This window comes from Lysobacter fragariae, assembly GCF_054779775.1.
In genome coordinates this window covers 1-111,477 of the sequence record NZ_BAAGXP010000012.1, presented here as the reverse complement: position 1 = coordinate 111,477, position 111,477 = coordinate 1, and the positions used below count along the sequence as shown (strand labels likewise).

The following is a 111,477-nucleotide window of genomic DNA, read 5'->3' as shown; positions in this document are numbered from 1 at the left end:
CACCCTGCAGCTGGGCAACGAAGTGATGCTGTCGGTGCAGGCGGAAATGCAGGAAAACCAGAGCGCGATTGCCCTGGTCGAGCAGATCAACGAAGTGGAACGCGCCATCAAGGTGGCGTTCCCGGAAGTGCGTTGGAGCTTCTTCGAACCCGACCTAGTGAAGGTCGTGGCCTGACATGGCCGGGCACGGCGACTCCACCCGTGCGGTGCTGGTGGCGCTGGGCGCCAACCTGTCCATCGCGCTGGCCAAGGGCGTAGCCGCGTGGTTCACGCGCTCGGGCGCGATGCTGGCCGAGACCGTGCACTCGCTGGCCGACTGCGCCAACCAGGTGCTGCTGCTGGTGGGCATGCGCCAGGCCAAGGCTGCGCCCTCGGAGGAGCACCCGCTGGGCCAAGGCAAGGCCGTGTATTTCTGGTCGTTCCTGGTGGCACTGATGTTGTTCACCGTCGGCGGCATGTATTCGCTGTACGAAGGCGTGCACAAGCTGCACCACCCCGAGCCGCTGGAAAACTGGGGCTGGGCCGTGGGCGTGCTGTTGTTCTCGATCGCGGCCGAAGGGTATTCGACGGCGGCGTGCCTGAAGGAGGCCGCCGTCGAACGCGAAGGCCGCAACCTGTGGCGCTGGTTCCGCGAGAGTCGTAGCGCCGAGCTCATCGTCGTGGTCGGCGAGAACATCGCGGCCCTGCTGGGCCTGGTCGTCGCGCTAGCGGCGATCATCGCCAGCATCGTCACTGGTGATCCGCTGTGGGACGCGCTCGGTACGATTGCCATCGGCGTGTTGCTGGTGGTGATCGCGGTGTTCGTCGCGATCGAGGTCAAGGCGATGCTGGTGGGGCAGAGCATCGATCCGCACCGTTCGCGGGAGTTGCGCGCGTTCCTCGATGGGCGCACCGAGATCGTGCAGGTGGTCAGCCTGATCACCCTGCAGTTGGGCAATGACGTGATGGTGTCGGTGCAGGCGCGGATGCGTCCATCCGCACGCCACGTCGCCGATGACATCAACGACATCGAGCGCGCTCTCAAGGCGAAATTCCCAGAGGTACGCTGGAGTTTCTTCGAGCCCGAGCGCTAGGTCAGGTCGAAGGAGGGGGCGAACGAAACCGCGCTGGCCGAAGCAGCCAGTGTCGGATTACGGTGCCGCTTTCAGCCACTCGAGGCGCGACGATGCGTCGCGCTCGCCTAGTACCTTGGCCAGCGCCTTGAGCATGGGCCCGAGCTTCACGTCCAACTGGAACGGCGCGTTGAGCAGCAGCAGGCCGCTACCGTTCATGTGCAGCGGCGAATCGTCCGGACGCACCAGCAGTTCCGCGACGAGCACGGATTTCGCCGGCAGCGTCGTGGCCCGGCGATAGAACGGCTGCAACGAGCGACGCAGCTTGATCGGGTACCACAGCGCATAACAGGCTTGAGGCCAGCGTGCCAACGCGTCCCGCAGCGCGTGGAGCGCGGTATCGAATTCCTCCAGCTGCGATTCGAACGGCGGATCGATGAGCACCAGGCCGCGCGCGAACTTCGTGTCTCCGATCTTCGGCGGCAGCAGCGCCTTCATCGCCGCGTAGCCATCGCGCTCGTGTACGGCCACGCGCGGGTCGCGGGCAAAGTTGGCCTTGAGTTGCGCGGCCTCTTCCGGTTGCAGTTCGCAGGTGGCGATGCGGTCGTCGGCTCGCAGCGCGTGCGCGAGCAGCCAGGGCGAACCGGGATAGCTGTGCTTGTCGTGTTCCTGCCGACAGGCGCGCACGGCCTGCAGGTAGCGGGTGATGAGCGGGTCGGAGGGAGCCTCCGCCACCAGGCGCCCGATGCCGCCTTCGGCCTCGCCGGTGCGCTGGGCCGAGTTGCTGTCCAGCGCGTACAGGCCACGGCCGGCATGCGTGTCCAGCGCGAACACCGGGGTCGGCTTGGCGGTCAGCGCATCGCAGATGGCCAGCGTCACGACGTGCTTGATGACGTCCGCGTGGTTGCCGGCGTGGAAGGCGTGGCGGTAGTTCATTGGGAATCGGGCGTGCGGAGTCTTCGGATGCGCAGACTACCCGATCCGGGCCGGCATCCCTGCGCAGCGAGGGGTTTCACCGGAGATTTCAGATGCGAGGTCGGCCTGTTTTTTCCGGGTATTCATTGGAAATGACGCAGGTGGAGGAATTTCCGGGCTGCTGCGGAACGAGGCCATGAGCCGTTTTCCCCTCGCCACCGCGGGCGCCGTACCGGTCGGCTGCTTCGTCGACTGGGCCTGCGCGGTGGTCCCCCCGTCGCGCCGGGATGACGTTGAAGGAGGAGGGTGGCTTAGGATTCGCCAACCGGGTGTCCGATCACCTGCCAATCCCTGCGAACCCGTCAGAACCCATGCGCATCCTCCTCGTCGAAGACGAACCGGCCATCGCGGAGACCGTCCTGTATGCGCTGCGCACCGAGGGATTCGATGCGCACCACTGCCTGACCGGCGGTGAGGCGCTGCGCGAAGTAGCGCGCGAAACCTACGATCTCGCGGTGCTCGACGTCGGCCTGCCGGACATCGGTGGCTTCGCGCTGTGCCGCGAGTTGCGCCGCACGCGCGACCTGCCGGTGATCTTCCTCACCGCGCATGACGCCGAGGCCGAGCGCATCCTCGGCCTTGAAATCGGGGCCGACGACTACGTGACCAAGCCGTTTTCGCCGCGCGAGCTGGTCGCCCGCGTACGCGTTGTGCTGCGGCGCGGGCGAGCGGTGGCGGCGCCGGGCGGCTTCGAGCATGACGCCCAGGGCCACCGCGTCCGCTACCGCGGCCATGCCCTGGAACTGACGCGCTACGAATACGGACTGCTGGCCGCGCTGCTGCAGCGTCCCGGCGCCGTGCTCTCGCGTGCGCAGCTGATGGATCGCGTGTGGGGCGACGCGCTGGAAAGCGGCGATCGCACCGTGGATACCCATATCAAGACCCTGCGCGCCAAGTTGCGCGTTGCCGTGCCGGATGCGGACCCGATCCGTACGCATCGCGGCATGGGGTATTCGGTTGAGGAATGACGGCGATGGCGGCCATGCGCAAGGATCCGAATCCCCTGTGCTGCCCCGGGCATTCGCCCATGAAACGAATCCACTCATGAATCTGCCAGCGAAGCGCCACGAATGAAGATCGGCCTGCGCATTTTCCTCGGCTATTTCCTGATCGTCGCGCTCGCGGCGTTCCTGCTGATGCGCGTATTCGTCGTCGAGGTCAAGCCCGGTGTGCGCCAGGCGATGGAAGACACCCTGGTCGACACCTCCAACATCCTCGCCGAACTGGCGACGGATGATTTCCTCGCCGGCACCATCAACAGCGGCAACTTCGCCCGGCGCGTGCATGAGCTGGCCGGACGCGACTTCGGTGCGAGGATCTGGGGTTTCGGCAAGCGCGGCAGTACCTACCGTGTCTACGTCACCGACGCCCGCGGGATCGTGGTGTTTGACAGCACCGGCAAGGACATCGGTGCGGATTATTCGCGATGGAACGACGTCTACCTGACGCTGCGCGGCCGCTACGGCGCGCGCTCCACGGCCAGCAATCCCGATGATCCCGATTCGACCGTGATGCACGTGGCGGCGCCCATCCGCGATGCGCAGCGGCGCATCGTCGGCTCGTTGACGGTAGCCAAGCCGAACCGCGCGATCGAACCCTTCATCCTGCGCAGCGAGCGCGTCGTGCGGCGCTGGGGCCTGGTGCTGCTGGGTGTGGCGATGGCGATCGGTCTGGTTGCCGCGTGGTGGCTGTCGAGGCAGTTGGGTGGGTTGCGTCGCTACGCGCATGCGGTGACCGCGGGCGAGCGCGCGATCCTGCCCAAGGCCGTAGGCGAATTCGACGAGCTCGGCCGTGCGCTGGAAACCATGCGCGATCGCTTGGAGGGCAAGCAGTACGTCGAACAGTACGTGCACACGCTGACGCACGAAATGAAGGGGCCACTGGCTGCCATCCGCGGCAGCGCCGAGTTGTTGGAGGAAGCAGGTGACGGCCCGCCGATGCCGCCAGAGGATCGCGCCCGATTCACCGCCAGCATCCGCATGCAGAGCGAACGACTGGCACAGATGATCGACAAGCTGCTCGCGTTGGCAGGCGTGGAGCATCGGCAGCGACTGGAAAGCACGGAACGGTTGGACGTCGCGGAAATCGCATCCGCGGTCGCGCAGCAATGCGCGCAACGACTGGTGCGCGACGGGAAGGAGCTGCGTGTCGCCGTACCGGACAATCTGGAGGTGCGCGGCGACGCGTTCCTGCTGAAGCAGGCCCTGATCAACCTGGTGGAAAACGCGGCGGACTTCTCGCCGGCGGGTTCACCGATCGAGCTGCGCGCGGTGCCGCATGGCGGCCTGCTCCGTTTCGAAGTGACCGACCACGGCCCCGGCGTGCCGGAGTACGCATTGCCGCGCGTGTTCGAGCGCTTCTATTCGTTGCCGCGACCGGAAGGCGGCAGTCGCAGCAGCGGACTCGGACTCTGCTTTGTCGCCGAAGTCGCAACCTTGCATGGCGGCGAAGCAGCGCTCGCCAACCGCGAGGGCGGTGGTTCCATCGCGACGCTGACGGTGCCGCTGGCTTGATTCATTGAATTTGGACCGCAGGCGACGAGCCCTGTCAGGGTCGCCGTCCAGGGCCGTTCGACTTCACCGTCGCTTCACCATCGCCACATCAGCCGCCCATCGCTGCCTTCGATGCTCCCTCCATCGCCGCAACGGAGGGAAACCCATGCGATTGCTACCCAAGGTGTTGCTCGTCTTCATCATGACCATCGCGATCATGATTCCGCTGATACTCATCCGCGGCACCATCAGCGAGCGCCAGTTCTACCGCACGCAGGCGGTAGCGAACATCGCGCGCAGCTCGGCGGGCGCGCAGGCGCTGGCGGGGCCCGTGCTGGTCGTTCCCTACGTGGAGACCATCGAAGTCGAGGAAAAGAACGACAAGGGTGAGGTCATCCGCAAGGTCAAGCAGGATGGCGAGGCTGGCCGCTGGACGTTCTTCCCCGAGCGGTTCGAACTGCACGGCAAGCTCAATCCATCGACGCGACGTCTCGGCCTGCACGAGGTGCGCGTGTACCAGCTGCAGGCGCGCACGCAGGCCACGTTCAAGGTGGTCATACCCGCAGACGCCAACCCGGAACTGCCGCGCAAGATCGGCCAACCGTGGCTGAGCTACGGCATTGCTGACGTGCGTGGACTGGCAGGCACGTCGAAACTGATGCTGGATGGGCGCGACGTGGCGCTGGAGGAAGGGTTCGGCAGCCGCGAAGCCACCGGCGTGCACGTCCGCCTGGCCGCACCGGTTGCAGGGCAGGCACTGTCGCTGGATGCGCGGTTGAATGTCGATCTCGATGGCACCGAGTCCCTCGCCATCGTGCCGCTCGCCCGCAGCAACTCGCTCGACATCACCTCCAGCTGGCCGCATCCGCGCTTCGGCGGCGATTTCCTGCCGCGGCAACCGCAGATCAGCGGCAAGGGCTTCTCGGCGAAATGGGAAGTCTCGTCGCTGGCATCCAACGCGCAAGCGCAGTTCAAGGCCGGCAAGACCCTGCCCACGCTGAGTACCAGCGCGGACCAGATGCCCGGTGAGAGCGGACCGAACGCGGGCATGAGCACGGGCGGCATCGACGCGGTGGGCCTGTCGCTGGTCGATCCGGTCAACGTCTACTCGCAGGCCGATCGCGCCAGCAAGTACGGACTGTTGTTCGTGATGCTGACTTTCGTCGGATTCTTCATGTTCGAGCTGATCAAGCAGCTTCGCATCCACCCGATCCAGTACGGACTGGTCGGTCTGGCGCTGGCGATCTTCTTCCTGCTGCTGGTCAGCCTGAGCGAGCACATCGCGTTCCATTGGGCGTACGTCGTCGCCAGCATGGCCTGCATCGGATTGCTGGCGTTCTACCTGAGTGCGGTCCTGCGCAGCGCGGCACGCGGCCTGGGCTTCGCTGCGATGCTGACGACGCTTTACGCCGCGCTGTATGGGCTGCTGGTATCCGAGGACAACGCGCTGGTATTGGGATCAGGGCTGTTGTTCGTGATCCTCGCCGCGATCATGGTGATCACGCGCAAGTTCGACTGGTACCAGCTGGGTGGTGGCAAGCCGGTACCGCCGCCGTTGCCCTGAATTCGCCACGACTCGAAGGCACAGCCTCTCTTCGGAGAGGCTGTGCTGTGTCATGCAAACAGCGACACGCCAGGCACCAGCCACAGCGACACACTGGCCAGGGTGACGCCAATTCCCGTCGCCGCCAGCACGTCGCTGGGATAGTGCAGGCCGAGCACGACGCGCGATGCCGCCACGCTGGCAGTGAAGGGAATCAGCAACCACGCGAGCATCGGATAGTGCGCCATCGCCACCAGGCTGAAGGACACCGCGTGCAGGGTGTGACCGGAGGGAAAGGAGAATTCGTCCAGCGGCGCAACCCAGGCGTGGATGCGCGTGTCGTTGGCGAACGGCCGCGGCCGGCGCGTCCAGCGCTTGAGTGCCTTGTACATCGTCAGCGCCACGACACCGGTCGCGGCCATGTGCGCTGAAGCGGCCAGTCCGTGCTCGCCATCGATGATGATCAATGCAGCCATCAGGACATACCAGAACACTCCGTCACCCAAACGGCTGACGACGGCAAAGAACGCACGCGGTGCCTGGGTCTCGCCGAGGCGGTTGGCGCGCAGGCACCAGCCGGATTCGCCCTCGATCAATCGCTTGGGCAGCGTCAGTTTCATGCGACCTCCTGGTTCACCTCTGCATCGGCACCGGTCACGCGCGAGCCCACGCGTGAGCGCGCAAGGCCCAGTAGCAATTCGTCGAAATCCTCGGAGACCTGCTCTGGCCGCAATCCGCTGATGGCATCGCGTCCGGCGACAGCCATGTCGCGACGCGCCGCGTCTTCCATGCCGATGCGCACCACCGCGCGGATGAAGCCCGCGTCGTCACCATCGGCAATTGCCGCGCCATGCACGTTGTCGCGCAGGTGTTCGCGTGCGGCGCCGTAATCGAAGGCGATGGTCGGCACGCCACTGGCCATCGCTTCCAGCGTGACGTTGCCGAATGTCTCGCTGTGGCTGGGGAAGATGAAAAGGTCGCCGCTGGCGAAGTGGCGCGCCAGCGTTTTGTCGCGCTGGATGCCGCAGAAGATGAAGTCCGGGTTGGCCTGTTGGAGCTTCTCGCGTGCGGGGCCGTCGCCGACCCAGACGAAACGGGCGTCGGGACGCTGCTTCTGCAGCTCCCGGAACGCGCGCACTGCCAGGTCGAGGTTCTTTTCCGCCGCGATGCGTCCGACATAGATCGCCGCGACGCCGTCTTCCGGAACGCCCCAGGCTTCGCGCAGGGCGGGATCGCGTCGCGCGGGATCGAACAGACGCGTGTCTACGGCGCGGGGCAGCAGCACCACGTCGTTGAAGCCGTTGGCCTGCAGGAACTGCTGCAGTTCGCGCGTGGGCACCAGCGTGGCATCGGCGCCGTTGTGGAAGCGGCGCATCCAGCGCAGCGCGGTCTGGGCGAGGAAGGCCGCGCCGTAGTCGCGCATGTATTCATCGAAGCGGGTGTGGAAGCCGGTCGACGCCGCGATGCCCAGCTTGCGCGCCGCGCGTAGCGCCGACCAGCCCAGCGGGCCTTCGGTGGCGACGTAGATGGCGTCGGGTCGTGTCGCCTGCCATTGCGCGACAAGCTTGCGCGTCGATGGCATGCCGAAACGCAGGCCGGGATAGCGTGGCAGTGGTGCGCCGCGGACCAGGAATTCGTGCGCGACACCCGTCGCGGACGAGCTCTCGTTCGACTGGCGTGGGCGGATAAGGGTGACGTCGTGCCCACGGGCGCGCAGGCCTTGCTCCAGCCCCTGCACGGTCAGGGCGACGCCGTTGACTTCCGGCGGGTAGGTCTCGGTGACGATCGCGTAGCGCATGCGCGGCAGGCCCCCGGGGCATTGGCCCGGTTTGCGGGAGAGTGCGCGGCGGGCGTGTCCCGGCCGTTGCAGGGCTGTGACCGGGGCGTTACGGCCCAGGAGAGCTACTGCAGGTCGATGAAGCAGCGGACGTCCGGAGCCAGCTTTCCGGGTTTGACAGCGGTCCCAAGCCCGGAGCTCGGCGGTTCGAGCTTTTTGCCCGGCAACCCGAGCCCGGAAGCTCGGCGGTCCGAGCTCTGAGCTCGACGGTTCGAGCTTTTTGCCCGGCGATCCGAGCCCGGAAGCTCGACGGTTCGAGCTTTTTGCCCGGCGATCCGAGCCCGGAAGCTCGACGGTTCGAGCTTTTTGCCCGGCGACCCGAGCTCTGAGCTCGACGGTTCGAGCTTTCTGCCCGGTGACCCGAGCCCGGAGCTCGACGCCCCGAGCTTTTTGCTCGGCGATCCGAGCTTTCTGCCTGGCGATTCGGGTCCGGGCCCCGCCGGTCGATTCTTTTCCCGTCGATTCGGCGCGGTCAGCCGGGCTGTGCGCCGGCCTGCTTTTCCTTCAGCGAGACCAGGAACCCATGCGCCATCTCCGTCGACAGTCCGTGCAGTGTCAGGCGGAAGCCCGCGCGCAGCGTCGACATCGGCACCAGTGGGTGTTTGTTGTTGACCAGCGTCAGGTGGGCGCGCGCGTCGAGGATGGTGGCCACGTACAGGCCGATGGTCTCGTCGAGCTGCAGCGAGTTGGTCGCGCGCCAGAAGTCGCTGTCGGTCAGCATCAACTGGTAGATCGGCGTGAACAGCTCGATCGAGCTCTGCAGGTCGAGGAAATTGCGCCGCCGTGCCGGCATGTCCTCCAGCCGTAGCGCGGGTTGGTGGATCATCGACAGGTCAGGCGACTCCACCCGCTCAAGCTGGCGTCCGGCCTGGCGTAGCTGCGTGTTGAGGTTGATCAGGAAGTTGTAGAGGTTCAGGTCGTGGATGAGGTACATCTCATCGCGCACGTCCGCAATTTTTCCCGGCTGCAGCGGATTGGTCGGGACCTGCACCGGTGCATTCGCGGCAATGAACTGCAGGATCTGCGAGCCCAGGTGGAAATGCCGCAGGATCAGCCAGTTGGCCTCGGGGCGGATGAAGTTCTCCATGCCCCACGCAAGCAGCCGGTGCAGTGCGCGCGAGAACGCGATGCGGCGCGGCGTGAACACCTTGATCACCTGGAACAGCACGATCAGCGTGCGTGCGAACGGCCGGATGAAAGGCAGCAGGAATTGGCGTGAACGCGAGCTGGAATCGGCCAGCCACGCGCGCTTGACCTCCTCCGACAACGGCGTGCTCCGGTCCAGGTACAACGCCAACCACGGATCGGGATCGCGTGGATCGTGGGCATGGTTGAGGAATTCAGGCGTCATCGTCATGGCGTCACGTGCTCGAACTGCATGAGATACAACTGTGCGGTGCGGCGCGCGGTGTCGATGATGGCCCGCGTGCCGCGGCCGGCGGCGTCGCCGCTTCCATGATCGTGTTCCAGAACAATCTCCACTGCGCGCAGCCAGCGTAGCAGGTGGTGCTCGTCGTTGGCCCCGTGATACTCGAGGAAACGGAAAGCATCGGCCGGAAGCGCATCCTGGCCATGCATCAGGCTCGCCTTCATCAGCGGCAGCAGCGCCGGGATAATGCGTTGGCCGGTGCCTTCGATGATGTAGATCGCGCCCAACAGTCCCAGCGGATTGGGCGTGGCCGCCAGCGCGTGCAGGTAGCTGTTGAGCGCTTCGCCGCCGGGATTGCGACGAAGCGCGTCGATGTCGCGCGTGCCGCCAGCTTTGCGATAGTCGGAATAGAGGATTTCGTAGTCGTTCTGCTCGTCGCCTGCGTGTGTTTCGATCAGGTCGGCCAATGCCTGGTAGGGCGGCTGTACGGAAGCCGCGCCTTCGCGCATCCACTTGCTGCCTTCACGCACCTGCGGGACCCAGTTTTCCGCCCAGTCGGCATAGTCGGCGCGAGTGAAGCCGCCCTCGCGCAGTTTGCGGATCAGTGGGGTGCGCCATGCGCGGGAGCGGTAGCCGTGCCAGATCGTCGCCAGTTCGCCCAGCAGGTGGCGAAGTGCCGCGGGAGCATCGGCCGGATCGTGCGGCGGGGCGATGACATCGTCTGCGTGCGACGGAACCGGAGTTGGAGCGCGCGCGGGAGTGGTGTCGCCAGCGGGTTGCGCAGGAGCGTCCGCGGCTTCGACTTCAATCAGCACGAAGGCAACAGTGAAACGTCCCGATTCGGGGATGAAGCACAGGATCTTCTCGCCCGCACGCACGGTGCGCGTGCGCAGGAATTCGTCGAGCATGATGAAGATCGACGCGGCGCCGGTGTTGCCGCGCGAGGTGAGGTTGCTGTACCAGCGCTCGCGCGGAATCGACAGGCCGGCCTTGACCATCAGTTCGTCCACGACCGGCGCGAAGCGTTCGGACGAGTAGTGGCAGAGGAAGTGGTCGATGCGTTGCGGATCGATCCAGCCGGCGTGCGCCAGCTTGGCGTACTCGTGCACGCCGACGTCGAACAGGTGCGGCAGCAGTCGGATGTCCTGGCGCAGGAGCAGCGCGCCGTCGGCTTCGGCTTCATGCCAGGAGTCGTAATCCACGTGCAGGCGGCCGCTGTCCGGCGCCTTACCCAATTGCATGCACACCGGGTAGTCGCCGGCGAACGAGCGCTGGTGGATGAAGCGAAGCCGCAATTGCAGCCCCTGGGTTGCAGGCGCGGAGGTCAGCTGCAGCGCGCCGGCGCCGTCGGAGAGCATCCAGCGCAGGAAATGCGCGTCGAAGTCCGCGTCGTATCCGCGCGCGGCAAAGCGCGAGCGCTTGAACAGGCGCGATGGCATTTCCGCGGCGGCGACCATCGCATGTGCATGCGAGCCCAGTTCGACGGCGGACGCCGCGGCCTCCCACGCCGACACGCCGGAGGCACAGATGCCGTGGCTGGACAGGATCTGCATCGGGGGTGCGGCGAGTTCGCCCTGCACCATGCTGGCGAAGCCCGGCATCAGCAGGTCGCCACCGGATGTGCCGCAGGCGAGCAGCCCGATGTATTCCAGGCGCGAGGTTGAGCCGGACACATGCGTTGCAGCGAGGCAGTCGCGGATTGCCGCGGCCGCCATGTCCGCGCAGGAATGCACCGTCTGGCCTTGCGCGTCGATGGCGTAGTGGCGGGTGAGGATGCCGTTCTCGCCGAGGATGCGGCGCTTGATCCGGCGGGACAGCTTGTTCAACGGCGCGACGAAGGCATCCATCGCCTCGTTGTCGATCGGGTCGCCCGGCAGGAAGCGACCGGTGCCGCGGATCCACGTGCGTTCGAAACGGGTTGGCATTCAGCAATCCTTTCCTGTGACAGGCGGTCCCATGGCAGGGGCGCGCAGCGAACTAGAACGCAGTCGCGGCACCAGTGCGCCGAGCACGTAGGTGCGCAGGACGTAACGGGCGAACCCGCTTTCCAGCATCCGTACATCGATGTGGCCGCGCAGCTGTCGATGCAAGTGGGGCAGTTGCGACCAGTGTGCCCGGCCGTCGCGGTGGTGCGCACTGTGCAGGCCGATATTGAACAGCAGCGGGTTCAGCAGGCCTTCGAAGTTGCGGGCGTTGCGCCTGGTCGATGTCTCATCGGCGTGCGCGTGTTGCAGATAGTTGGCGGCAAGCAGCCAATGCAGCCCGAACAGCTGCGGGACGATCACCAGCACGAAGGCGCGTCGGGGGGCCAGCGCCAGCAGCGTCGCCCACGGCAGCCACCATGCGACGTATTGCAGCGCGTACCAGCGTGCGACGGCGGGCGCGCGTCGATGCATCGCCCGCAGCCAACGCAGCGCAAGCGGATACAGGACCACAACGACTTGTACGGGATGCAACAGCCAGCCAGGCAGGTGGTTGTGGTCGCCGAATTGCCAGGTGCGGGCGACGTCGCGCGCGCCGTGGCAATGACGGTGGTGGTTGCGGTTGTGCGTGGGATGGAAAACGAAGGTCGGATGACCCTGCAACGCACTCAGGACGAATTCGGTGGCCCGGTTGCAGTCGCTGCGTCGCCACATCGGCAGGTGCGCATGATTGTGGTGGATCACGCTGATCCCGACGGCGAGGAACAGGCTTGCCGCGAAGGGCGCCCAATGAAATCCATGGTGCCACTGCCAAGCCATCAGCACCGGCTGCAGGGTCAGGTAGGCGAGGCTCTGCAGGTCGCGACGTTCGCGCAACGGCCCCAGTGGCCGCAGGGCTCGGCTCAAGTTGCGTGACTCGAGCCGTGCATCGGAGTCGGTTGCGCATTCGCCAGCCGCGAGGCGGCGGCATCCAGCGGCAGCGTGCTGCCGGCCCAACGGTCGAAAACGTCCAGCAGGAAGCCGTAGTTGCCCTGGTAACACGCGTGGTGCAGATGGTGGCGACGACTGGCAGCACGCCATCCTCGCGCAGGCGCCGCGCGGCTGAACTCGTAATTGGAATGGCCCAGGCTGTTGAGCGCGATGCTGATCACTGTCAGCGCAGCAAGCGCCTGCAGGCTGAAATCGTGCAGCAGCATCGGCAGCATCGATACGCTGCCCAGCATCATCGCTTCGATCGGATGCAGCGCGTAGGTGGAGAACGGCGTGGCCGTGTGCGACTGATGGTGCTGGCCGTGGAAGCGGCGCAGCCAGCGCATGTGCAGCAGGCGATGGTTGGCGTAGAAGTGCAGCTCGTTCCAGAAGAACAGCACCACCGATTCGATCAGGATGCGCGTCACCGACGGCTCGTGTGCCAGCCGTGCCCAGCCAAGCTTGAGCATCCACCACGGCGCGAGCAGGCCGATGCCGAAGATCAGGATCGAGACGACGGATTCGCCGATCTCGCGTCGCAGCTGCCCGCGAGGAAGCGGTCGCGTATCGAGCAGGCGTCCATAACCCAGGCGCGGCAGCAGCGAGCGCGTCAGCCACCAGTTGGCCGCGCCGAAACCGAAATACAGCGCGCTGAACCACGCCACGCCATAGAGCGCGACCTGCCACGGTGCCAGCGAGAGAAAAGCTTCACCCATGCAGCACCACCGCGTTGCCGTTGAAGTCCCGCCTGCGTTCCATGCTAGGTCGGGTCGTCAGGCGCTGTGCGTCAACGGTGCCGGTGCTGGCGTGGCCAATCGCGGCCAACGCGTCAGCACTGCGGCACGTATGCCGGCGGCATCCAGGCCGGCTTCGGCGAGCAACTGCTCACGGCTGGCGTGGTGCTGGAAGGCGTCCGGCAGGCCCAGGTGCAGCATTGGCAACGCAATGCCTTCGGCAGACAGCAGTTCGGCCACGCCCGATCCCGCACCACCGGCGATGACGTTGTCCTCGACCGTGACGAAGCCTTCGTGCGTCTTCGCCAGTTCCAGGATCAGCTCGCGATCCAGCGGTTTGACGAAGCGCATGTTGACCACGGTCAGGCCCAGTTCCTCGGCGACGGTCTGCGTCGCCGGCAGCACTGCGCCGAATGCGAGCAGCGCCACGCGCGAACCGCGCTGCCGCAGCTGTGCCTTGCCGATCGGCAGCGTGTCCAGTGTCGGCTCGATCGCGACGCCGGGGCCCGTGCCGCGTGGATAGCGCACCGCGGCCGGGCCGTTGTAGTGATGGCCGGTGGACAGCATCTGCCGGCATTCGTTCTCGTCGCTGGGTGCCATCACCACCATGTTCGGCACGCAGCGCAGGTAGCTCAGGTCCAGGTTGCCCGCATGCGTCGCGCCATCAGGCCCGACAACGCCACCGCGGTCGATCGCGAACAGCACGTCGAGGTGCTGGATCGCGACGTCGTGCACGAGCTGGTCGTAGCCGCGCTGCAGAAAGGTGGAGTAGATCGCGACGACCGGCTTCGCGCCTTCGCAGGCCATGCCGGCAGCGAGCGTCACCGCGTGCTGCTCGGCGATGGCGACGTCGAAATAGCGTTGCGGGTATTCCTTGCTGAAGCGCACCAGGCCGGAGCCTTCGCGCATCGCCGGGGTGATGCCCATCAGCTTGTCGTCGGCAGCGGCCATGTCGCAGAGCCAGTCGCTGAAGACGTCGGTGTAGGTGGGTTTCTTCGCGCCAGCTTTCGCCACCAGGCCCTTCGACGGATCGAACGGACCGACGGCGTGGTAACCGATCTGGTCGCCTTCGGCCAGTTCGTAGCCCTTGCCCTTGGTGGTGATGATGTGGAGCAGCTGCGGACCCTTCAGGCCCTTGAGCGTCTTCAGCGTGGCGACGAGCGAGCCGATGTCGTGGCCGTCGATCGGGCCGGTGTAGTGGAAGCCCATTTCCTCGAACAGCGTGGACGGCACGAACATGCCCTTCCAGTGTTCTTCCCAGCGCTTGACGAACTTCGCTGCCGGCCTGTGCTTGTCGCCGAGCAGCCTCTTGCCGCCTTCGCGGATGGCGTTGAGCGTGCGGCTGCCGGTCATGCGGCCGAGCATCTTGGTCAATCCGCCGACGTTCTCGGAGATCGACATCTGGTTGTCGTTGAGGATCACCAGCAGGTTGGGCTCGCTGCTTCCATCGGTACCGCCCATCCCGCCGGCGTGCATCAGCGCCTCGAAGGCCATGCCCGCGGTCATCGCGCCATCGCCGATGACGGCGACCACTTTGCGGTCGTCGCCCATGCGCTGCAGTGCCACGGCCATGCCCAGTGCGGCGGAGATCGACGTGGAGGAATGGCCGACGCCGAAGGTGTCGTATTCGGATTCCTCGCGCTTGGGGAACGGCGCGACGCCGTCCTGCTGCTTCACCGTATGGATGGTGTCGCGGCGACCGGTGAGGATCTTGTGCGGATAGCACTGGTGGCCGACGTCCCAGACCAGTCGATCGACCGGGGTGTCGTACAGGTAGTGCAGGGCGGTGGTGAGTTCGATCACACCGAGCCCTGCGCCGAAATGACCACCGACCCGGGCCACCTGTTCGATCAGGTAGGCGCGCAGCTCGTCGGCGATGGCGCGCAGCTCGTCTTCGGGGAACTGGCGCAGGTCGGCGGGGACCTGGATGCGGGAGAGGCGCGGATAGCGTTGCGGATCGATCATCGCGGGGGAGTGTGGCCGAACAGCCGGAACGACAAGTCCGTCATTGTCGTGCCGGGCGGGAATAGGGGCAAGCAAACGGTCCACGAAGGCCCACGAGCGGCCCACGAGCAACCTGCAGCTACAGAGGCATCAATGCCGCGCCGGCGGCCGGCCCACGACAAAAGCTGCAGCCACAGAGCCATCAATGCCGCGCCCGCGGCCGGCCCACGACAAAGTTGCAGCTACAGAGCCATCAATGCCGCGCCGGCGGCCGACAATCGCGATACACGGCGCTTTGTCCGTTCATCCACAAACCGGAACCACCACCCCCAAAAAGAAAAAAGCGGCCGAAGCCGCTTTTCTCCAGACGCCCCGATCAACGCCCGCGCAACCGCCCAAACAGTCCACCGGACTTCTGCGGTTCCGGCTCCGGTTCCGGCTCGCGATAGGGCTCGGCATAGCCGGTAGCGAGGTTGGCGTTCACGAAGTCGGTGACTTCCGCCAGGGTCACGCCGCAGGCGGCGGTGACTTCCTCCAGCGTCGCCGGGCCCTTCATCATCGCGGTGGCGATGCGGAAGTGCTTGGGGAATTCGCGCTCGGTCTGCGGCCACTTGAGCAGGCGATAACGACCGTTGGGGTCGAACCCACCCATCAACTTGCCCTTGCCGGCCTGCAGGGCGCAGAACCAGAGCAGGCGGGACAGCGATTGTGACTGGCCAAGGATCGCGATATCGCGGCCCCAGGCGGCATCGTCCATCGGCTGGAAGTCGCCGGATTCCAGCTTCGCCTCCACGTGCGTTGCGATCGGCTTGAGCGTGGCCGGGCCGTAGAACTGCTGCTGGTCCAGGTCCAGGAAAACCGTGGTGCCGCCGCGACTCAGGCTGACGCGGCCGCGCAGCGCGCCCGGAGCCAGCCAGTCGATCAGGGTGCGGTCGCGCGGCGGCGGGGCCGGTGCCGGCGGCGGTGCAGCCACCGGAGCCGGCGGGGCCACGACGGGCGCTTCGGCGCTGGGTGCCGGGGATTCCGTGGGCGCGAACGGTGCAGCGGCGGCGACCACGGGGGTCGGGGCGGGCGCGGCAGGCGGCTGATACGCGACGGCGGCCGCTTCGGAAGGCGGCGGCGGCGGCTCCGGGGCCAGGTCGGGACGGATCGGCGGGGCGGTGGCGGCGTGCGATGGAGCGCTTTCAGCCGGTGCAATCGACTGCAGCAGCTCGGCGACCGCTTCGGCGTTGAATGGCTTGCCCAGGCGGAAGTCGGTCTGCGCGCGTGGCGCGGAGGTCAACCCGATCACCACTTTGCCGGCGCCGTGCAGACGCAGCCAGCTCATGGGCCCGTACATGCTGTCCATGTCCACCACCACGTGGGTGGCGTCCTGCTCGGATACCAGCGGCCAGTTGCCACCCATGCGCATGCTGGCTTCGGCGAACGCCGAGGTCAGCGCATTTTCGGTTGCAGCGTCCATGCCGGTGAAGCCGAAGGTTGGGCGCATCAGGTGTTCCGGATTGTGACGATCTCGTGAGTGTTGCGCGGACAGCCAAGGACCGTCAACGCGGAAAGGTCACGGGTGGCGTGACGCAGGTCTCATGGATTGTGTTGCGACGCAACAAACGCGCATTCAGCGTCGCGACCCCACGGCAGCCAACTACACGCCAACTACTGGACCACCAGCTCCGGCCGCGACCGCTTGGGCAGTTGCGCCTTCAGGAAGGCCATCTGGTCGGCCAGGATGTTGCGGTTGCTCAGGATCAGGTGTTCGACCCAGCTCGGACGATAAGGCACGGCCAGCAGTGGCATGCCCGCCTGCTGCGGGGTCCGGTTGCCCTTGCGCGAATTGCAGTGGAAGCACGCGGCAACGACATTTTCCCACGTGTCCTTGCCACCCTTGGACACCGGCAGCACGTGGTCACGGGTAAGGCTGGGGCGACTGAACTCGTGGCCGCAATACAGGCACAGGTGCGCATCGCGTGCGAACAGCGCGACATTGGTGAGTGCGGGCGTGGGGTCGAGTGCATGCGCGCGAGCATGGCCGCGCGCCGCGACGATCGGGTGCAGTTCAAGCAGGCTCTGCGTGCCGGTCAGGCGGCAGATGCCGCCATGCACCTGCAGGCAGGGATCGCCGAGTGTCCACGCGACGGCGCCGCGGGCATACAGGCAGGCGGCGTCCTGCCAGCTCATCCAGTCGAGGACGCGGCCGTGCGCGTCCAGAGAAAGCAAACGGACCGCACTGAGGCGGTCCGTAGAGGGTCGGTAAGCGTATTCAGGAGTCGAGCTATTGACTGGATCACGCAGGCTCGCTGCGTGGGTTCCAGTTCGGACCAGCCTCAGGTTGGCTCTATCGGTCTCCATTGGGCAACCAGCTTATACGCCTCTGGTTACATTTTGGGTACCCGCCCACGGGGAGATTCAAGCCGCGAGGGTGTTGATGCCGCGCGGGCGGCCGGAGAAGGCAAGCTGCGAACCGCTTTTCACCGCCACCTCCTTCGCACGGACTGCTGCTCTGCCCATCACGCGAAAGCGGTGCCACGCCCTCCTGCTTCACACAGCAGAGATCTTCCCAGACCCCTCACGCATCAAACGCAGCTTCGTCCAGCGCCGTGAGCGTGCTCGCCGGGCTTGCGATCGCGGCGGCATGCGACAGCGTGCGCGGGAGCAACCGGGCGAAGTAGAAGCGCGCGGTTTCGCGCTTGCTGTCCTTGAACGCCTGCGAATGCGACGAGCCTTCCGCCGCCAGCACGCTGCGCGCCCACCAGTACGCCAGCGACACGTAGCCCGAGTACATCAGGTAGTCGTACGCGGCGGCGCCCACTTCGTCCGGGTTCGACATCGCGCGCTGTCCTACCTGCAGGGTGAGCTGCTGCCATTGCGCGGCTTTCTCGCGCAGCGGACCGATGAATTCCGCCACCGCCGCATTGCCGGACTGCTCGTTGCAGAACTGCTCGATCATGCCGAGGAACACGCGCAGTCCCGCGCCCTGCAGCTGCATGACCTTGCGGCCCAGCAGGTCCAGCGCCTGGATGCCGGTGGTGCCTTCGTACAACGTGGTGATGCGTGCATCGCGCGCGAGCTGCTCCATGCCGTTCTCGGCGATGTAGCCGTGGCCACCGAAGCACTGCAGCGCGTCATAGGTGCATTCGATGCCCCACTCGGTGAGGCAGGCCTTCACGATCGGGGTCATGAAGCCGACCAGCGTATCGGCCTGCTCGCGTTCTTCCGGCGTCGGTGCGCGTTCGGACACGTCGACCTGCAGGCCGGCGTGGTAGCTCATCGCGCGGCTGCCTTCGACCAGCGCCTTGCAGGTCAGCAGCATGCGGCGCACGTCGGGGTGGACGATGATCGGGTCGGCGGGCTTTTCCGGGAACTTCGCGCCCGACAGCGAACGACTCTGCAGGCGCTCGCGCGAATAGCGCAGCGCGTTCTGCCATGCGCGGTCGGACAGACCCAGGCCCTGCACGCCGACGCCGAGACGCGCGGTATTCATCATGGTGAACATCGCCATCAGGCCCTTGTTCGGCTGGCCGATCAGGTAGCCCTGCGCACCATCGAAGTTGATCACGCACGTGGCCGAACCATGGATGCCCATCTTGTGTTCGATGCTGCCGCAACGCACCGCATTGCGATCACCGATGGCGCCGTCACGCGACACCTTGAACTTGGGGACGATGAACAGCGAGATGCCGCGGCTGCCCGCAGGCGCATCGGGAAGTTTTGCCAGCACCAGATGGACGATGTTGTCCGTCATGTCGTGCTCGCCGGCGGTGATGAAGATCTTGGTGCCGCTGATCGAATAGCTGCCGTCTTCGTTCGGCACGGCGCGGGTCTTGAGCAGGCCCAGGTCGGTGCCGCAGTGCGGCTCGGTCAGGCACATGGTGCCGGTCCAGCGACCGTCGACCAGCGGCTTGAGGAAGACTTCGCGCTGCCAGTCCTCGCCGTGGTGGATCAGTGCGTCTGTCGCGCCATGCGAGAGCAGCGGGAAGTTGCCCCACGCCAGGTTGGACGCGTCAATCATTTCCTTCAGCGGCACGCCCGCCAGGTACGGCATGCCCTGGCCACCGAACTCCACCGGCGACACCAGCCCCGTCCAGCCACCATCGACGAACTGCGCGTACGCCTCCTTGAAGCCCGGCGGCGTGGTGACCGCGCCTGTGTCCTTGTCGTACTTGCAGCCGATGCGGTCGCCGGTTTCGTTGAGCGGCGCGAGCACGGTCTGGGTGAAGCGCGCGGCTTCCTCGAGCACGGCATCGACGACGTCGCGGCTGGCGTCGGTGTGGCCGAGGCGGGCGAATTCGGCTTCCGCACCCAACAGGTCGAACAGCACGAAACGGATGTCGTTGAGTGGGGCTTTGTAAGCGCTCATGGCAGGTAACCGGATTGGATTGCGGGGAATGCGAACGGGACGCGTGGGTTGGAGACGGTTGCGTTGAACGGTGGCACTGCAACCGCGCCGCTACAACCGCCGCGCCCAGGTTCGGGACGAACGAAGTGTGTGCCTGCAATCTAGAGCCGGGACTCAGTGCGGCGCGTTCCGCGCATCCCGGGCTTCGGGTCGGCTCAGCGCATCACGCCCGGCAGGCCCGGTGCCGGACTGAGCTGGCTGCTGCGTTCGATGTCGAAGCTGCGCTGCTTGCGCTCATCGGGCGTCGCGTCCACGCGGCCCTTGAGCGAGTAGGCGATGCTGCGGCCGCCGCCGAGCGCATCGGCCACGGCCAGCTTGGCGCCGGCCTGTGGCGTGAAGACCGAAGTGACGACGTCGGCCGATTCCGGCCCGATCGTCATCGCCGGCTGCGCGGTGACATGGCCCGCGTCCTGCTCGCCGACGACCAGCGCGAGGTCGACGCTGTCGAAGCGCATCGGAATGCTGCTGAAGTTCTCGATACGCAGTTCCACCGACCAGCGACCGTCGGCGCGCACGGTCAGTTGCTGGATCTGCGCGGTCGGTTCGGACACGCGACGCACGGGGCCTCCGGAACACGCCGCGAGGCCAACACCGACCATCAAGGCAACCGCCATGGCTGCCAGCGTGCGCGATCCTGCCTTCATTCCGTGCTCCGATTCCGCAAGGGAATTGCCGTGGGGAAGGCGAGCATACACCGCGTGATATGGCCGCCGTCCCGAGTCGCGGACGCCAGAAAGAAAGAAGCCCGCTACTCCTGTAGCGGGCTTCCGATGCGGGCCGGGGGGATAACCGGACCGCACTAGCGGTGCAGCGACGATCAGAGGCCGTACGCGCCCAGCGTCCGGCTGGCCGCAGCGGCGAATGCCGCGCGGGTGACCAGCTGCGACGGGTCGAAGTAGGCCTTCATCGTCGGCTGCAGGTCATACGGACCCTGCACCAGGGCATAGCGCGCGTTGATCAGGCCCAGGTCCAGTGCCCGCTGCACGTAACCGCGAAGACTGGCCGGGATCGAAGCCGCATCGGCGACCGGAACGCGCGTCTCGTTATAGAGCGCGGTGAGTTCGCCACTGAACGCCTGCGCCGAGGACTGCAATCCCAAACCCTGCACCAGCGAATACGCCAGGCTGACGCGCGTCACCGAGTTGCCCGGATAGAAGGCGCCATTGATCGCGCCCATCACGCCAAGCTGGTTCTGCGACAGGTCGCGCGTCACAGCGCCCTTGGCCGTGACGGCTTCGGCGAACGGCGACAGCGCGCTGATCGGCGACACGTCGCTGAACGTGGACGCTGCACCGCTCGGCAGGTACTGGCGCACGCCGGAGCCCATCGTCAGGTACTGCGCCATCTCACCGCGCGTAATGACCCGGTCGGGCTGGAACGTGCCGTCGGCATAGCCATCGACCAGGCGCTTGCCCACCGCGAACTCGATGAAGCCGCGCCCCGGATGCGAGGTGATGTCGTTGAGGCCGCTATAGCCGTCGACGGTGGTCTGCTTGACGCGCACGTCGATCGGACCGGGCACGCCAACCGCGCCCTGGTACATCTTCGCGTGCACCTTCCAGGTACCCGGGATGCCAGCAGCCGAAACCGAGATGGACGGTCCCAGGACCGGATCGGACCACGAGGACTTGTAGACGACGCCATTGGGATCGGTGAGGTAGATCACCATCGTGTTGTCGCCCGGCACCGAGCTTGCCGCCACCAGCGACACGTTGCTGCCGACCTGGAACGAAACCGGTGCGGAGCCGGACTGCGTGGCCACGTCGAGCGTGTACGTGTCGTCCCGGCCGGTCGACAGGTTGGCATTGGCGTTGAACGTGCGCGCGGCGTTGACCGTGGCGCCGAAGTTGCCCTTGCCCAGCGCCTTGCGCACCGCGGCGTAGGCGTTGACATAGCCGGCGCCGGTTTCCCAGGCGGCACGGCCGGGGATGTTGCTCGCGGAGTCCTGCAGGATCTGCTTGACCTCGCGCCAGCCCAGTTGCGGGTTGGCTTCCAGGATCAGCGCGACGATGCCCGCCACGTGCGGCGCGGCCATCGAGGTGCCGCTCATGTGCGTGTAGCGCGCGGCCAGCGCCGGGCCCAGCACTTCCACGTCCTGCTGCGCGGCGAGCTTGTCGATGCTGCCCAGCGAGGCGCGCGTGGAAACGATATCCACGCCCGGCGAGGTGACCGCGGGTCGGTCTTCCCAGGTGTAGGTGTCGCCGTCGACGACCACCGTGCCACCATGCCCGGCTTCGCCGCGCGAGGAGAAATCGGCCAAGCGCCCCTGCTTGTCGCCCGCGGCGACCGCGATCACCCACGGCGCCTTCTTGAAGTTGCCGGTGATCGTCGCTTCGCCGGAACCGGAGTTGCCGGCGGAGAACACCACCACGACGCCACGGTCGGCCAGGCGCTTGGTCGCGATGTTGGTCGGATCGTCCGGGTCGAACTCCGTGCCTACGTCGCTGGTGTTGCCGAACGAGTTGGAGATGACGCGGATGTTGTATTGCACCTGGTGCGTCAGCGCGTAGTCGAAGCCACCGATGGTGTCGAGGATCAACAGGCCCGCGCCCGAACCGTAGCCGATGATGCCGGCACCGGGCGCCACGCCTTCGAAGTTGCCATTGGGCGAGGAGGCGCCGCTGCCGCCGATGATGCCGGCGCAATGCGTGCCGTGGCCGCCACCCAGGTCGGTGTTGGCGACGCCTTCGACATAGGTGATCGGCAGCGTTGAATCCTGCGCTGCCAGGTTGGTCTGCGCGGCGACGTTCTGCACCACGTGCGAGGGGTATTGCAGGTCGGTGTGCGTGCCATCGACGCCGGAGTCGTTCACCAGTACGCCCACGCCCTTGCCGGTGTACGGCAGGCCCAGGCTGGTGCGCAGCGCGCTGTCGTTGCGCAGGCGGTCGACGCCGGTGATCTGCGTGGCTTCCTTGTTGTCGTATTCCAGCGGCGCGTTGTACCAGACCGAACGCACGTCGCTCCTTGCCAGCAGCGAGCGGATCTGTGCCGGCGTCGCCAGCGCACCGGCGATCGGCAGTGCGCGCATGGTCACTGCGCTCAGGCCGAGCGCATTGAGCGCCTGTCGCTGCGTGGCCGTCATCGGGCCGGTGCCCTTGAAGCTGATGATGACTTCGACGTGGTCACCCGCGGCGAGCGTGGGCAGCATGGCTTCCAGATGCCGGTCGAGCTGGCGCGCCTGTCCAATCAGCGGCGTGGCGAGGATGGCGGCGGCGAGCAGGCTCGCGCGCAGGCGACGGTGGGCGAACGGCATGGTGGAGTTCCGACGTGATTCACGCGGATTGCGTGTAGCCGCAGCATCGGTGGCAGGCCGTGCGCCGCACATCCGGGAACGCACCCACGCGAAGCAGGGGAAAACCCCTGTGCGGTGGCGAATTGCGACGAGGGTCGCAACCGATAACTGAAACACGACACGGCGGATCAAGGGCCGCCCTAGGGTAGGGCGGGTTTTAACCCGCCTGATGCGGATTAAACGTCCGCTCACTCCGGTCCAAGTCCCGTCAGCGCGACTTTCCGCGATCCGGGCGGGACAAAAAGTCCCGGCCGAGCGACTGCCTTGCCCCGCGCGCGCCGCAGAAAGTCCCTCGCGCGCGACTTTTTGTTCCTCACGAGGGGCAAGAAGTCCCCTGCACGAGACAAAAAGTCGCGACTGAGCGACCGGTCCGCCCCTCGCACGCGACTTTTTGTCGACTGCGAGCCGGTGGCGCGTCGCTCCCGCGGGACTCTCCACCTTCACCGCCGACTGAACCGGCGTCCGCCTACGGCAACCACCGCGCACACGCGCTGGGTAAGCTGCGGTCGCCGGCCATGAAGGCCGGTTATGGAAGTTCCCTAAACGATATGGAGACAAGGAAGACATGAGTCAGAACATCGCATCCGTACACCTGACCGCCGAGCAATGGGCCGCGGTCGACCAGGCCATCGACCAGCTCGCCACCACGCTCGATCCGCTGCTGGTGGCGCTGGTGCCGCAGCAACGTCGCCGTGTGGTGCGCATGGGCGACGGCTCGGAAGCGTTCGTGCGCAAGGCGCTGGACGTGGCCACGCAGAACCAGGACCTGATGCCGCGCAATTTCGACCTGGACGAGATGCGCCGCGACCTGGAATCCCACGACGCGCTCAACTCGCGCCTGATCCGCCTGGCCGTCCTGATGGAAAAGGCCAGCGATACCGATGTCGCGTTGGGCAGCGATGCGATGACCGCCGCGCTGCAGGCGTACCACTTCCTCAAGTCCGCCGGAAAGGGCGAGGGCGTGGACACGCTGCGGCAGATGCTGGGCGAACGCTTCGAGGGCAATGGGCAGCGCGCGGCTCGGCAACCGGCTACGGCCTGATGCAGTAGCGATACCGGAAGCCCCGCTTCGGCGGGGCTTCTCTCGTTTCGTTGCCAGGACGGCGGGTCAAGACCCGCCCTACGCATAGGGCGGGTTTTAACCCGCCTTGCGCGGATCAATCCAGCAGCCCCTTGCGCAGCGCATAGCGCACAAGCTCCGCGGTATTGCGCACGCCGACCTTGTCGAGCACCCGCGCGCGGTGGTTCTCCGCGGTCTTGGCGCTGATTTCGAGCAGGCGGGCGATTTCCTTCGTCGTCTTGCCTTCGGCAATGAGGTGGAAGACCTCGCGTTCGCGCGCGGTGAGGCGGCCGTAGGGATCGTCGACCTGGCGCTCGGGGTTCTGCAGCTGCTCGGCCAGGATGCGCGACGCCTGCGGGCCGAAGTAACCGCGACCATCGCGCAGGCTCTGCACGGCGGCGATGAGTTCGGACGCGGCGCTGTCCTTGACCAGGTAGCCCGACGCGCCGGCTCGCACCAGTTGCAGCACGTACTCGTCCTCGCTGTGCATGGTGAGTACCAGCACGCGTACTTCGGGCAGGGCCTCGCGCAGGCGGCGCACTACTTCCATGCCGTTGAGGTGCGGCATCGAGATGTCGGTGATGACGATGTCCGGCCGCGTCGCCAGCGCTTTCTCGACGGCCTCCAGTCCGTCGGAGGCCTGGGCGACGACCTGCACGTCGCCGGCGCCCTGCAACAGGTTGACGAGTGATTCGCGGACCAGCGTGTGGTCGTCGGCGATCAGGACACGGACGGCATTGAGGCTCCCCATGCCCTAAAGCTGCGCGTGGCGGGGTAGGGGAGTCAAGTCTTCGTGGCCTTGGGCAGGCCCCGTGCTTGCGCTCGTACCCGGACTCACCAGGGGCGGCCGGCTGCGCCGCGGCCGATGACATCGGGACGGTCGTGGCGGCTCACGCCAGCGGCACCACCGCGCGCAGCCGCGTGCCTTCTCCCGGGGTCGAACGCAGTTCCATGCTGCCGTCGTACAGCCGCAGGCGTTCGCGCATGCCGCCCAGTCCGCTGCCGCCGCTGGTCAGTGCGACCTGCGGGTCGCAGCCGCGGCCGTCGTCGACGACCTGCAGCTGCAACAGGCCGCCGCGCGCGACCAGGCGCAACAGCACGCTGCGCGCGGCGGCGTGCTTGGCGGCGTTGTTGAGCGCTTCCTGCGCGACGCGGAACAACAGCGTCTGCAGGTCGCTGTCCAGGGTGGGCAGGGCCTCGATCTCGACGCTGATGTCGAGGCCGCTGGCTTCGCCCTGGCTGCGCGCCAGCCAGCGCAGTGCCGCTTCAAGCCCGAGGTCGTCGAGGATCGGCGGGCGCAGCAGTCGCGACAACTGCCGGGTGTCTTCCAGCGTGTTGCCGCACAGTGCGATCGCCGATTCCAGTGCGTCGCGCGTGGCGCTGTCGCCGGCGGGCAAGGTGTTGGCGATGCTCGCCAGCCGATGCTTGAGGGCAGTCAGGTTCTGGCCGACGCCGTCGTGCAGGTCGCGCGCCAGGCGCCGGCGCTCGTCTTCCTGCACGCGCCACACCGAACGACCCAGGCGGCGGAACTCGCGTTCGTTGCGCTGGATGCGATCGAGCAGTTCCTGGTATTGGCGACGCAGCGCGTCGACGTCGTCGTCCATGGCTACTGCCCCTGTAAGCCATCTGGACCGCGTGTCCGCGCGCTGTCGAAGCCCGCAAGCAGCGCCGCCGGAATCCGCGTCCGCAGTTTTTCCAGTGCATCGCGGCTGGCGCTGCAGTTCAAGGACGTCGCGGCCGGCGTGCAGCCGCCGGAAGCCAATGCGTGCAGGCGGAATGCGTCGATGTAGTCGCCGCGCCGCAACAGCGGCTGGGCCTGGCGGTAGTTGCGCTCAAGCGCTGCAGCGTCATGGCGGGCGGCCGATTGCCGCATCGCCAGGGCCAGCCACTGCAGCCGCAGCGGTACATGCCCGAGCCGCGCCGTCTCGCCATCGAGATCGATCCCGGACACCTGCGTCGACTGCATGGCGACCCACAATTGCAGCTGCTTCACGCCCGACGCCTTGGCGAACTGCGTCGCCTGCGCGATTGCCGTCGCATGGCCGGAGGCATCGCCGGCGCGCGCGGCGAGTTGCGAGCGCAACACCGCGGCGATGCCACGCTGTTCGGCTGACGCCTGCTCCACTGCCGGGGTGAGTTCCGACAGGGCACGGGTTGCGGCGTCATCGGCATGCACGGCGAGCAGCGCCTGCACGCGCAGCAGGCCGGCGTCGGCCTGGCCGCGGGGATCTTCGCGCTGGACGAACAGCGCCTCGGCCTTGCCGGCCTGGTCGATCGCCGCGTCGATGTGGCCCTGCTGCAGCTCCAGCTCGGCCAGGTTGCGATGGCTCACCGCGGCTTCCTCGAGCATCTGCTGCTGCTCGGCGGCGCGCAGCGATGCGGAAAGTTGCCGGCGCGCATCGTTCCACTGCCCGCGCGCGATCGCCAGCAGACCGAGGTTCTGCTGCGTGCGGATGCGCCCGGTCTCGTCGCCCAGCACATCGAACGCACTGGCCGCCTGCACCAGGTAGGCCTGGGCATCGTCGTAGGCACCCAGCTGGAACTGCGCGTAGCCGATGTCGTTGAGTGCCTGCGCGGTGCCGGGCTTCTCGCCGATCTGTTGCCATGCCTGCAACGCGCTGCGGAAGTGCGCCAGCGCGACGGGGTAGTCGCCACGTTCTTCCGCCAGCACGCCCAGCTCGTTGTCCACCGCTGCGCTGCCGGCGCGATCGCCAAGCGCGGCATGCAGGTCGCCGGCGCGCTTGAGGACGGCTTGCGCCTCGTCGAACTTGCCGCGCTGGCTGAGGATGTTGCCGAGGTTGCGCAGACTGGTCGCCAACCCGCGGCGGTTGCCTACGGCGCCGCGCAGTTCGACTGCCTTGCGGTATTGCTCTTCCGCATCGTCGCTCTGGCCCAGCCGCGCGTAGCCGATGCCCAGGGCGTTGGCGGTTTCGGCCTCGCCATAGCGATTGCCGCTGCGCTTGTAGAGCACCAGTGCGCGCACCAGGTAATCGTCCACGGCGCGCTGCGCCTGGCCGGCGAGGATCGAGAACTTGCCCAGTTCGAACCACGCGCGCGGATCGTTGGGATCGCGTGCGACGAGTTTCTGCAGGGTCGTGGTCGCGCCGCTGAAGTCGCCGCCGGCGCCCAGTGCGCGGGCGAGGTTGAGTTCGGCGTACGTGCTGTCCGGCGTGGCTTCCAGTTCGGCGCGCCAGGTCGCGGCGGCGGCAGGCGCATCGCCGTCGAGCAGGGCGCGGTCGGCCTTGAGTCGGCGTTGCACAGGCAGCGGGGCGTCCTTGGCGGCGGCCTCGCCATGTTCCAGTGCGTCGTAGGCGATATCCATCTCGCCGATGGACTGTGCCGTGTCGGCAAGGGCCGCCCATCCCGGGACGAAGCCGGGCGCCTGCGCGGCGACTTTCTGCAGCAATGGCAGCGCACGCGCGGGCGCGCCGTTGCGATGGGCGAGGAGCGCGGTGCCGTAGTCGTCCAGCACTTCCGGCGTCGCCGGCGTGAAACGCAGCGCGCCCGATTTCGTGCCGATGAGACGGGCGAATCCGGGCTCGGCGACAAGTTGCGACAAGGCTGCCGCGGCGTCGGCGCCGCGACCTTCCGCGCTGGCCGTGTTGGTGTCGTCGACCAGTCGTGCCGTTGCGATCCACGTTGCGCCGCTGGGTTGCAACGACACCCGCAGCAGGCGGTCGGCGCCGACGACGCGTTGCAGCGCCTTGGGATCGATGGTCGCTGTGCCGGTCGGGTCGATCTGGCGCAATGCCTGCTGGGTGCGTTCGCCATCTACGAGCGCGACGTCAGACGCAGCCGCCATCGCGTAGCGCAGCAGCGACGCCAATGCGGTCGCGCGCACGTCGCTCGCCGGTCCGGACGGCATCTCCACCGGCAGCACCAGCAGGCGATGCAGTGGTGCCACGGCGGCAACGCCCTCAGGTGTCGACGGGTGCTGCCATCGCCACAGTGCAAATCCGCCTCCGCCCAGTACTACCAGCAACAGCGCGACCATGACGACATGCGTGCGGGTCGGGCGGAAATCGCGCGGCACTTCACGCGTGTCGATGGCGCGTACCACCGCATCGGCGCTGGGCAGGCGATGGGCCGGTTGAACGCGCAGCAGGCGATCGGTCAGGCGCGCCAGCCATGCCGGTGTCTGCGGCTTCGCCTGCGTCACCGGCGGCGGTGACCTCAACATGCGCTGGGCGAGGATTTCGCTGATCGTCCCGCCCTGGAAGGGCATGGCGCCAGTGAGCATCTCGTACAGGATCAGCCCCAGGGCGTAGAGATCGCTGCGGGCATCGACCGTGTCGCCGCGGGCCTGTTCGGGCGACAGGTAGTCCGGCGTGCCGACCACCGCGCCCGATTGGGTGAGGCCGTTGCCGGCGAGCGATCGCGCGACGCCGAAGTCGCTGATGTACGCATTGCCCTCGCGGTCGATCAGGACGTTGGCCGGCTTGAGGTCGCGGTGGATCACGTCGCGCGCGTGCGCCGCGGACAGACCTTCGGCGAGCTGGCGGGCGATGCGCGCGGCATCGTCGGGCGCCATCGCGCCGTCGCGGTCCAGGCGCTTGTCCAGGCCTTCGCCATCGATGTAGTCCATCGATATCAGCCACTGGCCTTCGTGCTGGGCGATGTCGTGGATGCGCACCACGCGCGGGCTGGACACCTGCCGCGCCATCAGCAGTTCCTGGCGGAATCGCTCGAAGGCGTCGGCGCGCGTGGCCAGTTCCGGTCGCAGCAATTTCAGTGCGACGGGTACGCCCAACGCAGTGTCGGCGGCGCGATACACCACGCCCATGCCGCCGATGCCCAGCATGGCCTCGATACGGAAGCGCCCGGCCAATACCGTGCCGGGCGCGTGCTGCTGCTGTGCGTACAGGCCGGTGGCGGTGGGGGCGGTCAAGGTGCGGCTCCCACCGACGACGTGAGTGCGTGCTGGTGCTCGAGGATGGTCTTCCAGCGCGGTGCCGACAACGATTGCATCGCGCGGCGCGTGAGCAGGTAGAGGGTTGCGCTTTCGGCGAAGGCCGCCAGCAGTTCCAGGTCGAAGTCGGTGATCGGCTCACCCGGCCCGCGACGGTCGGCGTAGACCGCACCGAACACCTTGCCCCGATCCAGAAGCGGCAGGCACACCAGCGTGGTAAGGCCGCTGGCGACCACCGATTCGCGTCCGGACAGCCAGCCTTCGTTGCCGATGTCGTTGACCACCAGCGCCTTGCCGGCGGTGAGCACCCGTTGCACCGCACCCACACTGCCGGAGAACGCGCGCGTGTCCAGCACACTTGGATCCAGTTGCAGGCTGGCGCACACGGTGAAATCGCCGACGCCCGGGTCGGCCAGCAGCATGAAACCGCGCGTGCAGCCGGACAGCTCGATCACGCCGCGCAGCACGTGCGCCGGCAATGACTCGGTGCCGCTGGGTCCGCGCGACATCCGCATCGCCATGGCCTGCGACATCGCGCGCCGTTCGGACTGGCGTTCGCGCATCGCGGCGGCCTGGCTTTCGACGAACAACCCGAAGTCGCAATAGCTGTCGCCAAGCCGAAGCCAGCAGTTGCGCGGCAGGCGGTGGTCGTTCACGGCGATGCCGTCGACGAAGCTCCCGTTCTTGCTGCCCAGGTCGCGCAGGCGCCACGCCTCACCGTCGAAATGCAGCTCGGCGTGGTGGCGCGATACGGAGGGATGCTCGATCACGAGCCCGCAGTCGGGATCGCGTCCGATCCGCAGTGGCGTGGCGGGATCGAGCCATCGGGCCACGGCTGCGGCATCGGGTGGATACGCGATCAGGCGGGCAAGCATGGCCGCATCTTAGCGCGCGTGAGGGAAAACCCCCACGCGCCGGGACGGAAGAAAAACCGGGCCGGTTGGACCGGCCCGATCAGTGGGAAGTGGCTTGGCTACAGTGGGCCTGCTGCCGCGGTTACTGCCCGAAGTCGCGCACGTAGGCGACGCTGAAGCGCAGCGTGTTGGCACCCGCGACCAGTTCGCCGGCCTGGTTGTCCACGTCGCGGGTCGCACGCCATTCGTTGAGCAGGAACTGGCCGGAGCGGTTCTGCGCACGGGTACGGAAGGCGTCGATTGCGTTGATGGCGGTGCCGTAGTCGCCGGCGGCGACGGCGGTCTCGACCTGGTCGAGCCTGGCGTCGAAGGCGCCCTGTTCGTTCTGCGGCAACGTATCCACCTTGTGGCGCAGCCAGTCGACCTTCTCGGCGATGACCGTGGCGCTGGTGCGCAGGTCGGCGACGATGAGGAACTGCGAGAAGCCGCCGTAGGTGGTGCGCGCACGCACGCTGCCCTGCGCGATCTCGTCGGTGACGTCGCGGAACTGGCCGCCGAGCGGCGCCTTCAACACGCGGAACGAGCTGCCGACGCTGTACGGAATCGCGTGGGTGTGGATTTCCAGGCGGCCGGTGTTGCGGAAACTCAGGCCACCGGTTGCCGGGGGTTCGATGGTGATCATCACCGGCAGCGCGGACGGGATCGCGGTCAGGCTGGCGTCGGGCAGGCGGGCGAGCAGGGCGGGATCGGAGAGGCTGATCGTCTGCGCGCTCACGCCAAGGCTGGTCGCGCTCAGGCCGGTGGCGTCCTGGAAGTCCAGGGAGACTTCTGCGACGGGTTGCGCGACAGTGCCGACGACGATGTCGGCATGGTTGCCGGACGCACTCACGCTGACGGGCAACGCCTGTGCAGCGGCCAAGCCGCTAGCCGTGAGCAGCACGCTGGTGACGAGTGCGCGCGAAACAAGCGCACGGGAAAACGAAGCAAAACGGGTCGAAACGAATTTCATGGCGAAACTCCGCGGACGATCCCCTGACCCGGCGTCATTTCCAGGTCGCACGCTGCGGAATGGGGGCAGCGTGCCGTCGCGCAGTCGTGAAGCTGGTGACCCGCGCGAATTGGAGGCTACGTGGCTCCCGGCCCCGCGTCTGTAGGGAAATACCCCCAGATGGGCAGAACGTTCAGCCGGGGAGCCAGATATTTATGTCGCGTTCGTGGAAATGTGATGCGGGTTTGATTTTTAGGTGGCGCGAGGCCTTGGTCCGGCGACCTCGGCCCGCCGTCGGCCGCGCTGATGAAGTCAGTGCACGCCTCCACTGGCCCGTTTGCGATAGATCTTCGCTTCAGTCGGGATGACAACCGCAGGAAGGGCCTTCCAACCAACAGCGCCCGCCGATAACCCCGCCTTCGAGCTCCTGAATGATTTCCCCCAATGCGTATGGGGGCAAATCCGGATGGGACGCCGTCCCGCCGCCATCAACACTGCGGCAACTCCCCGATTCCGGGGCGTCCCTTGGAGACCATCCGCCATGTCGCTTCATGCTTCCAACGCCCGCCGCCACACCATCAAGCTGAGCGCGCTTGCCGCCGGCTTGCTCGCCAGCGGCGTGGCCCTCGCCGATGCCCACCTTGATTCGCAGCTGCTGTCGAAGATGGCCGTTGCAAAGACCACCGACGAACTGCAGGTCGTCATCAGCTACAACCAGTCCGCACCGGTGACGCCCGGCCAGGTCACCGCGCTGAAGGCGCTGGGCATCACCAAGGGCGTGACGATGCGTGCGCTGCCGATCGCCGGCGCGCTGGCCACTCCCGCCGAGATCCGTGCGCTCGCCAAGCGCAGCGATGTCGCGTCGATCTACTGGAACGCGCCGCTGCACACCTACAACCAGGAAGCGCGCGAAATCTCCAGCGTCGCCCGCGCCCAGGCCAACCCGGCCGACTTCAACCGCGCGCTGCCGTTCAGCGGCAAGGGCGTGACGGTGCTGGTGAACGACTCCGGCATCGACGCGACCCACGCCGACCTCAAGCTCGGCGAACACGTGGTGCAGAACGTGCTCGGCGCGCAGAACATCCTGGCCGAACTGGCCACCGAAGTGTCTCCCGGCATCGTGCCGGTCACCTGGCTTGAAGGCGTCCCCAACACCGACCTGGGTTCCGGCCATGGCACCCATTGCGCCGGCATCATCGGCGGCACGGGTGCGCGCTCCAACGGCCTGTACCGTGGCGCAGCGCCGGGTGCCGACCTGGTGGGCTACGGCTCGGGCGGCGTCATCCTCGTCCTCGACGCCGTCGGCGGCCTGGACTACGCCGCGGTCAACCAGTTCTCCTTCCGCAACACCATCCGCGTCACCAGCAACTCGTGGGGCAGCTCGGGTCCGTTCGAGTACGACAACCCGGTCAACATCGCCACGTACGAGCTGTACAAGCGCGGCATCGTCAGCGTGTTCGCCGCCGGCAACGACGGCCCGGGCGAGAACACCCACAATCCGTATGCGCAGGCCCCGTGGGTCATCTCCGTTGGCGCCAGCGAAAAGGACGGCGTGCTGACCTCGTTCTCCTCGCGCGGCAAGCGCGGCGAGACCGGCACCTTCACCATGCCCGATGGCAAGTCGTGGACCTACGTCAACGAGCCGACCATCGTTGCGCCGGGCGTCGACATCATTTCCACCCGTGACCCGCTGGGCGCACTGCCGCCGCTGGAAGCCCAGCACGACGCCGAGACGCTCAATCCCGCGTACGTGCCGTTCTACACGCACATGAGCGGCACCTCGATGGCGACGCCGCATGTCGCCGGCATCATCGCGCTGCTGCTGGAAGCCAACCCGCAGCTCACCCCGGCAAAGATCAAGGACCTGCTCAAGCGCACCGCGACCAACATGACCGGTCGCCTGCCGTGGGAAGCCGGCGTGGGCCACATCAATGCCTATGCTGCACTGGGTGAAGCCGCCGGCATGCGCAGCGACTTCGGCGCGACCGTCAATGCGCTCCACACCTTCAATGCAAACGCGGTCCTGGTGCAGGACGTGCCGGACGTCGATTTCTCGGTGGACTTCGCACCGGTCGGCGCGCTCGACGAAGACAGCTTCTACGTCGGCGACAACATCGCCTGGGTCGGCGCGAGCGCGGACATCGGCGACAACACGCTCGCCCTCGTGCTCACCGATCCCGATGGCGTGAGGTACGGCTCGGCCATCTCCACCCCGATCGGCACCGGCGTCAGCACCGGCGCGCCCGGCAAGAAGGGCACCTGGAAGATCGGCGTGCGCGGCATCGGCTCGGTGTCGGGCGTTGCGCTGGATCCGGCCAAGGTCACCAACGGTTACGGCGCACCGGGCACGGTCACCGGCAAGGTGAACTTCCAGCGTAGCGGTGGTTACACCGGCATGAACGACGTCGCCGGCCACCCGCAGCGCCAGGCGATCGAATATGCCGTTGCCAATCGCCTGATGGACGGCAAGTCGCCGGGCGTCTTCAGCCCCGACGCCTACCTGCTGCGTAGCGAAATGGCCAAGTACCTGGTCATGGGAGGCAGCGTCCGCCAGTACCTGCCGCTGAATGGTCAATCCAGCTTCACCGACCTTTCGGTCAACAGCGCGGGCTACGCGTTTGCAGAGGCCGTGGTCGCCAAGGGTGCGCCGTTGCGTGACCTTAGCAATGCGCAGAACGGTGTCATGGGCGTGACCAGCGGCGGCCAGTTCATGGGCGCTGGCAACGTTACCCGCGTCAGCATGGCGTACTCGCTGGTGCAGGCGATGGGTCTCCAGGCGCAGGCCGGTCCGATCAGCGGCAACGTGACCGTGTTCGTCGACGGCAAGCGCATTCCGATCGACGACACCGCCTCCATCCCGTCGGTGCTGCGTGGCTACGCACAGCAGGCATTGGACCAGGGCCTGATCAACGCTCGCTTCGCCCTTGTCCAGGGCCCGTACGACCTGCAGCCGACCCTGCACGCGTACTTCGACCCGAACGTGCGGGTTACCCGCGCCGGCTACGCGGTTGCCGCTGGTCGCTTCATGGCGGCGTACAAGGCTGCCGAGGACTGAGTTCCATCCCGACTCGTTCCTTGTGCATGGGTGGCCCGGCGAAAGCCGGGCCACTTTTTTGTGCGGCAGAAGAGTCTCGTCAGGCGAAATCTCGCCGCTCCACTCGGGCTCTCCAATGGGACGAGGGGCGCCCGGCCGGCGATGGTGCGTTACCCGGCATGCAGCGGACAAATTCCAGGCACAAAAAAAGGGCCTCACGGCCCCTTGCATGCAAATCGCTGATTTTCCATTGGAATCAATGGTGGCCGGGGAGGGAATCGAACCCCCGACACGGGGATTTTCAATCTTGAGACCTGAAATAGCTGCAAGCCCCGTCGTTGCTGGGTTTGCGCCGGATCGACCGCTAAAAATTCCAGCCTTCGGAAGCCTCGTAACTGCCTGATTCGTATAGGCGTCCCGAGGGGTTTTTAGCGTGTCGGGGTGACCTTACGGGGCAGGCGATTGTAGACCCGTTCGAACGTCCGCTGGTCCATGTGGCCGAGCAGGCGCCAGTCCCGGGACTCGCTTCCGGCCTTCGCCCGAAGGTCGTTGAAGGTGTAGCGCTGCAGGCGCGGCTCGGCGTTCGGCGCCGGCCTTGAGGCATCCAAGGCCTCTACGATCGCGCGCTGCCAGAGGGTGCGGAATCCGTCGCTGGTGTAGGCCTTCCCGTCCTGTGTCGATAGCAGGACCATCGGGATGAAGTCGCGCGCCCCCACGGCGGCGAGCACTGCGCGGCGCAGCCCTTCGGTCCAGGCGAACTCGAGCGGCTGGCCAGTCTTTCGTGTACGCACGGTGAGGCCGTTCTCGCCGAAGTCGGCACGGCGTAGGCGCAGGATGTCGCCCTGCCGCAGACCAGTCACGGCAGCGATCAGCATGGCGGCCTGCACGATCTGCGGCGATACGTTGAAGACCGCCATGAATTCCGCGTCCGTGACGTATCGATCGCGAGGCTTCTCCCGGAACGGCTCCAGGTGCTGGACCGGATTTTCCTTCACGATCCCTTCCTTCATCGCGATCTTGAAGGCTTCAAACAGCACGGTGCGCTCGCGGTTCGCGCGCACCCTCGCGTCTTCCCCTCTCGCGCGCTGCCAGCGGTACAGCGCCGGCACGTCGACATCGACGATGCGCACGCGCTCCCAGACCGGCCGCAGCGACAAGATGCACCGTGTGTAGTCCGCAACGGTGCTCGCTGCGATCTCGTCGACCTTCTCCCGTGACACCAGATCCGCCAGATAGGCGTCCAGCAGGTCGCCCATCGTCTGCATGCCCTCGCGTGCAGCCTCGCCCCACGTCGTGCGCCAGGCGGCCAGCAGCGTGACCAGATCCTCGTAGGTCTGCCGGCGCAGCTTCAGGCTCCCACCCGGCCGCGTTCCGTTGGGATGCATCATGTAGAGGCTGCCGCTCTTCTTGTCGCGGTAGCAGTAGGACGGCAGCCCTGTGTGGTTGCTGCGGGGGCGGGGCATCAGCTGGCCTTCTTCAACCGTTCAAGGTTCGGCTCGGTCTTGGCCGAGGTGGCGCCCCGGCCCTTGGGCATCATCTTCGCTTCCGCGGCGGCGCGCAGCACCTTCACCTTGCCGTCCCTGCCCATGACCGCCGGAATGCCGATCTGCGCCAGCCAGGCAAGTTGGAGCTTCGCCCGCGGGGTGCCCGTTAGTTCCTCGACCTCGGCCTGCGTGAGGGTGAACGTGGTCATGCAGCCTTCTCCAGGTCAGGAGCCGTGACCTCGGCCTCGATCAGGTCGAACAGGCCCGGCATCGGCTTCCCCTGCGCCTCTGCGGCGCAATAGGCGGCCATATCAAGGAAGTAGGTGGGGTTGAGCTCGACGGCGCGGCCGCGGCGTTTCAGGCGCAGCGCACGCGACGGCACGGTGCCGATGCCGCCGAAGGGGTCGAATACCTCCTCGCCTTCCATCGTGTACTGCTCGATGCATCGGTCTACGATGTCGAACTGCAGCGGGCACAGGTGCATTTCGCGGCCCTTCGCCGCCTGCGTCGAATTGAGCGTGCGCATGCGGGCAACGTCGGTCCATACGTCCGGGTGCCAGGACGCCGGCTGCAACAGCATGAAGGTCGACGGCAGCCAGCCCGAGCGATCGACGTGCTCGGCGATCCGAACGTCATGGCGGAAGTCGTAGACGTTTTCGAGCGAGTGCTTCCGGAACAGCTTGAAGATTGCGGCCTGGTCGAGGCCCTCGATCTCTTCCGGGCGGAGCGGCCGGTCACCGCTGCTGCGCATGAAGCCGTGCGCGTCGAACTGCCAGCGAGGGCGGGTAAAGCTCGCCTTGTCCTTAACGACCGGCACATCGGCGTAGCCGTTGGTCGGGTCACTCGTCGGCTTGCGGAAGATCAGCAGGTACTCCGGCAGGCCGGCGCCCATGCGCGAGCCGTCCTTGCACTGCTCGGACCAGCCGAGCCGATAGGTCTGGTTGTTCTCGCGCACCACGTCGGTGACGATCGTCTTCCTCGCGATGAAGGCGAAGCCGTGCCGCTCGAAGTGCGCGCGGCATTCATCGCTGACCGCGGTCACCGTCTGGAAGCCGAGGCCGTTGATGCCGCCCGGCGTGATCCGGTCCTTGACGTGGATCGCAGCAACGCGGCCCGCCTGCAGCACGCGCAGCAGCTCCGGCGTCAGGAAGTCCATCTGCTTCCAGAAGTGCACGTTGTCGTCGGTGTGCCCGAAGTCGTTGTAGCTCGGGGTGTATTCGTACTGGTTCGCGAACGGGATGCTCGTGACGATTAGGTCGACGCTGTTGTCGGCCATCGCCCGCGTCTCGATCACGCAGTCGTTGTTCACCACGGTGTAGCCGTCGCCCGAAGCCTCGACGCGTTCCACGCCGAGCGATCGCGCCAGCATGCTCGCAGCCGCGGCGTGCGCCAGCCCGTAGTCCCGGATGATCTGAGTCATCTTTGCCACCATCTCCTCGTGCTGTCGCCATTTGCGTTCGAAGGCTGCGCCGCACATCGCGCTCGGCCTCCGTGTAGATCAGGTCGATGCGTACTGTTCGCGTCTGCAGGAATCGGTGCAGGCGGTGCACGCTCTGAATCCAGTCGCTGAACTTGAAGCCGATGCCGAGGTATATCGCCCACCAGCAGTACCGCTGGAAGTTGCAGCCGGAGCCGAGCATCACCGGCTTACCGGCGAGCTCCCGAATTTTCCCGTTCGAGAAGGCGATGACGCTGGCCTCGCGCGCTTCGAGCTCCTGCGATCCGTAGACAGTGACCACGTCCGGCACAGCGGCCTCGATCGCGCGGCGCTCATCCTCCAGGTCGTGCCAGATGATGCGATGCGCGCCCGGATCCTCGGCCCGCAGTTCGATCAGCTTCGCGACCCGCGCCGGTAGGCTTTCCCGCTTCACGCGCGCTGCATCCTGCACGCCGATCGCGGCGTTCTGGAAGAGGCGGCCTTGCCCATCCTTCTCGGCGCCAGCATTGCGGTGGTCGCCCGGGATTTCGTGCCAGCGCACGTCGAGCGCCGGCAACTCGTAGCCTTCGTCGCTGAAGGCCGGATCGATGTCGGACGGCTTCTGGACGAACAGCGCCCACGTCGCGACCCAGAGCCAGAATTCCTCTTCCTTGTGCGCGTGGATCGTGAGCTGGTCAGCCTTCTCGCTGTTCCGCTTGAAGAACCGTGTCTTCGCCTGACCGACTTCCATCACGTCGAGATAGGCCGAATATGCCAGCAGCTCGATGTAGTCATTCGGGCTTGGGACCGCAGTGGCCACGAAGCGATACTTCACGCCCTCGGACTTGATGCCGGTGGTGCGATCGTCGCCGGCGAACAGGCGCATGAACTCGCGGAAGGTCTTCGTGCCGCCGAAGCCGCGCAGCACCGCCGCCTCGTCCAGGCTGGACACGGTGAAGTGCAGCGGATCGATCTTGCCCTCGCGCACGCTCTCGTAGTTCGTGAGGTAGAGGATCGCCGGATCTTCGGCCTCGGCAGTGGTCCGGATGAAGCGCACCGGGATGCCGAGCATCGCGGCGTCGCGCATGAACTCCGGACGGACACCCAACGGGATCGTGATCAGTCCGAGGCCCCCTGTCTTGGCCATGACGATGCGAACGATCTCCAGCTGGATGACGCTCTTGCCGAGGCCGAAGGCGGCGAAGATGGCGCGGCGCCCGCCCGCGATCGCCCACCGCACGATCGCGCGCTGGTGCGGCTTCAGGATCGGGTTCACCTCGTGGTCTTCGACCTGTAGGCCGGCCTCGCTGGCGACGGCGACCTTCGCGCGGAGGAAGTCGAGGTAGTCGCTGTTGTCCCTCATGCGGCGGCCCTCAGCGCTTCGAAGATCCGTCTGGCACCCAGTCGCGGAACTGCATTGCAGGTCCGATGCGCCTGGTGCGCGACCTCGGCTCGGACCGCTTCGAGAAAGTTCTCGGTGAGAGGATTGTTAACTAGCGCGTGGAGGCGATCGCGCTCGGCGATCAGCGGCATCACGAATGATGCGGGGAACGCAGCCAGATACTCATGCGGCTCGCAGGTGAACTGCGGCTCCGGGCAGACGTGGAAAGTGTCCGACCGGCCGTAGCGGCCTTCGTTGCCCAGGATCATCGCGCCAGCTGCTGCTGCGGCGCGTAGTTCGGAATGCGGGTCGGGATGGTGCGTCATGTCATTTCCTCAGTTCGATCGGTATGGAGTTCACGCATGCCTAAGCGCACGCTGGAGAACCACGTTCGCCGTTGATGACGGCAGCCCGTACTTCTTCATCAGGTCGCGCTGTCGGATTTCTCGAAATGCCGGGATCTTGACCAACTCCTCGACAATCGCGTCATTGCGCTGTTGGCCGCGTAGCACTTTCAGCAGAGGTAGTTCCGGCAGCTGCTCAATCGCAGAGCCAGCAACCAGTTGGTACCCGGTGGGGAAGCCCCAGCCACCGGGCAAGGTGATGGCTGGCGTTGGCATCAGGCGGCCTCCTTGCTCGATGCGCGCGCGGGCGCTTGGGCGACCACCTGCTCAAGCGCATGGCAGATGCGTGGAAAGTCATTGGCGGCGTACAACTTCGCTGCGCGCTCCGTGCCCACCGGCTTGAACCCGAGCGATGCCAGACCGTCGGCCGTGATGCTGAGCGGTGCGATCCATGCGTTGATGTCGCCGAGTTTGAGGCGGGCCCCGGCCGGCATGGGTGCAGCGCCGGTCTGCACTACGGTAATCGGCGCCGGCGCGGCCGGAGCCGACGTGGCGGCCTCTGCGGCTGCGCTCGCTTCGACGGCCTTCGATTCCTGTTGCTGGCGCTGGCGTGCCAGGCGCTCCGCCTCCCGCTGCTGGTGTTCGGCGATGCGCGCCGCAACGAGGTTCCGAAGATCGTCCGGAGCCTTCGTGCCGCAGAGCAGCACACGGTCGGCAAACAGCATCTGCAGATCATCGGGCTGTGCCGTGATGATCGCGATGTTCGCGCGCACCAGCTCGGCATGCTGGCTGGCCGCGATCTTCGCGGCAGCGGCGGCGCTGGCGATCGCATCGCGCATGCTGCTAAGCGACTTCTTGCCTTTGATGGCGGCACCCATGTCTGAGGCAAGGGATGCAGGCACGCCGAGAGCATGCTCACCGAGCGTCGCGTTGATGATGGAGTAGTGCTGCCTCACTGCGGTGACACCGGCGTTCACGATCTCCGCGCGCCGGGCTTCCTTTTCCCGCGTTACGAGTTTGTCCAGTTCAAGGCGAATCCTCCTGGTCTCGGCGGCGACTTCATCCATCGTGCGGAACACCCGCTCGATGTCGGCGGTCTGGCTCAGCACCTGATCCTTGGTGGCGGCCAAGCGCTCCTCGACTCCCTTGCACCACTTCACGGTCTGTTCGGCGTTGGCGAAGTCTTCATCCGTCTGCAGATCGCGGTTGATGGTGCCGAGCACCGTCATCGCCTGGGACTTGAACTCGGCGAGGTTGGACGCGGTGACCATGCCCGTGACCTCGACGCGCAACGCCGGCAGGGTCTCGGGCGCGCGCCCCACCGCCGACGGTGCTGCGGCTGGCTCCGGCTGGTAGGCGGCAACGTCGGCTGCGAACTGCTCCCAGCCGGCGATGATCTCAGCACGCAGTGCCGGGTCCGAGTAGTACCTGCAGTGCCGCTCCTCGACCAGGCTCCCGTCGTTATTCCACTTCGATGCCATGAACAGCACGCGCTCGGCACCGGACACCATCAGCTGCTGTTCCATCTGCACGCGGTAGTGCTTCGGCAGCAGGCGGCCGGCCGATTCGGTTTCGCGATACTTGGGGTGCATCGTGTCTATGTCGGCGAACACGTCACGCAGGTCGTCGTTCAGCGACTTGTGCTCGAAGGCCGTGTCCTCCATGAGGGTTAGGCCGTCAAAGCTGGCGGAGTACGGGCCGTGATCTGCAACACCAACGCACGGGAACAGATCCTCGCCGACGATCTGCTCGGCGATCGGGCGGGCCAGCGCCTCAGCGCGATGGCCCGCGTCCATACGCCGCTGCGTCTCCGAGTCGATGTCAGCAGGGACGCCGGTGGCGATCTCGCGCAGCAGCTGGGATCGGGACTTGTAGGGGCTGCAGCCGAGCATCGCCGGCGCATCGCTGGCGTTGAGGTGCTGGGCGCGGTGGGCGTGCCATTCCGGCGTGCCCTGGATGAGCTGCACGATCTTCATACCTGGTCCTCCGCGTTGCCGTCGGAGGAGGTGGTGGGCGGCGCGTAGTCGAAGATCCGGGCCTTCTGCTCTTCCGACAGCACGCCTTTGGCACTGACCATGGCGATGATCTCGGCAGCAGTCTTGCGGCCGGACTCAATCACCGAACCCCACGTCGCCAGGTTCTTGTTGAAGTCGGCGTCGGAGTACGGCGGCAACTCGGCGCTGCCCGCTGGGATCGTTGCCACGACGCGCGCATCCACTGTCTGAGGTGCCTCTTCCAGTTCGTCCGGGGTGTAGACCCCCAGCAGGGCCTCCGGCGCGTACCGACGCGCCCACTGGCGCGTGCCGCGGTAGACCAGCATGTCGTCCGGCGACTTTTTCCAGTTCCCGTTGTCGGTTTTCCAGTCCGCAACGGTGCCATCGACCGACTGGTCGACGGTGGTCCCCCTCGGTCGGCCCGTCACCGTGACCTTGCGGCTCTCCCCGTTGCCGGAGAAGTCGTAGCGCAGGCGTCCGTCGATCGCACCCATGGCGTACAGCGCCGCGGCGACCAGTTTGCCCTCATAGCAAAGCTTGCCGCGCACCACGGACGTGCACTGCGCGACGCTGACGGCGTCCATGCCCCAGCGCTGGGCCTGCATGACAATGAGCAGGCAATCGCCAGGCTTGTTGCGCAGGTGCTCCGGAATCAGGCTCGCTTTGGCCATGATGTCGGCCAGCTGCAGCGCATCATGGATGGAAGTCGGGACCAGCGCGTTCATGCGCGATCCAGAAGATGCCGGGGTCTGCACCGGCAGTGGAGCAATGGCGTTCATAGTGTCCTTGAGCCGAGAAGGTGAAGAGATCGCGCCGGTCAGGCGGCGGCAGGCAGACCGTCGGAGTCCTCGACGATCTTTTGGTAGGGGAAGCGGTCAGCGAACGGCTTGATGTGCTGGCCAAAGTGGCGGCCGATCGACTGCGCTTCGCGCAGCGCCTCGAACTCGGCGACCGAGACGTTCTGGTAGTGGTAGAGGCTCGTCGCCTGGCCCTTCCAGTTCTTGAAGCGGATGGCGAGCGTCTGCGTTTCGGGGTCGTGGCCGATGGCGGCGATCTGAGAGGACTCGACGTCCTGCAGCGCGATGGTCAGCATGGTGGTAATTCCTGTGGTGGGAATAGTCCCGGTTGCCTCCGGGGCTGCTCTCGCGGCAGCGGCTTACCTCGCCAGGGGGAGGGCGAGGACGTTCAGTTACGCGGCCTTCGGCTTCTTCTCGGAGCGCGGGCGCGAGCTGTTGCCGCGCAGTTCCTTTCCCGCGTCTTTGCGGCCCAGCTTCGTGTCGTGGCGCGAGAGCTTCATCGACGTCTGCTTCGGCGCCTTCGGCTTGGAGTCGCCGCCTTCGAGCGGCAGCTCAGCGTCATGCTCCAGGTGCACCTTCACGGTTCCGTTGAGGTGCTCGGCCAGGTTCTCGACGAAACCCGCCGGTGGTTGTTGGATCGTGATCTGCATCGAGCCGTCGAACAGGCCAGCGCGGCGCGGGATGAGATCGACGCCGCGCACGCTGTGGCAGCGCAGGCGACGGAAGCCGCCGATCGTGACGGCGTGCTTCTCTTCCCACTTCGCGTTCGATGACAGCGAGGACAGGCCGAAGAAGCGAGCGGTCTCTTCGGCATCCTCAGCAACGCTGCGGAACAGTGCGCGCTTCAACTCGTCGGGGTTCTCGCAACCGAGAGCGGTGGCTGCAGTGTTCAGAGCCAAGCCTTCGAACGCGAGCTTGATGTCGATGCTGACCTGCGAGTCGTCGCTCGCGCCTTTGCGGATGTTGAGATGCTTGATCTCGGCCTTGCCTTGGAACTCGAACGGCATGGTGGGGTTTCCTTCGGAAAGTGGCCGCGATCAGGCGGCGTCGTGGGTGGAAGAGAGCCCGTCCGCCTGGGAAGGGAGGGGAGAGAGATCGACGGACGGGCTGGGGAAAGGGGCGGCATCTGGGCGCCAGGATTCATCCCGAGCAATTCGGGAGACCATTGCTTGCGAGATGCCGGGGCGCGGATCCATGCTCATTGCACGTCTCCATACGCCCAGCGATATACGTCTTCTGCCTGGTCGTGAGGAAGGATCGGCGCGGTGGAGCCATCGCGCATCTCAAGGCCGGTCAGGATCGACATCGCAACGTATGCAACGCGGTTGTCCGACAGGAGCTTGTGAGCGGAGCCGTCGTAGTCGGCGAACTCGGCGGCGTAGGCGCGCGCGCTCATTCGATTCCTGCGGATTTCTCCGCAGCCTCGAACACGGCGAACACCAGGCGCAGGCCGGTGACGATCACCAGGAGGGAGATGAAGGCGCGCATGTCAGGCGACCTCAGGCTCAGCGCTCAGGCGCAGCTCGGCACGGAAGTCGCTGACGACCTTCGCCGCGCTTTCCTTGCCGCGCTGGTACTGCTGCTTCGCCTGGCGCGCGGCGCGGTACGCCAGCGAGTCGGAATAGCCCATGCGTCGCGCGGCGACATTGATCGCGGCGAAAACGCCATCGGCGCGCTGTGCGGACACTGGGCGCTTGAACGGGAGGACATTGCTCACAGCTCGGCTCCTTCGTGAGTCGAAAGAAGGGGAGAGGTCGGTGATGCGTCGCGAAGTCGAGCGCGATCGACCGCCGGAGTTGGGGTCGGATCCGAAGCGGGCACGCGCTGATCGGTGTCGGGCAGCAGGCCCATGCGGCCCATGTCCGAGAACAGGCGCTGGAACAACGGATGGGCGCTCATGCCTGGGCACCGAGGATGCGGCGCAGCGTCTCGTTCGCCTGCGATAGGCGATCACTGGCCCTGGCCGCGTCGTACTTCATGCCCGGGGTGTGTCCCCGGTAGCGGGCAAGGCGGGAAAGAGTCGCCTCTGCTGCGCCCTTCTCGATCCAGGCGGAACGCGCCTGTGCGAGCAGGTCTTCGGTGATGGTGGTGGCAGGCTGGGCGCTCATCCCGTCGGTCCCTTCGGACTGCCCCGGAGTGGGGCGACGAGTTAAGTACACACCATGTTTATGCCAAATGTCAACACCGTGTGTAAAAAAGCGCGCGGCACAAAAAAAGCCCGCCGAAGCGGGCCCTTTCTTGCCGGGTGGACCGAGCCTAGGTCATTGGCTGCCGATCTTCGCGCAGGCTTTGCATGCTTGGTCATTAGACGGAGCGGCCGTTGGAGTTGCCGGCACCTGTGCTGACTTCCCACCAGCCTTCACGAAGGCTGCAATTTCATCAGCATGGCCTTCGATCAATCCGCGCGAAGTGCCCATTGCCGTCGAGTTTGATGAATCGACCGACATGGTTCCGAGGACCTTACCGTCCGGGGCAACGATCGATACTTCGCTTTGAATGCGATCACGCCCCGCCATGATGCCAACCATGAAGCGAGCGGCACCATTCCGCATTCGGTAGTAGGTGACTCGAATATTGATTCGTTTTGCTGAGGCGTCTTCGCCTGCAACTAGGAGAGAGCCTAGTTTCTGCTGCAGACGAGGTTCGAATATGGCACGCGCCTCCGGGGTCATCCCGCCGTAGTTGTCAAGTGTGTAAGTGAATCGATCGCCCTGTGCTGGAGCGTAGGCGGATCGCACATTGGACGATGTGCCAATGCAGCCCGAAAGCAGCAAAGCGGATGACAGAGCTAACAGCAACAACGGTCTCATGCTAGGTCTCCTTGTGCTCGAACAAGTCCTGCATCGTCGAAGGCGATGCCATCTACTCGGCACTCGCGTGCCCGTTCCATCTTTCCCAGCAGCTTGAGTAGTTCGCAATCGTCAAGACACTCCAAAACCCCGCCAACACTCGCGGTTTCCTGCCTTACTAGCCAAGCGAGGAAATACATTCTGGCCAGATCTCGGACACGGCTATAGATGATGTCTCTCGACTGGGGATCCATTCCCTTAGTTGGCGCGTTCGGCAACTCATGCCGCAGATTTCCGCCACCCACCACTCTGAGATGCGCTTTGCTCCCCAGCTTTCGCTGAGCCCTTAGAGCGACCAACTCTGCCAGTCGATCGATCTCCTTCCCCTGTTTCTTTTCCACCTTCCGTCTCCGACTTGTTCAAGCTCCGCGCAAATCGCACGACCTCGCTATCGGTGACAGAAACGATCCTTTGCTCGAGCACAGTCATAATCGCCTGGGCGAGGATCGCGGCATCTAGTTCGTCTGCTTCGGGGTCGAAGTCATCCATGCCCCGGAGTTCGACTGCCTGACGCGCCAGTCTGATAGCGGCCTGCATGGTGCTGGCAAGCAGTCGCTCCGAATGCGACTGGCTCAGGAGCATTGGCTCAGCCCCATCCAGAATCCAAGTGCACGAGATGCTGAACAAGCGCTGTGCCTTCACCGCGCCGGGAACAGAGACGCCCCTGGTATCCCAGTTGTTGACGGTCTGGGCGCTCTCATTCAGCCGCTTGGCGACATAGGTCTGGTTGACTTCGGCGCTCGGATCGACCGCCTGAAGGGCGGCGTAGAGGCGTTGGGCGGAAGTGTGAGTGTCAGCCATGCTGGATTGTTGGCCGGCTACACATGGCGTTGTTACACGCCGCGTTGACAACGCTATAAACATGGCGTGTAATCCTCAGCGCCATGAAGACCAAACATCCCGACGCAGACCTGATCGCCGCCATGGGCGGCCCCTCCGAATTGGCCCGGAAGCTTGGCTTCGATCTTGCAAAGGGTGGCGTGCAGCGTGTCCAGAACTGGACGGTTCGCGGTATCCCGGTGCTGATCAAGTACCAGCACCCCGAGATCTTTGGAGCGCCACCAGCGTCGCGCCAACCCACGGCCGCGAACGAAGGAGAAGAGGCGGCCGAGACAGATGGAGATTCGATTCCAGAAATGAAGGAGGCGGCCTGAGATGAGGTTGCCGTTCCTTTCCCCGTCGGAGATCAGGCGCTTGGAATCGCTGCCTCCAGACGCGCCGTCCACTGCTGGAAATGGTGCAGGGCAGATTCCGCAGTCTTCTCGTGGAATTCCGAAAGCGCCTTCCTCTGAGCTACCGAAGCGACCCTCGGCGCGCTCAGGGCGTTCCAGGCGCGGAGCAAGGCGTAAGGGTCGGGGTGAGTCATGACCATCGCTTGCAGCAGTGTCGTGTCCGCGATGTGCGCCCCCTGCAGTTCGCAGAAAGCATCGATAAAAGCTTCGTCCATGACGGTCTCCGGTGAGGTTGGTTGGGTCGCACCGCCAGCCTACACCGGGGCCGTTTTCTCTCTGCTCTGACTTCATGGCCTGGGTCCGAAAGGTTCCGGGCCTTTTTCGGCTATCCCGCTGATAACCGTTGATAACGATCCGTATCAGGCCTTCCCAATGAGCCAACTCTCTCTGACTTTCGAACCCGGCCTGGCCCAGCGTTTCAGGGACCAGCGCGAGTGCTTCGCCTCCTGCGTATACGCACGCGGGCTGGGCCGGGTGGCTGCGGCGCTGGACGTCGCCCCATCGAACCTCAGCGCCATGCTGAGCGGCGAGCGGAACCTCGATTCTGGCCTGATCGAGCGGTACATGGAGCACTTCTCTGACAACACGCCTGCGCTGTTCTGGGCGGCTCGTTGGTTGCAGGACGCATCGACTCTGCAGCAGCAAGCCATGGCCCAGATACCAGCATTGGTGGCCGATCTGCAGCGCCTGGCTGAGATGGCTCAAGGAACGCGCCGCTGACATGCCGAAGCAGGCGGACATTTCAGGAAGGCTGGCAGCGTGCAAGGCGCTGGCGGACCGCTGCGAGCCACTGTCGCCAGAAGAACTCGCCCAATTCAACACAGCGCGCGCACGCGAGATGCAGCGCGCCGAGGCCCGCCGTCGCGGGCAATCCCCACAAGTTCCACTGCCGCTGGAAGAGGCGGCCTGATATGGCTGGCGATTGGATCAAAATGCGGACCGATCTCGCGGAAGACCCCGCGGTGATCGACATGGCTGCGGCCCTAGGCGACGTCGACGAAGACATCATCGTCGGGAAGCTGCATCGGCTCTGGTCATGGGCTGATCGTCAGTCACGCGATGGTCACGCAAACGGCGTGACAGAAACTTGGATTGACCGATACATCAGGTGTGACGGGTTCGCACGCGCGATGGTCAGCGTCGGCTGGCTTGTCATCGAGAACAAGGCAGTCACGTTTCCCAATTTCGACCGGCACAACGGCGAAACCGCGAAAACACGGGCTCTCGGCACGAAACGAAAGCAGAAGCAGCGTGCATCTGTCCCGCAATCTGTCCCGGAAATGTCACGCATCGAGCGTGACAAAAGCGAGACCAGAGAAGAGAAGAGAAGAGAAGAGAACAATCCCCCTTTACCCCCCGCAAGCGGGGGGAAGCAGTCGGGGAGGGTGAGGCGCGAGAAGGTCACCTTCCCGGCTTTCATCGAGGCTTGCCGAGATGCCGGCGAGAAGGCGATCCCTGCTGCTGACCCGATCTTCCAGTTCGCCGATGACACCGGCATCCATCGCGAATACCTCGAGCTCGCCTGGCGGGAATTCGCCCGGAAGCATCGAGAGTCGCAGCGCTTGCAGAAGGATTGGCGCGCGCACTTCCGCGATGCTGTCCGTCGGAACTGGTTCAAGCTCTGGTGGTTCCCTGAGGAGGGACGCTGCGACCTGACGACCGCTGGTGTTCAGCTGAAGCGGGAGCGCGACGCTGAATCTTCGCGCCGTGCTGAGGCCGAGCACGAGGACGCGGCATGAGCCACATCGACTCACACGCCCAGATTGAGCGCCTGGTCGGCCTATACGGCGAGTCCGGTCCGGATCCGTTCAAGACCCGACGCGATCAGCGCGTCGAGCAGCTGCGCGTTCCACCGCAGTCGATCGAAGCCGAGCAGGCCGTACTGGGTGGCCTGATGCTGGCGCCAGACGCCTATGACCGAGTTGCCGACCAGCTCTCCGACGATGACTTCTATCGTCGCGACCACCGGTTGATCTACCGCGCGATCAAGGAACTCGCGGAGAAGAAGCGCCCGTACGACGCGGTCACGCTGGGCGACTGGTTCGAGGCTCAAGGGCTGGCGAGCGAAGTGGCCGGTGGCACGTACCTGATCGAGCTGGCGAGCACGACACCTTCGGCGGCGAACATCGTCGCCTACGCCGAGATCGTGCGCGACAAGGCAGTCCTGCGGCAGCTGATCGACGTCGGTACCGACATCGTCAAAGAGGGCTTCATGCCCGAAGGGAGGGACACGAACGAGATCCTTGTTGACGCCCAGGCCCGCATTACGCGACTGGCCACCGCAGCGGACCGGGATCACGGCGGCCTCGTGCTCGTTCGCTCCGGCCTGACCAAGGTGTTCGACGCGCTGCAGGGCTTCTACGACGGCAGCGTCGCGCCAGGTATTCCGGTGCCTTGGGAGTCTGCACGAGAGATCGTCCTGGGCATGGCGGACACCGACCTGATCGTGCTCGCCGGTCGTCCCGGCATGGGCAAGTCGATCGGCGGGGTTGAGATCGCCGACCACGTGGCCAGGACCGAAGGCGCCGCGGCGGTGTTCTCGCTCGAGATGTCGCGGGATCAGCTGATGCTGCGCATGGTGTCCGCTCGCACCGGAATTCCGCTGCAGCGTCTCCGCACACAGAGCGGGGTCGAAGACCACGAATGGGAACTCATCACCGAGGCATTCCGGGAGTTGCGCGAACTGCCGCTCGCGATCGATGACACCGCAGACCTGAGCGTCTACCAGCTGCGCCACCGCGCGCGCCGCATGCACGCGAAGTCGAAGGAGCGGGGCGGCAAAGGCCTGCGCTGTGTGGTCGTGGACTACCTGCAGCTGTTGTCTGGTTCAGGGAAAGCCGACAAGCGCCACGACGAGATCTCTGAGATCTCCCGCGAACTGAAGAAGCTGGCCAAGGAGCTCGAATGCCCGGTGATCGCGCTCTCGCAGCTGAATCGATCGCTGGAGTCGCGCACCAACAAGCGGCCCATGCTCTCCGACCTGCGCGAGTCAGGCGCGATCGAGCAGGACGCTGACGTGATCGTCTTCTTCTACCGCGACGACTACTACAACGAAGAGAGCAACGCGCCAGGCTGCCTAGAAGTGATCGTCGGCAAGCAACGCAGCGGCCCGACCGGCACTGCGTACCTGCGCCATGACCTGCCTTGCTCTCGCTTCACGCGGTGGGATGGTGGTCGCCCGAACTACAAGCTCAAGGCGAAGCCACGGAGCTCCGACGACGGCTTCGATGACGAAGCGCCGAAGCCGCGGCGTCCGTACCGCTCCCGTAGCGGCAGTTCGAGGGATCGCGCGGCGGGTGACGCATGACGAAGACTGCCAACAAGAAGGCCGCCAAGATCGCGCGCCGCCCGGTGTACGGCGTCTGGACGAAGGTCCGTGTGCTGGAGACCGGCGAAGAGCGCCTGGCGCTGGTGGCCGCGCACCCGATCGATCGGCGCATCTGCAAAGAGCGGAAGTACCGCGCCGGTGACGAAATCCGAATGGAGCTGAAGAAGCCGCGAAACGTGAAGTTTCATCGACTCATGCACGGCATAGGCCAACTGCTTGTAGAGCATGCACCTGGCTTCGAACTGCTCGATGCCCATGGCGCGATCAAGCGCGTGCAGCGCGAAGCAGGCGTCTGCTGCGAAGAGATGGTCGTCGACATGGGCGAACTGCGCTTCGGCGACATGGTGGTTCCCATCGGTGAGCGTCCGGTAAAGGTGCCCGAGTCGATCGCGTTCGACGACATGAGCGAGGAGCGGTTCCGCGAGCTCTACGACGGAGTGACAAAACACATCGTCGAGAACTACTGGTCTGGCATGTCGCGCGACGTGATCGAAGAGATGGCTCTGATGATGCAGGGAGAAGGATGATGCTGATTGGTCGAATTCATGGTGCAACCCGCGTGCTCGGCAAGCCGGAGAGCATGACGGACGAGAAATGCGGCTCGCTGGCTATCCTCGACATGGTGATCGATGACCAGCCGGTGATGGTTTCGGCCTGGCACCCAACGCCGGCGGAGGTGAAGCGAATGGCTGCTGGCGAGCCTGTCTACCTCTGGGTGTATGGGCAGCAACATCCCGTGGTGGCTATGACGGTGGCCGGCGAGGAACTGGCATGAAGCCGATCCCGGAACTGCCGCACACCTACGTCGCAGAGGATGGCTCCATTTGGAGCGACCATCCCGGTAACCGTTGGCGCGGAAAGCTGCATCAGCTCAAGCCAGCCGACAACGGTCGCGGGTATCTCAGGGTGCGTTGCCACGGCAAATCGCGCAGCGTGCACCTGCTCGTCGCCTCCGCGTACATCGGGCCTCGCCCCGATGGGAAAGAGGTCAACCACAAGGACGGCAACAAACAGAACAACCGGCCCGACAACCTGGAGTACGTGACTCACTCCGAGAACATGGGGCATTGCTTCCGGGCCGGGCTGGGAAATCCGCCAACTGGGCAGCGGCACCACATGACAACGCTGTCAGAGGAGCAGGTTGCAGAACTGCGAGCCGAGTATGCGCAGCTCCGCAGTAGCGGGAGGCTGCCCGACGGGGAGATGAAGCGACTTCAGGACAAATACGGAGTCAGCGATACCGCAATCACGCAAATCGCGCGTGGCAAGACATGGAAGCGAGTCGCATGAAGATCGGACGGTCTACTGGCACGCCAACAGTGGCGCAACGGGCGAGATTCGTTGCCATCAAAGAACTTGGCTGCATCGTTTGCCGAACGAATGGACTCTTTCGCCATGCAGATATTCATCATTTGACCATCGGCGGAAGGCATGGCCAGAAGCGTCGCGGCCACGATTTCACCATCGGGCTCTGCAGCTGGCACCACCGCGGCGCCAATGCCTTCGGCAATCCCGACCTCGGACTGCGGACCTACGGCCCGAGCTACGCGCTACACGCCCGCAAGTTCCGCGAGACCTACGGCAGCGATGACCAGCTGCTGACCTACCAGAACGAACTACTCGCCCGCCAGGAGGCGGCCTGATCATGACCATAACCATCGGTTTCTGGGCCATCCCTGTCGCAGTTGTCGTAGTGGCGATTGTTCTCGCGTTCCTTTTCGACGATGACCTCAGGAATGGCAACGGAGGTTTCCTTGCGGGCTGCTTCGGGATGATGATCATCCTTGTAGGCATCGTCCTGGCGGGTGGCTTGGTGCTCGGGAGGCTCCTGTCATGACCCTGCGTCTGACACTCGGCGTCGACCCTGGCCAGACCGGCGCTGTCGCGGCGCTCGCTGACGGCAAGCCTGCCGGCTTCATCGACATGCCGACCACGACCCGCAAGGCGGGCGGGGAGCAGGTCGATCCTTTCTCGCTATCGAAGGCGGTGCGTGAGCTGATTGCAGCGCACCCCGGCTCGTACGTGATCGCGGTGTTCGAGCAGGTCAATGCGCTGCCGAAGCAGGGCGTTACCTCGGGCTTCCGGTTTGGTCAAGCGGACGGCACCGCGCGCGGCGTGATTGGCGCGCTCGGCATCCCTTTCATCGAGGTGCCGCCTCAGACCTGGAAGAAGTACCTACGCCTTACCGGTTGCGACAAGGACGCGGCGCGGACGATGGTGCTGCAGCGTTACCCTGAGATCGCCGACCACCTCAAGCGCAAGAAGGATGTTGGCCGCGCTGACGCTCTGCTGATCGCGCTCTGGTCGGAACTGACCGAGCAGGTCGGAAGGCGAGCCGCATGAGCGAGGCGCTGGAACTGCAGATCGAAGAGGCCTGGGTGGCGCTTACGAAGATGCCGCCCATGCGGAAGCGCACGCTGTGCCTCACCAGGGGGCGCAGCATCGTCTGGGATCGTCAGAGCCTCGACCGGCATAGGCATGTTGTTGAGATTGGAACGTACACCCGCGAGGTGACGCTGGCCGACTTCAGGGATGACGTGTTCTACGCGAGCGAGCAGATGCGAGACAAGGCGGCATAGGGGGAGGCATGGGGCACAACATCGACAGCTTCGGGGTCTACGTCAGCGCCAGGCTCAATGATTGGGGTAGGGAGTTCGCCCTTCATCGCGACTGCGAATACCTGGGCCACCGTTCCAAGGATCGCCTGCAGGTTCTGATCGAACACCGCGGCGAGATGCCCCCGCGTGTCACCGGCTTCAAGCCAGTGCACGTGCCACCGGAATGCCAGCAGATCGAGGACATAGTTGCCGACCTGGCAAGGTCAAACCTTACCCGGGCCACGGTCATGCGGGCCTATTACTGCGGGATTGGAAGGCGAGGCGTGGAGCGAGTGGAGATCGCGAACGAGATGCTTCAGCGATACGACCAAGCGCTCAAGCCGGTGTCACGGACAAAGTACTTCGTCGAGCACGATCTGGGGTTTGAGTTCGTTCGCGGCGTCCTTATCGGGTATGCGCGCGCCGCCTGAACATTGCGTCCCGAAAACCCGTTGACAGTCTGACTCAGACGGGTATCTTTTCAGGCACGATGACATAGAAGCCCCCGCGCGGAAGCCGGGGGCTTTTTCGTTTCAGCCACCGAGGAATTCGAAATGCATTATCGGAACGGCCGCGAGGCAAAGAACGGCGACAAAATCGTGAAGCTGGAGGGCGGGAAGGTCGTCTCCTACGGTGTGTTGCACAGCGCGACACCCGGAAACGACTACTGCAACGGGAACATCGCGGCAATCCAGCCGCCGAACGACTACGCCTGCATGGTGGATTGCCTGCACGTTGACGACGTGGCAGAGCTCCTCGCAGAGAACGGTCTGGACAAGCGACCGGCAGGCAAGTAACCACGGGAATTGCCCCAGGGCCCCCGCCATTGCGGGGGTTTTGTGTTTCGGGGAATCGAAATGCTGCGTCGCCCCTAGGTGGATATGCCGGGTAAGACCCTCGCGGTGGCGTCCGGCACGCAGCAGAAAGTTCAGCAGCGTGGAGAAGCGGAATCTCGGCGGCCTCATTAAGCCGCAGGTCATCCGTTCGAATCGAACCGCTGCTACCACCATCCGGCCGGTCGCCCCGCTTTCGTGGGGGAGGCGCCTCGTCAGTCGGTCTTTCGGGAACGGCGGCCGGCCGGGTTCCATGGTTCGGAGAGCACCACACCCATGATGCCGCTCACCGGAACCGACTTCGCCCGCGCGGCGGCTGCACTGCGGTGCAGCGTCGCGGCTATCAAGGCCGTGGACACCGTTGAGTCCGCCGGCGCCGGTTTCCTGCCGGACGGCCGCCCCAAGATCCTGTTCGAGGCCCACCAGTTCGGTGCTTTCACCGGCCAGCGTTTCACCACCAGCCACCCGCGCATTTCATCGCGCAAGTGGAACCGGACGCTGTACGCCCGCACCGGTGCCGGCGAGCACGACCGCCTGGCCGAGGCGGCAGAACTCGACCGCATGGCCGCGCTCAAGTCGGCCAGTTGGGGGCGGTTCCAGATCATGGGCTTCAACTACCGGCTCTGCGGCTTCGACTCGGTGCAGGCCTTCGTCAATGCGATGTACCAGGGCGAGGGCGCCCAGCTCGATGCCTTCGTCGCCTACGTGAAGGCGCGCCACTTGGACGACGAACTGCAGCGCCGCGACTGGCCTGGCTTCGCCCATGGCTACAACGGCCCGCGCTACGCCGAGAACCGCTACGACACCAAGCTCGCCAGCGCCTACCGGCGCCACGGCGGCACCTGACCCCATCCAGCACGAGGCCCGGACGCCGTGAGCGAAACCTTCTTCCTGCAGCTCGTTGGGCTGGTTATCGTGCTGGTCATGCACACCGTCGGAATCATGCGGTGGCTCACCGGGCGCCTTGACGAAGCAAGGGACGCACTCGCCAAAGAGCGCGAGGACAGGTTGCGTGCCATGCAAACCACCAAGGACAACTTCGATCGGCAGCTCGCCGAGATTCGCCTGGAGACGGCTAAGATCGACAAGGCCATCGCCGTGCAGGAGCTCAACCTGGCACGCCAGCTTTCGCAGTACCCGACCAAGAACGAGATCCGCGACCTGATCCAGCCGATCACGGCCAAGCTCGAAACGCTCACCGAAGAGCTGGTCCGCAGCGGGCTGCGCTCGACCGCCATCCACGGCGCTTTCAAGGGAGGCTGACCGATGCAGCTCATCCACAACTGGCGCGACGGCTGGCGGTTCTACTCCACGTGGCTGATCGCCTGCCTGGGCGCGCTGCCGGACCTCTACAACCTGCTGGCCGGCTTCGGTGCGTTCGACGAAATGCCCGAGGCGGCGAAGTGGACCGTGCGCGTCGGTGCCGTACTGGCGCTGGTCGGCCGCTTCATCCAGCAGCACAAGCCCGAGCAGCCGCCCAGGCCGTTGCCACGGAAGCGACTCGCGCCATGAAGCTCTCGTTCCTGCAGATATCGCTGATCGCGAATGCGGTGCTGCTGGCGATCGCGCTGTTCCTCGGCTGGCGTCTCGCCGGCGCTGCGCCCCGGTGCGACCTGAAGCAGGCGACCAACACCGGCAAGGCGAACTTCGAACTCCGGAAGGAGGAAGGCACGCGCGACAAGAAGTTGGACAAGGTCGCCACCACCACTAAGGCCGACGCCCGGAAGGATGTCCGCAAGGCCCAGGAGCAGACCCGTGCACGCGCTGAAGCAATCGATCGCCTTCCTGCTGATGGCAGCTGCCGTCGCCCTGACGGCCTGCCAGACCTCAGTTCCGCAGTCGATCAAGCCAACGCCGCCTCTGGTGACTGACTGCCTCGTCACACCGAGCAGCCAGGTCACGACCCCGCCCACGCCGCCGGTGACTCTGACGGACGACTGGGCGAAGGGGATCTGGCGCTGGGCATCGGACGCACTGGGCGTGATCACCACGGACCGGAAGGAATGGCAGGGCGAGCGCAGGTGCGTTCGCGGTAAGGCTGAGACAGGAGCGATCCGGTGAAGAAGCGCTACGACTTCAACCTGCTGACCAAAGCGATCGTCCTGGTCCTGTACGGCTGGGAGCTCTGATGCCGAAGGCTGCGCCGAAGCACCGGCCGTTCGCGCCTGCAGCGCGTCGGCATTGCCCGCACGAGATCAGCAGGCAGGCACGCCGCACGCTGGCCACGAACAGCGCGGCATGGCGGGCGATCCGTTCGTCCGTCCTTTCCGCTGAACCGCTGTGCCGCATCTGCGCCTCGAAGGGCTACACCCGCGCGGCGAACCACGTCGACCACGTCAACGGCGACCCGAGCAACAACGATCCAACCAACCTTCAGCCGCTATGTGCTCCGTGCCATAGTCGCAAAACCGCTGCGGAAGATGGCGGCTTCGGAAACCGTAAGGTCGAGGGCAAGCATGGCTGAGGGGCAATCAACGGCTGGCGTCCGCATCTGCCACGACTGCAAGCATCCGGCGATGGCTGGGCGATCAAGGTGCGAGTCGCTGGCGCAAAGAGAATCCTGATCGCTTGGCACAACACCGGCGCAACAGGTACGAGAAGAACCGAGAGGCAATCAAGACTCGCTCTCGGGAATGGACCGCCGCCAATCGGGAACGGAAGGCTGCGGTAACGTCAGCATGGGCAAAGGCCAACCCTGACAAGGTGCTCAACAGCAGGGTGAAGAAGTTCGGCCTGACTGCTGAGGCATACGAGAGGATGCTCGCTGCACAAGGGCATCGATGCGCCATCTGCGGTACGGACAAGCCTGGCGGTCGCGGCAGGTTCGCAGTCGATCACGACCACGCAGCTGAGGCCGATGGCCGAATGGTGGTGCGTGGGTTGCTCTGCCTGAGCTGCAACCGTGGACTCGGCTACTTCGCTGACCGGGCTGATGTACTGAGGCTCGCGGCACAGTACCTCGACCGAGGCATCAAACCATGAGCCTGCAACAGGAAGACCGCGACCTGCTCATTGCGCTGATCGACAGCAACAGGGCGCTGACCAACAGCGTGGCCCAGCTCACCGCATGCGTGGCTGACCTGATGGCAGATAGAGCAGACAAGGAAGATGCCGACCAGAAGCCGCAAGGCCATGGCGGCGGCCTCGATGATGAAGGCCAGGACGACTGACGGGAGGGGGAGGTCGAAAGTCTAGGACCGACTCTCCGCGATACGTGCGCCCAGCCAAATTTTCACACCGTCAGATCAGGAAAACAGGTTTTTGACCCATGTCCGGGCCCCGCAAGCCATCGCACCTGAAGGCCGTGGCGGGTACCGACCGTCCTGATCGCGCGGCACCGCCGGCTGTCGAGCTTCCGCTCGTTGACGCCATCCCGGAGGCGCCGGATTGGTTGCCGAACGCGCACGCGATCAAGGAGTGGAAGCGCCTGGCGCCGATCCTGCACGCGAACAAGCTGCTGACCGAGGCAGGGCTGACGACGCTCGGCGTCCTCTGCGCCCTCTTCGGGAAGATCTGCCAGCTCTACGCCGCCGGCGAGTCGCCGACTGGGCACATGGTCGCCCAGTACAGGGCGCTGGCAAATGACTTCGGCCTGACGCCTGTGGCGCAGGGCAAGGTGAGGGCGAATGGCGAAGGCACGAAACCGGGGAACAAGTTCGCCGGCATCGGCAAGCGCCCCGCCTGAAGAGCGGGACTATGTCGCGATCGCCACCGCGTACGCACGCGAGGCGGTATCCGACAAGAAGGGGAAACGATTCGGCCGCCTGCTGCGGCTCGGTGCGAAGCGGTTCCTCGATGACCTGAAGCGAGCCGGTAATGGTGGCTCCTGGTTCAAGTTCGACGCCTGGCATGCGAACGATGCGTGCAGGTTCCTCGAATCGCTGCCGCACGTCGAGGGCAAATGGGACACGCCGGACATCGTCCTGCATCCCTCGCACGTCTTCTTTGTCGTGCAGCTGTTCGGGTTCCGCAAGGCTACCGGCGCGATCCGGCTGGCTGACGGGACGTTGTTCTATCCGCGGCGCTTTACCTCGGCACTGTTCGCGGTGGCGCGCAAGAACGCGAAGTCGACCCTCGCGGCCGGCATCCTGCTGTACTGCGAATGCTGCGAGCCGGAAGAGGGCGCGCAGGTGATCAGCGCGGCGACGACGTTCCCGCAGGCCTCGATCATCTTCAACGTCGCGAAGCGGATGGTCGAGAAGACATCCGACCTGCGCGAGGCGTTCGGGCTGGAGACCTTCGCGAAGTCCATCGCGCGGGTCGAGACCGGCGCCAGCTTCAAACCGATCCACGCCAAGGCCTCGACGCAGGACGGTCTGAATCCGTCGCACGTCGGCCTCGACGAGATCCACGCGCACAAGACGGCGGACCTGCTCAATGTGCTGACCTCCGCGGCCGGCGCGCGCAGTAACCCGCTGTTCCTGTACACCACGACCGAGGGCTACACGAACCCGGGGCCGTGGGGCGAGATCCGGCAGTTCGCGAAGCAGCTGCTCGAAGGACTGTTCGGCGACACCGCTGATCATTTCCTCGCAGTCTTCTTCGCGGTCGACGACAACGACGGGGACTTCGACCAGTCGGCCTGGGTGAAGGCGAACCCGCTGGCGGATGCGAACCCGCACCTGCTCGCAGCGATCCGGAAGGAAGCGGTCGAGGCGAAGGCGATGCCTTCCAAGCTCGCCGAGTTCCAGATCAAGCGTCTCAACCGTCCGGCATCGGCGGCGAACGGGTTCATCCTGCTGCCGAAATGGAAGGCCTGCGACGGCGCTGTCGACCTGGCTGCGCTGCGCGACGTGCCGTGCTGGGGCGGTCTCGACTTGGCCAGCACGCGCGACATGACGGCCTTCCGGCTCGTCTGGAAGGTGGGCGATCTGATGCTGACATGGGGCCGCCGGTGGGTTCCTTCGGCAGCCGTGGCCCAACGCACTGAGCGTGGGACCGTGCCGTATGCCGGCTGGGTTGCGGCTGGGTATCTGGAGCAGACCGAAGGCGAGGTGACGGATTACGGCGTCATCGAGAAGGCGGTGCTCGAAGCTGTCGAGCAGTTCAACGTGCAGTCCATCGGGTTCGACCGGTGGAACGCTACCGAGCTGTCGTCGCGGTTGATCGAGGCCGAGGTGCCGATGATCGAGTTCGTTCAGGGCCCGAAGTCGTACCACCCGGCAATGCAAGAGCTAGAGCGCGCCTACGTTGGCAAGCGCCTGGCACACGGCGGTGACCCGGTGCTCGCATGGTGCGCGGCCAACCTGGTCGCGCGTAAGGACGCCAACCTCAACGCGGCGCCCGACAAGAAACGCTCGACCGAGAAGATCGACGACATCGTCGCCCTATTGATGGCGATAGGTGTCAGCGGTGGCGAGGTTGAGTCCGACGTAATCGAACAAGGCTTCGTGGTGCTCTGATGACAAACTCCGCACAACTCGCGCGTGATCGTCTCAGCGTCGCGGTAGCCGTCGACCGTGCAGTTCAGGCGGTTACCCCGAAGGCGCAGATCGAATACCACGACGTGCCGTCGTCGGATGCCATCAAGATGGGCCAGATCTTCGGCGCATCAATGACCGACTCTGGGGCCATCGTGAATGAGCGGACCGCGATGCGCGTGTCCGCCGTCTATCGTTGCGTCTCCCTGATCGCTGGAGCGATCGCGACCACGCCCTGCAGCTTCTACCGCCGTACTGAAGGCGGGCGCGAAAAGGCAAACGATCATCCCTATTGGTGGCTGTTCAACGAACAGCCGACTCCGCTATTCACCTCGGCGTCATTCTGGGAATTTGCCACCGGGCAGATGCTCCTTCGAGGCGATGGCATTGCCTACATCGTGCGGGCCAGCCGGTTCTCGCCTCAGGCGACGGCGGTGATCCCTGTTCACCGGGACAAGGTGGAGATCACGCGCAAGGGGCAGCGGCTTCGATACAAGATCACCGACCAGCTTGAGGATGGTTCGGAGGGGTACTTCACGGTCGATCAGGACGATGTGCTGCATTTCCCTGGCCTTGGCTTCGACGGGACTTGCAGCCGATCCGTGATCGGTTGGGCGGCGCGGCAGGCGATCGGCATCGCGATCAAGGCCGACGAGCATGCTGCTCAGACGTTCGCCGGCGGCGCGTCAATCCAGTACGCGGTGAAGATCCCAGGGAAGATGACGTCCACGCAGCAGGAGGAATTCCGGCAAGCGTGGGTTGCGAAGTATGGCGCCGGCACCGGGCACAGCAAGATTCCGCTGGTCCTGACCGAGGGACTGTCCGTCGAAGAGCTGTCGATGACTGCGGCGGATGCTCAGCTACTCGAGTCGCGCAAGTTCCAGGTTGTGGACATCGCGCGTGCGTTCGGCGTACCACCGCACATGATCGGCGAGACGTCCGCGAGCACCAGCTGGGGAACCGGCATCGAGCAGATGTCGCAGGGATTCGTTCGCTACACGTTGCGGCCGCATCTGCATCGCTTTGCCCAGGAGATGAACCGAAAGTTGTTCCCGCGACTCGATCGCTACTTCGTCGAGTTCAACGTCGATGGCCTTCTGGAAGGTGATTCCAAGGCCCAGGCCGAATACTTCGGCAAGGCGCTCGGTGGCCCGGGCGCGATGGGTTGGATGACAGTCAACGAAGTGCGCGCGCTGAAGAATCTCCCGCCGATCGCCGGCGGCGACAAGTTGTTCATGCCAACCGCGAAAGCGGCCGATACCAAGAAGGAAACGAGAGATGAACCAGACGAATCGGCTGACCCGGCTGCTGGCGCTGAATCGTAGCGCGCCGCGCGCCTACAAGATCGAAGCCAAGGATGACGAAGCAACGGTCTTTCTCTACGACGTGATCGGCTACGACTGGTGGACTGGCGACGGCGTGACCGCGAAGCAGTTCGCCAAGGACTTGCAGGCAATCAACGCCAAGACGCTCCACCTGCGGATCAACTCGCCTGGTGGCGATGTGTTCGAAGGTCGCGCGATGGTCGCCGCCCTGCAGGCGCATCCCGCTCACAAGATCGCTCACGTGGACGGCCTGGCCGCATCGGCAGCGTCCTTCATCGCGATGCACGCAGACGAGGTCGAGATGACCGATGGCAGCTTCATGATGATCCACAACGGCTGGACGATCGCGATAGGTGACCGGCATGCGATGCAGGAAACGGCGGCTCTGCTGGAAAAGATCGACGCTTCGATCGTCGATGACTACCAGCACAAGACCAATGCCAATCGCGACGAGATCGCGCAATGGATGGACGACGAGACGTGGATGACCGCGGCCGAGGCAGTGGATCGCGGGTTCGCCGACCGGGTCGCCGGATCTGAGAAGGACGGAAAGGCGAAGGCCAGCGCCTGGAACGTTGCCGCCTACGATCACCCTCCGGCCGCACTCGCGGCCTCCGAACCAGCCCAGCCGGCGAATGAACCCGACTACGCGGCGGAGCATGCGCACCGCATGCGCGCCGTGGATCTTGCCGATCGCAAGAAAGTCGAAAAGAGCACCGCGTAGGAATCGCTCCCGCGCGTAACCACGCCGCCGCAGGGCGGTTTTTTTGTGTCCGAAGGAGGACATCATGAGCAAGTCGATCCAGGCTCTGCGGGAGCGCCGTTCCGCGCTGGCCAAGGAAACCCGCAATCTCCTCGAGCAGAATCCGGGCGCGACCTGGAGTGCCGAGCACCAGAAGACCTACGACGCCAACATGGAAGAGATCGGCCGCATCGAGGCCGAGATCACCAGGCTGGAGCAGGTCATGGCACTCGACACCGAACGTCGTGTCGGCGACATGGGCATCGTCGTCACTGACCATGGCCAGCAGGAAGTCCGCAACGCGCTGCTGAACAAGTGGTTGCGCGGGGGCGACAACGCCCTGTCTGCCGAAGAGTGGCAGTCGGTCCGCAACACCATGTCGACCACGACCCCGGCGGAAGGCGGATATACCGTCGAGAGCTCGGTGGCCGCGGAACTGATCAAGGCCATGAAGGCTTTCGGCGGAATGCGCGATGCAGCCACCGTGTTCGGCACGTCGCAGGGCAACCCGATGAACTGGCCGACCATGGATGACACGGGCAACACCGGCGAGCTGATCCCGGAGAACACCACGGCCACTGGCCAGGACGCTGCCTTTGGTACCGTGGGCCTGAACGTCTACAAGTTCAGCTCGAAGGTCGTCGCGGTCCCGTTCGAACTGCTGCAGGACTCGCAGTTGAACATCGACCAGATTGTTGTCGACCTGCTCGCCGAGCGCCTCGCCCGCGTCCAGAACACGTACTACACCACCGGTACCGGCACGGCACAGCCGCGCGGCATCGTGACGGCCGCGGCGTCTGGCAAGGTCGGCACCACGGGGCAGACCCTGACGGTGATCTACGACGACATCGTTGACCTGGAGCACTCGATCGATCCCGCGTACCGCAGTGCGCCCGGTGTTGGCTTCATGATGAACGACGCGTCCTTGAAGGTGATTCGCAAGGTCAAGGACACCCAGGGCCGCCCGATCTTCGTCCCGGGTTACGAGAGCGGCTCGCCTGGTGGTGCACCCGACACGCTGCTGAACCGTCCGATCCGGATCAACCAGGACGTGGCCGTGATGGCCGCGAACGCCAAGTCGATCCTGTTCGGCCGCCTCAGCAACTACCGCATTCGCGACGTAATGTCGGCCACGCTGTTCCGCTTCACCGATTCGGCCTACACGAAGCTCGGCCAGGTTGGCTTCCTCGCGTGGCAGCGCGCTGGCGGCAACCTGCTCGACGTGAGCGGCTCGACGGTGAAGTACTACCAGAACTCCGCGACCTGATCGCGGCCTTCGCGATTGCGCCAGGCTTTTGGCCTGGCGTCGTCGTTTCAACATGCTGAACCGAGGAAACGGCCATGGCCAGCAAGAAAGCTCGCGTCCTCTCCGACGCGCAGATCGACGGTAAGAACTACAAGCCGGACGATGTCGAGGCGTTCGACGAAGCAGTCATCAAAGCGCATCCGGGCGTGCTCGATGCCGACCCGGCTGCGGTGAAGTACGCCGAGGCCCTTAAGAAGCCGGCCAAGGCCGAGGCAGAGGACTGATCGCAAGGGCCGGCTCGTCCGGCCCTTGTCGTCAGTGCTTTGGAGCAAGCCATGGGCCTTCGACTCATCACGCCGGCTGGATTGAAGCCGGTGACCATTTCCGAGGCACGCGACCATGTCGAGGTCTTCGGGTCGGCGCACGACGCGAAGCTGACCGCGATGATCGATGCCGCGGTATCGAATCTGGACGGCCGCGATGGGATCCTCGGCCGCGCGCTGATCGAGCAAGAGTGGGAGCTGACGCTGGATGCGTTCCCGGCGTGTTCGATCTGCCCACCGTTGCCGCCGCTGCTGTCGATCACCTCCGTGAAGTACATCGACACGAATGGCGTCGAGCAGACCTTGGCCTCGGGCGCTTACAAGGTAGAGCCAGGCGAGCATGGTCGGGTGTCGCCGGTGTTCGGCACCAGCTGGCCAGCGACGCGCAGCGAGAGCGGTGCGGTCAAGGTCCAGTTCAAAGCTGGATACGGTGCCAACGATAGCGCGGTGCCGCAGGCGATCCGCTCCGCGATCCTGCTGATCGTCGGTGACCTGTTCGAGAATCGCGAAGGGCAGGGTGACCAGCTGTTCGAGAACGCGACCGTAGACCGCCTCCTGTTTCCGTTCCGGATCGTGCGGCCGTGAAGTCCGGCAAGCTCCGCCATCGCATCACGATCCAGCAGCGGGTCGAGACCCGCGACGAGTTCGGTGGCGTCTCGCTGGCGTGGCAGGATTTCGCCGTCGACGTTCCGGCCGATGTGCTTACCGGCCCGGGGCGCGAGTTACGCGCAGCCAACGCGCCGCAGGAAGAGATCGCGGCACGGATCAACTTCCACTTTCTGCCTGGCGTGACGCAGATAATGCGAGTGGTCTGGGACGGTCAGCTGTTCAACATCCGTAGCATCGAGCTGGACCGGACTGCTCGGCGCGAAACCCGGTTGATCTGCACGACCGGCGTGAACGACGGAGCCTGACATGGCCGACTTCGATGTGAAGGGGCTGCAGGGCGTGCTCAATGCCTTGCAGCAGCTGCCGCGCGAAGTCGCCAGCAAGCGCGGCGGTCCGGCGCGCGCGGCCTTGGCCAAGGGCGCAAAGGTCATTCGCGACGAGGCGCGGAGCCTGGCGCCCTATGACTCGGAAGGCGATGAGGTGCACATCCGCAACGAGTTGGTGATGAAGCGCGACCCTGCGCCACAGCAGTCGGGGGCGAACGAACGTTACCTGGTCATTGTTCGGCGACGCGCCTGGTACTGGAGGTTCAAGGAATTCGGGACCGAAAAGATGCGAGCTGAGCCATTCATGCGCCCAGCTTTCGAAGGCAAAAAGGAGGCTGCGTTGAACGTGATCATCGAAACGCTGAAAACGGGCATCGATCGCATCGCCGCCAAGTTGGCAAAGGGCCGCTGACGTGTATCCATCCAACCTCTTCGCTCTGCTCGATGTGGCAACGCTACGGACGCTGCTGGGTACGCCGGTCCGAATCTACCCGTTCGGAGAGTCGCCGGCTGACGTGGCTGTGCCATACGTAGCCCACCAGTTGGTCAGCGCAGTCCCGGACAACAACGTCGACGACTCTCCGGAGATCGACGACGAGCGGATCCAGTTCAACGTCTGGGGCGACTCGGTTTCGTCGGTCAGCGCCGTGGCCAAGGCGCTGCGCCTGGTGCTGGAACAGGCCGGCATCGTCAACAACTACCAGAGTGTCGGCCGCGATCCGGAAACCAACCGGTACGGCTACCTCATCGACTGGTCTCGTCTGGAGACCGTTCGCTAAACCTTCTCGCTCCCCGCGAGTAACCCCGGCCCGCATTGCGGGCTTTTTCTTTTGGAGAACCGCAATGGCGCTCAAGAGCCAGCTGTCCAAGCTCTGGTACATGACCGCGGGTGGCGCCCTCATCCGCATCCAGTGCTTCAAGAACCTGACGGGCCTCGGCGGCTCGCGCGATCAGGCGGAAACGACCTGCCTGGACAAGGACGTTCGCGAGTACATCGCCGGACTGATCACGCCTGGCACCGCCCAGTTCAGCATCGACCCCGATCCGACCTACCTCGGCCACAAGGAGCTGCACGCTCTCTACAAGGCCGGCACGAAGGTAGACTGGGCCCTAGGCCTGTCCGATGGCACCAGCGCGCCCAGCACGACGCAGGGCGTCAAGTCGATCGCCGTCACCAGTGGCGGCACCGGCTACACCTCCGTCCCGGGCGTGACCTTCACGGGTGGCGTCGGTACCGGCGCCGCGGCGACCGCGGTTGTCGAGAACGGTGTCGTAGTGGCGATCGAAGTCACCAATGCCGGCACGGGCTACACCTCGGCGCCGGCAGTCGGCTTCACCGGTGGCGGTGGCGGCAGCGGTGCTGCGGCAACCGCGACGCTGAAGTACATGATCTCCGCGCCGGCCGATCGCACCTTCCTGCTGTTCAACGGGTATGTCTCCGACTATCCGTTTGACCTGCAGCCCGGCGCTCCGGTGACCTCGCAGATCAGCGTCCAGTTGTCCGACCTGATCACGCCGGCCTGGAAGGCCTGATCCAACCCCAACACAACGGCTTTACCTGAACGGCTACGCGGTTCGGGTCCGGCGGCCTCTGCCTGTTTAGCCGTGGGCATGCCGCCGGCTCCCGTCTGCAAAGGAAATTCAAATGGGCAAGATCAATGTCGGAAGCGCCGCGTACGTCGACGAGCGTGAACCGGTTCTGGTGCCTCGCGCCGATGGCACGCAGCTCACACTGTTCGTGCGAAAGCTCGGCTTCCTGGAGATGACTAACCTGCATCTGAAGGCCCGCGCTGAAGGCGTGGCGCCTCTGTCGATGCTGGTTGCTGAAACCGTCGAAGACGACGAAGGCAATCGCTTCACGATCGAAGAGGTCGGCAGGTTGCGTAAGGAAGTGGCGGAGCCGTTGACTGCTGCTGCGCTGAAGATCAACAAGATCGCGGACGAGGGCGAAGGCCCAAACTGACACCGGACGACGAGTGGTGGGTGGAATTGTCACTCGCACTCGGCCGTCCTCCCTCCCAGCTTCAGGCGACGCTGCTCTATGCGGATGTCGCCATGTATCGCGCCTACACCGCCAAACACGGGCCGCTGAGTCCAGTGCGGATGTACGACAGGCCGGCCGCGCTGATCGCCCACGTCGTGGGTTTGAACCGTTTCAAGAAGCCGCCAGGCATCGCCGATTTCCTCCCGTTCCATAGCCAACCCGAACCCTCGGAAGAGGACATCGTGCGCGGCTTCCTGAAGGACACCGAATAATGGCCTCTCGCTCGCTCGGGTCGCTCTTCATCGACCTGCTGATGAATACGGGGCGGTTCGAGACAGATGCGGGGCGTGCTGCGCGCGTAGCTCAGAAACGAGCAAAGGAGATCGAGAAGGCGTTCGTAGGCTCGTTCAAGACCATCGGCGCAGGCCTTGCCGGATTCGCGGCCGGATTCCTGTCCGTAAATGCGGTCTTCGACGGCCTGAAGGGCGCGATTGATTTCGCCGACAAGCTCAACGACTTCAACCAGCGCCTGGGTGTGTCGGCTGAGACGCTGAGCGGCTGGGCCTATACCGCTCGCCAGACCGGCACCGACATCGATGCGCTCGGGATCGGCCTGAAGAAGCTGGCCAAGAACATGGCCGAGGCGCTGGACCCGAAGTCGCAGCAAGCCGGACTGTTCAAGGCGCTCGGCGTCGATGTCAAAGATGCGGAGGGAAATCTAAGGTCTCTGGAAGATCTGCTGCCAGAGATCGCGGATGGCTTCAAGAAACTCAACAACGAGACGCTGGAAGCGGCGCTGGCCCAAGAGTTGTTCGGAAAGTCGGGTACTGACCTGCTTGAGTTTCTGAATCAGGGTGGTGACGGCCTGCAGAAGATGCAGGATCGCGCGCGTGAACTCGGGATCGAACTGTCTCAGGGCACGCTATCCGCTGCCGATGAGTTCAACGACAAGCTCAGTGACCTCAAAGCGACAGCAGAGGCGTTCTTCCTTCAGCTTGCCGCGGAGTTGCTTCCGGTCTTGACCGACCTGGTGGAAAAGTTCACTGAGATCACGAAGGAAGGAAACGAGTCAGGCGGGATCATCAAATGGATCGGTGATCAGGCAAAGGCCACAGAAAAAGATTTCCAGTTCTTCGCCGACTCCATTCAGGACGTCAAAGACTTGTTCGGCGGCCTTTATGAGTCAGCAAAATCTGCTTTCGGCATGATTTCGGCGATAGGCCGGATCGATATTTCAGGCATTGGCAAGAGCCTGGACAGCTTCAAGGAATCGGCGGCACGTGTACGCGGTGCGCTGACCGGGGAGACCCAAAACGCCAAGCGTGGTCAGGAAACAATTGACCCTTGGGCAAACGTAACCAGCGGCGGCGGAAAGCTACTGCAAGGTCGCGATCTGCTCCTGGTGCAGGCGCGTATGAAGCGCCAGGCAGAGGCAGAGCAGAAGCTTCTTGACTTCCTTTCCGGCAAGGGGGAAAGCGCCAAGTCCGGAACGGCAAAGCACTCTTCTGGGAAGAAATCAGAGGCTGAGCAAGAGGTCGAACGGCTGCAGAAGGCCTACGAGTCACTCAAGGGTTCGCAGCAAGAGCAGATCGCACTGTTCGGCAAAACCGGCGAGGCCGCGAAGGTCAGGTATGACCTCGAACACGGCGAACTATCCAAGCTGAGTGAAGAGAAGAAGGCCGACTTGCTCGCGGGCGCGGAGCGGCTTGACCAGCTCGCCAAAGAGGCAGAGGCAACCAAGAAGCTCGAGGAAACCAAGGAACGCGTCGGCAACGTTCTGAAGGACATTCAATCCGAGATCGATCTGCTCGGGAAGAGCGCCGAGTACCAGGACACGTACAACAAGCTGAAATACGCCGGCGTCGATGCGAACTCTGCATTCGGTCAGTCGATCATCGAAGCCAATCACCAACTGCATGAGCAGGCAAAGGCGGTAGGCGATCAGATCAGCCTGATGGACGACTTCCGGTCCGGAGCATCTGACGCACTGGTTGAGTTCGTCACTGGCGCAAAATCCGCGAAGGAAGCCCTAAGCGACTTCTTCGATGACATGGCGGCGAAGATCACGCGAATGATCGCTGAGCGCTGGATCGAGCAGCTGTTTGGGCAGCAGGGAACGACCGGCGGCGGGACGAGTGGAGGCGGTTGGCTGAGCGCGCTGTTTGGTGCGTTCTCAAGCGGCGGTGGCTCCGGTGGTGGTGGCGGAGCTGCAGCTTCGGGTGGCGCGTCTGGCGGTGGCTGGTTCACATCACTCCTCGGCGCCATCTTCGGTGGTGGTCGCGCCAATGGCGGCCCGGTACTCGGTGGCAAGTTCTACGAAGTGAATGAGGGCGGCTGGCCGGAAATGCTACAGGTCCGCAATCGGCAGCTCCTGATGATGCCCGCGGGGACAAACGGAGTTGTTCGCCCTATGCGGAACGGCGGCGCGGGTGGCATCAGCCAGACCAATCACTTCCATTACGCGGCCCCATACGACGCCAGGACCGAATCTCAGAAGAACGCCAGGCTTGCGTTTGAAACCCAGCGGGCCGCATCGAGGAACCGCTGATGACCTTCTACAACGTCGAGCTTGATATCTGCCCGACCTACGGATGGCAGGCGGGCCCGAGTGGAAACACTCGGATCCGCCAGCTTCGCAATAGGCACGAGAGGCGGAATGCCGATGCATCACTGGCACAGCACATCTTCACTCTGCCATTTCAGAACGTCACCGACGTGGCCTATTTGCTTTACATCAAGAATGCACACATGGCGATGTGGGCGCAGCTGCATTCGTTCCTGGTGAAAGACTGGCTGGACTACAAGCTGGAAGCCGAATCGATAGGGCCTGCACCGAGCGGAACCACGCCGGTGCAGATCACGAAGACCTACGCATTCGGACCGGCTTCGCGCGTCAGGCCAATCACGAAGCCGAAGCGGATCACGATGTTCCAGAGCGGCGTTCTCAAGCCTGGCATCACTGACCCCCTTACTGGCCTCTTTACGCCTTCAACCGCCTGGACCCCCGGAGCGCCGCTGACGTGCACTGGTGAATTTCGCGTGCCAGTCCGATTCAACAGCGACTACATCCCCATGTCCATTGATCAGGCCTCTGGCAACAAGCGGCTTGTCAACGGAAGTGTCGAGCTGATCGAAGTATTCGGCGAATAGGCAATGCCCAAAACCATTCCTGCCCAACTGGTAACGCACAAGGCGCTACTAGCGACAACGCTTGCCTTCTGCATGCGCATCGGGCCGCTACGTGACAATTCCTACATCGGCCTGACGGGGCTCGATCGAGACATCGCGTTCGATTTCGGCGACGGCGCGGGGTCTCTTACCTACCACGCGCACACCGGTATCGATCTGTCGCAGTTTGCGGCCACGTCCGATCTGTCCGTGGACAATGCTGAGGCGCGATCCCTGCAGGAGCAACCGACGTGGCCGAACACCGGCATCACGGAGGCGATGATCGATCGCGGTGATCTTTCCGGCATCGAGTTCGTCGTTTTCGAGGTCAACTACAACGACCTGACCGCTGGCCGCCGAGAGATCTTCGGGTCTGGCTTGATCGGTGAGGTCAAGGTATTCCCGGGTGGCCTGATCGGCATCGAGCAGCGTAGCTGGTCGCAGGTGTTGAAGCAGGCGGCGGCGAACGTGCCGTACCTGAAGACGTGCCGGGCCGGCTTCGGTTCCCAGGTTGGCGACGAACGCTATCCGTGCAAATTCGCTCTCGCCGGCGAGTGGGTCAACGGCACCGTTACGGCCATAGGTGCTGAGGTCACGCGGGACTTCACCGCGTCCGCGCTTGCGCAAGCGGCCGACTACTTCGCGCCTGGCGTCGTCGAGTGGCTGACCGGCGGTAATGCCGGCATGTCACGCGAGATCGAATCGTTCGCCTCTGGCGGTGTTGTGGCGCTGCGCAACCTCACGAAGTACCCGGTCCAGGTTGGTGACACGTTTCGCATCCGCCGCGATTGCACCAAGGCATGGTCAGGCCACAACAGCTGCGAGACGTACAACAACCGGCCGAACTTCCGCGCCGAGCCGTACATCCCCGACAGCGAAGCCAACACTCTGAGCGTGGGTGGCGGATGAAGCTTTGGGAAGCGGCGCGCACCTTCATGGGTGCGAAATGGCGACACCAGGGGCGCCGCCCAGATGCGATGGATTGCCTCGGCCTCGTAGTCCTATCGCTCCGCCTGATGGGCGTTGACGTGCATCAGGACCGAATCGACTACGGCCGCACGCCCCACAACAAACGCCTGCGCGCGGGAATCATCGCCCAGCTTGGGCAGCCGGTACCGATTGCAGAACTAGAGCCGGGAATGATCGTGACCATGAAATGGACCGGCGAGGAAAACCACGTCGCGATCGTCACGCCACATCCGGACTACGGCCTTGGCTTGATTCATTGCTACTCGTTCGCGCCAGGGGGCGCAGCGTGTGGCCGCGTCATCGAGCATGGACTGTCGGACGACTGGCGTGCGCTGATTGTTGAAGCCTGGAGGGTCGCAGCATGAGCGGCTCGACCATTGGCGGCGTAGTCGGCGCAGTAGTCGGCTTCTACTTCGGCGGACCGCAGGGCGCGCAGTGGGGCTGGATGATCGGCTCTGCCATCGGCGGCGCCGTAGACCCTGACGTCATCAAGGCACCAAGCATCGGCGACGCACAGCGGCAGACCAGCCAGGCTGGCATCCCGATCCCGGTCATCTACGGCAAGCCCCAGCGGTTCAAGTGCAACATCATCGACGGCGAGCTGAAGGCCCGAAAGATCATCGTCGAGCAGCAGCAGGGCAAGGGCGGTCCGATCGTCCAGTCCGAGAAGTTCCTGCTGACCTCGGCATTCGGCGTCTGCGAGGGGCCGATTGCCGGCATCCAGAAGATCCTGCGCAACGGCGAGGTCGTATACGACCGAACCATCGAATCGGAATTCCCCGCTTATGCCGGCGCCACTGCCGGCGAGCGGTCGGCTTACATCCTCGCTGTCCGCGCCAAGACCGCCAGTTGGTCTGGCACGTTGCGCGTCTATCTCGGCAACGAAACTCAGAATCCGGATCCAGCGCTCGAGGCGATTCACGGCGTCGGCAATACGCCCTATTTCCGCGGGCTCGCCTATTTCGTCGTTGAGGATGACGACGTAACGCAAACGCGTGGCGCGGCGAGCGTCTGGGAAGTCGAGCCGGTTGCCGTTGGCATCGAGGGCGCGATCGTTGGCGGAACCACGCTGGCGGCGGGCCTGTATTCCCGATTCAGCAATTCGCACTGGCCGCTCGCAAGTGGGGAGTTGGATTACACCTTTACCGGCTATTGGGTGACAGGGTCAGGCGCTGGTGTCACCTCTCCTGCTTACGACTCGATACAGGCCGTTCAGGACTGGGCCGCGAACATCAAGGCAAGCGGCCTTGGCGAAAGTGGCCCCAACGTGCTTGGGCGCCCATCCAACTACATCGGGTATGTCGCCAGCTCTGGCGTGAGTGTGGGTGCGTATACGTCTTCTACCGTGACGTTCGACTTCGTCGCAGAGCAGCCGGACGCCACAAACCTCGAATCCGTGATGCTGCTCTATCAGTGGCTGGAGCCTGAGCTCGGCTGGGTCAATGCTGCACCGAACGCGACGTGCCCATTGACGTCAACAAACGGGCTATGGCTCGGAGTTTGTAATGGCATGGTCGTTCGTCAGGACACCACCCCACATAGTGAGCTTCTCCAGATCGTCTACTGCAGCGGTCCCACCGCTCAAGGTATCTACCCGCTCTGCATCACGGTAACGCGCAAGCGCTTTCCGCCTGTTCCGATCGGCGAGCCTATCCCGGAAGCGCCTGGCTACTACGTCATGCCGGATGGATCGATCAGCAATCAGCTGATCTACACGCCGCTAAGCGGTACGTTCAAGATTCTCGCTGTCGCAACCCTGACAGGATCCGATCCGACCCGGACGTATTTGCACTATGAGCTTGGCCCAGTTCTGGCGCTTGGCGATCCCAACTACAGCTCTTCTGCCTACTGGACGGCCGCCTACAACCAGGCCGTGACGGACGGAAAGATCGAAGCCGGCCTTACCTATGGGATCAATTACCCGGTAACCGTCAGCAGTGTCTACCAACTGACTGCGCCTCCGTTCTCCACGTTGCAGGCCACGGACGTGACGCTGCAGAGCGTCATCGAAGCACAGGCCGCACGCGCACGGCTTCCGGCTTCGCGCTTGGACGCTACCGCGTTGTCGACGGACATCATCCCTGGCTATCTCGTGGCCACTGGCGGCACCGTCGCGGATTCCATCCGGCCGACGCAGCAGCCTTTCTTCTACGACACTCCGGAAGCGGATGGGAAGATCAAGTGCGTGAAGCGTGGCGGCGCGATCGCCGTCACCATCACTGATGACGATCTGCTGGAACAGTCCGATGACGACGCGGCGACGACCCCGCAGCCAATCGAGTTCCCCAAGAAAGTGCATTTCGTGGTGCCTGATCCAGACGCCAACTACACCCCGACGCCACAGACGGCGGAGCGGTATACGCCGGATGTGAGAGCGGTCGGTGAAGTGTCTGTCGCGCTGCCGATCCCGTTTAAGAAGGATCACACGAAGCGCAAGGCTGAGATCATGCTCAACGTGGCATGGAATCGGGCGGAGGGGGTTATCGAGATCCCGCTGCCTGAGAAGTTCAGCCAGTACATCCCGAGCGACTGCTTCACCTACAAGAGCAAGCGCTGGTTGATTGAAGAGGCGACGTACGCCGATGGCGAGGTACGCTGGAAGGCCGTCTATGACCGCGTGAGCGGATACAGCTCCGTTGCAGTAGGTGTCGCAGCAACGCCCCCGACGATCCCCAACTCGGGGTTGAAGGGACCGACGCTGCTCGAAGTCATGAACCTGCCGCCGCTTCGCGACCAGGACGATAAATTCGGCCTGTATGTCGCCTGTTGCGGGTTACTGGACAACTGGCCTGGCGCGGTCATTCAGGCTTCGCTTGATGGGTTGACCTGGCTGACGGGGCCGACTGTCACGCGCGCTAGCGTTATTGGTTCGCTCACGTCATCGCTGTCGACGGCGGTTGCGTACTACTTCGACCCAGGCGCGACAGTCAGTGTGCACGTCAGGGGACAGCTTTCATCCGTGACCTTCGAGGAGATCCTCGCCGAGTCGAACGCCGCAATGATCGGCGACGAGCTGATCCAGTTCCAGACCGCGACCGACCTTGGCGATGGTGACTACACGCTGACTGGCTTGGCGCGCGGCCGATTGCACACGAAGCCAACGACTCACGGCGATGCGGAGCGTTTCGTCTTGCTCAACGCGCCAGTCTTCTTCGAGTTGCCTCCGGAATGGGCTGACAGGGTGATTCGACTTCGCGCGATCACGCTCGGGACGGCGCCTGGCACCGGCTATGACATCGTGAGTTGGACGCCGCCGCGTTGCCAACACGAGTGGACGCCAGAGGCATTCACCGGCACGCGCGATACGTCCAACAACATCACGATTGACTGTGTGACGCGGGCCCGTCTCGGCACAACAGCCGTTCCATACCAGTCGGCCTACTTCAACGGCTTCCGCATCACGATCACGAAGGCCAGCGTGTCGAAGGTCTACGCGACCAACGAAGTTCCGTTCGCCTATTCGGCCGCACAGCAGACCGCTGACTTTGGCAGTGCAACGGGCACGCTGACCATCACCATTCAGGCCGTCAACCGGATTACCGGCCCAGGCTTCGCACTCGTAGGGACCATCGCATGAGCAACGAACCGAAAACCGGGCTACCCCTGTGGCCGGCTGGGGCAACACAGCAGGATTTCCTCTTCAATGCGCTCCTGCGGATGTTTGCCACGGCTGGATTTCGGGCGAGCGTGTTGGACAAGGATCTCTCAGCGCCGCCCGCCCACGTCGCCGGCAACGCCTACATCATCGGCCCGTCGCCTACGGGTGAGTGGGCGAGCAAGACCAACCAGATTGCCTATAGCGATGGCGTCAAGTGGTGGTACTACGTCCCGGCAGAGGGGTGGAAGATCAGCGTCCTGGACGAGGATGTTGACTACAGGTTCAACGGCTCGGCATGGGTCAATGCGGGGACCGGGTTCCAGATCCTCGGCTATATCGACGGCCTTCGGTTGGAGTGGGTCAGCAATACCTCCATCCGCGCCACCAGCGGCACGGCATACCTCGAATCGCTGGGCCGCTACGTCAACTCCGCTTCGTCGATCACCAAGAGCAGCCTGAGCTTGTCGGCGAGCACCTGGTATCACGTCTATCTCTACCTGAACTCCGGAACGCCGGACATCGAGATCGTCACCACCGCACCGGCATCGCCCTACCACGGCGTTGCGCGCAGCAAGACCAGCGACACGTCGCGCCGCTACCTTGGGAGCGTGTTGACCGATGCCAGCGGGAACGTCACCAACTTCCTGCAGATCAACAACCGCGTGCAGTGGCGGATCAATGCTGGTATCGCGCCTTTCCGCGTGCTGAATGGCGGAACCGCCACAACTGCTACCACCGTGAGTCTTTCCGGTGTGGTTCCGGTGACCTCGCGAATGGCCCAGATTCGCCTCATCAATACCGCCACCAATGCCGCGGCGTTGCAAGCCGGAACGAGTGACGATTCGTCATCTGGCGTTATTGCGGCAATCAACCCAACTTCTGGCACCGTGTCACAAGCATTCCTGGATTTTCCCGCAGATTCCAGCCAGGCAATTCTGTACAAGTTCAATTTGGCCCCGACCGGCGGCAGTGCCTTCGTCGACGTTTACGGCTATACCTACGAGCGCTGACCCATGTACGCGATCAAAGGAACCAGCTTCCGCGCCGTCAGTTCTTCGAGTCAGGCTGCCGCGGATGAAACAGTGGTTGATGTCGTGCCGCAGTCGCTTCTGGACGCCATCGCGGCACAGGAAGCGTTGGCCATTTCGACGGATGGCACGCTACGCGCGAATGCCGAACAAGCGCTCACCGACTTGCGTACCTTCCGAGACCTCGCCAGCCCTACCAATGCGCAGACTCTTGTGGCGGTGAAGCTGCTGTGCCGCGTAGCTATCGGGCTTATCAGGATGCGGTTGGCCAAGCTGGATGCGGCCGACTAGCTACTGCTTCGACCTGAACCAGCTGAGGAACACCGGCAGGAAGGCAGCGGCCTTGGCGTCGCCGCTGGCTGCGGCTTGGCGGAGTTCGGCGAGGAGTTGGCTTGGGGTCACTGGCCTATCCCTTTTGCCTGGTGCTGGCCACGTCGCGCAGCTGCTGCATGGCCGGCGTGATCCTGCGCTGCGTCGCCGGGCTGAGGCTCGGGTACAACTCGCGGACCTTGGCCAGGTAGACGTCGGTCAGGCGGCGCAGTTCCTTGCCGGCGGCGACTTCACCGTCGAGCACTGCACGTTCGGATCGGCCGTCGGGGAGCAGGGTCATGACGCGGATTATGCGCGTGAGTTTTTAGCGAATCGTGTAGTTTTTAGTTTTCGCAGTCCAAAAACAGAAACGCCGCAAAGGCCTGAAACCATTGCGGCGTCTACGTTTGAGAATGGTGGCCGGGGAGGGAATCGAACCCCCGACACGGGGATTTTCAATCCCCTGCTCTACCAACTGAGCTACCCGGCCGGTTCACAACCGGTGCCGGCCGTGAAAGAAGCGAGATGATACGGGGCGGTCGCGGGCATGGCAAGCAGCTACGGACGCTGAACACGGTTCGGGGCGGCTGTAGCGGCGCGACGTGGCGGGAGCATCATTGGCTCAACCCCTGCGCCGCCGGCCCGGAGTCAGCCATGAAGACCACCAAGACCATCGTTGCCGTGCTCGCCGCTACCTTCGCGCTGGGTGCCTGCGCTTCCGAACGCGCCGCGCAGCGCACGGACAAGGACGCCGCCAAGCTCGAGCTGTATCGCGCCCATGCCGGCGCACCTGTGAACAGTTTCCTGGGACGGGTCAACAGTTGGACGTCGCTGGGCGAAAACGCGCTGGCGGTCTGGGTCAGTCCCAATCGCGGCTACCTGCTGGAGGTGACTGGCTACTGCGCGGAACTGCCATGGGCGCAGGCCATCACGATCTCCAACGGTCCGTTCCAGAGTGTCAGCCGCTTTGACGACGTGGTCGTGCTCGATCGCGGTAGCAACGCGATCCCGTGCCCGATCCGCGAGATCCGCCCGCTGGATGGCAAGGCGATCCGCGAAGCCGAACGCGCCGCGCGGGCGCAGGCCAGTCGCTGAGGCGCGGCGTCGCGGCATTGCCGCGACGCACGGCTCCATATCGCTACTTCAACTCTCCGGCACGTAGCCGGCAGGTGTGTCGGCGCCGCCGCCGAACAGGAATTTCTGCATCTCGCCTTCGAGCATGGCGCGATGCTGCGGGTTCATCGGCGAGAGACGGTTCTCGTTGATCAGCATGGTCTGGTGTGCCAGCCACTTCGCCCAGGCCACCTTGCCGATATGGGCGAACACGCGCTTGCCCAGTTCGCCGGGCCACGGCACGAAGTCCAGGCCTTCGGTTTCGCGCTGTTCGTATTCGCAGAAGATCGTGCGGGGCATGGGGTTCTAGCTTTCCAGCAACTTGCGGATGGGGGCGGGGATGCCGAGCGAGCGCAGTGACTCGCGCGATACCCAGCGCAGGTCGTCATTGTCGCCCACGCGTGGACCCAGCGTGACATCGCGCAGGCGCAGCGGTTGCAGTTGCAGCTTGAAGTGGCTGAAGGCGTGGGCGATCGACGGCAGCGGCTGCGCCCGGTCGAAATTGCCGCGAGCGTTGACATCGAACCATTGCTTCGCCGCGTCGGCGTCGTCGGCCTGCGGCAGCGTCCACAACGACGCCCAGATGCCGGTGGCGGGGCGTCGCTGCAGCAGGATCTCGCCGGACGCGTTCTCCAGCCACAACACGTGCGCATGGCGTTGCGGGATCGCCTTGCCGGGCTTGGGCGTGGGCAGTTCGGCGACGCGGCCTTCGCGGCGCGCGCTGCAATCGTCCTGCAGAGGGCACAGCACGCAGGCGGGATCGCTGCGCGTGCACAGCGTGGCGCCAAGGTCCATCTGCGCCTGGGTGTAGTCGGCCATTCGCGTCGGCGGCAGGTGTTGCTGCGCCATCGCCCACAGCTGCTTTTCCACGGTGGGCAGGCCGGGGTAGCCGTCGACGCCGTGGTAGCGCGCCAGCACGCGCTTCACGTTGCCATCGAGGATCGCGTGGCGGTCGCCCCACGCCTGCGACAGGATCGCGGCGGCGGTGCTGCGGCCGATGCCCGGCAGGGCAGTGAGGGCGTCGATGTCGCGCGGAAGTTCGCCATCGTGGTCGCGCATGCATTGCTGCGCGGCCGCCTGCAGGTTGCGGGCGCGGGCGTAGTAGCCCAGCCCGGACCACAGCGCGAGTACGTCGTCGCGCGGCGCTTGCGCCAGCGACTGCAACGTGGGCAGCGCATCGATGAAGCGCTGGAAGTACGGAATGACCGCCTTCACCTGCGTCTGCTGCAGCATGATTTCCGAGAGCCACACGCGGTACGGCGTACGCGGATGCTGCCAGGGCAGGTCGTGGCGACCGCTGGTGTCGAACCACCCCAGCAGGCGCGAGGCGAAGTTGTCCGATGCGCCGGTGCTGCCTGGCCGCGTCGTCTCCATGGAGGTGCCTGCGGCAGTGGTTCGCGGCTTCACGCCGGTCTTGCGTACGACGGTCATTGCATGTCCGAGCCGTCGCCGAACTCGATCTGCACGCCCTCGACGCGTGCCCCGGAAATCTCCAGGTGCGGCGTGACCAGTGTTCCGGACAACGGCGGCAACGGCGCGCCGCCCGCGCTGTGGCTGATCCAGTCGAGCACTTCCGGCAGGCGGAAGCGTCCGTCGAAACGGGTGTCGTCGCGGCGCAGCTTGAGCGTGGTGACGTTGGAGAGATCGGATGCGCCGTCGTAGCCGAGCGCGAACGGCAATGGCGACGACGATTGCCCGATCGGTGGCGGCAACGCCGGCCAGCTCGTCGGCCATTGCGCGATCTCGCCTTGCAGTTGCAGCAACAGGCGATGGCCCAGTTCGAGCGTGCCGTGCGCATCGACGTGCGGGATCGGATCGGTGTCGCCATCGCCATCGCCACGCCCGCGCAGCGCCGCGCCGGCCGGCTGCAGTGTCCAGGTGGCTTCGTCGAAGCGCAGTGGTCCGTGCAGTCCGAGAGCGAAGGGAACGCGCGTGTCGCCGGCCTCATACGTTGCGGCGACGCCGAGATGGGCTGGCGTGATGCGCAGGTCGTCCTTGCCGAAGCGCAACGGCCCGGAGAGCTGCACCGTCGCGGGCAGGCGCCAGTCCTTGCCGCGCTCGATCGCGATGGTGCCGCGCGTTGCGAAGCCGGTCGTGGCCGCGTTGATCAGGGCTTCCGGATGCACCATCGACACGACCAGGTCGACCGGGATCGTCAGCGGTGCATCCAGGTAGCGGCCGCGCAGGCGCGCGCGCAGCCGCAGGGTGGGGCTCAGCACGGGCACGTCGGCGTGGATGCCGTCGATGCGCCAGTCGTCGTTGATGATGGTGCCGTCGCTGATTTGCAGGCCATGCGTCAGCGTTGGCAGGCGTGGCTTCGATGGCGGCCGCGTTGCCAGCCAGTGCTGCAGGGCGGGCAGTTGCAAACGTGGTTCGTCGAATTCGATGCGCGTGGCGGTGAGGTCATCGCCGGCGGCGCGCAGTGTCGACCAGGGCAGGGCGATGTAGAGACGCTTTGCGTTCAACATCGTGTATGCGGCGCCAGGTTCGCGCGCGCTGACGTCGCGCAGCACCAGCATCGGCGTGCCACGCAGGCGGTACTCGGCCTGGCCGCGGGCGGTGATCTCCAGGCCCAGCGCGGAACCGGCCTGGTTCATCACGATGGCGGCGACGCGTTGTGGCTGCGACAACCAGCGCAGGCCGAGCGCGAGGATCGCGATAGTTGCCACGAAAACCAGTAGTGCGCGACGGCGTCGGCTCATCGATCGCACCCGTTGTGCATACGCCCACGGATCAGGCTCCCGACGCCGCGGGAAAAAAGAATCGCTGCGTCGGTGCTACGCGGGCGTGCCATCAGCCGCCGAGGGTTTCGGGAAGCAGTGCATCGACGAAGGCATCCGCGTCGAACACGCGCAGGTCTTCCGGGCGTTCGCCGATGCCGGCGAAACGGATCGGAATACCAAACTCGCGCGCCAGCGCGAACACCACGCCGCCCTTCGCCGTGCCGTCGAGCTTGGTCACGACCAGCCCCGTCACGCCGACCGCCGCGTGGAACTGGCGCAGCTGCGACAGCGCGTTCTGGCCGGTGGTGCCGTCGATCACCATCAGCACCTCGTGCGGCGCGTCGACATCGAGCTTCTGGATCACGCGCTTGATCTTGCCCAGCTCGGCCATCAGGCCTTGCTGGGTGTGCAGGCGGCCGGCGGTGTCGGCGATCAGTACCTGCGTGCCGCGCGCCTTGGCAGCCTGCAATGCGTCGAAGGCAACCGACGCTGCATCCGCGTTCTGTCCCTGCGCGACGACCGGCACGCCGTTGCGCTCGCCCCAGGCCTGCAGCTGCGCTACGGCGGCGGCGCGGAAGGTATCGCCGGCAGCGAGCATCAGTGGCCGGCCTTCGTCCTTGAAGCGCTTGGCGAGCTTGCCGATCGTGGTGGTCTTGCCGACACCGTTGACGCCGACGGTCAGCAGCACGAAAGGTTTCGCCTCCGTGTCGATCTGCAGCGGCACCGCGACGGGGCGCAGCATCGCGACCAGGTCCCCGCGCAACGCGCCCAGCAGTGCGGTGGCATCGACGAACTCGCGCGCCTTCATCCGCTTGCGCAGGTCCTCCACCAGGTGGGTAGTGGCGGAGACGCCGACGTCGGCGGTGAGCAGTGCGGTTTCGATCTCATCGAGCAGGTCGTCGTCCAGGCGCGGATTGCGCGAGAACAGGCCACCCAGCGTGCGGGCGAAGACGCTGCCGCGCAGGCGGTCGCGCCAGCCTTTCTTCCCGGGTGCGGCCGGAGGTTCGGGCGATGATGGTTCGATGGGCGATGCCGGCGCCGGTTGAGGTGCCGGTTCAGATGCATGTGCCGACACGGGGATTTCGACTTCCATCGCAGCGGCAATGATCTCGGCCGGGACGGGTTCGCTGGCCGCAGGGCGTCCGACCTGTCCCGGGTCGGACTGGTCGGGCAGCTGCCCAGTCCGTTGCGGGTCCGCGTCGTGCGGATCAGGCGCGTGCAGGTCGGCGGCGGGGTCGCGCGCGACATCACCCGGCTGCGCCGTCGGCACGGCCTTGTCGGCGGCGGGTGCATCGTTCTTCTTGCGGCGGAAAATATTGAACATCAGGGAGCGTAGGCGAAGAGTGCGCGAGAATGCGCCCATGATAGCCCCCCGATCCGGTCACGCCCGATGAGCAGACCCCGTCGCAGCAACCCATCCGCGACACGCACGCCAGGGCAGGGCGCTCAGGATGCGAAGGCAGGTGTGGGCAAGGTCCGCATCATCGCCGGGCGTTGGCGCGGCACGCGCCTGGACGTCGCCGGCGCCCCCGGCCTTCGCCCGACGGGCGATCGCGTGCGCGAAACCCTCTTCAACTGGTTGCAACCGATGTTGCCCGGCGCACGCGTGCTCGACGTGTTCGCCGGCACGGGTGCGTTGGGGCTGGAAGCGCTGTCGCGTGGGGCGGCCACCGCCGTACTAGTGGAGCGCGATCCCGCGCTGGCCGGCGCGCTGCGCCAGACCGCGGCGCGCTTGCAGGGCGGGGATGCGGCAACGGTGGTGCAGGGCGACGCGCTGGCCTGGCTGCATGCGCAGGCGCCGGGGAGCTTCGACCTGGCCTTTGTCGATCCGCCTTTCGACGCCAACCTCTGGGGCGGCGTCCTCCCGATGCTGGCGCCAAAACTGGCGCCCGGTGCCTGGCTCTATGTCGAGTCGCCGCACGATGCGGTCGCCGCCCCGCCCACCGGTTGGACCCTGCACCGCGAGGGGCGTACGCGCGAGGTCCGTTACGCGCTGTACCGCCGGTCACCCGGGGGCGCCACTGTTACAGCCACTGTTACACTTGGGCCTGACCCGGCCGGCGACGCCACCGCCTAACCATGAGCGAAAGACCAGCGAATGACCGCGGCCCGTAACCGAATCGCCGTCTACCCCGGCACCTTCGACCCGATCACCAATGGCCACATCGACCTTGTCGACCGGGCGGCGCCGCTGTTTGAACGCATGATCATCGGCGTGGCCGCCAGCCCCGGCAAAGGTCCGGCGCTGCCGCTGGAGCTGCGCGTGGATCTGGCCCGGCAGGCCGTGGCGCATCATTCCAATGTCGAAGTGCGCGGCTTTGATGGACTGCTCGCCCACTTCGTCGCTGAACTCGGGGCCGGCGTGCTGATGCGCGGTCTGCGCGCGGTGTCCGACTTCGAGTACGAATTCCAGTTGGCGAGCATGAATCGCCACCTGATACCGGACGTGGAGACGCTGTTCCTCACGCCGGCGGAGCAATACGGCTTCATATCCTCATCGCTGGTGCGGGAGATCGCCCGACTCGGGGGCGATGTTTCCGGATTCGTGCCGCCGGCGGTGGCTTCCGCGCTGCAGGAACAGTGGCAGCGCGCAAAGCAGGGCTGATGCTGCCGGGCCTTCGACCCGCACCCAGCCAGATGATCCAACGCTAGACCAACACGCTAGAAAACGACGGGGAAACACAACCATGAAGATCACCACTCGAATCCTGCTGACTGCCTGCCTGGTATTGCCGCTGGCGCTGGGCGCATGCAAGAAGGAAGAAGCTGCGCAGGAAGCGTCCAAGCCGGCGCTGACCGCGCCGACGACCAACGACGAGAACGCCTGGTACGCGTACCTGACCGATGTCGTCCAGCGCAACCTCGACGGCGCCACCAGCACCTACGTCTACGTGCTGCCGCCGGTCGAGAACGCCGACTTCCAGGGCTACTACGACCGCCAGCTCGAAAAGGCCGAGGCCGACATCGCCCGCGGCATCCTGGAGAACACCCTGATCGCGTTCGGTTCGCCGAACTCGGCAAAGAGCGCCGACCTCGCCGTCGCCGCATTCGCCAAGGCGATGCCGGGCAAGTTCAAGGGCGTCAAGGTGATCTTCATCGGCGCCGCTGCCGACAACGCCCGCGTCCAGGCGGCCGTGGCTCCGTCGGGCGCGACGTACAAGTTCATCGAAGCCAAGTGATGTACATGGGCGCCCGCGCCGTCGGTGCGGGCGCCTCGTCACACCGAGCAGGAGTGGCGGAAAATGCTGGAGAGAGCGCGGCCTGACGCCGCCTGACTGAACCATGGCGCTGAAGATCAACGAGCTCTGCGTCAACTGCGACGTCTGCGAACCCGCCTGCCCGAACCAGGCCATTTCGCAGGGCGAAACCATCTACGTGATCGACCCGGCGCGCTGCACCGAATGCGTGGGACATTTCGACGAACCCCAATGCGTGGTCGTCTGCCCGGTCGAGTGCATCGATCCCGATCCGGCCTTCCCCGAATCCAACGAACAACTGCTCGCCAAACTGGCGCGCCTGCAGGAGCACTCGTGATGCGGCTGATTTCCCGGATGCTGTCCAGGCACCCGACCATGGATGGAAAACGATCATTGACCGGATTGGCGAACCACGCAGGCGCAGCAGTACTGATCGCGATGCTGCTTGCCGCGACGACGGCCGCTGCGGAAGAAAAGCCCTCGGCGACGCATCCGCCCGGCACCGCCATCGCCAGCGCACATTTCCTTGCCACGCAGGCCGGGCTGGACATGATGCGCCAGGGTGGCAACGCCTTCGATGCCGCCGTGGCTGTGTCGGCGACGCTGTCGGTGGTCGAGCCGATCAGTTCGGGCATCGGTGGCGGTGGCTTCTTCCTGCTGCACGATGCGAAGTCCGGCAAGGACGTCTTCGTCGATGCACGTGAAACCGCGCCGGCGTCGGCGACGCCGCAGGCCTTCCTCGACAAGGACGGCGAACTCAATCGCGACCGCGCCACCAATGGCCCCTGGTCCGCTGGCATCCCTGGCCTGCCCGCGGCGCTGGTGCACCTGTCGCAGAAATACGGACGACTGCCGCTGAAGACCACGCTGGCGCCTGCGATCCGCATCGCCCGCGAGGGTTTCGAGGTCTATCCGCGCCTGGAAAAAGGCTACGGCAGCCGCCGCGAGGTGATGGAACGCTACCGCGGCACGCGCGCGGTGTTCCTCGCCGACGGCACGCCGCCGGTGGCTGGTGAAGTGCTCAAGCAGCCCGATCTGGCGCGCACGCTGGAGCTGCTGGCGGACAAGGGTTTCGACGGTTTCTATCGCGGTGAAGTGGCTTCGAAGCTCCTTGCCGCGGTGAAGGAAGAAGGCGGCAAATGGCGCGCCGACGAACTCAGCGGCTACCAGGTCAAGGAACGCGAACCGCTGCGCCTGCACTACCGCAACTGGGACGTGACCACCGCGCCGCCGCCCTCGTCCGGAGGTGTGGCGCTGGCGGAAATCCTGCAGATCCTGGAAGGCTGGGACCTGGCGAAGCTCGATGACGCGCACCGTCGTCACCTGGTTGTCGAAGCCGAGCGCCGGGCCTATCGCGACCGCACCATCTACCTGGGCGATCCCGACTTCGTGAAGGTGCCGATGGCGCGCCTGCTGAGCCGCGACTACGCCGCTGGCCTGCGCGCCACCATCCACCCCGACAAGGCGACGCCGAGCGAACTGCTCCCCGGCCAGCCGGCGCCGCTGGAGGACGAGGAAACCACGCATTTCTCCATCATCGACGGTGACGGCAACCGCGTCGCCTGCACGCAGACGGTCAACCTGCTGTACGGCTCGGGCATGGTCGCGCCCGGTACCGGCGTGCTGCTCAACAACGAGATGGACGACTTCGCGCTGCGACCGGGCACGCCCAACGCGTTCGGCGTGATGGGCTTCGAGGCCAACGCGCCCAAGGCGGGCAAGCGCATGCTCAGCTCGATGACGCCCAGCTTCATCGAGTCGCCGGACAAGCTTGCCGTGATCGGCGCACCGGGCGGCAGCCGCATCATCACCCAGGTGCTGCTCGGCATCCTGGGTTACGACGCCGGCCTGTCCGCGCAGCAGGTCGCCGCACTGCCGCGCTATCACCACCAGTGGCTGCCGGACGTGATCTCCGCCGAAGCCGGCGCGATCGATCCCGCAACCATCACGGCATTGCAGGCGATGGGTCATGCGGTGAGCGCCGGTGAACCCATCTGGGGCAACCTGCAGACCGTCAGCTGGGACAAGCGCGCCAACACGCTGGAAGGCGGGAGCGATCCGCGCCACCCGACCGGCAAGGCGGATGTACTGCTGGCGCCTTCGCAACAGGCGCTGCATCCGTAACCCGATTCGGGTACAAATCAAAGATCCGGATCGACGGCGCAAAACAGGAATAAGGCGTGGGGACGCTGCAGTGACCGATAACGAACGCAAGGGCTGGCATGCGCACCTGCCGGCCATCCTGACTGCTTCAACTGCTTTCCTGGCAGCGTTGTCGACGTTGTACATCAACGTCCGCAGCGACATCCGCGAAGCCGATCAGAAGACCAAGATCGAAGCCGCTACCGTGGCTGCCGCCAAGGTTGAGCCCGCAGCGCCGGTGAACCAGACGATGCAGCTGCAGCTGCAGCGCATCGAAGTCGTCAACGACGGTTCGATTGGCGGAACCGAATGGTCCTTCCGCGTAGAGGCCGACGGTCGCGAGCTGTTCGATACGAGCGCTACGCTGGACGATGCCGAAGACAAGAAGCAGTTCACTCCACCCGCCGGAACCGCGGAGGGCAGCATCACGCTGCTGCCGGGTCAGCAGGCGCTGGTGAAGATCATCGGCGAGGGTGGCGGGATGCTGAGCAGCGCCGAAGCCACCGGCACGGCCACGCTGACCGCCAAGGGTATTTCCGGGCCGATTGCGGTGAACACGCGCGATGAAAGCGGCGCGAAGTTCATCTTCCATTTCGTCGCCAAGCCGGTTGCCGCCGAGCAGTAGCAGCCCGCCTGCGCCTCGCGGATGCGCGTGCCCGGCTGAAACCGTCGAGCGGCCGGTTCGCGCGCAAGACGACGCGTTCCGTCGCCCCGGCCTTCCGGCGGTTTCATCCGTCGACACAATGGCCGATCATGGGCGCGACATCTTTCGGAAGGGAACGCGACGATGAAGCTCTGGTCGCTACTGGGCAACAGCCAGAAACTCGATGGCGGCGCGATGTACGGCAACGCGCCGCGCGCGATGTGGGAAAAGTGGTCCCCGCCGGACGCGCAGAACCGCATCGACCTGGCGTGCCGCGCGCTGCTGGCCAGCCCGCTGGCCGGCAAGACGGTGCTGTTCGAGGCCGGCATCGGCGCCTTCTTCGAACCGAAGCTGCGCGAACGCTACGGCGTCGTCGAAGAGCGCCACGTGCTGCTGGATTCGCTGGCGGCCGCAGGCTTCAAGCCGGAGGACATCGACGTCGTCGTCCTCTCGCACCTGCATTTCGACCATGCCGGCGGCGTGCTGGCGAAATGGGAGGAAGGCCAGTCGCCGCGACTGGTGTTCCCCAACGCCAGTTACGTGACCGGTCGCGAGCACTGGGAGCGTGCGCAGCATCCGCATGCGCGCGATCGCGCCAGCTTCATCGCTGAATTGCCGGCGCTGCTGGAGGCCACGGGTCGACTGGAACTTGTCGACGGCGCCCATTCCCGGACACTCGGCAATGCCGTGCGGTTCCACTACAGCGACGGCCATACGCCCGGATTGATGCTGTCGGAGATCGTCGGACCGGAAATGGTCAATGGCGATGCGCACGGCGGCGTGGTGTTCTGCGCCGACCTGATCCCCGGCCGCCCGTGGGTGCATGTGCCGATCACGATGGGTTACGACCGCAGCGCCGAGCAGCTGATCGACGAGAAGCGCGCGTTCCTCGAAGACAAGCTGGCGCGCAACGTGCACCTGTTCTTCACCCACGATCCCGGCTGCGCGCTGGCGCAGGTGGTGCGGGATGAGAAGGGGAAGTTCGGCACTGCGCATGAGGTGGCCGAGCTGCATGCAAGGGCATTGACGGCGTGATGCGCGGAGTGTCGTCCCGAGCTCGTCGAACGTGCTCGGGGCGGGCTCCGCAAGGCCACGACTGTCCTGCCTTAATCCGCGAGTGATGACGATGCCGATCTTTCCAGCTGTCATTTCGTGTTTCGCGGCTGCGCTCAGGGCAGGCCCCGCGGGTGACCTGCGTTCATCCAAGCGAAAGCGGCTACCCATGCGGAAAAGCGGCCCCCTCGCAGCGCTCGGAATGACATTGGTGGGCGCGTTGCTGTCGCTCCCGGCCAGCATCGCCTGGGCGCAATCGGACCCTGAAGGTTTCCCGGACCCCGCCGTCGCACTGGTGGACGAGGATTTCGGCGTCGGCACGCGCGAGTTCGGACTGGATCGTCGCGTGGAGATGTACCAGTGGCACCGTGGCGATGTCGGCTTCGAGCGCGTGTGGAACGCCGCTCGCATCGACTCGACTGGGTTCGGCAAGGGACACGAGAACCCCCCGACGATGCCGATGGAAAGCCGCCTGTGGTGGGCGCCGGAACCCACGCTCGATGGTCGGCCGCTGGATCCGGCCGTGCTGCGCACGCTTGGAGAATGGCGCGTGCTGCATCCCAGCTTCTCGCGTCTGCCGGCGAACCTCGCAGCGTCATTCCAGCCAGAAGGCGACGGCCTGGGCAGCGCGGAAAACCCGCTGGCCCCGCAGATCGGCGACCTGCGCATCAACTGGCGCGAACTGGTCCTGCCGCCACTGACGGGAAAGGTCGAGCTGCGCGGTGGCGTCTGGCGACTGCGCGCCCAGCCGCTTGCGACCGATCACGAAGAAGGTGACGAAGTCCAGCAACAGCGTCGTCGACTGCTGCCGCTGTGGCCGGTGTTCTTCGGTTCGATGGTGGTGATCCTGGCGGCGGCACGACGGCGCAGACGCGGGAAAGAGTGACCGCAGCTAATCATTGCTGCGTCGATCACGTCCGTGGCGCCGGCTTGCCCGCCACGCTTCCGCTTCGTGCAGGCTTTCGAAGGATGTAGGGCGGGTCTTGACTCGCCATCAGACACCTTGCACGCATCAATGGCGGGTCAAGACCCGCCCTACACGTGGAGTGGCTGTCGCCAGGTGAGAGTGCGAGCAAGTCCAATTGCAAAGAAAAAGCCGGGTTTTCCCCGGCCTTTTCCACGGCGAAATCGTCGCGCTTACGCGGCAGCTGCCTGCTGCGCGCGCGGGCCTTCCTTCAGGGCGCGACCGACCATCGCCACCAGCAGGTCGATTTCCTCGCTGGTGATGTTGAACGTCGGGGTGAAGCGCAGCGAATTCACGCCGCCGTGGATCACGCCGATGCCGCGTTCGCGCAGCCATTCCTCGGTCGATCCAGCGCCGTAGCACTTGAAGTCAGCCGAAAGCTCGCACGAGAACAGCAGGCCGGTGCCCTGGACCTTGGTGATCATGCCGCCGAGTCCCGACTTCAGCTTCTCCAGCTTGTCGGTCGCTTCCTTGCCCTTGGCACGGATGTTCTCGCGCAGCGCCGGGGTGACCTGGGCCAGGACCGACACCGCGACGTCGAGCGCGCGCGGGTTGGTGGTCATGGTGTTGCCGTACAGGCCCTTCTTGTAGATCTCGCCGGCGCGCTTGCTCACCGCGAGTACCGACAGCGGGTACTGGCCGGCGTTGAGCGCCTTCGAGTAGGTCTCCATGTCCGGTGCTTCGGCATTCTCGAAGCCGGGGTAGTCGATGATCGACAGCACGCCGTTGGCGCGCAGGCCGGCCTGGATCGAGTCCACCAGCAGCAGCGAGCCGTGCGCCTTGGTCAGTTCGCGGGCTGCGTTGTAGAACGCGACCGGCACGCCGCGGCCCGGGTCGCCTTCGCCCATCACCGGCTCAAGGAACATCGCTTCGATGAACCAGCCGTTGGCGTCGGCATCGGCGAAGATCTTCTTCAGCGCGTCGACGTCGTAGGGCTCGACCGTCAGCACGGTGTCTTCGCCGCGGAAGCTGGCCAGGTGCTGGAGGTAGGTCTTGCGGGTCGAATCCGAATACAGCGCCGGGCGCTCGGTGCGGCCGTGGAAGCTGCCCTTCACGACCAGGCGCTTGATGCTGCGGCCGGCGTGCTTCGCGCCCGGATCGGTCATGGTCTTGGCGTTCGCATCGACAATGCGCGAGGCCAGCGACACCGACTCCGAACCGGAATTCAGGCACAGGAACTTGTCGTACGGGCAAGCGCCATGGTTGAGGCCGATCGCGGCGCGGATCGCCTTCTCGAAGCGCAGCTGCGACACTGACGGCGTCATGATGTTGGCCATCGCCTGCGGCTTGGCCATCGCGTCGATCACCGCCTTGGGCGTGTGACCGAAACCGAGCATGCCGTAGCCGCCGGAGTCGTGCAGGACGGCGCCCTTGAGGGTGATGATCCACGGGCCGCGGGCGACCAGGGCGACGTAGGGGTTCACGCCGTCGTCCGGATAGAAGTTGACGTAGCCGGCCTGCACGGCGCGCGCCTGCGCGTCCTCGTCCAGGTCGAGCAATTCGGGAAGTTCGCCGTTCTGGATCTCGCCCTTGATGCGTGCGTATTCGGCCGCCGCGGCGTCGATCGCCTCGACCAGGTCAGCGTGGCTGGCAGCGAACTGGGCGACGACCGCGTCGTCGAGGCCGACGGTGCGGCGCTTGCCGGCATGGGCGCGCAGGGACGCGAGTTTGTCGGTAACGGCCATCGGGAGTCTCCGGTTCAGGGCTATCCGGCCTATTATCGGGATAAATTCGGCGATCGGTAGTGCGGATTTGGACGAAATAATCCATTATTTCGTCAATTCGACGACAAGGTTTGAGCGTTATGAAGATTACCGCCGCCGACCAGCAGCTGTTGACCGTCCTCCGCGAGAACGCCCGTGCCTCCATCGCAGAGATCGCGCGGCAGCTGAAGCTGTCGCGCACAACCGTCCAGAGCCGCATCGAGCGGCTTGAGCGGCAAGGCGTGATCAGCGGCTACACCGTGCGGGTGCATGACGATGCCGAGCGAGGCCACATCCGGGCCCACATCATGATCACCGTGCTGCCCAAGCAGATGGCCTCGGTGGTCCAGGCGCTATATGCGATGCCGGAGGTGCGGGCGCTGCATTCGGTCAGCGGCGCGTTCGACCTGGTCGCGCTGGGTGTCGTGCCGACCGTGGGTGAGATGGACGAACTGACCGATCGGATCGGCGCCACCGACGGCGTGGAGCGGACCACCTCGTCGATCATCCTGTCGGCGAAGTTCGAGCGATAGGGCGGGTCTTGACCCGCCATCAAGCCGACACGGCGCCCACAACGGCTCTTGCGGCGTCATTCGACCGGGCGGTGCGGCGGGTCAAGACCCGCCCTACTGGTCCAGACCGGCTGGCTCACGGGAAGGTCTTACAATCGCCGGTTCCTTATTTGTCCGCGCGCCCTTGAAAAAGTCCGACTTCAACTACGACCTGCCGCCCGAGCTGATCGCGCAGGCGCCGCTGGCCGAACGTTCCGCCAGCCGCCTGCTGGTGGTGCCGCCCGGTGCCGCCGCTTTCCAGGACCGCGCGTTCCGCGATCTCCCTGGCCTGCTGGAGCCGGGCGACCTGCTGGTGTTCAACGACACCCGCGTGATCCCGGCGCGGTTGTTCGGGCAGAAGGAAACCGGCGGCCGGGTGGAGATCCTGATCGAGCGACTGCTGGGTGGCGCGGAAGCCCGCGTGCAGCTGGGCGTGAGCAAATCGCCGAAGCCGGGCGCCCGCATCGCCCTGGACGCTGGCGGCGAAGCCGAGGTGCTGGGCCGCGACGGCGAGTTCTACCTGCTGCGTTTCCACGTCGCCGAATCGCTGGAACAGTACCTGCTGCATGCCGGACGCCTGCCGCTGCCGCCCTACATCCAGCGCGAACCCGGCGCGGATGATGACGAACGCTACCAGACCGTGTTCGCGCGGGAGGTCGGCGCCGTCGCCGCGCCCACGGCGGGCCTGCACTTCGACGAGATGCTGCTGGCGCAACTGCGCGAACGCGGCGTGCAGTTCGGCCACGTCACCCTGCATGTCGGCGCGGGCACGTTCCAGCCGGTGCGTGTCGACGACCTCAGCCAGCACGCGATGCACAGCGAGTGGCTCAACGTCGGCCCGGAGCTGATCGAACAGATCCGTCACACGCGTGCGGCAGGCGGACGCGTGGTCGCGGTCGGCACCACGGTCGTGCGGGCGCTGGAAAGCGCGACGCGAGTGAACGAAGCCGGTGAACGGGAATTGCAGCCATTCGCCGGAGAAACGCGACTGTTCATTCTCCCCGGTTACCGCATCCGCTCCGTGGATGCGCTCATCACCAATTTCCATCTGCCGGAAAGTACGCTGCTGATGCTCGTGTCGGCATTCGTCGGCAAACAGCGGATGTTCGCCGCGTACGAGCACGCGATCAGCGAACGCTACCGGTTCTTCTCGTATGGGGATGCCATGCTGCTTTTCCCGCAGGCCGATGCGGAGGCGCGCGCATGAGCGGACCTTCGACCAGCAGGATGTCTTTCGAGCTGCTGAAAACCGATGGCGCCGCGCGCCGCGGCCGACTCACCTTTCCGCGCGGCACGGTGGAAACGCCGGCGTTCATGCCGGTCGGCACCTACGGATCGGTCAAAGGCGTATTGCCGGAACAGGTCAGCGAACTCGGCGCCGAAATCATCCTCGGCAATACGTTCCACCTGTTCCTGCGGCCCGGTCTGGATGTGATCGCCGACCACGGCGGGCTGCATGGCTTCGCGCGCTGGAACGGACCGATCCTCACCGACTCCGGTGGCTTCCAGGTGTTCTCGCTCGCGCACAAACGAAAGATCACCGAAGCCGGCGTCACCTTCGCTGCGCCCACCGACGGCAGCAAGGTGTTCCTCGGCCCGGAAGAGAGCATGCACATCCAGAAGGTGCTCGGCTCCGACATCGTGATGATCTTCGACGAGTGCCCGCCGGTGCACGTCAACGGTGCGGCGGTCGGGGCCGATGTGGTGAAGCGGTCGATGGAGCTGTCGCTGCGCTGGGCCGAGCGAAGCAAGCGCGCGCACGAAGGCAACGACGCCGCGCTGTTCGGCATTGTCCAAGGCGGCGTGCACCACGACCTGCGCACGCGTTCGGCCGAAGCGCTCAAGGGCATCGGCTTCGACGGCTACGCGATTGGTGGCCTTGCCGTGGGCGAGACCGAGACCGAGCGCAACCACATGCTCGACCACACCGCGCCGCAACTGCCGCAGGACAAGCCGCGTTACCTGATGGGCGTGGGCCGACCGGAAGACCTGGTCGAAGCCGTCGCGCGCGGCGTGGACATGTTCGATTGCGTCATGCCGACGCGCAACGCGCGCAACGGCCACTTCTTCACGTCGACCGGCGCCGTGCGCATCCGCAACGCGCAGTACGAGCGCGACATGCGTCCGATCGAGGAAGGCTGCGACTGCTACGCCTGCCGCAACGGATTCACCCGCAGCTACCTGCGCCACCTGGATCGCTGCAACGAGATGCTCGGCCCGGTCCTGGGGACGCTGCACAACCTGCGCCACTACCAGCGCCTGATGGCGCAGATGCGCGAGGCCATCGCGACGGGAACCTTCGCCACGTTCCGGGAGTCCTTCTACGCCGAGCGTGGCATGGCGGTGCCTGCGCTGCGCGGGTGACGGTCCGGGTATCGGGTCGTCGTCTCCCGTGAAACCCCCGCAAACCCCTGATTTTCCAGCCCTGACTGCGTGCCCGGACCCCGATGGGAAGTCCGGGGTCGGGGAAATTCTCCGCCGTGGCATAATCGGGCGTTATCTCGCCTCCGGACGACCGAAAGATGAATCTGCTCGACCTTGTGATCGCTCCCGCTTACGCCCAGGCTGCCGGCCAGCCGCAGGGCCTGGGGGGCTTCGGCCTGCTCATGCCGATCGCCCTGATCGCGATCATGTACTTCTTCATGATCCGCCCGCAGATGAAGCGCCAGAAGGAGCACAACGCCATGCTGGGCAAGCTTTCAAAGGGCGACGAAGTACTGACCAACGGCGGCATCGCCGGCGTGGTCACCGACATCGGCGAGAACTTCATCACGGTTGAGGTCGCCGACAACGTGCGCATCCGCATCCAGAAGGGCGCGATCGCCAATGTTCTGCCCAAGGGCACCTTGAAGTCGGCCTGACACGCCGCCACCACGTTCTGCACGACGGCGGCCGGGGAGCTGCCACGGGATCCCTTCGATGTTGACTTTTGCACGCTGGAAATACGTAGTTTTCCTGGTCGTCCTGCTGTTGAGTGCCGTTTACGCGGTGCCCAACATCTTTCCGCAGGACCCATCGGTGCAGGTCACCGCCAACCGCGGCGCGCCGGTCGACGAGGCGCTGCGCAAGCGCGTCGCCGACGGCCTCAAGGCAGCGGGCGTCGCGATCAAGCAGGTGGACCTGGATAGCAAGAAGGGCAACCTGCTGGTTCGCCTGGCCAACCCGGACCTGCAGGTGAAGGCCGCTGACGCACTGCGTCCGCAGCTGGGCAGCGACTACATCGTTGCGCTCAACCTTGCCTCCACCGTGCCGGACTGGCTGGAGAACATCGGCGCGCAGCCGATGCTGCTCGGCCTCGACCTGCAGGGCGGTGTGCACTTCCTGTTGCAGGTGGACCAGAAGGCCGCGCTGGACAAGCGCCTGGATGCCACGGTCGAAGACCTGCGCGTGCTGCTGCTGCGCGACAACAACATCGTCTACCAGTCGGTGGATCGCCGCCCGGACAACAGCATCGTCGCCAGCTTCAAGGACGCCGCTACCGCGCAGAAGGCGATCGAGGTCATCTCCAAGGGCCAGCCGACGCTGCAGCGCGAACCGCAGGGCACCACCGTGGTACTGCGTGTTCCCGAGAACGAACTCAACCGCATCGCGGTTGACGCCATCGAACAGAACGTCGGCACGCTGCGTAACCGCATCAACGCGCTCGGCGTGGCCGAGCCTGTGATCCAGCGCCAGGGCAGCGACCGCGTCGTGGTCGAGCTGCCGGGCGTACAGGACACCGCACTGGCCAAGCGCACCATCGGTGCAACGGCGACGCTGGAATATCGCGCCAACGTCGACGGCGACGCCTTTGAAGCCGCCCGCACCGGCAACGTCCCGCCCGAGGCGCGCCTGTACTACATGCGCCAGCTGGGTCCGGACGGCAAGCAGATCCCGGTGCTGCTCAACAAGCGCGTGATCGCTTCCGGCGACCAGCTGGTCGACGCCAACACCGGTTTCGACCAGCAGAGCGGTTCGCCGGTGGTGTCCGTCCGCCTGAACAGCGCCGGCGGCCAGCGCATGTTCGATTTCACCAGCCAGAGCGTCGGCAAGCGCATGGGCGTGGTCTACATCGAACGCGTGCCGGAAGTGAAGATCGTCGACGGCAAGGAAGTGCGCACCACGCGCATCAACGAGGAAGTCATTTCCGACGCGACCATCCAGGGCGTCTTCAGCACCCAGTTCCAGACCACCGGCCTGAGCGCGAAGGAAGCTTCCGACCTGTCGCGCCTGCTGAAGTCGGGTTCGCTGGCGGCTCCGATGGACTTCGTCGACGAACGCACCGTCGGTCCGAGCCTGGGTAAGGAAAACATCGAGCGCGGCCTGACCGCGGTGAAGTTCTCCTTCGCCTTCGCACTGATCTTCTTCCTGGTCTACTACCGCATGTTCGGCCTGATCACCTGCATCGCGCTGCTGATCAACCTGCTGATGGTGGTCGCGGTGATGTCGCTGGCCGGCGCTACGCTGTCGCTGCCGGGTCTGGCGGGCATCGCGCTGACCGTGGGCATGTCGGTCGACGCCAACGTGCTGATCAACGAGCGCATACGCGAGGAGTTGCGACTAGGCCTGCCGCCGCAGACCGCGATCGCGACTGGTTACGACCGCGCCGCAGGCACCATTGCTGACGCCAACATCACCGCGATGTTGGCCGGCGTGGCGCTGTTCGCCTTCGGTACCGGCCCGATCAAGGGCTTCGCCGTGACGCTGATCGTCGGCATCCTGACCTCCATGTACACCGCTGTCTCGGTCTCGCGCGGCATCGCCACGCTGATCTACGGCGGCCGCCGCAAGCTGAAGTCGATCTGGATCTAAGGGCGCATCGCCATGAAACCTTTCAACGTGTTCCCCTACGACAGCAAGATCGACTTCATGCGCATGCGCATGGTGTCGCTGGTGGTCGCCGCGCTGTTGATGTTCGCCGCCATCGGTGCGATGGCCGTCAACGGCTTCAATTTTGCCCTCGACTTCACCGGCGGCGTTGGCATCGAGCTGCGCTTCGACAAGCCGGTTGACGTCGAAGGCGTTCGTGGACGACTGGCCAAGGCCGGATTCGAAGGCGCGCAGGTGCAGACCTTCGGTACCGGCAACGACCTGCTGGTCCGCCTGCAGGAGAAGGCTGGCGTCGCCAACCAGACGACGGGCAGCATCGCGCAGGAGGTCAAGCTGGCGGCATCGACGGCTGAAAACCCGGCCGATGTCCGCAGCAGTGCGGTGATCAGCGCGCAGGTCGGCAAGGAACTCGCGCTCAATGGCGTGTGGGCCCTGCTGTTCGTGGTGATCGGCTTCCTGATCTACATCTCGTTCCGCTTCGAATGGAAATTCGCGGTGGCTGCGATCATCACGACGCTGCACGACGTGGTGGTCGTGGTCGGCTGGTTCGCACTGGCCGGGCACGAGTTCGACTTGACGGTACTGGCGGGTGCGTTGTCGGTGATGGGTTATTCGATCAACGACACCATCGTGGTGTTCGACCGCGTGCGAGAGAACTTCCGCTCGGTCCGCGCAGCACCGTCGGAGGTGCTCAACGCCTCGATCAACCAGACGCTGTCGCGTACGGTTATCACGTCGTTCGTCGCCTTCCTGACCGTGCTGGCGCTGTACATGTACGGCGGTGCCTCGCTGCGTGGCATGGCCGAATCGCAGATGCTCGGCATCATCATCGGTACGTTGTCCTCGATCTTCGTCGCCTGCCCGCTGCTGATGTGGCTCGGCGTGACCAAGCAGGACCTGATGCCGAAGGCGCGCGACGAGGAAGCGCTGGCGCGCCGTCCGTAAGCCAGCGCCGACTGATGCAAACAAAAAGGCCGCGCAATTGCGCGGCCTTTTTGTTTGGCGATATTGCCAGTTCGGGACTGTAGGGCGGGTCTTGATCCGCTACTCCGAAGGCGAGGCGCCTGCCGCATCGCGGCCGTTGTTACCCTCCGCGATGTTCCCCGCCAGAATGCCCGTGCGTTGCGAGCGGGTGGCGGGTCGAGACCCGTCCTAACGGTCAATCCAGCGCGTTGGCGTAACCGGTCGTGACGATCTTGTTCTGCAGCGCATCGCAGATCTTCAGGTTGCCGGCGACCAGCGGGCGACCCATCAGGCCGCGCGTGTCCATCGGGCCGGTCGAACGGCCGCGGTAATCGACGACCTTGCCACCGGCTTCGCGCACCAGCAGTGCGCCGGCGGCGATGTCCCACGGCTTCACGCCGGACTCGAAGTAGGCATCGGCGCGACCGCAGGCCACGTAGGCCAGGTCCAGCGCTGCCGAACCGGTGCGACGGATGTCTTCGGCTTCCGTCAGCAGTACGTCGATGCATTTCAGCTGCGCGCTGGTGTTCTTGCGCTCGCGCGGCGGGAAGCCGGTGATCAGCATCGCGCCGGCCAGCTCCTTGCGCTCGGCGACGCGAATGCGCTTGTCGTTGAGCATGGCGCCGCTGCCGCGGCTGGCGGTGAATAGTTCGTTGCGCAGGGGATCGAAGATCACGCCGTGGATCGGCTCGCCCGCTTCCACCAGCGCGATCGACACGCAGAAATGCGGCAGACCGTGGAGATAGTTGCTGGTGCCGTCGAGCGGGTCGATCACCCAGGTGTAGCGGCCGGCACCGGAAGCGCCGGTTTCCTCGCCGAGGATCGCGTAGTCCGGGGTCGAGCGGCGCAATTCCTTGATGATCGCCGCTTCGGCGAGGCCATCGACCTCGCTGGCGTAGTCCATCCGCTCTTTCTGCACCACGTTGAGCGCGTCGAGCTTGTGCATGTTGCGCAGGAGCACGTTGCCGGCGGCACGGGCGGCCTTGACCATGAGGGTGACGGCGGGTTTCTGCATGGCGAAGCGGCCTCTCGGGTCTGAGGTTGGGATGGACTGGCGGTGCGAAAGAGCAGGCCGGCCAACGCAAGGGTAGGGCGGCGGGGGCGCGGAGTTTACCATTGCGCGGCATGAGTACCGACCCCAATCCCAAAGATCTGCCTTCCTCCCTCCCCAACCCGGCCGGCCCCAACCCGGCTGGTCCCGGCGACCGCATCCGCGTGGTCCTGGTCGGCACCCAGCACCCGGGCAACATCGGTTCCGCGGCCCGGGCGATGAAGACCATGGGGCTGTCCCGCCTGTTCCTGGTGGCCCCCGAACGCGCCCCGGACGCCGATTCCTATGCTCTGGCCGCCGGCGCCGATGACGTCCTGGCCGCCGCGACCATCTGCGAGACCCTGGCCGAGGCCGTCGCCGATTGCCGCCTCGTGCTGGGCTGCACCGCCCGCAGCCGGCGCATCGCGCTCGAGGAGCTGGAACCCGATGCCGCGGGTATGCGTGCCGTGGCCGGCGCTGCCGCCGGCGCTGAGGTCGCGATCGTCTTCGGCCGCGAGCGCACAGGGCTGACCAACGACGAATACGAGCTGTGCCACGCGGCGGTGCACATCCCCGCCAATCCGGACTACAGCTCGCTCAACCTGGCCATGGCCGTGCAGGTGCTCAGTTACGAAGTGCGACTGGCGGCGCTGGCCGCCGGACCGACGACCGAGGCCGCCGAACTGCGCGACGAGCCCCCGGCGTCGCATGCGGAGATGGAAAGCTTCTTCGAGCAGCTGGGGCAGACCCTGGATGCGATCGACTTCCACAAGGGCCGCGCCCCGGAGTCGGCCATGCGCAAGCTGCGGCGGCTGTTCCTGCGTGCCCAGCCCGATGCCCGCGAGGTGCGCATCCTGCGCGGCGTGCTGGCGGACGCCCAGCGCATGGCGCGGCTGGCCGGCGAACGCGACAAGTAGCCCGCGGTGAGCATGCCGGGCCAACCGCGACGCCTGGCGATGGGTTCATCGAAGCGAAAACGCGGGGAAACAGGCCATAAAGGACGTCATCCGCGCCGTTGGACCGGGCGGAGTTCCGGTGATCGCCGAGCGCCCCGCGGACAGGCTACGCAACCCGCGCGGATTCGATTAGTCTGCAACGTCGCCTAGTCCGGTATCCCCGTCTTGCGCTTCAGTCTGGCTGCCCCGTTGCGTTTCCTTGCCGCGCTGGCGCTCTGCTTCGCCTGCCTGCAGCCGTCGCCAGCGCTCGCTGCCGATGACGGCGTTCTGGTGCTGGGCAGGATCAGCGACGATCCCAAGGCCCACTACGAGCAGCTCAAGGCGCTGCTGGATTACGTGGTGCCGCGCATGAAGGACGTCGGCATCAAGGAAGGCCGCATCCTGATGGCCAAGGACGCGCAGCAGATGGCCAGTTACCTGCGCCGCGGCCGGGTCGACTGGGTCACCGAGACCGCCGGCACCGGCATGATGCTGAAGCAGCGCGCCAACGCAAAGCCGTTGCTGCTCACCGAGCGCGACGGCACCAGCCACTACCACGCCGTCTTCTTCGCCCGTAGCGACAGCGCCATCAAGTCGCTCGACGACCTGCGCGGCCACAGCGTCGCCTTCCAGCGCCCGACCTCGACCAGTGCGTATTTCCTGCCCGCGACCGAGCTGCTCCAGCGTGGCAACAAGCTCGAGCTGTTGCTGTCGCCGACGGACAAGCTGGATTCGAGCGTAGTCGGCTACGTCTTCGCGCGTTCCGAACTCAACATCGCCACGTGGGTGCACAAGCGCCTGATCGATGTCGGCGTGATGAGCAACCTGGACTGGGACAACCCGCGCCGCGTGCCCGCGGCGTTCCGGCGCGACCTGCGCATCATCGGCCAGACCGGCGATGTCCCGCGCGCGCTGGAACTGGTGCGCAGCGACCTCGATCCGAAGGTCGAGGCGAGGCTGCGCCAGCTGCTGTGCGATGCCGCCGCCGACCCCAATGCCGAGGAAGCGCTGCTGGGTTTCTTCAAGACCACGCGCTTCCTGCCGATCGATCCGGCGTCGCAGCACGCGCTGGACGTGCTGGCGCATGGCGTCGTCCGGGTGCGCAGCGATGTGGAGTGAGGCCTGGCGCATGGCGAAGCCGGGCAGGACGTCACACGCGCAGGTGCGCGGCCAATGAACCTTCGTTACGGCCTGCAGGCACGCTTCCTCGCGGTGATGGCGCTGGCGCTGACCGTGGTCGTCGCGCTGATGATCCTGCTGTGGAGCCGCCAGGAGCGGATCCAGCATGAAGTCGAGGACGTCAGCCGCGACGCGATGAACCGTGTTGCCGGAACCAGCCTGCGCCGCCAGGGCGAAGGCATGGTGATCCAACTGTCGGAATCGCTGGCCAATCCGCTTTACTACTTCGACCTGGATGCGATCGGCGTGCTCGGTCGCCAGACGCTCAACCAGCCGGGCATCCGCTACGTGCTGGTGTACGACGGCCAGGGCAACATCGTCCACGATGGCAGCGAGGAGATCCCGAGCTACGGCAAGCGCATGGACGACGCGATGGCCTTCGACGTCATTTCATCGCAGAAGCTGCTTACCCAGTTTGGCGAGGACGTGATGGACATCGCCGCGCCGATCCGCATCGGCAACGAGCGTATCGGCGGCGTGCGCGTGGGCTTCGACCTGCGCGGATTGCGCAACGACCAGGATGCCGCGGTCGCCGACCTGCGTTCGCGGCTGAACGAGCTCGGGCGCCGCCAGTTGCTGTGGGTGATCGTGCTGAGCGCGGGGCTGATCGCGCTGGGCGGCGTGGTGCTCTGGCTGATCCAGCGCTCGCTGGTGCGGCCGATCCGGCAGCTGGCTGATGCGGCGCATGCGATCGAGCTGGGCCATTTCGAGGCCGCGCGTACGCCGGCCAGCGATCGCAACGACGAAGTCGGCGACCTCATGCGGGCGTTCGCACGGATGAGCACGTCAGTGGCGCGCCATGATCGCGAGATCCGGCGCATGGCCTACACCGATGCGCTCACCAGCCTGGCCAACCGGCTCGCCTTCCGCGAGACGCTGGACGAGCGCCTGCTGCAGATGCAGGGCGCGGGTCGCCAGCTGGCGCTGCTGTTTGCCGACATCGACGACTTCAAGCGCGTCAACGACACCCTGGGCCACGATGCCGGCGACGAAGTGCTGCTGCAGTTTGCCCACCGTATCCGCGAGACAGTGAATGCCGTGGGCGGCGAAGGTTCGGCGCTGGCGCGATTTGGCGGCGACGAGTTCGTGATCCTGGTCGAGCCCGACGCGCGTGGCGGCCTGGACGCGCGCGCGGTGGCCAGCCGCCTGGCGCAGGCGCTGGTGGAGGAACTGGGCCGGCCGATCACCGTGCACAATCGCCAGGTATTCCTCGGTACCTCGGTCGGCATCACGTTGTTCCCGCAGGACGCATTGACGGCCAACGCGCTGATGAAGAACGGCGACATCGCCATGTACCAGGCGAAGGTCGCGGGCAAGAACTGCCATCGCTTCTACAGCCGCGCGATGGACCAGGCGGTGGAACGCCGCGTGCACCTGGAGCACGAACTGCGTGGCGCGTGGGAGCGTGGCGAGCTGAGCCTGGTCTACCAGCCGCTGTATCGCGTCGCCGACAACGTGCTGGTGGGCGCGGAAGCGCTGCTGCGCTGGGAACATCCGGAGCATGGCGCCATCGCACCCTCCGTTTTCATCGACGTAGCCGAGCAGAGCGGCCTGATCGAAACGCTGGGCCCGCAGGTGCTGCGTGCGGCCTGCGAGGACGCCGTACGCTGGAGCGCGCTGCGCGGCGAGCGCGATCCGCTCTTCGTATCAGTGAACCTGTCGCCGCGCCAGCTGCGCAGCGGCGACCTGCCGCAGGTCGTCGCGCACGTGCTCTACGACACCGGTCTTGCCGCGAGCCAGCTGCACCTGGAGCTGACCGAAACCGCCGTGCTGGACGATGAGGCGCAGGCCAGCGCGCTGCTCGCGCAGCTGCGCGCCAGTGGCGTGCAGGTGTGGCTGGATGACTTCGGGACCGGGTTCTCGGGGCTGAGCCATCTGCGCCGCGTTCCGGTCGATGGGGTGAAGATCGACCGCAGCTTCGTCGCCGACATCCTGCGCGATCCCGACGACCTGGCGCTGACCACCGCAATCATCGCGATGGCGCATTCGCTGGGCATTACCGTGATCGCGGAAGGCGTGGAGAAGGATGGGCAGTACGAGCTGCTGCGCGAACGCAATTGCGACCTGGCGCAGGGTTACCTGCTGGGGTATCCGGTGCCGCTGGCGGAGTTCATGGCGCTGGTGTGAGTTGCCGCAACGCCAGTGCGCTCGCGCAAATACCCTAAGGTGTGTTTCTCCAGGGTGTCGCGTGAAACAGTGCTGGGCAATTTCGGTACTACAAAATCGGTTCGTGGTGCCGAACTCGGCGCGCACGCCTGATTCAAACGGTGCCGAGCTGGCTCGAACTACTTATGCAGCATGCCGAGCCAGTGCGCGGTCATCTTCGCCAAGCCGCCGGACAACACGCCGAACGCCCCGATCGCTACCGCGCTGGCCACCCACGCAGCGATCAGCAGGCGGCCATCGCGTTCCAGCAGCGCCAGCGCGAACAGCAGCAATAGCAGTGCGAACAGCACGTTGGTGAACGGGATCGGCAGGGTCAGCAGCAATCCCAGCAACACCAGGTGCAGGCCGGTGAAGGCGATCGCCAGGCGATGGTCCAGGAATGCCGCGGCGCGCGGCTTCACCAGTCGTTCCAGGCGCGCCAGCCACGGTCCCAGCCGGTTGCGGAATGTCGCCATCGCATGCCGATGCGGGCCGCGGTTGGCGATGAATTTCGGCAGCCAGGGACGGTGGAGTCCGAACAACAGCTGCACCCCGATCAGGATCACCAGCGGACCGCTGATGATGCCGGCCAAGCCCGGGATGAATGCCGTAGGCACCGACAGGAATAGCAGCATGCCGAAGGCGCGCTCTTCGAGGTCGCTCAGCACCTCGTCGAGCTTGATGACTTCCTGCGGGTCGCCCTCGGCGAAATGATCGAGCAGGGCGCGCGTGCCGGCGTCCGGCGTGCGCCCGGAATTGCCGCGATCAGGCGGCGGTGTCATCGCCGTCTTCGTCCTGTTCGGGCCGGCGTTGCAGCAACAGCTTGTCGATGCGCGGTCCATCCAGGTCGATCACCTCGATGCGCCAGACGCCCCAGTCGAAATGTTCGCTCACGTGCGGGATGCGGCCGTAGTGCGCGATCACCATGCCCGCCGTCGTGTGGAAGTCGTGCTCGTCCTCGCCAGGCAGGCGGCCGCCGCCGATGAGTTCGCGCAGTTCCTCCACGGGCAGGGCGCCGTCGAGCAGGTAGGAACCGTCGGCGCGTTCAACCACGGGAGCCACGTGCGCGTCGTCCTCGGGCGACTGGATGCGCCCCATCACCGCGCCCATCAGGTCGTTGATCGTGACCAGTCCACTGACGTCGCCGTATTCATCGACTACCAGTGCGATCGACTGCTGTTCCTCGCGGAAAATGTCCAGCAGTTTCAGCGCATGGGTGGACTCGGATACGAACAGGGGCTCGTGCAGGTCGCCGAACAGGTCGGGCGTTTCCTCGCCCAGGCGGTCCACCAGAGTCTTTACTTCCAGCACGCCGAGCACGTCGCTGTCGCTGCCACGGTAGACCGGATAGCGCGAATAGCCGTGTTCGCGCATTACTGCCAGGTTTTCCGCGGCCTCGGCGGCGGCATCCAGCCAGGCGATGCGCACACGCGGCGTCATCAGGCTTTCCGCGGTGCGGTCGCCCAGGCTGAGCACGCGATTCATCATCTTGCGTTCGTCGGCGTCGATCACGCCCTGCTCGTGGCTTTCGCTCACCAGCAGCCGGATTTCCTCTTCAGTCACGCGTTCGTCCGCGCCGGTCCCCAACCCGAGCAGGCGCATGATGGTGCGTGTGCAGGTGGCGAGGGTGATCACGAAGGGCTTGGCCGCCTTGGCGAAGAACTCCATCGGGTAGGCGACAGCGGCGGCGATCTGCTCCGGTCGCAGCGTGCCGATGCGCTTGGGCACCAGCTCGCCGATCAGGCCGAACAGGAACAGCATCAGCAGGAATCCACCGGCAAATCCAAGTTTGTCCGCGTATGGCGCAAGCACGGCCACCCGCGCCAACGGCTTGGCGATCTCATCGCCCATGGATTCGCCACCGAAGTAGCCGGTCAGCAGGCTCAGCAGGGTGATCCACAGCTGCACGGCCGAGAGGAAGCTTTCCGGATGCTCGGCGAGTTCGAGCGCCTTGCGGGCGCGGCGGCTGGTCTGCGCCGCCTGCTTGAGCCGGCTCTTGCGGGAGGTCATCACCGCCATCTCCGACATCGCGAAGAAGGCGTTGAACAGGATCAGGGCGAAAACGATCAGGAAATGCAGCATCCGGGCCTTTCCTTGCAGCAGGCAGAGGGGGCTTGGCCGGGTCTGGACGCCATGAGGCGGGCCTGGCTCGGATGCGGCTGTGGGTCGTCGTCCATCGAGGGGTGGGGTGGGGCGTGTGGAGGGTGGCCGCGATCTTAACAGGCACTCCCGTTCCATCCCGGGTTTGAGGGCGGGGGGTGGATTGGGCGAAACGTCACCGAACGGTCATAATCGCGCCCGTTCTGCGCCCGTTCCGTACCTGCCGGGTCGCCCCTTCAAGACAAGCCCAATCGAGCGAGGCCTCCGCATGTTCTCCCTGCAAACCATCTTTGGCCAAGGCATGCAGTTCTATACGCTGCTCGAAGCCGCCGCGACGGCCGCGCACGACAGCACCCGGGCCCTGCACGGGATGCTCAAGGACTCCAGCCGCTCGCCGTCGCTGGACGCCTTCAAGCTCGCCCGCCAGCGCGAGCGCGAAGCCTCCGACAAGATCAGCCAGGAGCTGGTGAACAGCTTCATCACCCCGATCGAGCGCGAGGACATCGAAGCGCTGGGTTCGGCGCTGTACAAGATCCCCAAGCAGGTCGAGAAGTTCGCCGACCGCTACACCATGGCGCTCAAGCACCTGGAAGGCATCGATTTCGCGCCGCGCGCGGCGATGCTGGAGCAGGCCGCCGCCGTGGTGGTGGAGATGGTCCACCAGCTGCGCGACATGAAGCTGGAGAAGATGAAGGAGCTCAACGACAAGTTGCGCTCCATCGAGATGGAAGCCGACCGGCTGATGCTGGAGCTGTACCGCGACATCTACTCCGGCAAGCTCGACCACCTGCAGATGTTCCTGCTGAAGGAGTTCTTCGAGATCCTGGAAAAGGCCATCGACCGCTGCCGCGAGGCGGGCGTCGTCGCCTACCAGATCGTCCTCAAGAACAGCTGAGGCGCCGGCCATGCTGACCCTCCTGCTGGTCGTCATCCTGGCGGCGTTGGTGTTCGAGTTCATCAACGGCTTCCACGACACCGCCAACTCCATCGCCACCGTGGTGGCCACCAAGGTGCTCTCGCCGGCCCAGGCGGTGATCCTGGCGGCGTCGATGAACCTGATCGGTGCGTTCTGGGGAACCGCGGTCGCCAAGACGATCTCCTCGGGCCTGATCAACACCGACGTCGTGAATGTCACCTCGCAGGTGATCATCTGCGCGTTGCTGGGCGCGATCGTGTGGAACCTGATCACCTGGTGGAAGGGCCTGCCTTCCTCGTCCTCGCATGCGCTGATCGGCGGTCTGTGCGGCGCGGCGATGGCGGCGGCGCACAACAACTGGGCGTCGCTGGTCTGGACCAAGGCGGGCGACGGCGACTGGACCACGAACAAGGGCCTGCTGTGGAAGGTGTTCCTGCCGATGGTGTCGTCACCGTTCGCAGGCTTCATGCTGGGCCTGGTGATCATGGGCCTGCTGTTCGCGATCATCGCCGGCATGAACCGCGCTGGCGGCGTGCTGGCGCGCGCGGCACGTCCGCGCTGGGTCAACGCGTTCTTCGGCAAGGCACAGCTGTTCTCCGCGGCGTACATGGGGTTTGCCCACGGCACCAATGACGCGCAGAAGACCATGGGCATCATCGCCCTGGCCGTGTTCGGCGCGCAGGGTGCGGGCGCGCTCGACCACCTGCCGTCGTGGCTGGCGTTCCTGCATCCCGATGGCGGCGAGAAGGACATCGACACCTGGATCGTCGTCAGCTGCGCGCTGATCATGGCGGCGGGCACTGCAGCCGGTGGCTGGCGCATCATCAAGACGCTGGGCCACAAGATGGTGAAGCTGCATCCGATCAACGGCTTCGCTGCGGAAACGGCTTCGGCCACCATCCTCAGCATGGCCGCGCATTTCGGCATGCCGGTGTCGACGACGCACAGCATCTCGACCGCGATCATGGGCGTTGGCTTCGCCAAGAATCCGCGCGCGCTCAAGCTCACCGTGATCGAGCGCATCGTATGGGCGTGGATCCTCACCATTCCTGCGGCCGCCGGCGTGGCCTACGGATTGTTCAAGCTGGTCGAGGCGTTGGGCTGGGCGTAACGCCACAGCCAGACGCACGAATGCAAAGGCCCGCATCTGCGGGCCCTTTGCTTTCCGGATACCGGGTGCGCCGGTTTGCGGAAGAAGTCGAAGTCGTCGTGTTCCGGCTTCGCAAGCAGGTCAGAGCAGATCGCCACCCGCCGACATCATCCGTTCCATGCGGTCGCCCAGGCCGCCGATCTCCAGGATCAGGCGATCGACTTCGGCGCCGTCCAGGCCTTCGTAAGGACGGTTCTCCACCAGCTGTAGGTAGGGCACGCCGTCGAGGTCGCCAATGGCGAGGTAGCCGACCACGCTCTGCCAGTTGAAGGCGAGGGCGCGTTTGGCGTCCATGCCTGTCGTGGGCGCGATGGCCGTGCTCACGCGCAGGTAGGGGCGGCCGTCGTCGTCATCGAGTTCCGACAGGAAGATCGACTGGTGCCGCGTGCCTTTTTCCAGTGACATCTCGATGCAGATGACGTCCTCGTCCTGCATCGTGGCGTGGTAAGCGGCGGTCTTGATGTGGCGGCGGATCGATTCGAAGTTGCGCACGGTCGGGGGACTCCGGCAGCTGGGGTGATAGCGCGGCTATGCTACCGCGATGGACGCCGACTCCACCAAGCGCATCCTTGCCGCCATCCGCGCGATCCCGAAAGGGGAGGTCGCCGGCTATGGCGAGGTGGCACGTCGCGCCGGTTTGCCCGGTCGCGCGCGACTGGTCGCACGCCTGCTGAGCCAGAACGAGGACGCCCGGCTGCCGTGGCATCGCGTGCTGCGTTCCGACGGCCGGATCGCGTTTCCGGAAGGTTCCGCGCAGTGGCGCGAGCAGGCGGTCCGCCTGCGTGGCGAGGGCGTGGTGGTGGAGGGTGGACGCGTGCGCGGCCAGCGCGCCGCAGTGACGGCGGAGGAGGCGCTGGATGCGGAAGTCTGGGGCATGCCCGCGCCATCGCCGCCGAAGGCAAGGCCGCGTGGGAATGCCGGGGTCAAGTCAACGGTAGGCAAGCCGGCTCGCAAGGCGGCGCAGCCGAAGTCGGGCGGGCGCTGACCGTCGTGCCGTTCCGGGCGCTGCGGGGCAATGCGGCTACCATGTCGCATCCCCCGAGGTTGTCGCGATGTTCTCCCGCATTCCCCCCGTTACCCGCTACCTGCTGATCGCCAATGGCGCGATGTTCCTCCTGCAATGGCTGCTGCGCGGTCAGCTGGAGGACTGGCTCTCGCTGTGGCCACTGGGTGGCGGCTTCATGCCGTGGCAGGTGTTCACCTACGCATTCCTGCACGATCCCCGCAACATCGCGCACCTGGCATTCAACATGCTGGCGCTGGGCATGTTCGGTGCGCAGGTCGAATACGTGTGGGGCGCGCGCCGCTACCTGAACTATTACGTCGTGTGCGTCGTTGGCGCGGCGCTGCTGCAGCTGCTGGTCGGCTGGTGGACGATGTCGCAGGGCGGTGATGCCTATCCGACGTTGGGCGCGTCCGGCGGTATCTTCGGTCTGTTGCTGGCGTACGGGATGCTGTTCCCCAACCAGCGCGTGATGCTGCTGTTCCCGCCGATCCCGATGAAGGCGCGGACGCTGGTCATTCTCTACGCCGTGGCGGAACTGCTGCTCGGCCTCAATGGCTGGCAACCGGGCGTCGCGCATTTCGCGCACCTGGGTGGGATGCTGTTCGGCTGGCTGATGATCCGCTACTGGCGCGGACAGCCGCCGTTCGGTGGTGGTCGCGGTGGTGGTCGACGCAAGCCGCGACACTTGCGCATCGTGCCTTGAGCCATGCGTCGCCGAGCAACGCGGCTTGAACACGCTTGAACAAGAGGAAACGGCGCGGAATTCCGCGCCGTTTCGTTACGTTCGTCTGCCCGCTTATTTCGCTGGCATCGTCGGCACGGCAGCCGACCAGATCACGATGGGCGCCTTTGCCTGCATTGCCGTGGTGGTCTTGCAGCCGTAGGCATTGCCGAATCCGGCCACGTTGACCAGCGGGCCGTTCGCACGCCACTGGCCGGGAGCGAACACGCTGCTCGCGGCACGCTGGGTCGCCGCTTCGCGCGTCAGCTGTTGCGGCCACAGGCGCGCCCAACCGGTGAAGTAGGCCTTGCGCGTGTCCTTCGTCGCGCCGGGCGTGGCGGCGTTGTAGGCGGACCACGCCAGCTCCACGCCGCTCTGGTCGGCGATGGCGACATCACGCACCTGGTTGCCGTTGACCTTGATGCTGCCCGCCGTCGGATACGAATACGCGCCGTACTGCGCGGCGACGCGACTGCCCAGTGCATCCCACGCGCTGGATTCGGCGGGCGTCCACCAGTCGCGCAATTCGCCCTTGGCGTCGACCAGACGGCCGCGGTTGTCGATGGCGTGGCTGAGCTCCCGTCCCACCAGCGCACCGAAGGAGCCGTACAGCGCGGCCGTGTCGCTGGTGAGGTCGAAGACCGGCGCCTGCAGCACGGCAGCGGTGACGATCAGACGGTTCTGCGCGATGTCGTAGGCGAGCGCGGGCTGGTGCGGCAGCACGTCCCAGCGACGATCGGCGTTGCCGCGACCGATGCGCTTCATTTCCTCGCGGTGGTGCCAGGTCGAGGCGATCAGCATGTTGCTGCCGAAGCTGCCACGGCCCATCGGCTGCACGGAGTAGTCCAGGTCGCGTCGTGGCGCACCGATTTCGATCTTCACTGCTTCGACCTTCGCGCGCGCTTCGGTCTTCGCTACAGCGCCCAGGCGCGTGTCGCCATCGATGGCCTTCAGCAGGGCGTTGCGCACGTTGGTTGCGATTTCATCGGCGCGTGCCTTGCTGCCGGAAGGCAGGTAGCGGGCGACGTATTCGCGGCCGAGCATCGGGCCGGCGGCGACGTTGATGGCGTCCAGCACCGCGTTCTGGCGCGAAGGCGTCGAGGACTGACCGGCCAGCAGGCGGCCCCGGAAGTCGAAGCTGGCGTCGCGCCATGCACGCGCCATGTACGGTGCCATCGCGTCGCCCACGCGCCAGCGCAGGTAGGTCTTCCACTGCGCCGGCTTGAGTGTCTTGACCAGCGTATCCAGCTGCGCGAACAGCTGCGGGTTGGCGATGGAGACTTCGTCGTCCTTCACGCCCTGCGCCTTGAGGAACTCCGCCAGTTGCAGGTTGCGGTAGCTCTTGGCCAAGGTGCCGACGTCGACGGCGGCGTAATTGCGGCGCGGATCGCGCAGGTCGACCAGCGGCTTGCTGGCCATCGCGATGCGCGATTCCAGGTCGATCACCTGCTGCGCTTCGGCCGCAACCTTGTCGGCGGGCGTGCCGGTCAGCGCGAGGATCTTCTGCACGTAACCGTTGTAGCGCCCCAGCAGGTTGCGGGTATCGGCGTCGGTGCGGGTGTAGTAGGCCGGGTCGGGCAGCCCCAGCCCGCCCTGGCTGAAGTAGCCGATGTGGCGGTTGAGATCGTTGAGGTCGATGTCGGCGCCGAAATTGAAGGCGACCGGGATGCCGACCTGGTGCAGCGCGGCGATCGACGCCGAGACGTCCTTCGCCTTCTTGATCGCGTTGATGCGGGTGAGCAGCGGCGCGATCGGGTTGGCGCCGTCGCGCTCGACGGCGGCCTCGTCCAGGCCACTGGCCCAGAAATCGCCGAGCAGCTTCTGCACGTTGCCCTGCGGTGCGGTCATCGCGGCCTGCAGCAGTTCGAGTTGCTGCAGGCGGGCGCGGTCGCCCAGCTGCTCCATCGCCGACAGCGATTCCACGCCGGGCATCAGCGTGCTGGACTTGAGCCACGCAGCGTTGCTGTAGCCGTAGAAATCGCTGCAAGCGGTGGCGGTCGCCGTGGCACTGGACTTGGCCTTGCTGCTTTTCTTCTTCGCGGCATCGGCATCGGGCGAGGCGAAGCCGGCGACGAGAGCAAGGGTAAGGGCGCAGACAAGCGGCTTGGCGTTAGGCATCGCGGATTTCCGGCGGTTGCAGAGCGGCCGAGTGTAACAAGGGCTTCGTAAACGCCACTGCACACGAGCTCGGGCAACGTGTGAAGCGACGCAAGGGCTCGATGCGTTTGTCGACGCAGCGGTGAAAAAAAGCCTGAAACAAGCCAAAAAGAAAGGCCCGGACGACGAGTGCCGGGCCCCTCCCACCGGCCACCGCGAACGGTGGCCAATTTCGAACGTCGGTCAGGCGACCGGCGTGTCAGCGCATCACCAGATCACGACCTGCTTGTCGCCTTCGCGCACCATCGGCTGGCCCGGCTTGCACTGGAACGCGGCGGCGAAGGCCGGCATGTTCGAGGGCGCGCCGATCGCACGGAACATCGCCGGTGCGTGCGGGTCGGTGGTCAGGCGCACCTTCAGCGCTTCAGGCGTGAAGTTGCGACGCCACACGGTGGCGAAGTTCATGAAGAAGCGCTGGTCGTTGGTAAAGCCATTCGTCTTCGGGTCTTCCTTGCCTTCGGTCGCCTTCTTCATCGCATCAAAGGCGGTGTTCACGCCGCCCAGGTCGGCGATGTTCTCGCCCAGGGTCAGCTTGCCGTTGACGTGTGCGCCCGGCATGGCTTCGTAACCGTCGAACTGGCTGACCAGCTTGTCGGTAAGCGCGCCGAAGCCCTTGGCGTCGGTCGGCGTCCACCAGTTTTCCATGTTGCCGGTCGGACCGAAGCGGCTGCCCTGGTCGTCGTAGCCGTGGGTCATCTCGTGGCCGATCACCGCGCCGATGCCGCCGTAGTTGGTGGCGTCATCCGCGTTGGGATCGAAGAACGGCGGCTGCAGGATCGCGGCCGGGAAAACGATCTCGTTCTGCGACGGGTTGTAGTACGCGTTGACCTGCTGCGGCGGCATGCCCCATTCGGTGCGGTCGACCGGCTTGCCGATCTTGCCCAGCTGCCACTTGTAGTTGAACTCGTTGGCGGCCATCACGTTGCCGAAGAAGCTGTCGCGCGAGGTTTCCAGGCCGTTCCAGTCGCGCCACTTGTCGGGGTAACCGATCTTGGGCATGAAGGTGGACCACTTCTCGAGCGCCTTCTTCTTGGTCTCGTCGCTCATCCAGGCGAGGTTCTCGATGCGCGTCTTCAGCGCGGCACTGAGGTTCTTCACCAGTTCTTCCATGCGCGCCTTGGATTCAGGCGGGAAGGCAACCTTCACGTACATCTGGCCCATCGCTTCGCCTACCTGGCCCTCGATGATGTCCAGCGTGCGCTTGCCGCGCTCCTTCATTTCCTTCTGGCCCTTCAGGGCCTTGTCGTAGAAGTTGTAGTTCTCCTGCACGAAGTTGTCGCTCAGGAACGGCGAAGCGGCGTCGACGAGGTGGAAGCGCAGGAAGCTCTTCCACTGGTCGGCCGGAACGTCGGCCAGCATCTTGCTCACTTCGGCATGGAAGTCCGGGATCGCCAGCGAGAACATCTTCGGCGCGGCGACGCCCTGCGATTCGAAGAACTTCGTCCACGGGAAGTTCGGCGAGAGCTTGTCGGCGTCGGCCAGGCTGACCGGGTTGTAGTACAGGCCGACGTCGCGCGAGAGGTCTTCGCTGGACTTGGAGGCCTTGGCCAGGCGCGTCTCGAAGGCCATCACGTCGCTGGCTTGCTTGCCGGCGTCGGCAGTGGCCACGCCGGACAGCTCCAGCACCTTGGCGATGTGGGCGACGTAGGCGTCGCGCTTGTCCTTCTTGTCGGCGTCGAAGTAGTACGCCTTGTCCGGCAGGCCCAGGCCACCCTGGAAGGCGGTGGCGATGTTCATCGTCGAATCCTTGAAATCCGGATTCGAGCCGAAGCCGAACAGGTTGTTCTCGCCCTTCGCGGAGGTCTTGCGCAGATAGTCGGCGATGCTGTCCTTGTCGGTCAGCGCGTCGATGTCGGCCAGGCGGCTCTTGATCGGCTCGATGCCCTGCGCATTGATCTTGGCTTCGTCCATGCCGGTGGCGTAGAGGTCACCGACGATCTTTTCCACGCCCGTGGCATTCGCCTTGGCGGCGACCTGCTCGGCGAGCTGGCGCTGGACCGCGTTGGAACGCTCATCCAGCATTTCGAAGGCGCCCCAGGCGGAGCGGTCGCCGGGGATGGCATTGGAGGCCAGCCACTTGCCGTTCACGTAGCCGCCGAAGTCGGTGCACGCGTCCTTGGTCGGGTCCAGGTCGTCCTTGCTGAAGCGGTTGACGGGCGGCAGCTTGCTCTCGTCGAGGCTGAGGGCGGCTTCCTGCGTGGCGGGCTTGGCGTCGGCGGGAGCGGCGGTTTCCTGCTTGGCGCACGCGGCCAGCGCGGAGGCAATGGCCAGCGACAGCATGAGGACGGCCGGCTTCGAGGCGGTCTGGATAAGGGGCACAGCGGACTCCGGGAGATTTGGAAGGACGGTCGGAACGCCCTTTTCGGGGCGACGGGCGACATTAGCCGGCAACCGTGGTCGGTTGCGGGTGTAGAAGGTCATGCGCGCGTGCCACAGCCTCGTGGTTTCGTCGATGATGCGGTCTCCGCCCGCCCCGGACTTGGTCCAGACGGCCGGGACGCCGCAACCCGCAAATCCAGGAGGTATGCCATGCAGGTCCATTTCCACGGAGCGGCGGGGGAGGTCACCGGATCCCTGCACGAGGTCCACGCAGCCGGCCACCGCATCCTGCTGGATTGCGGCATGTGCCAGGGCAGCCATGAAGCTGAACGCCGCAACGCCGACCCGTTCCCGTTCGAACCCGGCCAGATCGACGCGCTGGTGATCAGCCACGCCCATATCGACCACATCGGGCGGGTGCCATTGCTGGTGAAGCGCGGCTTCAAGGGGCCGATCCATGCGCAGCAGGCCACTGCCGAACTGATGTCGATCATGCTGCTGGATGCCGCCGGCATCGCCGAAGGCGAAGCCGTGCGCGCCAACCGCCATCGCCGAAGCGGCGAGCCCCTCGTCGAACCGCTCTACACCCGCGACGATGTCGATGTCGCCCTGCAGCGCGTGCAACCGCTGCCCTACGGCAAGCGCACGACGATCGTTCCCGGCATCGACATCGTCTTCCGCGATGCGGGACACATCCTGGGTTCGAGCATCACCGAGATCTTCGCCGACGGCCGCAAGCTGGTGTTCTCCGGCGATCTGGGCCCGAAGAACACGCCGATCCTGCGCGACCTGGAAACCATCGACCAGGCCGACCTGGTGCTGATGGAATCCACCTACGGCGACCGAAACCATCGCGAGCGCGCGGACACGATCGCCGAGCTGGGCCGCATCCTGGACGACGCATGGGAACACGGCGGCAACGTACTGATCCCGGCGTTCGCGGTCGGGCGTTCGCAGGAGCTGCTGTACTGGTTCGCGCGACACTGGGACGAATGGAAGCTCGCGCGCTGGCAGATCTTCCTCGACAGTCCGATGGCGGCGAAGGTGGTGAAGGTCTACGACGGCAACCAGGACCTGTTCGACGCCGACGCGCGTCGCGTCTGGGCGTCGCGGCCGAATCCGTTCGCCTTGCCCAACCTGCAGTTCACGGTGACCGCGCAGGAATCGATGGCGATCAACCAGGTCGAACGCGGCGCGATAGTGATTGCGGGCAGCGGCATGGCCAACGCCGGGCGCATCCTGCACCACCTGCGACATCGCCTGTCGTTCGAACACACCCACGTGGTGTTTGTCGGCTACCAGGCCGAAGGCACGCTGGGCCGGCGCCTGGTCGACGGCGCGCGCTGGGTGCGCATCCACGGTCGCGACGTTCGCGTGAATGCACAGCGGCACACGATTGGCGGACTGTCGGCACATGCCGACCAGCACGGCCTGATCGAGTGGTACGGCGGTTTCGCCAATCGCCCGCCTTTGGTGCTCGTGCACGGCGAGGACAAGTCGCGCGAGGGTTTATCGGGAGAGATCGGCGAGCGCTTTGGCGTCACCGCGATGCTGGCGCGGCCGGGGATGAGCGTGGACGTCTGAGGCAAGGAACCGGTGGTGCCGGGTTGCCTGGCGCCACCCGCAGTTCAACGACGTGGCCTGTGGTGCTGAGCCCTGCTCGGCACGCCGTTGTCTTTCGTCGCCGTCGATGCCTGCGGGGTGGGACGGACACGATCGTCGCCGGGGTTTTTCGGTCGCGCCGTTTCAGTTCAGTGCGTACAACGGGATCGATCCGCGACGCAATATCAGAAAATTCCTACCCGTATCCGCAAGCCTGTCCGATGGGCTTCCTCCGGTCCTGCGCGGCAACATGTTCGTGCAGAACCGATGGATATCAAGGACAGCGAAGCATGTCGTACGACGTCGAATCAATGACCCTCGGACTGGCCGATGCGTGGCTCTTCGGCCTGCTGGAAGAAGACGATCCGGTCGCACGATTCGTGCTGGAGGAGGCGGACGATCCGCCCGGCACAGCCGCGTCGTACGAAGCCCGGCCGCGCCTGTACGACGAGGTTCGCCGCGTCATCCAGGTCAAGCACTACAGCACGCGTACCGAGGCGGCCTACCTGGGCTGGATACGCCGCTTCATCATCGCCAACGGCAAGCGCCACCCGCGCGAACTGGGCGCGGAGGAGGTCGAGCAGTTCCTGTCCTCGCTCGCCACCAAGGGCCGGGTCGCGGCTAGCACGCAGAACCAGGCGCTGTCGGCGCTGCTGTTCCTGTATCGCGAGGTACTGCGTATCGACCTGCCGTGGATGGAGAACGTGGTTCGCGCCAAGCATCCGCGGCGCTTGCCCACGGTGCTGTCGCGCGAGGAGTGCCAGCGCATCCTCGCGCAGATGGACGGGCGCCCGTGGCTACTCGCCAGCCTCCTCTACGGCACCGGTCTGCGACTGATGGAATGCCTGCGGCTGCGGGTGAAGGACGTCGACTTCGCACGCAACGAGATCACCGTGCGCAACGGCAAGGGCGGCAAGGACCGTCGCACCGTGCTGCCGAAATCGCTGACGGATCCGATCCTGCGTGAAGTCGAGCGCGCGCGGATGTTGCACAACGCGGACCTGGCGGAAGGTTTCGGTTCGGCGTGGCTGCCACATGCACTGTCGCGCAAGTACCAGAACGCCGATCGCGACTTCGGGTGGCAGTACCTGTTTCCTTCCGCGCACCGTTCCATGGATCCGCGCGACAACGTGGTCCGGCGCCATCATTTCGATGATGCCGTGCTTTCACGCGCTTTGAAGACGGCCTGCAAGCGCACCGGGATCGTCAAGCCGGTTTCCGCGCACACGCTGCGGCATTCCTTCGCCACCCACATGATCGAGGCCGGTTACGACATCCGCACCGTGCAGGAGCTGTTGGGGCACAAGGACGTCGCCACCACGCAGGTCTACACGCACGTGCTCAACAAGGGGGCAGGTGGTGTGCTGAGTCCGTTGGATCGATGAGCGCGAGCTTGGGATTTTCGAGAGGATTGGCGCATCGGTCTTCCAATGTCGCCAATTCCGCGAAGGCGGAGGTGCTTCCACCTGGGAATGACGACGTCCTGTAGGGCGGGTCTTGACCCGCCATGCACACCTCAAGAACGCTCAATCGATCCCTACGGAATCTCCACTGCGCGCATGACGCACAGACAAAAGAAAAGGCTCTGTTCGCGTTGAGTAGTGATCGTCTCAGTCGGTGAGCCCGTCATCGCGCAGATTTGGCACGACGGCCCGAGGGTTTCGGGCGGCAGGAGCCTGCGATGCG

Annotated in this window: 114 protein-coding genes, 2 tRNA genes and 4 pseudogenes (1 of these 120 only partly in view); 73 read left to right on the top strand and 47 right to left on the bottom strand. The window is 65.4% G+C overall.

What is annotated here, in order from left to right:
* A protein-coding gene (locus tag ACYVD7_RS12520; protein ID WP_460763717.1) for a cation diffusion facilitator family transporter crosses the window boundary here: on the top strand, positions 1-175 show its 3' end. 743 nt of this gene lie to the left of the window's left edge; 175 of the gene's 918 nt are visible here — the last part of the coding sequence; its start codon lies beyond the left edge, outside the window; it ends in the stop codon at positions 173-175.
* 1 nt (position 176) lies between these two features.
* Positions 177-1,073 carry a cation diffusion facilitator family transporter gene (locus tag ACYVD7_RS12515; RefSeq protein WP_460763714.1) on the top strand — a complete coding sequence of 299 codons (897 nt, stop codon included), beginning with the start codon at positions 177-179 and terminating at the stop codon, positions 1,071-1,073.
* Positions 1,074-1,130: 57 nt separating this feature from the next.
* On the opposite strand, the gene ACYVD7_RS12510 is transcribed toward ACYVD7_RS12515, so the two are convergent.
* On the bottom strand, positions 1,131-1,988 hold the full coding sequence (locus ACYVD7_RS12510; protein ID WP_460763711.1) for a 23S rRNA (adenine(2030)-N(6))-methyltransferase RlmJ: 858 nt from the start codon (positions 1,986-1,988) through the stop codon (positions 1,131-1,133).
* 350 nt (positions 1,989-2,338) lie between these two features.
* Between ACYVD7_RS12510 and creB the strand changes: the two genes are divergently transcribed.
* The 3 genes from creB (at position 2,339) to creD (ending at position 6,083) form a co-directional block, all read left to right on the top strand.
* Complete coding sequence (creB, locus tag ACYVD7_RS12505; protein ID WP_460763708.1) at positions 2,339-2,995, top strand: two-component system response regulator CreB; 657 nt, start codon at positions 2,339-2,341, stop codon at positions 2,993-2,995.
* A 102-nt stretch (positions 2,996-3,097) separates the two neighbouring features.
* Positions 3,098-4,540: a two-component system sensor histidine kinase CreC gene (creC, locus tag ACYVD7_RS12500; RefSeq protein ID WP_460763705.1), complete on the top strand. Its 1,443-nt coding sequence runs from the start codon at positions 3,098-3,100 to the stop codon at positions 4,538-4,540.
* Between the two features lie 145 nt (positions 4,541-4,685).
* The gene (gene creD / locus ACYVD7_RS12495) at positions 4,686-6,083 is read left to right on the top strand and encodes a cell envelope integrity protein CreD (protein ID WP_460763702.1); all 1,398 of its coding nucleotides are present in this window, start codon (positions 4,686-4,688) and stop codon (positions 6,081-6,083) included.
* Positions 6,084-6,133: 50 nt separating this feature from the next.
* Here creD and ACYVD7_RS12490 read toward each other — a convergent pair whose 3' ends face one another.
* From ACYVD7_RS12490 to ACYVD7_RS12435, 12 genes are all read right to left on the bottom strand, one after another.
* Entirely contained in the window at positions 6,134-6,682 is a 549-nt protein-coding gene (locus tag ACYVD7_RS12490) for a phosphatase PAP2 family protein (RefSeq protein WP_460763699.1), read from the bottom strand.
* On the bottom strand, positions 6,679-7,860 hold the full coding sequence (locus ACYVD7_RS12485; RefSeq protein ID WP_460763697.1) for a glycosyltransferase family 4 protein: 1,182 nt from the start codon (positions 7,858-7,860) through the stop codon (positions 6,679-6,681). The genes ACYVD7_RS12490 and ACYVD7_RS12485 overlap by 4 nt, the downstream gene beginning before the upstream one ends.
* 511 nt (positions 7,861-8,371) lie before the next feature.
* On the bottom strand, positions 8,372-9,256 hold the full coding sequence (locus ACYVD7_RS12480; protein WP_460763694.1) for a DUF6999 family protein: 885 nt from the start codon (positions 9,254-9,256) through the stop codon (positions 8,372-8,374).
* On the bottom strand, positions 9,253-11,193 hold the full coding sequence (locus ACYVD7_RS12475; RefSeq protein WP_460763692.1) for a 3-oxoacyl-[acyl-carrier-protein] synthase III C-terminal domain-containing protein: 1,941 nt from the start codon (positions 11,191-11,193) through the stop codon (positions 9,253-9,255). Before ACYVD7_RS12475 ends, ACYVD7_RS12480 begins: the two co-directional genes overlap by 4 nt.
* Positions 11,194-12,096, bottom strand: a complete 903-nt coding sequence (locus tag ACYVD7_RS12470) for a fatty acid desaturase (protein ID WP_460763689.1) — start codon at positions 12,094-12,096, stop codon at positions 11,194-11,196.
* The gene (locus tag ACYVD7_RS12465; RefSeq protein ID WP_460763687.1) at positions 12,093-12,875 is read right to left on the bottom strand and encodes a sterol desaturase family protein; all 783 of its coding nucleotides are present in this window, start codon (positions 12,873-12,875) and stop codon (positions 12,093-12,095) included. The genes ACYVD7_RS12470 and ACYVD7_RS12465 overlap by 4 nt, the downstream gene beginning before the upstream one ends.
* 57 nt (positions 12,876-12,932) lie before the next feature.
* Positions 12,933-14,858 (bottom strand): 1-deoxy-D-xylulose-5-phosphate synthase, encoded by a 1,926-nt coding sequence (gene dxs, locus ACYVD7_RS12460; RefSeq protein ID WP_460763684.1) that lies wholly within the window; start codon positions 14,856-14,858, stop codon positions 12,933-12,935.
* A 355-nt stretch (positions 14,859-15,213) separates the two neighbouring features.
* Complete coding sequence (locus tag ACYVD7_RS12455) at positions 15,214-16,326, bottom strand: hypothetical protein (protein WP_460763681.1); 1,113 nt, start codon at positions 16,324-16,326, stop codon at positions 15,214-15,216.
* 164 nt (positions 16,327-16,490) lie between these two features.
* Positions 16,491-17,183, bottom strand: coding sequence for an HNH endonuclease (locus ACYVD7_RS12450; protein ID WP_460763679.1), 693 nt, complete (start codon positions 17,181-17,183; stop codon positions 16,491-16,493).
* Positions 17,184-17,400: 217 nt separating this feature from the next.
* The gene (locus ACYVD7_RS12445; RefSeq protein WP_460763676.1) at positions 17,401-19,191 is read right to left on the bottom strand and encodes an acyl-CoA dehydrogenase C-terminal domain-containing protein; all 1,791 of its coding nucleotides are present in this window, start codon (positions 19,189-19,191) and stop codon (positions 17,401-17,403) included.
* Between the two features lie 194 nt (positions 19,192-19,385).
* Positions 19,386-19,874: an LEA type 2 family protein gene (locus ACYVD7_RS12440; protein WP_460763673.1), complete on the bottom strand. Its 489-nt coding sequence runs from the start codon at positions 19,872-19,874 to the stop codon at positions 19,386-19,388.
* A gap of 173 nt (positions 19,875-20,047) precedes the next feature.
* Positions 20,048-22,483, bottom strand: coding sequence for a S8 family serine peptidase (locus tag ACYVD7_RS12435; RefSeq protein ID WP_460763670.1), 2,436 nt, complete (start codon positions 22,481-22,483; stop codon positions 20,048-20,050).
* Between the two features lie 604 nt (positions 22,484-23,087).
* On the opposite strand from ACYVD7_RS12435, the gene ACYVD7_RS12430 reads away from it, so the two are divergent.
* A complete protein-coding gene (locus tag ACYVD7_RS12430) occupies positions 23,088-23,564 on the top strand; it encodes a hypothetical protein (RefSeq protein ID WP_460763667.1) in 477 nt (158 codons plus the stop codon).
* Positions 23,565-23,679: 115 nt separating this feature from the next.
* On the opposite strand, the gene ACYVD7_RS12425 is transcribed toward ACYVD7_RS12430, so the two are convergent.
* The 5 genes from ACYVD7_RS12425 to ACYVD7_RS12405 form a co-directional block, all read right to left on the bottom strand.
* Positions 23,680-24,333, bottom strand: a complete 654-nt coding sequence (locus ACYVD7_RS12425; RefSeq protein WP_460763664.1) for a response regulator — start codon at positions 24,331-24,333, stop codon at positions 23,680-23,682.
* Positions 24,334-24,472: 139 nt separating this feature from the next.
* The gene (locus ACYVD7_RS12420) at positions 24,473-25,186 is read right to left on the bottom strand and encodes a sensor histidine kinase (RefSeq protein WP_460763661.1); all 714 of its coding nucleotides are present in this window, start codon (positions 25,184-25,186) and stop codon (positions 24,473-24,475) included.
* Positions 25,187-25,188: 2 nt separating this feature from the next.
* Positions 25,189-28,470: a protein kinase domain-containing protein gene (locus ACYVD7_RS12415; protein ID WP_460763658.1), complete on the bottom strand. Its 3,282-nt coding sequence runs from the start codon at positions 28,468-28,470 to the stop codon at positions 25,189-25,191.
* On the bottom strand, positions 28,467-29,366 hold the full coding sequence (locus tag ACYVD7_RS12410) for an FHA domain-containing protein (RefSeq protein WP_460763656.1): 900 nt from the start codon (positions 29,364-29,366) through the stop codon (positions 28,467-28,469). The genes ACYVD7_RS12415 and ACYVD7_RS12410 overlap by 4 nt, the downstream gene beginning before the upstream one ends.
* Positions 29,367-29,487: 121 nt before the next feature.
* The gene (locus tag ACYVD7_RS12405; RefSeq protein ID WP_460763653.1) at positions 29,488-30,354 is read right to left on the bottom strand and encodes a DUF6689 family protein; all 867 of its coding nucleotides are present in this window, start codon (positions 30,352-30,354) and stop codon (positions 29,488-29,490) included.
* A 520-nt stretch (positions 30,355-30,874) separates the two neighbouring features.
* Here ACYVD7_RS12405 and ACYVD7_RS12400 point away from each other — a divergent pair.
* Positions 30,875-33,388 carry a S8 family serine peptidase gene (locus ACYVD7_RS12400; protein ID WP_460763650.1) on the top strand — a complete coding sequence of 838 codons (2,514 nt, stop codon included), beginning with the start codon at positions 30,875-30,877 and terminating at the stop codon, positions 33,386-33,388.
* Positions 33,389-33,795: 407 nt separating this feature from the next.
* Here the strand turns inward: ACYVD7_RS12400 and ACYVD7_RS12395 are convergent, their stop codons facing one another.
* From ACYVD7_RS12395 to ACYVD7_RS12325, 15 genes are all read right to left on the bottom strand, one after another.
* Positions 33,796-34,830 carry a hypothetical protein gene (locus tag ACYVD7_RS12395; RefSeq protein ID WP_460763648.1) on the bottom strand — a complete coding sequence of 345 codons (1,035 nt, stop codon included), beginning with the start codon at positions 34,828-34,830 and terminating at the stop codon, positions 33,796-33,798.
* Positions 34,830-35,060, bottom strand: coding sequence for a DUF4224 domain-containing protein (locus ACYVD7_RS12390; RefSeq protein ID WP_460763645.1), 231 nt, complete (start codon positions 35,058-35,060; stop codon positions 34,830-34,832). The genes ACYVD7_RS12395 and ACYVD7_RS12390 overlap by 1 nt, the downstream gene beginning before the upstream one ends.
* The gene (locus ACYVD7_RS12385; protein ID WP_460763643.1) at positions 35,057-36,127 is read right to left on the bottom strand and encodes a DNA methyltransferase; all 1,071 of its coding nucleotides are present in this window, start codon (positions 36,125-36,127) and stop codon (positions 35,057-35,059) included. The genes ACYVD7_RS12390 and ACYVD7_RS12385 overlap by 4 nt, the downstream gene beginning before the upstream one ends.
* A 1,500-nt stretch (positions 36,128-37,627) precedes the next feature.
* A complete protein-coding gene (locus ACYVD7_RS12380; protein ID WP_460763640.1) occupies positions 37,628-37,975 on the bottom strand; it encodes a hypothetical protein in 348 nt (115 codons plus the stop codon).
* Positions 37,976-38,005: 30 nt separating this feature from the next.
* A complete protein-coding gene (locus ACYVD7_RS12375) occupies positions 38,006-38,269 on the bottom strand; it encodes a hypothetical protein (RefSeq protein ID WP_460763638.1) in 264 nt (87 codons plus the stop codon).
* On the bottom strand, positions 38,269-39,969 hold the full coding sequence (locus ACYVD7_RS12370; RefSeq protein ID WP_460763636.1) for a lambda-exonuclease family protein: 1,701 nt from the start codon (positions 39,967-39,969) through the stop codon (positions 38,269-38,271). Before ACYVD7_RS12370 ends, ACYVD7_RS12375 begins: the two co-directional genes overlap by 1 nt.
* Entirely contained in the window at positions 39,966-40,712 is a 747-nt protein-coding gene (locus ACYVD7_RS12365) for a recombinase RecT (RefSeq protein ID WP_460763633.1), read from the bottom strand. The genes ACYVD7_RS12370 and ACYVD7_RS12365 overlap by 4 nt, the downstream gene beginning before the upstream one ends.
* Before the next feature lie 92 nt (positions 40,713-40,804).
* Entirely contained in the window at positions 40,805-41,080 is a 276-nt protein-coding gene (locus ACYVD7_RS12360; RefSeq protein WP_460763631.1) for a KTSC domain-containing protein, read from the bottom strand.
* Positions 41,081-41,176: 96 nt separating this feature from the next.
* The gene (locus ACYVD7_RS12355) at positions 41,177-41,791 is read right to left on the bottom strand and encodes a hypothetical protein (RefSeq protein WP_460763628.1); all 615 of its coding nucleotides are present in this window, start codon (positions 41,789-41,791) and stop codon (positions 41,177-41,179) included.
* Positions 41,792-41,982: 191 nt separating this feature from the next.
* Positions 41,983-42,180, bottom strand: coding sequence for a hypothetical protein (locus tag ACYVD7_RS12350; protein ID WP_460763626.1), 198 nt, complete (start codon positions 42,178-42,180; stop codon positions 41,983-41,985).
* A 93-nt stretch (positions 42,181-42,273) separates the two neighbouring features.
* Entirely contained in the window at positions 42,274-42,501 is a 228-nt protein-coding gene (locus ACYVD7_RS12345; RefSeq protein ID WP_460763623.1) for a hypothetical protein, read from the bottom strand.
* The gene (locus ACYVD7_RS12340) at positions 42,498-42,683 is read right to left on the bottom strand and encodes a hypothetical protein (protein ID WP_460763620.1); all 186 of its coding nucleotides are present in this window, start codon (positions 42,681-42,683) and stop codon (positions 42,498-42,500) included. The genes ACYVD7_RS12345 and ACYVD7_RS12340 overlap by 4 nt, the downstream gene beginning before the upstream one ends.
* Positions 42,680-42,892, bottom strand: a complete 213-nt coding sequence (locus ACYVD7_RS12335) for a hypothetical protein (protein WP_460763617.1) — start codon at positions 42,890-42,892, stop codon at positions 42,680-42,682. Before ACYVD7_RS12335 ends, ACYVD7_RS12340 begins: the two co-directional genes overlap by 4 nt.
* 153 nt (positions 42,893-43,045) lie before the next feature.
* On the bottom strand, positions 43,046-43,594 hold the full coding sequence (locus tag ACYVD7_RS12330; RefSeq protein WP_460763614.1) for a DUF4410 domain-containing protein: 549 nt from the start codon (positions 43,592-43,594) through the stop codon (positions 43,046-43,048).
* A gap of 258 nt (positions 43,595-43,852) precedes the next feature.
* Positions 43,853-44,434 carry a hypothetical protein gene (locus tag ACYVD7_RS12325; RefSeq protein ID WP_460763611.1) on the bottom strand — a complete coding sequence of 194 codons (582 nt, stop codon included), beginning with the start codon at positions 44,432-44,434 and terminating at the stop codon, positions 43,853-43,855.
* Between the two features lie 83 nt (positions 44,435-44,517).
* On the opposite strand from ACYVD7_RS12325, the gene ACYVD7_RS12320 reads away from it, so the two are divergent.
* Positions 44,518-44,787 (top strand): hypothetical protein, encoded by a 270-nt coding sequence (locus tag ACYVD7_RS12320; protein WP_460763608.1) that lies wholly within the window; start codon positions 44,518-44,520, stop codon positions 44,785-44,787.
* A 32-nt stretch (positions 44,788-44,819) separates the two neighbouring features.
* Here the strand turns inward: ACYVD7_RS12320 and ACYVD7_RS12315 are convergent, their stop codons facing one another.
* Entirely contained in the window at positions 44,820-45,080 is a 261-nt protein-coding gene (locus ACYVD7_RS12315) for a hypothetical protein (RefSeq protein WP_460763605.1), read from the bottom strand.
* Between the two features lie 157 nt (positions 45,081-45,237).
* Here ACYVD7_RS12315 and ACYVD7_RS12310 point away from each other — a divergent pair, with 157 nt between their 5' ends.
* From ACYVD7_RS12310 to ACYVD7_RS12115, 40 genes and pseudogenes are all read left to right on the top strand, one after another.
* Complete coding sequence (locus tag ACYVD7_RS12310; RefSeq protein ID WP_460763602.1) at positions 45,238-45,585, top strand: hypothetical protein; 348 nt, start codon at positions 45,238-45,240, stop codon at positions 45,583-45,585.
* A 212-nt stretch (positions 45,586-45,797) separates the two neighbouring features.
* Positions 45,798-46,604 (top strand): hypothetical protein, encoded by an 807-nt coding sequence (locus tag ACYVD7_RS12305; RefSeq protein WP_460763600.1) that lies wholly within the window; start codon positions 45,798-45,800, stop codon positions 46,602-46,604.
* A pseudogene (gene dnaB, locus ACYVD7_RS12300) lies at positions 46,601-48,034 on the top strand (replicative DNA helicase); the annotation flags it as partial. The gene ACYVD7_RS12305 and the pseudogene dnaB, both read left to right, overlap by 4 nt.
* A gap of 134 nt (positions 48,035-48,168) precedes the next feature.
* Positions 48,169-48,720 (top strand): hypothetical protein, encoded by a 552-nt coding sequence (locus ACYVD7_RS12295; protein WP_460763597.1) that lies wholly within the window; start codon positions 48,169-48,171, stop codon positions 48,718-48,720.
* Positions 48,717-48,968 carry a hypothetical protein gene (locus ACYVD7_RS12290; protein ID WP_460763595.1) on the top strand — a complete coding sequence of 84 codons (252 nt, stop codon included), beginning with the start codon at positions 48,717-48,719 and terminating at the stop codon, positions 48,966-48,968. The genes ACYVD7_RS12295 and ACYVD7_RS12290 overlap by 4 nt, the downstream gene beginning before the upstream one ends.
* Complete coding sequence (locus ACYVD7_RS12285; protein ID WP_460763593.1) at positions 48,965-49,483, top strand: HNH endonuclease signature motif containing protein; 519 nt, start codon at positions 48,965-48,967, stop codon at positions 49,481-49,483. Before ACYVD7_RS12290 ends, ACYVD7_RS12285 begins: the two co-directional genes overlap by 4 nt.
* The gene (locus tag ACYVD7_RS12280) at positions 49,465-49,836 is read left to right on the top strand and encodes a Ref family recombination enhancement nuclease (protein WP_460763590.1); all 372 of its coding nucleotides are present in this window, start codon (positions 49,465-49,467) and stop codon (positions 49,834-49,836) included. The genes ACYVD7_RS12285 and ACYVD7_RS12280 overlap by 19 nt, the downstream gene beginning before the upstream one ends.
* A 2-nt stretch (positions 49,837-49,838) precedes the next feature.
* Complete coding sequence (locus ACYVD7_RS12275) at positions 49,839-50,030, top strand: hypothetical protein (protein WP_460763587.1); 192 nt, start codon at positions 49,839-49,841, stop codon at positions 50,028-50,030.
* The gene (locus tag ACYVD7_RS12270) at positions 50,027-50,536 is read left to right on the top strand and encodes a hypothetical protein (protein WP_460763584.1); all 510 of its coding nucleotides are present in this window, start codon (positions 50,027-50,029) and stop codon (positions 50,534-50,536) included. The genes ACYVD7_RS12275 and ACYVD7_RS12270 overlap by 4 nt, the downstream gene beginning before the upstream one ends.
* The gene (locus ACYVD7_RS12265) at positions 50,533-50,772 is read left to right on the top strand and encodes a hypothetical protein (protein WP_460763582.1); all 240 of its coding nucleotides are present in this window, start codon (positions 50,533-50,535) and stop codon (positions 50,770-50,772) included. Before ACYVD7_RS12270 ends, ACYVD7_RS12265 begins: the two co-directional genes overlap by 4 nt.
* Before the next feature lie 8 nt (positions 50,773-50,780).
* Positions 50,781-51,221 (top strand): hypothetical protein, encoded by a 441-nt coding sequence (locus ACYVD7_RS12260; protein WP_460763579.1) that lies wholly within the window; start codon positions 50,781-50,783, stop codon positions 51,219-51,221.
* Between the two features lie 123 nt (positions 51,222-51,344).
* A complete protein-coding gene (locus tag ACYVD7_RS12255) occupies positions 51,345-51,587 on the top strand; it encodes a hypothetical protein (protein ID WP_460763576.1) in 243 nt (80 codons plus the stop codon).
* 133 nt (positions 51,588-51,720) lie between these two features.
* Positions 51,721-51,796, top strand: a tRNA-Met gene (locus ACYVD7_RS12250).
* Positions 51,797-51,899: 103 nt separating this feature from the next.
* Positions 51,900-52,469 carry an N-acetylmuramidase family protein gene (locus ACYVD7_RS12245; protein WP_460763574.1) on the top strand — a complete coding sequence of 190 codons (570 nt, stop codon included), beginning with the start codon at positions 51,900-51,902 and terminating at the stop codon, positions 52,467-52,469.
* A 27-nt stretch (positions 52,470-52,496) separates the two neighbouring features.
* Complete coding sequence (locus ACYVD7_RS12240) at positions 52,497-52,886, top strand: hypothetical protein (protein WP_460763572.1); 390 nt, start codon at positions 52,497-52,499, stop codon at positions 52,884-52,886.
* A 3-nt stretch (positions 52,887-52,889) separates the two neighbouring features.
* Positions 52,890-53,135 (top strand): DUF7940 domain-containing protein, encoded by a 246-nt coding sequence (locus ACYVD7_RS12235; RefSeq protein WP_460763569.1) that lies wholly within the window; start codon positions 52,890-52,892, stop codon positions 53,133-53,135.
* Positions 53,132-53,494: a hypothetical protein gene (locus ACYVD7_RS12230; protein WP_460763566.1), complete on the top strand. Its 363-nt coding sequence runs from the start codon at positions 53,132-53,134 to the stop codon at positions 53,492-53,494. Before ACYVD7_RS12235 ends, ACYVD7_RS12230 begins: the two co-directional genes overlap by 4 nt.
* A 257-nt stretch (positions 53,495-53,751) precedes the next feature.
* Complete coding sequence (locus ACYVD7_RS12225) at positions 53,752-54,087, top strand: HNH endonuclease signature motif containing protein (protein ID WP_460763563.1); 336 nt, start codon at positions 53,752-53,754, stop codon at positions 54,085-54,087.
* 239 nt (positions 54,088-54,326) lie between these two features.
* A complete protein-coding gene (locus tag ACYVD7_RS12220) occupies positions 54,327-54,605 on the top strand; it encodes an endonuclease VII domain-containing protein (protein WP_460764230.1) in 279 nt (92 codons plus the stop codon).
* Complete coding sequence (locus tag ACYVD7_RS12215; RefSeq protein ID WP_460763561.1) at positions 54,602-54,793, top strand: hypothetical protein; 192 nt, start codon at positions 54,602-54,604, stop codon at positions 54,791-54,793. Before ACYVD7_RS12220 ends, ACYVD7_RS12215 begins: the two co-directional genes overlap by 4 nt.
* Before the next feature lie 134 nt (positions 54,794-54,927).
* Positions 54,928-55,308 carry a hypothetical protein gene (locus ACYVD7_RS12210; protein ID WP_460763558.1) on the top strand — a complete coding sequence of 127 codons (381 nt, stop codon included), beginning with the start codon at positions 54,928-54,930 and terminating at the stop codon, positions 55,306-55,308.
* The gene (locus ACYVD7_RS12205; RefSeq protein WP_460763555.1) at positions 55,250-57,025 is read left to right on the top strand and encodes a terminase large subunit; all 1,776 of its coding nucleotides are present in this window, start codon (positions 55,250-55,252) and stop codon (positions 57,023-57,025) included. The genes ACYVD7_RS12210 and ACYVD7_RS12205 overlap by 59 nt, the downstream gene beginning before the upstream one ends.
* Positions 57,025-58,368 (top strand): phage portal protein, encoded by a 1,344-nt coding sequence (locus ACYVD7_RS12200; protein WP_460763552.1) that lies wholly within the window; start codon positions 57,025-57,027, stop codon positions 58,366-58,368. Before ACYVD7_RS12205 ends, ACYVD7_RS12200 begins: the two co-directional genes overlap by 1 nt.
* On the top strand, positions 58,322-59,092 hold the full coding sequence (locus ACYVD7_RS12195; protein WP_460763550.1) for a head maturation protease, ClpP-related: 771 nt from the start codon (positions 58,322-58,324) through the stop codon (positions 59,090-59,092). Before ACYVD7_RS12200 ends, ACYVD7_RS12195 begins: the two co-directional genes overlap by 47 nt.
* Before the next feature lie 64 nt (positions 59,093-59,156).
* Positions 59,157-60,377, top strand: coding sequence for a phage major capsid protein (locus tag ACYVD7_RS12190; RefSeq protein ID WP_460763547.1), 1,221 nt, complete (start codon positions 59,157-59,159; stop codon positions 60,375-60,377).
* A 74-nt stretch (positions 60,378-60,451) separates the two neighbouring features.
* On the top strand, positions 60,452-60,640 hold the full coding sequence (locus ACYVD7_RS12185; protein WP_460763544.1) for a hypothetical protein: 189 nt from the start codon (positions 60,452-60,454) through the stop codon (positions 60,638-60,640).
* Between the two features lie 51 nt (positions 60,641-60,691).
* Positions 60,692-61,264 carry a head-tail connector protein gene (locus tag ACYVD7_RS12180; RefSeq protein WP_460763541.1) on the top strand — a complete coding sequence of 191 codons (573 nt, stop codon included), beginning with the start codon at positions 60,692-60,694 and terminating at the stop codon, positions 61,262-61,264.
* A complete protein-coding gene (locus tag ACYVD7_RS12175; RefSeq protein WP_460763539.1) occupies positions 61,261-61,593 on the top strand; it encodes a phage head closure protein in 333 nt (110 codons plus the stop codon). Before ACYVD7_RS12180 ends, ACYVD7_RS12175 begins: the two co-directional genes overlap by 4 nt.
* Before the next feature lies 1 nt (position 61,594).
* Positions 61,595-62,026, top strand: a complete 432-nt coding sequence (locus ACYVD7_RS12170; RefSeq protein WP_460763536.1) for an HK97-gp10 family putative phage morphogenesis protein — start codon at positions 61,595-61,597, stop codon at positions 62,024-62,026.
* A gap of 1 nt (position 62,027) precedes the next feature.
* Positions 62,028-62,393 (top strand): tail completion protein gp17, encoded by a 366-nt coding sequence (gp17, locus tag ACYVD7_RS12165; RefSeq protein WP_460763533.1) that lies wholly within the window; start codon positions 62,028-62,030, stop codon positions 62,391-62,393.
* Between the two features lie 64 nt (positions 62,394-62,457).
* Positions 62,458-63,147, top strand: coding sequence for a phage tail tube protein (locus tag ACYVD7_RS12160; protein WP_460763530.1), 690 nt, complete (start codon positions 62,458-62,460; stop codon positions 63,145-63,147).
* Between the two features lie 112 nt (positions 63,148-63,259).
* On the top strand, positions 63,260-63,577 hold the full coding sequence (locus ACYVD7_RS12155) for a hypothetical protein (RefSeq protein ID WP_460763528.1): 318 nt from the start codon (positions 63,260-63,262) through the stop codon (positions 63,575-63,577).
* Between the two features lie 20 nt (positions 63,578-63,597).
* On the top strand, positions 63,598-63,870 hold the full coding sequence (locus ACYVD7_RS12150; RefSeq protein WP_460763525.1) for a phage tail assembly protein T: 273 nt from the start codon (positions 63,598-63,600) through the stop codon (positions 63,868-63,870).
* Complete coding sequence (locus tag ACYVD7_RS12145; protein ID WP_460763522.1) at positions 63,870-66,146, top strand: phage tail tape measure protein; 2,277 nt, start codon at positions 63,870-63,872, stop codon at positions 66,144-66,146. Before ACYVD7_RS12150 ends, ACYVD7_RS12145 begins: the two co-directional genes overlap by 1 nt.
* A complete protein-coding gene (locus ACYVD7_RS12140; RefSeq protein ID WP_460763519.1) occupies positions 66,146-66,748 on the top strand; it encodes a DUF2460 domain-containing protein in 603 nt (200 codons plus the stop codon). The genes ACYVD7_RS12145 and ACYVD7_RS12140 overlap by 1 nt, the downstream gene beginning before the upstream one ends.
* Before the next feature lie 3 nt (positions 66,749-66,751).
* Complete coding sequence (locus ACYVD7_RS12135; RefSeq protein ID WP_460763517.1) at positions 66,752-67,675, top strand: DUF2163 domain-containing protein; 924 nt, start codon at positions 66,752-66,754, stop codon at positions 67,673-67,675.
* A complete protein-coding gene (locus ACYVD7_RS12130) occupies positions 67,672-68,100 on the top strand; it encodes a C40 family peptidase (protein ID WP_460763514.1) in 429 nt (142 codons plus the stop codon). Before ACYVD7_RS12135 ends, ACYVD7_RS12130 begins: the two co-directional genes overlap by 4 nt.
* Complete coding sequence (locus ACYVD7_RS12125; RefSeq protein ID WP_460763511.1) at positions 68,097-71,312, top strand: phage tail protein; 3,216 nt, start codon at positions 68,097-68,099, stop codon at positions 71,310-71,312. Before ACYVD7_RS12130 ends, ACYVD7_RS12125 begins: the two co-directional genes overlap by 4 nt.
* The gene (locus tag ACYVD7_RS12120; RefSeq protein ID WP_460763509.1) at positions 71,309-72,343 is read left to right on the top strand and encodes a DUF2793 domain-containing protein; all 1,035 of its coding nucleotides are present in this window, start codon (positions 71,309-71,311) and stop codon (positions 72,341-72,343) included. Before ACYVD7_RS12125 ends, ACYVD7_RS12120 begins: the two co-directional genes overlap by 4 nt.
* Positions 72,344-72,346: 3 nt before the next feature.
* Positions 72,347-72,652 (top strand): hypothetical protein, encoded by a 306-nt coding sequence (locus tag ACYVD7_RS12115; RefSeq protein WP_460763507.1) that lies wholly within the window; start codon positions 72,347-72,349, stop codon positions 72,650-72,652.
* Between the two features lie 115 nt (positions 72,653-72,767).
* Here the strand turns inward: ACYVD7_RS12115 and ACYVD7_RS12110 are convergent, their stop codons facing one another.
* Positions 72,768-72,971 (bottom strand): hypothetical protein, encoded by a 204-nt coding sequence (locus ACYVD7_RS12110; RefSeq protein WP_460763504.1) that lies wholly within the window; start codon positions 72,969-72,971, stop codon positions 72,768-72,770.
* A 113-nt stretch (positions 72,972-73,084) separates the two neighbouring features.
* Positions 73,085-73,160 (bottom strand) — tRNA-Phe (locus ACYVD7_RS12105).
* Between the two features lie 164 nt (positions 73,161-73,324).
* Here ACYVD7_RS12105 and ACYVD7_RS12100 point away from each other — a divergent pair.
* Positions 73,325-73,765 carry a DUF6491 family protein gene (locus ACYVD7_RS12100; protein ID WP_460763501.1) on the top strand — a complete coding sequence of 147 codons (441 nt, stop codon included), beginning with the start codon at positions 73,325-73,327 and terminating at the stop codon, positions 73,763-73,765.
* A gap of 48 nt (positions 73,766-73,813) precedes the next feature.
* Here ACYVD7_RS12100 and ACYVD7_RS12095 read toward each other — a convergent pair whose 3' ends face one another.
* The 4 genes from ACYVD7_RS12095 to ftsY form a co-directional block, all read right to left on the bottom strand.
* The gene (locus ACYVD7_RS12095) at positions 73,814-74,083 is read right to left on the bottom strand and encodes an oxidative damage protection protein (RefSeq protein ID WP_460763499.1); all 270 of its coding nucleotides are present in this window, start codon (positions 74,081-74,083) and stop codon (positions 73,814-73,816) included.
* 6 nt (positions 74,084-74,089) lie between these two features.
* On the bottom strand, positions 74,090-75,157 hold the full coding sequence (gene mutY, locus ACYVD7_RS12090) for an A/G-specific adenine glycosylase (RefSeq protein ID WP_460764228.1): 1,068 nt from the start codon (positions 75,155-75,157) through the stop codon (positions 74,090-74,092).
* 53 nt (positions 75,158-75,210) lie between these two features.
* Complete coding sequence (locus ACYVD7_RS12085; protein WP_460763496.1) at positions 75,211-76,485, bottom strand: AsmA family protein; 1,275 nt, start codon at positions 76,483-76,485, stop codon at positions 75,211-75,213.
* A gap of 91 nt (positions 76,486-76,576) precedes the next feature.
* Positions 76,577-77,830, bottom strand: a complete 1,254-nt coding sequence (gene ftsY, locus ACYVD7_RS12080) for a signal recognition particle-docking protein FtsY (RefSeq protein WP_460763493.1) — start codon at positions 77,828-77,830, stop codon at positions 76,577-76,579.
* Between the two features lie 66 nt (positions 77,831-77,896).
* Here ftsY and rsmD point away from each other — a divergent pair, with 66 nt between their 5' ends.
* From rsmD to ACYVD7_RS12040, 8 genes are all read left to right on the top strand, one after another.
* Positions 77,897-78,583, top strand: a complete 687-nt coding sequence (gene rsmD / locus ACYVD7_RS12075) for a 16S rRNA (guanine(966)-N(2))-methyltransferase RsmD (RefSeq protein WP_460763490.1) — start codon at positions 77,897-77,899, stop codon at positions 78,581-78,583.
* Between the two features lie 21 nt (positions 78,584-78,604).
* Positions 78,605-79,111: a pantetheine-phosphate adenylyltransferase gene (coaD, locus tag ACYVD7_RS12070; protein ID WP_460763488.1), complete on the top strand. Its 507-nt coding sequence runs from the start codon at positions 78,605-78,607 to the stop codon at positions 79,109-79,111.
* An 82-nt stretch (positions 79,112-79,193) separates the two neighbouring features.
* Positions 79,194-79,685, top strand: coding sequence for a hypothetical protein (locus ACYVD7_RS12065; RefSeq protein ID WP_460763485.1), 492 nt, complete (start codon positions 79,194-79,196; stop codon positions 79,683-79,685).
* 103 nt (positions 79,686-79,788) lie between these two features.
* Positions 79,789-80,040 carry a YfhL family 4Fe-4S dicluster ferredoxin gene (locus tag ACYVD7_RS12060; protein WP_460763483.1) on the top strand — a complete coding sequence of 84 codons (252 nt, stop codon included), beginning with the start codon at positions 79,789-79,791 and terminating at the stop codon, positions 80,038-80,040.
* 101 nt (positions 80,041-80,141) lie between these two features.
* Positions 80,142-81,827, top strand: a complete 1,686-nt coding sequence (ggt, locus tag ACYVD7_RS12055) for a gamma-glutamyltransferase (RefSeq protein WP_460764225.1) — start codon at positions 80,142-80,144, stop codon at positions 81,825-81,827.
* Between the two features lie 70 nt (positions 81,828-81,897).
* The gene (locus ACYVD7_RS12050) at positions 81,898-82,470 is read left to right on the top strand and encodes a hypothetical protein (protein WP_460763480.1); all 573 of its coding nucleotides are present in this window, start codon (positions 81,898-81,900) and stop codon (positions 82,468-82,470) included.
* A 162-nt stretch (positions 82,471-82,632) separates the two neighbouring features.
* A complete protein-coding gene (locus ACYVD7_RS12045; protein WP_460763478.1) occupies positions 82,633-83,523 on the top strand; it encodes an MBL fold metallo-hydrolase in 891 nt (296 codons plus the stop codon).
* A 220-nt stretch (positions 83,524-83,743) separates the two neighbouring features.
* Positions 83,744-84,427 carry a TMEM43 family protein gene (locus ACYVD7_RS12040; RefSeq protein ID WP_460763475.1) on the top strand — a complete coding sequence of 228 codons (684 nt, stop codon included), beginning with the start codon at positions 83,744-83,746 and terminating at the stop codon, positions 84,425-84,427.
* A gap of 251 nt (positions 84,428-84,678) precedes the next feature.
* Here the strand turns inward: ACYVD7_RS12040 and ACYVD7_RS12035 are convergent, their stop codons facing one another.
* A complete protein-coding gene (locus ACYVD7_RS12035; protein WP_460763472.1) occupies positions 84,679-86,190 on the bottom strand; it encodes an aminotransferase class III-fold pyridoxal phosphate-dependent enzyme in 1,512 nt (503 codons plus the stop codon).
* 119 nt (positions 86,191-86,309) lie between these two features.
* Between ACYVD7_RS12035 and ACYVD7_RS12030 the strand changes: the two genes are divergently transcribed.
* From ACYVD7_RS12030 to secF, 6 genes are all read left to right on the top strand, one after another.
* Entirely contained in the window at positions 86,310-86,741 is a 432-nt protein-coding gene (locus ACYVD7_RS12030; protein WP_460763470.1) for an Lrp/AsnC family transcriptional regulator, read from the top strand.
* A gap of 163 nt (positions 86,742-86,904) precedes the next feature.
* Positions 86,905-87,966 carry a tRNA preQ1(34) S-adenosylmethionine ribosyltransferase-isomerase QueA gene (queA, locus tag ACYVD7_RS12025; RefSeq protein ID WP_460763466.1) on the top strand — a complete coding sequence of 354 codons (1,062 nt, stop codon included), beginning with the start codon at positions 86,905-86,907 and terminating at the stop codon, positions 87,964-87,966.
* Positions 87,963-89,123: a tRNA guanosine(34) transglycosylase Tgt gene (tgt, locus tag ACYVD7_RS12020; protein ID WP_460763464.1), complete on the top strand. Its 1,161-nt coding sequence runs from the start codon at positions 87,963-87,965 to the stop codon at positions 89,121-89,123. Before queA ends, tgt begins: the two co-directional genes overlap by 4 nt.
* Before the next feature lie 158 nt (positions 89,124-89,281).
* The gene (gene yajC / locus ACYVD7_RS12015; RefSeq protein WP_460763461.1) at positions 89,282-89,620 is read left to right on the top strand and encodes a preprotein translocase subunit YajC; all 339 of its coding nucleotides are present in this window, start codon (positions 89,282-89,284) and stop codon (positions 89,618-89,620) included.
* Positions 89,621-89,678: 58 nt separating this feature from the next.
* Positions 89,679-91,550 carry a protein translocase subunit SecD gene (gene secD / locus ACYVD7_RS12010; protein ID WP_460763458.1) on the top strand — a complete coding sequence of 624 codons (1,872 nt, stop codon included), beginning with the start codon at positions 89,679-89,681 and terminating at the stop codon, positions 91,548-91,550.
* Between the two features lie 6 nt (positions 91,551-91,556).
* Positions 91,557-92,513, top strand: a complete 957-nt coding sequence (secF, locus tag ACYVD7_RS12005; protein ID WP_460764223.1) for a protein translocase subunit SecF — start codon at positions 91,557-91,559, stop codon at positions 92,511-92,513.
* A gap of 214 nt (positions 92,514-92,727) precedes the next feature.
* On the opposite strand, the gene ACYVD7_RS12000 is transcribed toward secF, so the two are convergent.
* Positions 92,728-93,546 carry an inositol monophosphatase family protein gene (locus ACYVD7_RS12000; protein WP_460763455.1) on the bottom strand — a complete coding sequence of 273 codons (819 nt, stop codon included), beginning with the start codon at positions 93,544-93,546 and terminating at the stop codon, positions 92,728-92,730.
* 110 nt (positions 93,547-93,656) lie between these two features.
* On the opposite strand from ACYVD7_RS12000, the gene ACYVD7_RS11995 reads away from it, so the two are divergent.
* The 4 genes and pseudogenes from ACYVD7_RS11995 to ACYVD7_RS11980 all read left to right on the top strand — a co-directional run.
* Complete coding sequence (locus tag ACYVD7_RS11995) at positions 93,657-94,478, top strand: RNA methyltransferase (RefSeq protein ID WP_460763453.1); 822 nt, start codon at positions 93,657-93,659, stop codon at positions 94,476-94,478.
* A 228-nt stretch (positions 94,479-94,706) separates the two neighbouring features.
* The gene (locus ACYVD7_RS11990) at positions 94,707-95,615 is read left to right on the top strand and encodes a phosphate/phosphite/phosphonate ABC transporter substrate-binding protein (protein ID WP_460764221.1); all 909 of its coding nucleotides are present in this window, start codon (positions 94,707-94,709) and stop codon (positions 95,613-95,615) included.
* A gap of 54 nt (positions 95,616-95,669) precedes the next feature.
* Positions 95,670-96,986: pseudogene (locus ACYVD7_RS11985) on the top strand (diguanylate cyclase domain-containing protein); the annotation flags it as partial.
* Between the two features lie 75 nt (positions 96,987-97,061).
* Positions 97,062-97,802: pseudogene (locus tag ACYVD7_RS11980) on the top strand (putative bifunctional diguanylate cyclase/phosphodiesterase); the annotation flags it as partial.
* A 158-nt stretch (positions 97,803-97,960) separates the two neighbouring features.
* Here the strand turns inward: ACYVD7_RS11980 and ACYVD7_RS11975 are convergent.
* Together ACYVD7_RS11975 and ACYVD7_RS11970 are read right to left on the bottom strand one after the other, a co-directional pair.
* Positions 97,961-98,602: an exopolysaccharide biosynthesis protein gene (locus tag ACYVD7_RS11975; RefSeq protein WP_460763451.1), complete on the bottom strand. Its 642-nt coding sequence runs from the start codon at positions 98,600-98,602 to the stop codon at positions 97,961-97,963.
* Positions 98,586-99,902 (bottom strand): hemolysin family protein, encoded by a 1,317-nt coding sequence (locus tag ACYVD7_RS11970; protein ID WP_460763448.1) that lies wholly within the window; start codon positions 99,900-99,902, stop codon positions 98,586-98,588. Before ACYVD7_RS11970 ends, ACYVD7_RS11975 begins: the two co-directional genes overlap by 17 nt.
* Positions 99,903-100,188: 286 nt before the next feature.
* On the opposite strand from ACYVD7_RS11970, the gene ACYVD7_RS11965 reads away from it, so the two are divergent.
* Both ACYVD7_RS11965 and ACYVD7_RS11960 read left to right on the top strand, forming a co-directional pair.
* Positions 100,189-100,815: a DUF47 domain-containing protein gene (locus ACYVD7_RS11965; protein WP_460763445.1), complete on the top strand. Its 627-nt coding sequence runs from the start codon at positions 100,189-100,191 to the stop codon at positions 100,813-100,815.
* A 10-nt stretch (positions 100,816-100,825) separates the two neighbouring features.
* Positions 100,826-101,947 carry an inorganic phosphate transporter gene (locus ACYVD7_RS11960; protein ID WP_460763443.1) on the top strand — a complete coding sequence of 374 codons (1,122 nt, stop codon included), beginning with the start codon at positions 100,826-100,828 and terminating at the stop codon, positions 101,945-101,947.
* A 120-nt stretch (positions 101,948-102,067) separates the two neighbouring features.
* On the opposite strand, the gene ACYVD7_RS11955 is transcribed toward ACYVD7_RS11960, so the two are convergent.
* Positions 102,068-102,478: a hypothetical protein gene (locus ACYVD7_RS11955; RefSeq protein ID WP_460763440.1), complete on the bottom strand. Its 411-nt coding sequence runs from the start codon at positions 102,476-102,478 to the stop codon at positions 102,068-102,070.
* Positions 102,479-102,527: 49 nt separating this feature from the next.
* Here ACYVD7_RS11955 and ACYVD7_RS11950 point away from each other — a divergent pair.
* Both ACYVD7_RS11950 and ACYVD7_RS11945 read left to right on the top strand, forming a co-directional pair.
* A pseudogene (locus ACYVD7_RS11950) lies at positions 102,528-102,860 on the top strand (MGMT family protein); the annotation flags it as partial.
* Between the two features lie 178 nt (positions 102,861-103,038).
* Positions 103,039-103,695 (top strand): rhomboid family intramembrane serine protease, encoded by a 657-nt coding sequence (locus tag ACYVD7_RS11945; RefSeq protein WP_460763438.1) that lies wholly within the window; start codon positions 103,039-103,041, stop codon positions 103,693-103,695.
* A 93-nt stretch (positions 103,696-103,788) separates the two neighbouring features.
* On the opposite strand, the gene ACYVD7_RS11940 is transcribed toward ACYVD7_RS11945, so the two are convergent.
* On the bottom strand, positions 103,789-105,831 hold the full coding sequence (locus tag ACYVD7_RS11940) for a M13-type metalloendopeptidase (protein WP_460763435.1): 2,043 nt from the start codon (positions 105,829-105,831) through the stop codon (positions 103,789-103,791).
* Positions 105,832-106,077: 246 nt separating this feature from the next.
* Positions 106,078-108,150 (bottom strand): M13 family metallopeptidase, encoded by a 2,073-nt coding sequence (locus ACYVD7_RS11935; protein WP_460764219.1) that lies wholly within the window; start codon positions 108,148-108,150, stop codon positions 106,078-106,080.
* A gap of 249 nt (positions 108,151-108,399) precedes the next feature.
* Here ACYVD7_RS11935 and ACYVD7_RS11930 point away from each other — a divergent pair, with 249 nt between their 5' ends.
* Both ACYVD7_RS11930 and ACYVD7_RS11925 read left to right on the top strand, forming a co-directional pair.
* Positions 108,400-109,773 (top strand): MBL fold metallo-hydrolase RNA specificity domain-containing protein, encoded by a 1,374-nt coding sequence (locus tag ACYVD7_RS11930; protein ID WP_460763433.1) that lies wholly within the window; start codon positions 108,400-108,402, stop codon positions 109,771-109,773.
* Between the two features lie 458 nt (positions 109,774-110,231).
* A complete protein-coding gene (locus tag ACYVD7_RS11925) occupies positions 110,232-111,176 on the top strand; it encodes an integron integrase (protein ID WP_460764216.1) in 945 nt (314 codons plus the stop codon).
* Positions 111,177-111,477 lie beyond the last annotated feature (301 nt).

Coding starts and splice junctions, on each gene's coding strand:
- ACYVD7_RS12515 (WP_460763714.1), top strand. CDS start 177: ATGGCCGGGCACGGCGACTCCACCCGTGCGGTGCTGGTGGCGCTGGGC.
- ACYVD7_RS12510 (WP_460763711.1), bottom strand. CDS start 1,988: ATGAACTACCGCCACGCCTTCCACGCCGGCAACCACGCGGACGTCATC.
- creB (WP_460763708.1), top strand. CDS start 2,339: ATGCGCATCCTCCTCGTCGAAGACGAACCGGCCATCGCGGAGACCGTC.
- creC (WP_460763705.1), top strand. CDS start 3,098: ATGAAGATCGGCCTGCGCATTTTCCTCGGCTATTTCCTGATCGTCGCG.
- creD (WP_460763702.1), top strand. CDS start 4,686: ATGCGATTGCTACCCAAGGTGTTGCTCGTCTTCATCATGACCATCGCG.
- ACYVD7_RS12490 (WP_460763699.1), bottom strand. CDS start 6,682: ATGAAACTGACGCTGCCCAAGCGATTGATCGAGGGCGAATCCGGCTGG.
- ACYVD7_RS12485 (WP_460763697.1), bottom strand. CDS start 7,860: ATGCGCTACGCGATCGTCACCGAGACCTACCCGCCGGAAGTCAACGGC.
- ACYVD7_RS12480 (WP_460763694.1), bottom strand. CDS start 9,256: ATGACGATGACGCCTGAATTCCTCAACCATGCCCACGATCCACGCGAT.
- ACYVD7_RS12475 (WP_460763692.1), bottom strand. CDS start 11,193: ATGCCAACCCGTTTCGAACGCACGTGGATCCGCGGCACCGGTCGCTTC.
- ACYVD7_RS12465 (WP_460763687.1), bottom strand. CDS start 12,875: ATGGGTGAAGCTTTTCTCTCGCTGGCACCGTGGCAGGTCGCGCTCTAT.
- dxs (WP_460763684.1), bottom strand. CDS start 14,858: ATGATCGATCCGCAACGCTATCCGCGCCTCTCCCGCATCCAGGTCCCC.
- ACYVD7_RS12455 (WP_460763681.1), bottom strand. CDS start 16,326: ATGCGCCCAACCTTCGGCTTCACCGGCATGGACGCTGCAACCGAAAAT.
- ACYVD7_RS12450 (WP_460763679.1), bottom strand. CDS start 17,183: ATGGAGACCGATAGAGCCAACCTGAGGCTGGTCCGAACTGGAACCCAC.
- ACYVD7_RS12445 (WP_460763676.1), bottom strand. CDS start 19,191: ATGAGCGCTTACAAAGCCCCACTCAACGACATCCGTTTCGTGCTGTTC.
- ACYVD7_RS12440 (WP_460763673.1), bottom strand. CDS start 19,874: ATGAAGGCAGGATCGCGCACGCTGGCAGCCATGGCGGTTGCCTTGATG.
- ACYVD7_RS12435 (WP_460763670.1), bottom strand. CDS start 22,483: ATGCCGTTCGCCCACCGTCGCCTGCGCGCGAGCCTGCTCGCCGCCGCC.
- ACYVD7_RS12430 (WP_460763667.1), top strand. CDS start 23,088: ATGAGTCAGAACATCGCATCCGTACACCTGACCGCCGAGCAATGGGCC.
- ACYVD7_RS12425 (WP_460763664.1), bottom strand. CDS start 24,333: ATGGGGAGCCTCAATGCCGTCCGTGTCCTGATCGCCGACGACCACACG.
- ACYVD7_RS12420 (WP_460763661.1), bottom strand. CDS start 25,186: ATGGACGACGACGTCGACGCGCTGCGTCGCCAATACCAGGAACTGCTC.
- ACYVD7_RS12410 (WP_460763656.1), bottom strand. CDS start 29,366: ATGCTTGCCCGCCTGATCGCGTATCCACCCGATGCCGCAGCCGTGGCC.
- ACYVD7_RS12405 (WP_460763653.1), bottom strand. CDS start 30,354: ATGAAATTCGTTTCGACCCGTTTTGCTTCGTTTTCCCGTGCGCTTGTT.
- ACYVD7_RS12400 (WP_460763650.1), top strand. CDS start 30,875: ATGTCGCTTCATGCTTCCAACGCCCGCCGCCACACCATCAAGCTGAGC.
- ACYVD7_RS12395 (WP_460763648.1), bottom strand. CDS start 34,830: ATGCCCCGCCCCCGCAGCAACCACACAGGGCTGCCGTCCTACTGCTAC.
- ACYVD7_RS12390 (WP_460763645.1), bottom strand. CDS start 35,060: ATGACCACGTTCACCCTCACGCAGGCCGAGGTCGAGGAACTAACGGGC.
- ACYVD7_RS12385 (WP_460763643.1), bottom strand. CDS start 36,127: ATGGCCGACAACAGCGTCGACCTAATCGTCACGAGCATCCCGTTCGCG.
- ACYVD7_RS12380 (WP_460763640.1), bottom strand. CDS start 37,975: ATGACGCACCATCCCGACCCGCATTCCGAACTACGCGCCGCAGCAGCA.
- ACYVD7_RS12375 (WP_460763638.1), bottom strand. CDS start 38,269: ATGCCAACGCCAGCCATCACCTTGCCCGGTGGCTGGGGCTTCCCCACC.
- ACYVD7_RS12370 (WP_460763636.1), bottom strand. CDS start 39,969: ATGAAGATCGTGCAGCTCATCCAGGGCACGCCGGAATGGCACGCCCAC.
- ACYVD7_RS12365 (WP_460763633.1), bottom strand. CDS start 40,712: ATGAACGCGCTGGTCCCGACTTCCATCCATGATGCGCTGCAGCTGGCC.
- ACYVD7_RS12360 (WP_460763631.1), bottom strand. CDS start 41,080: ATGCTGACCATCGCGCTGCAGGACGTCGAGTCCTCTCAGATCGCCGCC.
- ACYVD7_RS12355 (WP_460763628.1), bottom strand. CDS start 41,791: ATGCCGTTCGAGTTCCAAGGCAAGGCCGAGATCAAGCATCTCAACATC.
- ACYVD7_RS12350 (WP_460763626.1), bottom strand. CDS start 42,180: ATGAGCGCGCGCGCCTACGCCGCCGAGTTCGCCGACTACGACGGCTCC.
- ACYVD7_RS12340 (WP_460763620.1), bottom strand. CDS start 42,683: ATGAGCGCCCATCCGTTGTTCCAGCGCCTGTTCTCGGACATGGGCCGC.
- ACYVD7_RS12335 (WP_460763617.1), bottom strand. CDS start 42,892: ATGAGCGCCCAGCCTGCCACCACCATCACCGAAGACCTGCTCGCACAG.
- ACYVD7_RS12330 (WP_460763614.1), bottom strand. CDS start 43,594: ATGAGACCGTTGTTGCTGTTAGCTCTGTCATCCGCTTTGCTGCTTTCG.
- ACYVD7_RS12325 (WP_460763611.1), bottom strand. CDS start 44,434: ATGGCTGACACTCACACTTCCGCCCAACGCCTCTACGCCGCCCTTCAG.
- ACYVD7_RS12320 (WP_460763608.1), top strand. CDS start 44,518: ATGAAGACCAAACATCCCGACGCAGACCTGATCGCCGCCATGGGCGGC.
- ACYVD7_RS12315 (WP_460763605.1), bottom strand. CDS start 45,080: ATGGACGAAGCTTTTATCGATGCTTTCTGCGAACTGCAGGGGGCGCAC.
- ACYVD7_RS12310 (WP_460763602.1), top strand. CDS start 45,238: ATGAGCCAACTCTCTCTGACTTTCGAACCCGGCCTGGCCCAGCGTTTC.
- ACYVD7_RS12305 (WP_460763600.1), top strand. CDS start 45,798: ATGCGGACCGATCTCGCGGAAGACCCCGCGGTGATCGACATGGCTGCG.
- ACYVD7_RS12295 (WP_460763597.1), top strand. CDS start 48,169: ATGACGAAGACTGCCAACAAGAAGGCCGCCAAGATCGCGCGCCGCCCG.
- ACYVD7_RS12290 (WP_460763595.1), top strand. CDS start 48,717: ATGATGCTGATTGGTCGAATTCATGGTGCAACCCGCGTGCTCGGCAAG.
- ACYVD7_RS12285 (WP_460763593.1), top strand. CDS start 48,965: ATGAAGCCGATCCCGGAACTGCCGCACACCTACGTCGCAGAGGATGGC.
- ACYVD7_RS12280 (WP_460763590.1), top strand. CDS start 49,465: ATGGAAGCGAGTCGCATGAAGATCGGACGGTCTACTGGCACGCCAACA.
- ACYVD7_RS12275 (WP_460763587.1), top strand. CDS start 49,839: ATGACCATAACCATCGGTTTCTGGGCCATCCCTGTCGCAGTTGTCGTA.
- ACYVD7_RS12270 (WP_460763584.1), top strand. CDS start 50,027: ATGACCCTGCGTCTGACACTCGGCGTCGACCCTGGCCAGACCGGCGCT.
- ACYVD7_RS12265 (WP_460763582.1), top strand. CDS start 50,533: ATGAGCGAGGCGCTGGAACTGCAGATCGAAGAGGCCTGGGTGGCGCTT.
- ACYVD7_RS12260 (WP_460763579.1), top strand. CDS start 50,781: ATGGGGCACAACATCGACAGCTTCGGGGTCTACGTCAGCGCCAGGCTC.
- ACYVD7_RS12255 (WP_460763576.1), top strand. CDS start 51,345: ATGCATTATCGGAACGGCCGCGAGGCAAAGAACGGCGACAAAATCGTG.
- ACYVD7_RS12245 (WP_460763574.1), top strand. CDS start 51,900: ATGATGCCGCTCACCGGAACCGACTTCGCCCGCGCGGCGGCTGCACTG.
- ACYVD7_RS12235 (WP_460763569.1), top strand. CDS start 52,890: ATGCAGCTCATCCACAACTGGCGCGACGGCTGGCGGTTCTACTCCACG.
- ACYVD7_RS12230 (WP_460763566.1), top strand. CDS start 53,132: ATGAAGCTCTCGTTCCTGCAGATATCGCTGATCGCGAATGCGGTGCTG.
- ACYVD7_RS12225 (WP_460763563.1), top strand. CDS start 53,752: ATGCCGAAGGCTGCGCCGAAGCACCGGCCGTTCGCGCCTGCAGCGCGT.
- ACYVD7_RS12215 (WP_460763561.1), top strand. CDS start 54,602: ATGAGCCTGCAACAGGAAGACCGCGACCTGCTCATTGCGCTGATCGAC.
- ACYVD7_RS12205 (WP_460763555.1), top strand. CDS start 55,250: ATGGCGAAGGCACGAAACCGGGGAACAAGTTCGCCGGCATCGGCAAGC.
- ACYVD7_RS12200 (WP_460763552.1), top strand. CDS start 57,025: ATGACAAACTCCGCACAACTCGCGCGTGATCGTCTCAGCGTCGCGGTA.
- ACYVD7_RS12195 (WP_460763550.1), top strand. CDS start 58,322: ATGAACCAGACGAATCGGCTGACCCGGCTGCTGGCGCTGAATCGTAGC.
- ACYVD7_RS12190 (WP_460763547.1), top strand. CDS start 59,157: ATGAGCAAGTCGATCCAGGCTCTGCGGGAGCGCCGTTCCGCGCTGGCC.
- ACYVD7_RS12185 (WP_460763544.1), top strand. CDS start 60,452: ATGGCCAGCAAGAAAGCTCGCGTCCTCTCCGACGCGCAGATCGACGGT.
- ACYVD7_RS12180 (WP_460763541.1), top strand. CDS start 60,692: ATGGGCCTTCGACTCATCACGCCGGCTGGATTGAAGCCGGTGACCATT.
- ACYVD7_RS12170 (WP_460763536.1), top strand. CDS start 61,595: ATGGCCGACTTCGATGTGAAGGGGCTGCAGGGCGTGCTCAATGCCTTG.
- ACYVD7_RS12160 (WP_460763530.1), top strand. CDS start 62,458: ATGGCGCTCAAGAGCCAGCTGTCCAAGCTCTGGTACATGACCGCGGGT.
- ACYVD7_RS12155 (WP_460763528.1), top strand. CDS start 63,260: ATGGGCAAGATCAATGTCGGAAGCGCCGCGTACGTCGACGAGCGTGAA.
- ACYVD7_RS12145 (WP_460763522.1), top strand. CDS start 63,870: ATGGCCTCTCGCTCGCTCGGGTCGCTCTTCATCGACCTGCTGATGAAT.
- ACYVD7_RS12140 (WP_460763519.1), top strand. CDS start 66,146: ATGACCTTCTACAACGTCGAGCTTGATATCTGCCCGACCTACGGATGG.
- ACYVD7_RS12135 (WP_460763517.1), top strand. CDS start 66,752: ATGCCCAAAACCATTCCTGCCCAACTGGTAACGCACAAGGCGCTACTA.
- ACYVD7_RS12130 (WP_460763514.1), top strand. CDS start 67,672: ATGAAGCTTTGGGAAGCGGCGCGCACCTTCATGGGTGCGAAATGGCGA.
- ACYVD7_RS12125 (WP_460763511.1), top strand. CDS start 68,097: ATGAGCGGCTCGACCATTGGCGGCGTAGTCGGCGCAGTAGTCGGCTTC.
- ACYVD7_RS12120 (WP_460763509.1), top strand. CDS start 71,309: ATGAGCAACGAACCGAAAACCGGGCTACCCCTGTGGCCGGCTGGGGCA.
- ACYVD7_RS12115 (WP_460763507.1), top strand. CDS start 72,347: ATGTACGCGATCAAAGGAACCAGCTTCCGCGCCGTCAGTTCTTCGAGT.
- ACYVD7_RS12110 (WP_460763504.1), bottom strand. CDS start 72,971: ATGACCCTGCTCCCCGACGGCCGATCCGAACGTGCAGTGCTCGACGGT.
- ACYVD7_RS12100 (WP_460763501.1), top strand. CDS start 73,325: ATGAAGACCACCAAGACCATCGTTGCCGTGCTCGCCGCTACCTTCGCG.
- ACYVD7_RS12095 (WP_460763499.1), bottom strand. CDS start 74,083: ATGCCCCGCACGATCTTCTGCGAATACGAACAGCGCGAAACCGAAGGC.
- mutY (WP_460764228.1), bottom strand. CDS start 75,157: ATGGAGACGACGCGGCCAGGCAGCACCGGCGCATCGGACAACTTCGCC.
- ACYVD7_RS12085 (WP_460763496.1), bottom strand. CDS start 76,485: ATGAGCCGACGCCGTCGCGCACTACTGGTTTTCGTGGCAACTATCGCG.
- ftsY (WP_460763493.1), bottom strand. CDS start 77,830: ATGTTCAATATTTTCCGCCGCAAGAAGAACGATGCACCCGCCGCCGAC.
- rsmD (WP_460763490.1), top strand. CDS start 77,897: ATGAGCAGACCCCGTCGCAGCAACCCATCCGCGACACGCACGCCAGGG.
- coaD (WP_460763488.1), top strand. CDS start 78,605: ATGACCGCGGCCCGTAACCGAATCGCCGTCTACCCCGGCACCTTCGAC.
- ACYVD7_RS12065 (WP_460763485.1), top strand. CDS start 79,194: ATGAAGATCACCACTCGAATCCTGCTGACTGCCTGCCTGGTATTGCCG.
- ACYVD7_RS12060 (WP_460763483.1), top strand. CDS start 79,789: ATGGCGCTGAAGATCAACGAGCTCTGCGTCAACTGCGACGTCTGCGAA.
- ggt (WP_460764225.1), top strand. CDS start 80,142: ATGCTGCTTGCCGCGACGACGGCCGCTGCGGAAGAAAAGCCCTCGGCG.
- ACYVD7_RS12045 (WP_460763478.1), top strand. CDS start 82,633: ATGAAGCTCTGGTCGCTACTGGGCAACAGCCAGAAACTCGATGGCGGC.
- ACYVD7_RS12040 (WP_460763475.1), top strand. CDS start 83,744: ATGACATTGGTGGGCGCGTTGCTGTCGCTCCCGGCCAGCATCGCCTGG.
- ACYVD7_RS12035 (WP_460763472.1), bottom strand. CDS start 86,190: ATGGCCGTTACCGACAAACTCGCGTCCCTGCGCGCCCATGCCGGCAAG.
- ACYVD7_RS12030 (WP_460763470.1), top strand. CDS start 86,310: ATGAAGATTACCGCCGCCGACCAGCAGCTGTTGACCGTCCTCCGCGAG.
- tgt (WP_460763464.1), top strand. CDS start 87,963: ATGAGCGGACCTTCGACCAGCAGGATGTCTTTCGAGCTGCTGAAAACC.
- yajC (WP_460763461.1), top strand. CDS start 89,282: ATGAATCTGCTCGACCTTGTGATCGCTCCCGCTTACGCCCAGGCTGCC.
- secD (WP_460763458.1), top strand. CDS start 89,679: ATGTTGACTTTTGCACGCTGGAAATACGTAGTTTTCCTGGTCGTCCTG.
- ACYVD7_RS12000 (WP_460763455.1), bottom strand. CDS start 93,546: ATGCAGAAACCCGCCGTCACCCTCATGGTCAAGGCCGCCCGTGCCGCC.
- ACYVD7_RS11995 (WP_460763453.1), top strand. CDS start 93,657: ATGAGTACCGACCCCAATCCCAAAGATCTGCCTTCCTCCCTCCCCAAC.
- ACYVD7_RS11975 (WP_460763451.1), bottom strand. CDS start 98,602: ATGACACCGCCGCCTGATCGCGGCAATTCCGGGCGCACGCCGGACGCC.
- ACYVD7_RS11970 (WP_460763448.1), bottom strand. CDS start 99,902: ATGCTGCATTTCCTGATCGTTTTCGCCCTGATCCTGTTCAACGCCTTC.
- ACYVD7_RS11965 (WP_460763445.1), top strand. CDS start 100,189: ATGTTCTCCCTGCAAACCATCTTTGGCCAAGGCATGCAGTTCTATACG.
- ACYVD7_RS11960 (WP_460763443.1), top strand. CDS start 100,826: ATGCTGACCCTCCTGCTGGTCGTCATCCTGGCGGCGTTGGTGTTCGAG.
- ACYVD7_RS11945 (WP_460763438.1), top strand. CDS start 103,039: ATGTTCTCCCGCATTCCCCCCGTTACCCGCTACCTGCTGATCGCCAAT.
- ACYVD7_RS11940 (WP_460763435.1), bottom strand. CDS start 105,831: ATGCCTAACGCCAAGCCGCTTGTCTGCGCCCTTACCCTTGCTCTCGTC.
- ACYVD7_RS11935 (WP_460764219.1), bottom strand. CDS start 108,150: ATGCTGTCGCTGGCCATTGCCTCCGCGCTGGCCGCGTGCGCCAAGCAG.
- ACYVD7_RS11930 (WP_460763433.1), top strand. CDS start 108,400: ATGCAGGTCCATTTCCACGGAGCGGCGGGGGAGGTCACCGGATCCCTG.